Below are 111,917 nucleotides of genomic sequence, written 5' to 3' on the forward strand. Positions count from 1 at the left end.
GAGGGCAGCGAGGAGTACCTCGACTCGGAGAAGTACCAGCTCAGGCACCGCGACTGGGAAGCCGCCGAACGCGAGGGCCGCACCATCACCCCGCTCCTCACCCGGCTCAACACCATCCGCCGGGAACACCCCGCGCTGCACCGGCTCAGGAACCTACGTTTCCACCACACCGACAACGACGCGCTCCTCGCGTACAGCAAGCGCACCGGGTCCGACATCGTCCTGGTGGTCGCCAACCTCGACCCGCACCACGCCCAGGAGGGCACGGTCTCGTTGGACATGCCGCAACTCGGCCTGGACTGGCACGAGTCGGTACCGGTGCGCGACGAGCTCACCGGCGAGACCTACCACTGGAGCAGGGACAACTACGTGCGCCTGGAGCCGGGGCGGGCTCCCGCGCACGTCTTCCACGTCCTGTCGCCGCCCGCCGCGCAAGGGAACGGAGGGGCAGAAACGTCATGACCGTGAACGAGCCCGTGCTGGACACCTTCGAGGACACTCCCGTCAGGGACCGGGACCCGGAGTGGTTCAAGCGCGCCGTCTTCTACGAGGTACTCGTCCGCTCGTTCCAGGACAGCGACGGGGACGGCGTCGGGGACCTGAAGGGCCTGACCTCGAAGCTCGACTACCTCCAGTGGCTCGGTGTCGACTGCCTGTGGCTGCCGCCGTTCTTCAAGTCCCCGCTCCGGGACGGCGGCTACGACGTCTCGGACTACACCGCCGTCCTGCCGGAGTTCGGCGATCTGGCCGACTTCGTGGAGTTCGTCGACGCCGCCCACCAGCGCGGCATGCGCGTGATCATCGACTTCGTCATGAACCACACCAGCGACCAGCACCCGTGGTTCCAGGAGTCCAGGAAGGACCCCGACGGGCCCTACGGCGACTACTACGTGTGGGCCGACGACGACAAGGGCTATCCGGACGCCCGGATCATCTTCGTCGACACCGAGACGTCGAACTGGACGTTCGACCCGGTGCGCGGCCAGTACTTCTTCCACCGCTTCTTCTCGCACCAGCCGGACCTCAACTACGAGAACCCGCGCGTCCAGGAGGAGATCCTGGCCGCGCTGAAGTTCTGGCTGGACCTGGGCATCGACGGTTTCCGGCTGGACGCGGTGCCGTATCTGTACGCGGCCGAGGACACCAACTGCGAGAACCTGCCCGCCACCCACGCGTTCCTCAAGCGCGTCCGCCGCGAGATCGACGCGCTGTACCCGGACACGGTGCTGCTCGCCGAGGCCAACCAGTGGCCCGAGGACGTCGTCGACTACTTCGGCGACTACGCGAGCGGTGGCGACGAATGCCACATGGCGTTCCACTTCCCGGTCATGCCGCGCATCTTCATGGCGGTGCGGCGCGAGTCCCGCTACCCGGTCTCGGAAATCCTGGCCAAGACCCCGGCCATCCCCTCGGGCTGCCAGTGGGGCATGTTCCTGCGCAACCACGACGAACTCACGCTCGAGATGGTCACCGACGAAGAGCGCGACTACATGTGGGCCGAATACGCCAAGGACCCCCGCATGCGCGCCAACATCGGCATCCGCAGGCGCCTGGCTCCCCTGCTGGACAACGACCGGCACACCATCGAGCTGTTCACCGCGCTGCTGCTGGCCCTCCCCGGCTCGCCGATCCTCTACTACGGCGACGAGATCGGCATGGGCGACAACATCTGGCTCGGCGACCGGGACGCCGTCCGGACCCCCATGCAGTGGACCCCGGACCGCAACGCCGGGTTCTCCACCTGCGACCCCGGCCGCCTCTACCTGCCGGCGATCATGGACCCGGTCTACGGCCACCAGGTCACCAACGTCGAGGCGTCCATGGCCTCGCCGTCGTCGCTGCTGCACTGGACCCGCCGCATGATCGAGATCCGCAAGCAGAACCCGGCCTTCGGCCTCGGCTCCTACACCGAACTGTCCTCCTCCAACCCCGCGGTGCTGGCCTTCCTGCGGGAGTACGAGGACGACCTGGTGCTGTGCGTGAACAACTTCGCGCGGTTCGCCCAGCCCACCGAACTCGATCTGCGTAAATTCGCAGGGCGCCATCCGGTGGAGCTGTTCGGGGGGGTCCGCTTCCCCGCGATCGGCGAACTGCCGTACCTGCTGACCCTCGGGGGCCACGGCTTCTACTGGTTCCGGCTCACTCGAGTCGCATCCCGCATCAGCAGGCGACTGTGAGCATGCGCCGACGAAAGGAGGCGTGACCATGCCGAAGACCGCATCCCTCCGCCCGAGTCTCACGCGCCTGGCCGAGCCCATGGAGTCGCTCGGCGGGCTGCTGCGCGACTGGCTGCCCCGCCAGCGCTGGTTCGCGGGCAAGGACCGGCCCGTCACGGAGCTCGGCCTGCTGTCGATGACCGAGCTCTTCCCGGGCTGTCTGCACCTGCTGGTCCACGCCGGCCACGCCGGCCACACGGGCGTGCCGTCCCCGGGCGGTGCTCCCCCGGCCGGCGACTGCTACCAGCTCCTGCTCGGCGTACGGGAGCATCCCGCGCCACGTCTCGGGCGGGCGCTCATCGGGCGGGTGCAGGACGGTCCGCTGGCCGGTCTGACGGTCTACGACGCACTGCACGACCCCCGTTCGGCCCAGCTGCTCCTGGACCGGCTGCGGCACCCCGGCACCGCCGGCCCCCTGCGGTTCGACTGCGACCCTGACCAGCCGGTGCCCGGCGGACTGGTGCCGCGGCTGCTGGACGCGGAGCAGTCCAACTCCTCGCTGGTGTACGGCGACGAGTACATCCTGAAGGTCTTCCGGCGCATCCAGCCGGGCGTCAACCCGGACCTGGAGGTACCGGGGGCGCTGGCCCGGCAGGGCTGCCACCGCGTGCCCGCGCCCGTGGCCTGGTTCCAGACGAAGCATCCGTTCAGGGCCACCCTCGGCGTGCTCCAGCCGTATCTGCGGGACGCCTCCGACGGCTGGACGCTGGCGCTGCACGCCCTGGCCGCCGGCGACGACTACACGACCCAGGCCCGGGCGCTGGGCGCGGCCACGGCGGAGGTGCACCTGGCCCTCGCCTCGGCCTTCCCGGTCGGCGAGCCCGGGGAGAACGGGCAGACGGCGGCCGCGATGACCGAGCGGCTGGCCGCCGCCGCGCACTGCGTGCCCGCGCTCCAGCCGTACGTGCCGGGCCTGCGGGCCGCGTTCGCCGCCCTCGCCACCTGCGACGCCGGGCCGCCCGCCCAGCGCATCCACGGCGACCTGCACCTGGGTCAGGTGCTGCGGGCCGGGCGCGAGTGGTTCGTCATCGACTTCGAGGGCGAGCCGTCCCGGCCGCTCTCCGAACGGCGCAGCGCCCACTCCCCCGTGCGGGACATCGCCGGGATGCTGCGCTCCTTCGACTACGCCGCCCGGCAGCGCCGCCCCTGGCGCCCGGAGTGGGCGCGACGCTGCCGCGAGGCCTACTGCGCGGGCTATGCCGTCCGCGCCGGCTGGGACCCGCGGAAGAAGCACGGACTGCTCCGGGCCTATGAGACGGACCGGGCCGTGTACGAGGTGCTGTACGAGGCACGGCACCGCCCCGACTGGCTGCCTGTACCGATGGCGGCGATCGAGCGCCTCGCTGTGAGAGGAGACTGAGCCGTGGCCCTGCGCGACACCTCAATCCCGGAGCCCTCCGGCCCGGTCCCGGGCGCGACCGCGCCCGCCCTGAGCCCGGAGGACCGCGGGCGCCTGCTGGCGGGCGCCCACCACGATCCGCACGCGCTGCTGGGCGCCCACCCGGTCCCCGGCGGGATCGTGTTCCGGGCTCTGCGCCCCTTCGCCCGCTCGGTGAGCGTGGTGACCGGCGGCAAGCGCACCCCGCTCGTCTCGGAGGGCGACGGCCTGTTCTCCGCCGTGCTGCCGCTGACGGAGATCCCCGCGTACACGCTGCACGTGGTGTACGAGGGCGGTGAGCAGGAGGTGCACGACCCGTACCGGTTCCTGCCCGCACTCGGCGAGCTCGACCTGCATCTGATCCGCGAGGGCCGGCACGAGCAGCTGTGGCAGGCTCTCGGGGCGCAGCCCATGACCCACGAGGGCGTGACCGGCACCCGGTTCACGGTGTGGGCGCCCAACGCGCGGGGCGTACGGGTCGCCACGGACTTCACCTACTGGGACGGGACGCAGTTCCCGATGCGCTCGCTCGGCGCGTCGGGTGTGTGGGAGCTGTTCCTGCCGGGCGTCGGCGAGGGCACGGCGTACAAGTTCGAGATCACCTCCCGGTACGGCCACCGCTTCCTCAAGGCGGACCCGATGGCCCGCCGCACCGAGGAGCCGCCCAACACGGCGTCGATCGTGACGGCCTCGCACTACGAGTGGGGCGACGCGCAGTGGATGGCGCACCGCGCCGACACGCCGGTGCACGAGGCGCCGTTCTCGGTGTACGAGGTGCACCTGCCGTCCTGGCGGCCGGGGCTGGACTACCGGCAGCTCGCCGAGGAACTCCCGGCGTACGTGAAGGACCTCGGGTTCACGCACGTGGAGCTGATGCCGGTCGCCGAGCACCCCTTCCACGGCTCCTGGGGCTACCAGGTCACCGGCTTCTACGCGCCGACCGCGCGGCTCGGGAGCCCGGACGACTTCCGGTACTTCGTCGACGCCTGCCACCGGGCGGGCATCGGCGTGATCATGGACTGGGTGCCGGCGCACTTCCCGAAGGACGACTGGGCGCTGGCCAGGTTCGACGGGGATCCGCTGTACGAGCCCGGGGACGCGCGGCGCGCCGAGCACCCGGACTGGGGCACGTACGAGTTCGACTTCGCCCGCACCGAGGTGCGCAACTTCCTCGTGGCGAACGCGGTGTACTGGTGCGAGGAGTTTCACATCGACGGGCTGCGCGTCGACGCGGTGGCGTCGATGCTCTACCTGGACTACTCGCGCGAGGACGGCCAGTGGGAGCCCAACGCCTACGGCGGCCGGGAGGACCTGGCGGCCATGGCGTTCCTCCAGGAGATGAACGCGACCGTGTACCGGCGGGCCCCCGGCGTGGTGACGATCGCGGAGGAGTCCACCGCCTGGGGCGGGGTGACGCAGCCCACCGACGCCGGCGGGCTCGGTTTCGGGCTGAAGTGGAACATGGGCTGGATGCACGACTCGCTGGAGTACCTGTCCCACGAGCCGGTGCACCGCAAGTACCACCACCACGAGATGACCTTCTCGATGGTGTACGCCTACAGCGAGAACTACGTCCTGCCGATCTCCCACGACGAGGTCGTGCACGGCAAGCAGGCGCTGGTGTCGAAGGCGCCGGGCGACTGGTGGCAGCGACGCGCGAACGTCCGAGCCTATCTCGGCTTCATGTGGAGCCACCCCGGCAAGCAGCTGTTGTTCATGGGGCAGGAGTTCGCCCAGGGCGCCGAGTGGTCGGTGGAGCAGGGGCCGGAGTGGTGGCTGCTTGACGACGGCTACCACTCCGCGGGTGACCACCGGGGCGTGCGTGATCTGGTCCGTGACCTGAACAGGGCGTATCTGGCGACGCCGGCGCTGTGGCAGTGCGACACCCGCCCGGAGGGCTTCCGCTGGGTGGCGGTGGACTCGGCCGACGACAACGTCTTCGCGTTCCTGCGGTACGACGCGCAGGGCGGGGCGCTGCTGGCGGTGTCGAACTTCTCCCCGGTCGTCCGGCACGACTACGGCCTCTGGGTCCCGGGTGACGCGGTCGCCTGGCAGGAGATCCTCAACACCGACGACCTGCGCTACGGCGGCAGCGGCGTCACCCACCCGGATCCGGTCAAACCGGAGGACGGCTGTGTCCGGATCACGCTGCCGCCGCTGGCCACCGTGTGGCTGACGCCGTTCGCTGCGTGAAGTCCCGCGACCGCACCAGGTGTCCGACCCGCCTGTGAGGGGCACTGGGTGTCGTACCACCGGGAACGCCCGGTGGTCGACGCGGCAGGGTCAGGGGAAGGGCGGGCATCAGGGTGCGCACCGTCGGAGTGGAGGAGGAGCTCCTCCTGGTCGATCCGGAGACCGGCGAACCGCGGGCGATGTCCGCGGCCGTGCTCGCCCGGGCCGCGCAGGACGACGCGGATCAGGACGTCTTCGAGAAGGAACTCCACGAGCAGATGCTGGAGTTCGCCACCCATCCGCAGTCGTCCATGGAGAGCCTGCGCGCGGAGATCGTCCGCTCCCGCAAGGAGGCGGCCCGGCACGCCGGGGAGATCGGCTGCACGGTCGCGGCGCTCGCCACGTCCCCGCTGCCGGTCAGCCCCGCGATCGGCGTCAACCGCCGGTACCAGTGGATGGCCGACCAGTACGGCATCGCCACCCGGGAGCAGCTCGTCCTGGGCTGCCATGTGCATGTGTCCGTCGAGTCCGACGAGGAGGGCGTCGCGGTCATCGACCGGGTGCGGCCCTGGCTCCAGGTCCTGACGGCACTCAGTGCGAACTCGCCGTTCTGGCAGGGCAAGGACACGGGGTACAGCAGCTACCGCAGCCGGGTGTGGCTGCGCTGGCCGTCGGCCGGCCCGACCGAGATCTTCGGCTCGGCCGAGCGGTACCACCGGCTGATCGCGGACATGGTGGCCACCGGCGCGCTCCTCGACGACGGGATGATCTACTTCGACGCGCGGCTCTCCCAGCGGTATCCGACGGTGGAGATCCGGGTGTCGGACGTCTGTCTGCACTCCGGCACGGCCGCGCTGGTCGCCACGCTCGTCCGCGGACTGGTCGAGACCGCCGCACGCGAGTGGCGGGCCGGCCGGGAACCGTTCGGCCACAGTGTCAGCCTGCTGCGGCTGGCCGACTGGATGGCCGCCCGGTCCGGTCTCTCGGGCGAGCTGCTGCACCCCGCCACCATGCGGCGCCTGCCCGCCGAGGCGGTCGTGCGTGCCCTGCTGGACCACGTCGAGGAGGCCCTCGCGGACACCGGTGACCTGGAGCGGGCCCGGGCCGCCTGCGAGGAGCTGCTGCGGGACGGCAACGGCGCCCAGGTGCAGCGCACCCTGATGGAGCGCACGGGGAGCCTGCGGGACGTCGTCACCGAGTGCGTCCGGCACACCCAGGCGTGAGGCGTCCCGCCTGCTGCGGGAGACCGGTCCGGAAGGCGCCGACCGGACCTCAGAGGATCAGGGCGAGGGCGTAGGCCAGGAAGAACGCCGCGATCAGCACCACGAGGACGATGATCACGGCCATCGGTGCCTTGGCCCAGCCCTTGGGCGGGTTGTGCGTCTCCCGGGGCCCCGCCTCGGGCAGGCTGCTCTCCGCGGGCGGGGTCTCGCCCGGCGGTACGCCGCCGCCCGGTTCCAGGCCGGAGCTGCGTTCGGGTTCGGGATCGGGACTGATGTGACTCATGCCGTCCGGGTCCCCCGATCACGCCGAGATCATCAGCGGGACGACTTCCGTATTTCCCGACCCCTGAAGGCCCCGGCTCGACTACATTCGAGCCCCGCCGATGACGCTACCCGTCGGCAACGTCACACCCCGTACCCGTCAGGAGCCGCATGCGCGACCTCGCCCTCGCTCCACCGGCCGTCTCGCCCCTGACCGGCGGGCTCGCCGACAGCGTCTTCGAGACCGCGGACCGCGAACCCACCCGGCCGGTGCTCGCCCGCCGCGCCGACCCGGCCGCCGCCTCCTGGGAGGAGGTGACGGCGATCGAGCTGCGCGACCAGGTGGTGGACGTCGCCAAGGGTCTGATCGCCTCCGGGATAGCGCCGGGGCACCGCGTGGCGATCATGGCGCGCACCCGGTACGAGTGGACGGTCCTGTGCTACGCGCTGTGGGCCGTGGGTGCCGAGGTCGTCCCGGTCTATCCGACGTCGTCGCGCGACCAGGTCGAGTGGATCCTGCGGGACGCCGGCTGTGTGGCCGTGGTCGTGGAGGACGAGCAGGGCGTCATGACCGTCGGCTCGGTGTGCGCGTCCCTGCCGCTGCTGCGCCACGTCTGGCAGCTGGACGCGGGCGCGCTGGAGGACCTGGCGGCGCGCGGGGAGTTCGTGCCGCTGGCCACCGTCGACTCGATGCGCCGTATCGTGCTGCCGGACTCCACGGCCGTCATCGCCTACACCTCCGGCACGTCCGGCCACGCCATGGGCTGCGCCCTCAGCCACCGCAACCTGGCCGCCCCCTGCGACACGCTGCTGGCGGGCTGGGGGCACACGGCGGCGCCGCGCGGCGAGCAGGGCTCCGTGCTGGCTTTCCTGCCCTTCTCCCACGTGTACGGGCTGATGATCCAGGGCCTGTGCGTGCGCGGCGGACTGCTCATGGGCCACCAGGCCGAGCTGGGCGGGGAGGCACTGTCGTCGGCGCTGCGCTCCTTCAGGCCCACCTACTTCTACGCGGTCCCGTCGGTCTTCGAGAAGATCTACAAGAACTTCCTGCGCACGGCCCAGCAGGGCGGTCACGGCGGTCTGTTCGAGCGGGCCGCCGAGACGGCGCGTCACTTCGCCGCGGCCCTGGAACGCCAGCGGCTGGGCCGGGGCCGCGGCCCCGCTTTCGATCTGCGGCTCCAGCACGCCCTGTACGAGCGCACGGTGTACCGCAGGCTGCGGGCCGCGCTGGGCGGCCGGGTGCGGCGGGCGACCTCGGGCGGCTCTCCCCTCAGCCGCGACCTGTCGCTCTTCTACGAGGGCATCGGCATCTACGTGCACGACGGGTACGGCCTGACGGAGACCGGCGGCGGGGTGACGATGCAGCCGCTGGGCCGTGAGAAGTCCGGGACCGTCGGGCAGGCCCTGCCGGGCACGGAGATCCGGGTGGCCGAGGACGGGGAGATCCTGGTGCGCGGCCCGTCGGTGTTCCAGGGATACGTGGGCGACGAGGCCGCTTCCCGGGCCGCGCTGCGCGGCGGCTGGCTGGCAACCGGGGACCTCGGGCAGCTGGACTCGGAGGGCTATCTGACGATCACCGGCCGCAAGAAGGACATCATCGTCACCAGCAGCGGCAAGAGCGTCGCCCCGGCCGCCCTGGAGCAGCGGCTGCGGATGCACCCGCTCATCCACCAGGCGGTGGTCGTGGGCGACAACCAGCCCTGTGTCGGCGCCCTGATCACGCTGGACCCGGAGTTCCTGGCGCACTGGCGGGCGGCGCTGGCGCTGCAGGGCGAGATGCGGGAGGCGCGGGAGGAGAACGCGCTGCGGGAGGAGGTGGCACGTGCCGTGGCCGCGGCCAACAGTTCCGTGTCGCGGTCGGAGTCGATCCGGGTGTTCCGGGTCCTGCCGGAGCCGTTCGACGTGACCAACGGGCTGCTGACGCCCTCGATGAAGCTGCGCCGGGACGAGATCGTGCGGCACTACGCGTCCGAGATCGACGCGATGTACCAGTCGCGCAGGCGTCCCGGGCGTGCGCTCACCGGGGACGAGGCATCGCACTGGGACGACTCGGACAGCGTGTTCCGTTGAGCACGGAGCCGGACGCGTAGGCCTCGCCCCCTCGGGAACACGCAACAGTGGCGACGCATGAGAAAGGACGACAGCCCTGACGACAGCCCTTGCTGACGCCGGGCCGGAAAGGCGATATGTCAACCGAGCCGCGTGGGGATGACGCACTGACCTCCGAGGAGATTCCGAGCCGCACGAACAGCTTCGTGGGCGAGCCGCACGACGTCACGGGAGCGCGGCTGGCCGCGGAGGAGTTCCTGCGCGATCTGTCACGCTCCTCGCCGCCCTCTGCCCCCGAGTACTGGGACGACATCCTGTTGGTGGTGACGGAACTGGCCGCCAACGCGGTGCAGTACGCCCCGGGTCCGTTCGCGCTGCGGATGCGCCGGACCTTCGACGGGGTGCATGTGGTCCTGCACGACACCAGTTCCACGGAGCCGGCCCCGCGCCCCTTCGATCCGCGCAGCGGGGGCGGCGGCATCGGCTGGCATCTGATCCACACCTTGTGCGACCAGGTCAGCGTGGTGAGCGACGAGCGCGGCAAGGACGTGCACGTCTTCCTGCCCTGGTGAGCCGGGCGTGTCACGGGCGCGGCGCGCCCGTGACCGGCTCGGGGTTCAGGCCGAGGCCGTCGTGCGCGGCGGCAGCCTGTCGTAGTAGTCGCCGACGGCCGTGAGGTACTCCGGGTCACGGGTCTCACTGTCGGTCTGGAAGCGGGGCGCCGCCTTGGCGTCTCCCCTGGTGCAGGCCAGTGTGATCTTCCGGCCCTGCGGGTCGATGCCGGTGACGACTCCGGCCGGCACCAGGACGCTGCGGCCGAACACCCACACGCCGGTGTCGACGACCAGGTGCCGCATGCCGTGCGGGGCGTCCTCACGGTCCACGTGCCCGATCGTGCCGTCGGTCGCGGCGACGGTGAAGCCGGTCAGGTCCTGCCCCTCGACGTGACCGCTGTCCGGCGCGTACGACCAGATTCTGTCGATGGCCACGCTGCTCCATCCTCCCTGACGGTGTGCGGATCGCGGAGTCCGGCGGACGGTTCCCGCCCGACCGCTCCACAGCAGCAACTACCCTCCTGCCGCAAGCGCATTCGGCGCACACACGTGCCACCGTACGCCGTCGGCACCCGGGCTTGGACAAGGTTCGCCGTCGGGGGCATGGGAGGCGGTTTCCGGGGTAATCGCGGGGCGCGGTGAAAACGGAGCGCGGTGGCGAAGGGAGGCAGATGAAAAACGGCAGCAGAGCCCGCACCAGAACCGGCATCGCCCCGCACCGCGGTCATCCGCAGAGGTGACCCGCCCAGGCCGTAGCACTTGTTGGAGGTACCCGTGCCCCTCGCCCAGAACCCGCTGTCCGTGGAAGTCGAACTGCCCCGGGAGGACGTGGCCCTGATCACGGTCGACGGCTACCTGGACGTCGACACCGCGACCGAGTTCCAGGCCCATCTGGCCAACCAACTCCATCACGGCCGACGGCACTTCCTGCTCGACCTGTCGTCCGTCCCCTTCATGGACTCGTCCGGGATGAACATCATCCTGCGGGTGTACCAGGAGACCCGCAGGACCGCCGGCAGCGTGCATGTCATCAACCCGACCCCGGCCGTGCGGCGCGTTCTCGACCTGACCGGCGTCAGCATCACGGTGCCGATATCCGAGAGCGTCGACGAGGCTCTGGCCCGCGCCGACGAGGTGCCGGACACCCCCGAGGAGCCGGGGGCGCAGAGCGCCTGACGGGCCGGGTGGCCCCTCAGGCACGCCGCCGGCGGGACCGGCGGCCCGGTACCCTCGGTTCGCTCTGCCCGGACGGCCGTTCGTCCTGTGCGCGCCGGTGACGGCGCCGGTCAAGTGCCGTTCCCCCGGACCGGATCGGTTGCGCGGGATCCGGTGTCGTACGAGGTCGGCGCATGGTTAGAGTTGTCGCCCGGCAAGTGTCACAGCACCGTCCCGTTGCCTTGAAGCGGGCTCGGTCGACGCAACGCGGATGAGGAGAGAACCAGGTGCCGGAGCACGAAGCGGACGGACAGCTCGCCACGCCGACACACGAGGTCAGGGACTTCCTGCACCGCAGGCGTGAGCAGATCGCCCAGCGGTGGGCGGACGAGCCCTTGTTCCGCACCGTGTTCACCGTCTCGCGTGACGAGGCGGTGGAGGCGAGCAAGGTCGTCGTGGACGCGCTGGCCCAGGTGGCCGACTCGGATCAGGTGGAGGACCCGGACGCCGCGGGATTCAGCGGTGTACGTGAGCAGCTGGCCCGGATGGGGGCGGCCCGCTCGCGGGCCGGGCTGTCGAACACCCAGGTCGCCAGTGAGCTGGCCGCCCTGCGGCCCCCCGTGGAGAACCTGCTGGCCACTGATCTGGAGCAGGCGCCGCACGAGCATCTGCGGGCGTGTTCGACGGCGCTGACGGTGCTGATGGGCACCCTGCGGCTGGTCGCCATGCAGACGGCGCTGAGCGAGTGGCAGGCGCTCAGCGACCGGCAGCGGCTCCAGCTGATGGAGGTGGCGACGCCCGTCATCCGGCTGTGGGACGGGGTCGTGGCGGTGCCGCTGATCGGGACGCTGGACAGTGCCCGCAGCCAGGTGGTGATGGAGACGCTGCTGAACGCCGTCGTCGACCAGCACGCCCGGTTCGCGATCCTCGACATCACCGGGGTGCCGACGGTGGACTCGCTGGTGGCGCAGCACCTGATGAAGACGGTCGCCGCGGCGCGGCTGATGGGCGCCCAGTGCATCGTCTCGGGCATCCGCCCCGCCATCGCGCAGACCATCGTCCATCTCGGCCTGGACCTGGACGTGATCACTCGCGCGAGTCTCTCCGACGCGCTGCGGTACGCGCTGCACGAGCTCGGCGCAGACATCGTGAACCCGGGTGCGGGTCAGCGGTGAGCGACGCGTACTCCCGTCCCGTCCCGGGCCACGTGCCGGTTCTCCGGCTCGGTGACGTTCTGCTGGTCACCCTCCAGGGGGACCTGCACGACAGCACGGCACAGCAGCTCCAGCAGGACCTCGCGGAGACCATCTCCCGTACCGGGGTGCGTGGTGTCCTCATCGACATCTCCGGAGTGGAGATCGTCGACTCCTTCCTCGGCCGGGTGCTGGCCGAGATCGCCGCGCAGGCCAAGCTGCTGGCCGCGCGGACCGTGGTGGCCGGCATGCGCCCGGCGGTCGCCATCACCCTGGCGGAACTGGGCCTGACGCTGCCCGGGCTGAGCACGGCGCTCAGCACCGAGGCGGGCATGGAGCTCCTCACGCAGCAGACCCCGGCGTACCGTCCGGGCGGCCCGCGTCAGGAGAGTCCGTGATGCACACTGCCGCGGGCGTGGAGGCCTGCTTGCCCATCCGGTCGGACATGGACCTGGTGTGGGTGCGACAGCACGTGCGGCAGGCCGCGGCCCGGCTCGGCTTCGGCCTGGTGGAGCAGACCAAGCTGGTCACGGCGGCCAGCGAGCTGGCCCGCAACACCCTCGTGCACGGCGGTGGCGGACAGATGGAGGCGACGCACCTGTGCGGCGGTGGTGCACAGGGGCTCCGGCTGGTCTTCACCGATGAGGGGCCGGGCATCCTCGACCTGGAACAGGCGCTCAGCGACGGCTACACCTCCGGCGACGGGCTGGGGATGGGGCTGAGTGGCGCCCGGCGCCTGGTGCACGACTTCGAGATCGACAGCACGCCGGGCGACGGCACCACCGTGCGGGTGACCTGCTGGGCGGCCCAGCCGCCGCGTCCGCGCGAGGAGGCCTGATGCCGCGCGTGTGGGACGTCCCGGTGCGTGACTCGACGCGGGTGCGCGACGCTCGGGTCGCCGCGGAGAGCGCGGCCGCGCTGGCCGGTCTGGACGAGCGGCGCACCGCTGCCGCCGCGCTGGTCGCGACCGAGCTGGCCACGAATCTGCTCAAGCACGCCGAGGGCGGTCAGGTGCTCATCGACGTCGTGGCCCCGCCCGCGCCACGGGAGGACGGCGCGGAGTCCCGGGTCGTGCAGATCACCACGATCGATCACGGACCGGGCATTCCGGACCTGCCCGCGGCCCTGCGCGACGGTTTCTCCACGACCAGCTCGCTCGGCGCGGGCCTCGGCACGTGTCAGCGGCTCGCCGACGACTTCGCCCTGCACAGCACGCCCGGCCGCGGCACGGTCGCGGTGGCCCGCGTGGGCGGCACGCCGCGCGGTGGCGGTGCTCCGGCCGTGCGGGCCGGGGCCGGCTTCATGGCGGGCGGCCGGTTTCCGGCGGCGGGTACGCCTGTTCCCGGCGCCCCGGCGCGGTCCGAAGGCGGGTCCTTGGCCGGCGGCTGGTGGCCGGGCGGTGCCGCACGGGCGGGCGACGCACCGCCGGGAGCCGTGGCATGCGGCACCCTGACGGGGCACGCGGCCATGCCCGGCTGCGCGGCGGTCTTCCCCGGGCGGGCGGGTGGCGCGGCCGGGGACGACAGCGTGCCCGGGGACAGTCGGGGGCTCGGGGATGGCCCCGGTCCCCGGCAGGTCTGCGCCGTTCCGGACGGTGAGGTGCGGGGGCCCGGCACACCGGGGCGGGCAGGACGGCCCGGCCCGTCGGGTGACCGGTCCGTGCCCGTCGTCGGTGTGCGTGCCGGCGGCGTGAACATTCCCTACGGCGGAGCCGAGTACTCGGGTGACGCCTGGGCGTGGGTGCGTTCCGGGGACCGGCTGACGCTGATGCTGGCGGACGGTCTGGGGCACGGCCCGGAGGCGGCCCGGGCCTCGTCCGCCGCGGTCACGGCGCTGCACCGCTGGGCCCACCTCTCCCCCGCCGAGTCGCTGCGGCGGCTCCACGACGCCCTGAAGGGCACCCGCGGGGCGGCCGTCGCCCTGGCCCAGCTCGACGTGCGGGCCGGGCGGCTGCGGTTCGCCGGCATCGGCAACGTGGGTGCGCGGCTGCGCGCGGACGGCACCTGGCGTCCGCTGCTGTCGCGGCCCGGCATCGTCGGCGTGCACCGGCCCGGCACCCTCCGCGAGGAAGAGGCCGACTGGGCCGCCGACCGGCTGCTGGTCCTGCACACCGACGGCCTGCCCAGCCGCTGGACGCCGCCGTCCGACGCCGATCTGCCCGCGGCCGACCCGGCCGTGACGGCCGCCCTGGCGATACGCGACGCGAGCAGTCCCGCCCGACCGGTGCGGGACGACACCGCCGTGGCCGTGCTGACTCCGACCCCGCCGGAACTCCCATGATGCGCACTTGGCAGATCACCACCGTCACCGATGCGGCACGCGCCCGCATCGCCCTGGCGCGCCTGGCCGCCGCGTACGGTGTGCCCACCGTCGAACGGACCAGGCTGGCCGCCGCCCTCAGCGCCCACCTGCGGCAGTGCCTCACCAAGGGCGGCACCTGGCTGCTCACCCTGGACATGGCCGGGGCCCCCGCCGAGGAGGGGCTGCTGCACGCCGTGGTGACGCCGTCGCCGGACGCGTCGGCCGCCGCCGGGGAGCCGCCGTGGGAGGTCACGGTCCCCTGCCCGGAGGCGGCCCGGGCCACGGAGGCCGGCGCCGTCGAAGACGATCCCGCCGCCCTCGCGGAGGCGCTGCTCGGCGCCGACGAGGACACGGCCGTGGTGCTGGACAAGCTCACGGAGCAGGAGGACCTGGTCGCCTTCCATCGCGAGGAGCTGCACCAGACGAACCAGGGCGTCCTGGCGCTGCACGCCGAGCTGGACGCGGCCGGCCGGGCCCAGCGCGAGGCCTTCGCCGCCGAGCGCAGGGCACGCAACGAGGCGGAGAGCGCCCGCCGCAGGCTGACGTTCCTCGCGGACGCGAGCGCCGTGCTGACGGCCTCTCTCAACCACGAGGAGATCGTGCGGCGGCTGCCGGACCTGCTGGTGCCGGAGTACGCCCGCAGCGTGGACGTCTGGCTGTTCGACAACGAGGACGACAAGCACCGGTCGGCGCCGCATCCGGCCGCCGCCGTGGTCGCGGCCCGGACCGGGCGGCCGCAGTACGCGGCCGAGCATCCCGGCGGACTGCCCGGCGTCGACGACCAGCCGCCGTCCGCGCTGGATCCCACCCGGCCGCTGCTGTGCGTTCCGCTGCCGACGCGCCGGGCCCCGCTGGGTGTGCTGACCCTGTCGCCGCCCGGTGCGCGCTGGGACCCGGACGACGCGGTGATGCTGATCGAGCTCACCCGGCGGGCCAGCATCGCGATCGACAACGCCCGGCGCTTCGAGCACAACCGCGACATCGCCGAGACGCTGCAACGCGCCCTGCTCACGGATCTGCCGGCCACTCCGGGCCTCAGACTCGCCGCGCGCTATCTGCCGGCCACCCACGGGCTGAACATCGGCGGTGACTGGTACGACGCGTTCCCCCAGCGGGACGGCGGTCTCATCACCGTCGTCGGCGACGTGACCGGGCACGGGCTGCACGCGGCCGTCATGATGAGCCAGCTGCGCACGGCGCTGCGGGCGTACGCGGTCGATGGTGACAGCCCGGGCCGGCTGCTGACCCGGCTGCACCGGTTCCTGCACCATCTCCAGCCGGATCTGTACGCCACCGCCGTCATCGCCCGGTTCCACCCGGACGAGCCCACGCTGACCTGGGCCGCCGCGGGCCATCCGCCGCCGGTGCTGCGGCTGCCCGACGGCACCGTGCGCACCCTCGACGCCAAACCCGGCGCCATGCTGGGCATCCCCCTCACCCAGGAGATCGGCGACCACACGGTGCGCCTGTCGCCGGGCTCGACGCTCGCGCTGTACACGGACGGACTGGTCGAACGGCGTGCGCAGGGCATAGACCCGGGCATCGAGCGGCTGGCCTCGGCGCTCGGCGGTTTCCGTTCGGCGGAGCTGGACGCCGATCTGGAGGGCTCGGCGGACCGGATCCTGCAGCCGCTGCTGAGCGATTCCGAGCGCGACGACGACGTGTGTCTGCTGCTGTGCCATCTCCAAGGGGACGCCGCGTCCTGACGGCGGGTCCCGCCGGCCGTGTGTGCACGCGTTCTTCACTCCCGCCTGGTGCTTTTCGGCCACGGGGCGGGCATGGTGGTGATCGACGCCTTCGTCTGCCTGCCGCGTCCGACTGGTGTGCCGGTCGAAGACGCGGTGGGATCAATGGGGTGCGAACCGGCGATCCAGGGGCAGTCGATAGGCGTTCGAGGCAGACCGCCTGGAGCCGCAGAAAGGGATGAACACCGTGACACGACCCAGGATCCTGGTGGTTGGCGCAGGCTTCGCCGGCGTGGAGTGCGTCCGCCGTCTGGAACGGAAACTCTCCCCGGACGAGGCCGACGTCACGCTGGTGACGCCGTTCGCCTACCAGCTCTACCTGCCGCTGCTCCCCCAGGTCGCCTCCGGTGTGCTGACGCCGCAGTCGATCGCCGTCTCGCTGCGCCGCAGCAAGAAGTACCGCACGCGGATCATTCCGGGCGGGGCCATCGGCGTCGATCTGAAGTCCAAGGTCTGCGTGATCCGCACGATCACCGACCAGATCGTCAACGAGCCGTACGACTACATCGTGCTGGCTCCCGGCAGCGTCACCCGCACCTTCGACATCCCGGGGCTGACGGACCACGCGTTCGGGATGAAGACGCTCGCCGAGGCCGCGTACATCCGTGACCACGTCATCTCGCAGCTGGACCTGGCCGACGCGAGCCAGGACCCGCAGGAGCGTGCGTCGCGGCTGCAGTTCGTGGTGGTCGGCGGCGGCTACGCGGGCACCGAGACCGCGGCGTGCCTGCAGCGGCTGACCCACGCGGCCGTCAAGCGGTACCCGCGGCTGGACCCGGGCCTGATCAAGTGGCATCTGATCGACATCGCGCCGAAGCTGATGCCGGAGCTCGGCGACAAGCTCGGCAGCAGCGCACAGGAGATCCTGCGCCGGCGGGGCATCGAGATCTCCCTCGGCGTCTCCATCGCCAAGGCGGGCCCGGAGGAGGTCACCTTCACCGACGGGCGGGTGATCCCGACCCGCACGCTCATCTGGACGGCCGGGGTCGTCGCCAGTCCCCTCATCGCGACGCTGGGCGCGGAGACCGTCAAGGGGCGGCTCGCGGTCACCCCCGAGATGAACCTGCCGGGCGACGACGGGGTGTTCGCGCTGGGCGACTCCGCCGCCGTACCCGACCTGGCCAAGGGGGACGGGGCCATGTGCCCGCCCACGGCGCAGCACGCCCTGCGGCAGGGCCGGCACGTCGCCGACAACGTCATCGCGTCGCTGCGGGGCGGGCCGATGCGGCCGTACGTCCACAAGGACCTGGGGCTCGTCGTCGACCTCGGCGGCACCGACGCGGTCTCCAAGCCGCTGGGTGTCGAACTGCGGGGCCTGCCCGCCCAGGCCGTGGCACGCGGCTACCACTGGTCGGCGCTGCGCACCAACGTCGCCAAGACGCGGGTGATGACCAACTGGCTCCTCAACGCGGTCGCCGGCGACGACTTCGTCCGGACCGGGTTCCAGGCCCGCAAGGCCGCGAGGCTGAAGGACTTCGAGTACACCGACGCCTATCTGACGCCGGAGCAGGTGCGGGCTCACGTGGAGGGAACCGCCCGGCAGGAGTAGGCCGGGCCGGACGGGGCCTTCCGCTCGTGGCATGTCATGCTGAGGTGCGGATCTTGGTGTGGTGAGTCGGGAGAGAGTGCGGCGGCGTGAGGGCAGCGGGACGGTCGGTGCGGGCACGGCTGCGGGACCGGATCGCGGCGTCCGACCCGGGCCTGCTGCGCCTGACGGCCGGGCTGCGGACGGTCGGCGCCATCGCCGTCACGCTGGCCGTGCTCACCCTGTTCGGGGCCGATGTGCATCTCCTGGTGGCGGGGGCCATGGCGGCGATGGTCGCCACCTTCGCCATCCGGGAGAAGCAGCTCGGCGCCCAGGCCGTGACGCTGGCGCTGGGTCTTCCGGTGGCGCTGGTCTCGGTGACGCTGGGCGCGGTGCTCAACGCGCGTCCGTACGTCGGTGACGTCTTCTTCGTCGTCCTGATCTTCTGCGCGGTGTACGGCCGCCGGTTCGGGGACCGCGGCACGGCGCTCGGGCTGATCGGCTTCCAGGTCTACTTCCTGTCCCTGTTCGTCGGCGCCGAGGTGTCCGCGCTGCCCACGCTGTGCGGCGCCATCGCCGTGGCGTTCTGTGCCAGTGCCGTGCTGCGCTTCGCGGTCGTGCCCGCGACCCCCACGGGCGTCCTGCTCCGGCTGCGTCTGGCCTTCCGCGCCCGGCTGGCCCAGCTGGTGTCCGCCCAGCTCGACCTTCTCGACGCCGCCCCGGACGAGATGGACAAGGCCCTGGAGGCCGTGCGCGAGGGCACGGCGCGGCTGCACGAGACGGCGATGATGATCCAGGCGCAGCTGGAGGAGGGCACCCCGGACGAGTCGGCGGCCCGTCTCGTGCAACGGCGTATCGCCGACGCCGAGATCGCCGCCGAGCGGCTCGGTCTGCTGCTGCTGACCTCCCGCAGCGCCGAACGGGCCGACACCCTCACCCTGCACCTGCCGGGCGCTCCCGCGCCGTCGGTGGGGCAGCCGGCCGTGCCGGACGAGGCCACGGCCACGCTCCGCCGTGATCTCCAGGCGCTGCGCGCCCTCGTGCTGCGGGCCGGGAGCGGCGATGCGGGGACCGGGCTGGCGCACGTGCGCAACCGTCTCCTCGGCTACCGGGACGAGGAGAACCTGCCGCCCGCGCCCGCGGCCGTTCAGGACGTGTTCCGTGGCATCGGCGAGGCGGCCCGCTCGGTGCTGGGGCTGCGGATCGCGCTGGACGGCCCGCAGGACGAGTCGGACGACACCCCCGCGACGGCCCGCTCCCGTGAGGAGCTGGACGCGGAGGACGCCGCGATCGACGGCGGTGAGGAGCCGGCGGAGGAGCAGGAGACGGGGCTGCGGCGGCCGACCACGCGTGCGGCCGTGCAGGTCGCGGTCGGGTCGGCACTGGCCATCGTGGGCGGCGAGCTGCTGTCCACGCAGCGCTGGTACTGGGCGGTGCTGACGTGCTGGATCGTTTTCCTGAACACCGCCTCGACGGGCGAGATCCTCGTCAAGGGGTACCGCCGGCTGCTGGGCACGGTGTTCGGCGTGGTGGCGGGAATCGTCCTGGCGGGTCTGGTCGGGCAGCACACCTGGACGGCGTTCGGCCTGGTCCTGGTGCTGATCTTCGCGATGTTCTACGTGGCGCCGCTGTCGTACACGCTGATGTCGTTCTTCGTGACCGCGATGCTGGGGCTGCTGTACACGCTGCTGCACACCTACAGCCTCGACGTGCTCCTGCTGCGGGTGGAGGAGACGGCGCTGGGCGCGGCCTGCGGTGTGGTCGCGGCGGCGCTGGTGCTGCCGGTGCGGACCGACCGCCGGACGAACGAGCTGCTCGGCACGGTCCTGGAGCGGCTGGCCGATGTCACCGAGGCCGCGGTCGGACAGCTGAGCGGCGGGTCGGCGGACGAGCTGCTGGACAAGGCGCGCGACCTGGACCAGGCGCTGGCCGACCTGCGGGCCGCCACGCAGCCGCTGACCCATCCGGTCACGCCGCTGCGGGCCCGGCGCCACACGGCCCGCTACGTGGTGGCGCTGCTGGAGACCTGCGCGTACCACGCGCGGACGCTGGCGGCCACCGCCGAGCTGCTGCCCACACATCCCTCGATCGCGGCGGACCCCCGGCTGCGCGGGGCCGCGGGGCGCACGGTGCGCAACATCGAGACCATCGCGGCCCGGGTCGCGGACGAGCACGCCGCCGCCCGGGTCGAGACCGGGCCGAGCATCGCCTCACTTCTGGGCTCCGACGCCGGCACACCACGCTACGGCCGAATCACCGACCGCGTGCTGCGGCATCTGGAACGGCTGGACGAGGCCGTGGTGGGCCTGGCCCGGCCACTGGGCGTGCCGGTGGGGGAACCGCGGGCCTGAAGGGCCGGAGACCGCGGCCCGGGGGCCCGGGGGGCCCGGGGGCCCGGGGGCCCGGAGACGGGGCCGGGGCCGGCGGCCAGGGGACCGGGGCCCGGAGGCCGGAGAGCTGGGGGACGAGGCCGTGGTGGGCCTGGCCCAGCCGCTGAGCGTGCCGCTGACAGAACCGCGGGCCTCAACGGCCGCGGGCCGGAAACCGCGGACCGGAGGCCGAGGACCCGGAGGCTCGGAGCGACCGCGGACCGGAAGCCGAGAACCCGAAGGCTCGGAGCGACCGCGGACCGGAAGCCGAGAACCCGAAGGCTCGGAGCGACCGCGGACCGGAAGCCGAGAACCGAAGGCTCGGAGCCGGGGGACAAGGCCGTGGTGTGCCTCGCCCAGCCGCTGAGCGTGCCGCTGGCGGAACCGCGCGTGAAGGGCCACGGGCCAGAGACCGGAGGTCGGGGGCCTGGAGGGCTGGGGCCTGGGACTCGGGGACCGAAGGCCCCGAGGCCGACAGGCCCGAGGGCCGGGGCCGGGGGCCGGGGCCGGGGCCGGGGGGCCGGGGCCGGGGGGCCGGGGCCGGGGGGCCGGGCCGAAGGCCGGGCGTCAAGGGCCCGGGCCGGTCAGAAGTCGGTGGGCAGGCCGCTCACCTCGGCGATGCCCCGCAGCTCCTCCGTCTGCCGGTGGCGTTCCTTGATGTAGTCGGCGATCTCGCCGAGACGGACCGGGTCGGACGCGGTGGACGCGTCCGTGACGATCCTGACCGGGCCGGTCTCGTCGACGTCGAGTTCGATCACTTCGTTGTCCAGGCGGCCGGTGACGGCGGTGGCGATCACGAGGGCCACCTCGTCCCGCACCTCCTGGGGCAGTTCGTCGTCGGCCCCGGAGTCGAGCGCGAAGTCGAGGCTGGACAGGCGCTCCTCGTCGATCGCCTGGAGGACCGGTTCCACCACGCGCATCAGGAGGCGGTAGTCCTCCGTGTCCATCCGGATGCGCAGGAGGTCCAGGTACACGTCCACGGGCCGGCCGTCGCCATGCGGAATCTCGGAATCGCTCATTGGCTTCGTGTTCCCCGGATGGCGCGGCTCAGACGCGGCGCCAGCGGGCCATGGCGAAGGAGAACACCCCGAACAGCACCAGCCCGGCCGCGACGCAGACCAGCAGCCAGGGGCCGAGAGGAGTGTCCGCGAAGCTGCGCAGGGTGTCGTCCAGGCCCTTGGCCCGGTCGGGTTCGTAGTCGACCGCGGCGCGGACGGCGAAGACCCCGGCCACGGCGAACACCAGCCCCCGGGCGGCGCCGCCGGCCACGCCCGTGACGTCCACCAGCCGTCGTGTCCGGGGGCTCATCTGCCCGAGCCGGAGCTTGTCGCGGTACTTCCTGAGCACCGCCCGTACGCCGATCCACCCGCCGACCGCGACGATCGCGAGGCCGGCCGCGCCGACCAGCCACTGGCCCGCGGGCATCTCCAGGGCCCTGGCGGTGGCGTCCTGGGACTGCCGGTCGCTGGATCCGCCGCCGCTTCCGCCCCGGTCCGCCGCGAACGACAGCACGGAGTAGGCGACGAAGACGTAGAACAGGAAGCGGGCCGTCGCCAGCAGCCGCTTGCGGGCGCTGCGGCCGTCCTGTCCGACGGAGCCGAAGAGCGCCTCGGACAGCCGCCACAGGGCCATACCGGCGAGTCCGATGCCCAGTGCCCACAGCATCACCGCGCCGAACGGCTTCTGCGACAGTTCGGCCAGGGCTCCCCCGCGGTCGGCCTGCTCACCGGTGTCGCCGAAGGCGATCTGCACCGCCAGGGCCCCGACGAGCAGATAGATCACACCGCGGGCGGCCAGGCCCGCCCGTGCCGCCCCCTCGACAGCCGAACCCCGTGCCGCTCGCCGGGCCCGGATCCGGCCGTCCTGTGCCAACGCACTCGTGTTCATGTCGACCTCCCGGCACTCCGGATGCCCCGGCTCGCCCGGCACACACCCGGCCCGGCCACCGGACCAGGGGATTCCGGTCAGAGCGGGGCCTGTAGACGCGGGCCCGGGCCCGGAGGTCGCGCACTTCGGCGCGCAGGCGCTCCAGTTCGGTGTCGTCGTCTGCGGCCTTCCGCCCCGCTGTGGACTTGAAACTCCCCGGTCTAGGTGGCATGGCACGACAGGGCCCGGCCTCGGCTGCCGCCGTCGGCCGGGCCCCTTCGGTGCCACGCCATCCCCGTCACGTCATGCGCACACTCCGATCACGCGGGCTCCGGGGTCGGCGTGCGCTGCCCGGTGCCGGTGGCCGGGGCGAACTCGCGGGCCGGTGCGGGTGCGGTCGCGAGCCACTGGTGAGCGACTTCCAGGGCGCGTTCGACGTGCCGGGTGCCGGTGGACACGCACAACGTGTACTCAAGGTCGCGTGCCCGCGCGCTCAGGTCGGCCGGTTCGCCCGGTCGCGCGGCGGCCGACAGTGCTTCGTACTCGTCGACGAGGCGGCGCAGCACGGCGGGATGGGGCCTCAGCATGGGTTTCTCGCTCCTCGGTGGGTCGGGTGGTCAGGCCGTCGTGGAGGTGCCGTGGGTGCCCGTCCGCTGCCCCAGGACCTCGTCGCGCACGCGGGCGCAGCTGCGGCTGATGAGGCGGGAGACGTGCATCTGGGAGATGCCCAGGTGGTCGGCGATGCGGCTCTGTGTCATGTCCTCGAAGAACCGCATGTAGAGAATGGCCCGCTCGCGTTCCGGCAGGCGGCGCAGGCCTTCCTTGGCGGACTCGCGGTCGACGACGACGTCATAGGACGAGTCCGCCGCGCCGAGGGTGTCCGCGAGGCTGTAGCCGTCGTCGTCGGCGGAGAGTTCGGCGTCCAGCGACAGGGTGCTGAAGCTCTCCAGCGCCTCGAGCCCGGCGCTGACCTCTTCCTCGGTCAGGCCGGTGTGGGCGGCGATGTCGGCCACGGAGGGCTCGGGGCTGCCCGGGTTCTGGGTGAGTTCACGGCGTGCCAGCCGCACCTTGTTGCGCAGTTCCTGCACGCGGCGGGGGACCCGCAGGGCCCACATGCGGTCCCGGAAGTGCCGCTTGACCTCGCCGGTGATGGTGGGGACGGCGTAGCTCTCGAAGGCTCCCCGGCTCGGGTCGAACCGGTCGATGGCCTTGACGAGCCCGAGGGCGGCCACCTGCCGGAGGTCCTCGATCGACTCTCCGCGGTCGCGGAAGCGGCCGGCGATGCGGTGGGCCATGGGCAGCCACAGCGTGACGAGTTCGTCGCGGACGGCTTCCCGTTCCGGCCCTTCCTCCAGTTCCGCCAGCCGGGCGAAGAGAGCCGCGGTGTCCGGAGCGTCGTCGTGCCGCCGCCGGGTGGCGGTGGTCGTCGTTTCGGGCGTGCCGGGACGGTTGGTGGGCGTATCGATGAGCATGCGGATTCGCTCCTGAACAACGATGGTCTCAGGGACTTACCGCGGGACGGTCGCTGCCCGGATCGCCTGGAGGGCCTCCGGGGCAGTCATACACACCGCTCCCGCTGGCGCGCCTCCGGTCCGAAGCACGAGATTGCGTCTGCCCTGACCCCGGTGGACCAAACTCCACTTTGCTGAGCAATCTGGAGTGAACCGGTCCGCGGGCGTTCAGGTCAGGGGGACGACGGCGGTGATGCGCTTGCCGCCGGCGGGCAGATCGGACACGCGGACGTCACGGGAGAGCCGGCAGACGATGGGCCAGCCGTGGCCGCCGTGCCGCAGCCGTCCGTGCGGATCGGCGGGCGGCGCGGCCACCGGCAGTTCGTCGCTGCGGTCGCTCACCGAGAGCCGCACACCGGGCCCGTCGACGTCGACCTGGAAGTCGGTGACTCCGCCGCCGTGCAGGATGGCGTTGGTCGTCAGCTCCGAGGCGACGAGCAGCGCGTCGGACAGGGCGTCGGCGTTACAGGCGGTATGGGTCGTGCGGCAGCGCTCGGCCACGGCGCGCTCCACGGCCCGGCGTGCCTCGGCGGGTTTGCACGGCCGGGCCCGGTGCGCACCGGGCGACTCGAATACTGATTCGATCATGTGCTCCTCGCACATCCTTCAGCTCCCTGCTCGGTCAGACATGACCCGGGTCCGGATCCCGCACCGTGGCCGCCCGCCCGGGCACACCTCGGGCTCACGGACCCGCAATTCGGTGTTTTTCGTTCCACCGCCCGCGGTTTCGGGGTGTGTCGCGCGAGCACCGCGGGTCTCCTTAGTTCGGCTGACCTCTCCCCGCACCTGCAAACCTCGGTCCGGACCACTGTCGGAAAAACGACCCGAAAAGACCCCCTGGGAGACGCGCGGAACTCCGGGAAATCCGGGACGGACCGTGAATCGTTGCCATCACCACGCGTCGCCGGGGTACGCGGGGTGCATGACCGATGTGGTGGATTCCGACGAACTGCTGCGGCGCATCCAGCGCGCGAGGGCCTGCGCGGTGCGCGAGGAGCGGACGTGGCGGACCAGGAGCGAGGAACTCGGCCCGACCGACCCGCAGGGGGCCCGGGACGCGACCGTGCGGCAGATGTCCTACGAGGCGGTGCTGACGGTGCTGGACGAGATCCTGACTCCGGGCAAACACACCGCGGAGGGCTGACCAGGAGGTCCGCTGCCCGCTACCCGCTGCCGGGCACCGGCGGATTGTGCGGGCACCTCCCGGGAACCCGGTGCGCATGACAGTCGACCACACCAGAGCACCGGTCCTGGAAGCCCTGGACGAGTACCGCCGCAAGGGGCACCTGTCGTTCACGCCGCCCGGGCACAAGCAGGCCCGCGGCGCCGACCCGGCGGTCCGGGAGATCCTCGGTGACGCGGTCTTCCATGGTGACGTGCTGGCCTCGGGCGGTCTGGACGACCGGCTCACCCGGGGGCGGGTGCTGCAACGCGCCCAGGAGCTGATGGCCGACGCGGTGCACGCCGAGCACACGTTCTTCAGTACCTGCGGCAGTTCCCTGTCGGTGAAGGCCGCGATGCTGTCGGTCGCCGGGCCGCACGAGAAGCTGCTGATCGGGCGGGACGCCCACAAGTCGGTGGTGGCGGGGCTGATCATCTCCGGTATCGAGCCCGTCTGGGTCGAGCCGCGGTGGGACGCCGAGCGGCACCTGGCCCATCCCCCGTCCGCCGAGGACTTCGACCGGGCCTTCGACGCGCATCCGGACGCGCGGGGTGCGCTGGTCACGAGCCCCACGCCGTACGGAGGCTGCGCGGATCTGCGGGCGGTCGCCGAGGTGTGCCACCGGCGCTCGCTTCCGCTGATCGTGGACGAGGCCTGGGGCGCGCATCTGCCGTTCCACCCCGGCCTGCCGTCCTGGGCGATGGACGCGGGCGCGGACATCTGCGTGACCAGCATCCACAAGATGGGCAGCGGCCTGGAGCAGGGCTCGGTCTTCCATCTCCAGGGCGACCTGGTCCCGCCGGCGCTGCTGGGGATGCGCGCGGACCTGCTGGGCACCACCAGCCCGTCGGTGCTGATCTTCGCGGGCCTGGACGGCTGGCGGCGGCAGATGGCGCTGCACGGCGAGGAACTGATGGGCGGCGCGCTGGAGCTCGCGGCCGAGGTCCGGTCCGCCATCGAGGAGATCGACGGGCTGCACGTCAACGACCGCGACGACTTCTGCGGTCCGGGCCTGTCCGACGACCTCGACCCGCTGCCCGGCGTCATCGACCTCGCCGGACTGGGGATCACGGGCTTCCAGGCGGCGGACTGGCTGCGCGAGCACCGGCAGATCGACGCGCATCTGGTGGACCACCGCCGCATCGGCGCGCAGATCACCCACGGCGACGACCGCGAGACGACCGGGCAGCTGCTGGAGGCGCTGCGGGACCTCGCGCGGGCCGCACGGGAGCTGCCCCGGGCGCCGCGGGTGGAGGTGCCGTCACCGGCGGAGCTGCGGATGGAACAGGCGGTGCTGCCCCGGGACGCCTTCTTCGGCCCGGCCGAGGACGTGCCGGTGGCACGGGCGGCCGGACGGGTCGCGGCGGAGATGATCACGCCGTATCCTCCCGGCATCCCGGCCGTCCTGCCCGGCGAGCGCCTGACCGAGCCGGTGCTGGCGTACCTGCGGACCGGTCTGGCGGCGGGGATGCATCTGCCCGACCCGACGGACCCCGCGCTGGAGACGGTCCGGGTCCTGGCCGGGAATGCGCGGTGAAGTGAAACGGGTCACGCGACCCGGTCCCGGGTACACGCTCGCCCCATGGATGGTTTACGGTTCATACATACGTGGTGACGGAATCGACCCACTGTCCTCCGCACCACTGCTTACGGCCCTGGCTGGTTTCCCCCGTCCAGCCAGGGCTTTTTCATGCCCCGGAAAAGTTGTGCACGCCGAGGTGCCCGGGGGCCCGGCAGCGGCTGAAATGGGCTAAGGGAAAGCACCGGAAGTCGACCGCCCGGCGAGGAGCTCCGCGTCATGACCAAAGCGATCAAACTCCTGACGGCCCTGCCCCCGCCGCAGCGGCAGCGCCTGATGACGCTCGCCCGGGAGGTGTCCTTCCCCGAGGACGCCCGGATCTTCGAGGCGGGCGGCACGGCCGACCGCTTCTGGGTCATCCGCTCCGGCGCGGTCTCCCTGGACCAGCAGGTCAACTCCCTCCAGCGGGCGACCGTGGCCAGCCTCGGCGCGGGCGACCTGCTCGGGTGGTCCTGGCTGTTCCCGCCGTACACCTGGGACTTCGGCGCGCAGGCGTTCAGTCCCGTCCGGGCCTACGAGTTCGACGCGGCGGCCGTGCTGCGGCTGTGCGAGGAGGATCCGCAGCTCGGGCTGGTGCTGGTGCGCAACGTCGCCGAGGTGCTCGCGCACCGGCTGGAGATGACCCGGGGCAAGCTGATGGAGCAGTACACGCTGCACCGGCGAGGCGCCCTGTGAGACATCAGACGCGGTAGCGCCGCAGCGCCGGCACCGCCGCTGCCAGGACCAGCATCACGGCGACGACCAGCAGCCCGCCGCCCGCGACGGCGGTCCGGGGGCCGAAGGCGGAGCCCGCGGTGCCGTGCAGCACGTCGGCCAGGCGAGGGCCGCCCGCCACGACGACGGTGAAGACACCCTGCATGCGCCCGCGCATCTCGTCGGTCGCGGCGGACAGCAGGATCGCCCCGCGAAAGACCATCGACACCATGTCGGCCACCCCGGCCACGGCCAGGAACGCCACCCCCACCCACAGACTGCGGCTGAGCCCGAAGCCCGTGATGGCCACGCCCCAGACGACGACCGCCCCGATGACCATCCAGCCGTGCCGGCGGGCCCGGGAGAAGGTGCCCGAGAACAGTCCGCCGAGCACCGCACCGATGGGGATCGCCGCGAACAGCAGACCCAGCGCGAGTCCCTCGCCGTAGGGCGCGTAGGTCTGGGCGGCGAGCTGCGGGAACAGGGCCCGGGGCATGCCGAGGACCATGGCGACGATGTCGGCGAGGAACGACAGCAGCAGCACGGCGTGCCCGGAGATGTAGCGGAAACCGGCGGCGATCTCCTTCACGCCCGCGCGCCGCACCGCCGTGCCGGCCAGGGGCGGCAGCGAGGGCAGCCGGTACACCGCCCACACGGTGACGCACAGGGCGACGGCGTCGATGAGGTACAGCTCGGGCAGTCCGATGACGGGGATGAGGGCACCGGCGAGCAGCGGGCCCGCCACCTGACCGGTCTGCATCACGGTCGAGCCGAGGGCGTTGGCGGCGGGCAGTTCGTCCTCGGGGACCAGCCGGGCTATGGAGGCGTTGCGGGCCGGTGCGTTCAGGCCCCAGAAGGCCTGCTGCACGGCGAGCAGCAGCATGAGCGTGGTCACCGACTCCAGGCCGGTGAAGGCCTGGAGCCAGAACAGCAGTGAGGTGACGGCGATGCCGCTGTTGGTGATCAGCAGCAGCTTGCGCCGGTCCATGCTGTCGGCGATCGCCCCGCCCCACAGCGCGAAAACGATCAGCGGCACCAGACCGGCCAGGCTCGAGGCGCCGACCCACGCCGAGGAGCCGGTGATGTCGTAGATCTGCTTGGGTACGGCGACGGCGGTGAGCTGACTGCCGACGGCCGTGACGATGGTCGAGCTCCACAGCCGCCGGTAGGCGGGGCGGCGCAAGGGGCGGGTGTCCATGGCCCAGCGCCGCCAGCCGCGCCGCCGGGGGGCCTGCGGCGCCGGGTCCCGCTCGTCCTTCGTGCTCTCGCTCGTGTCCACTCGCCGCTTCCTGGATGCTCGCTACACCGACCGGGCCGGGGATCACTATCGCACCGGCCGCCGGGCGTCGGACCGCCGAGGTCTCAGCTCCCGGCGATGAGCAGGGCGCCGAGCACGATCATGGTGGCGGCGACCAGGCCGTCCAGGACCCGCCAGGCGGCGGGCCTGGCCAGGAAACGGCCGAGCAGCCGGGCGCCGAAACCGAGGGCGGCGAACCAGCACAGGCTGGCCAGCACGGCGCCGAGGCCGAACGTCCAGCGCAGCGGGCCGTGGTCGGCGGCGACCGAGCCGAGCAGGAACACCGTGTCGAGGTAGACGTGCGGGTTGAGCCAGGTCATCGCCAGGCACGTGAGGAGCGCCCGGCGCATCGATCCGGCCGCCTCCCCCTCCGTCTTCAGCGCGCCACCGTCCGGCCGGAACACCCGGCGGGCGGCCAGGGCGCCGTAGCCCAGCAGGAATGCGCCGCCGATCCAGCCGACCGCCTTCAGTGCGCCCGGCCAGGTCACCACCACCGCACCGACCCCGCCGACGCCGAGGGCGATGAGCGCGGCGTCGGACAGGGCGCAGATGGCGACGACGGCGAGGACGGCCTGGCGGCGGATCCCCTGGCGCAGGACGAAGGCGTTCTGGGCACCGATGGCGACGATGAGGGACAGTCCGGTGCCGAAACCCGCGGCGCCGGCGGTGAAGGTGCTGGTCATGCCGTCGACGCTACGGACGGGCCCGATCCGGGTCCAGCTAAAGATTCTTACGTATCATTAGCCGGCGTGATGACCGATCTCCCGCTGGACCAGGTGCGGACCCTGCTCGCGGTCGTCGACGAGGGGACGTTCGACGCGGCGGCGGCCGCGCTGCATGTGACGCCTTCGGCGATCAGTCAGCGCGTGAAGGCGCTGGAGCAGCGCACCGGGCGGGTGCTGCTGCTGCGGACCAAGCCGGTGCGGCCGACGGAGTCGGGCGAGGTGCTGGTGCGGCTGGCCCGGCAGGTGGCGCGGCTGGAGCACGACGCGTACGCGGAGCTCGGGCTGAGCGGTACCGGGGAGCCGACGCGGGTGTCGGTGGCGGTGAACGCGGACTCGCTGGCCACCTGGTTCCTCCGGGTGCTCACGCGGGTGCCGGAGGAGCTGCGGCTCTACTTCGAACTGCGCCGCGAGGACGAGGACCACACGGCGGCGCTGCTGCGGGAAGGCGTGGTGATGGCCGCGGTGACCTCGTCGCCGGACCCCGTGCCCGGCTGTGCCGTGCGGTCGCTGGGGCGGATGCGCTACCTCCCCGTGGCCGCGCCGGACTTCGCGGCGCGCCACCTCGGCGGGCCGCTGGAACGGGTGCTCCCCGGCCTGCCCGTGGTGGCTTTCGACCGGCGGGACGACTTCCAGGACGGCTTCGTGCGCCGGCTCACCCGGGGGCGGAGCAGCGCGAGCGCGCTGCGGCACTACGTGCCGACCTCGGAGGGTTTCGTCGAGGCCGTGGCAGCCGGACTGGGCTGGGGTCTGGTGCCCGAGGCCCAGGCGGACCCGCTGCTGCAGGCCGGGCGGCTGGTCGGGCTCTCCCCGGGCGGGACGGTGGACGTGCCGCTGTACTGGCAGCAGTGGAAGCTCGACTCGCCGGCGCTGGCCCAGGTGGCCGAGACGGTGACGGCCGCCGCCGCGGAGGCACTGCGGGTGTGACGCGCTAGCGAGCGTCCAGCTGGGCCGCCGCGCTGTCCAGCAGCATGTCCAGGGCCGTCGGATAGGCGCTGGTGAGCATGCGGGTGGCGAGCAGGGGTGCCGCCTCCGCGATGCGGGGGTGGGTGGTGGCGGGCAGCCGGGCGTAGGTCGAGCGCCACATCTCCTCGTCGGCCCGCAGCGAGGCGCTGGGCAGGGCGAGCGAGGCGGCGTCGAGGGCGGCGAAGGCCAGTGTGGTGTCGATGAAGGCGTGGTAGACGCGTACCGCGTCCGGCACCGGGAAACCCGCCGTGCGCAGGATGTCCAGGACGGCCTCGTCGGCCGCGAGTTCGTGGGCCCGGCCGGAGACGCGGCTCGCGGTGAGCACCGCGGCCTGCGGGTGCTCCACGTACGCGGCGTGGATGCGCAGCCCGACGGCCCGCAGGTCCGTCCGCCACTCCCCCGTCGGTGCCCAGCCGCCGAGCGCCTGCCCGATCAGCGCGTCGCCGATGGCGAGCGTCAGATCGTCCATGCCCCGGAAGTACCGGTAGAGCGTGCTCGGGTCGGCGTCCAGCGCCAGACCGAGCCTGCGGGCGGTCAGCCCCGCGCTGCCGTGTTCGCGCAGCATGCGCAGCGCCGTCTCGACGATCAGCCGCTCGGACAGCACGGTGCCGCTCTTGGTGGGCCTGCGCCGGCGGCGTCTCTCCTCGGGCACCACGGGCTTCGGCACGACGCTCTCCCTCCACTGGCGGCCTCAGCGCCGCCTTATGCCAACGCCATTGACCTTAAGACACGGGGCCGCGTTGTATCTCCCCCCGAGGGCGCGCCACGTTCTTCGCAAAAAGGGAGTTTCTGTCATGCGTGTACTGCTCGTGGGTGCCGGAGGCGTGGGCGGCGCGATCACCCGGATCGCGGCCCGGCGGCCGTTCTTCGAGGCGATGGTGGTGGCCGACCACGACCCCGGCCGGTCCTCGGCGGCGGTCGCGGCGCTCGGCGGTGACGCGCGGTTCACCACTGAACAGGTGGACGCGGGCGACGAGCCGGCCGTGGCCCGCCTGCTGGCGCGGCACCGCTGCGACGTCCTGCTCAACGCCACCGATCCCCGCTTCGTGATGCCGCTGTTCCGCGCGGCCCGCGCCGCGGGCGCCACATATGTCGACATGGCGATGTCGCTGTCCCGGCCGCACGCCGAGCGGCCGTACGAGGAGTGCGGGGTCAAGCTCGGCGACGAGCAGTTCGCGCAGGCGGCCGACTGGGAGAAGGCGGGCGTGCTGGCCCTCGTCGGCATGGGCGTGGAGCCGGGCCTGTCGGACGTCTTCGCGCGGTACGCCGCCGACGAACTCTTCGACGAGATCGAGGAGATCGGCGTCCGTGACGGCGCGAATCTGACCGTCGACGGCTACGGCTTCGCGCCCTCGTTCAGCATCTGGACCACCATCGAGGAGTGCCTCAACCCGCCGGTCGTCTACGAGGCCGGCCGGGGCTGGTTCACCACCGAGCCCTTCAGTGAGCCCGAGGTCTTCGACTTCCCCGAGGGCATCGGGGAAGTCGAGTGCGTGAACGTGGAGCACGAGGAGGTGCTGCTCGTCCCGCGCTGGGTCGACGCGCGCCGCGTCACCTTCAAGTACGGCCTGGGCCGCGAGTTCGTCGAGACGCTGAAGACGCTGCACCTGCTGGGCCTGGACCGCACCGCCCCGGTGAGCGTGCCGGGGCCGGACGGTCCGGTGGCGGTCTCACCCCGGGACGTGGTCGCCGCGTGCCTGCCCGACCCGGCGACACTCGGCGAGCGGATGCGGGGCAAGACGTGTGCGGGCACCTGGGTGCGGGGCGTGCGGGACGGCAAGCCGCGCGAGGTGTACCTCTACCACGTGGTCGACAACCAGTGGTCCATGGCGGAGTACGGCTCGCAGGCCGTGGTGTGGCAGACCGCCGTCCACCCCGTCGTGGCGCTCGAACTCCTCGCCTCGGGCGCCTGGTCGGGCGCGGGCGTGCTCGGCCCGGAGGCCTTCCCGGCCCGCCCGTTCCTGGACCTGCTGACGGCCTACGGCTCGCCCTGGGGCATGCGCGAACAGTGAGCGGTTCGGGGGCGGCACTGTTTCACCGGGCGTCGACAGGTGACCCGAAAAGGAGCAATCATCCGAACGGGCACGTTTCTACTGCGATCGCAGGTGACTTTCGATGGACAACTGGCGAGACCACGCTGCCTGCCGGCACGAGGACCCCGAGCTCTTCTTCCCCATCGGCACCTCCGGCCCGGCCCTGCTGCAGACGGAGCAGGCCAAGGCGGTGTGCCGGCGCTGCCCCGTCCAGGAGCAGTGCCTGCAGTGGGCGCTGGACACGGGGCAGTCCATCGGTGTGTGGGGCGGGACCAGCGAGACGGAACGGCGTGCGCTGAAGCGGCGGGCGGCGGCCCGGCGCCGCTCCGGCTGACGCCCTGGCACCACCTCCCCTGGGGGTTCAGCTGCGGCGCAGCGGCCCCCAGGGGTTCTCCTGCCGGGAGACCTCCGCCTTCGCCTCCTCGATCACCTGCTGGTCGATCCAGCACATCGGCCGGGCGTCGGTGACGAGCGGTTCGTTGTCGGGTCCGCGCGAGGACTCCCTGCCCGCGAGCACCCAGGCCCGCACACCGGGCCCCTTCTCGTGCGGCAGATGGGCGTAGTCGTGCAGGCGGCGGGCCACCCACACCCGGACGGGCCGGTCCTCCCACCAGTCCTCGACGTCGAGCGGGTTGGCGGACAGGCCCGGCATGGACACGCCCGTCAGATCGTCGGTGCTGGACACGTCGCGGAGATCGGTCGCGGGGCCGCGCGACCAGCGGACGTACAGGCCTTGGTGCCGTTCGACCAGTCCGGTGAGCTCGGCGAGTGTGCGCACGACCGGCAGGTCGTCCGATCCACTCATGTCGTGACCTCCTACCTCGACGCCGTCAGGCGGACGGAGTACCCGTTCGGCGCGAGCGGAATCGGCCCTTCGGCGCGGCCGGGCGCCGGTGCCCGGCCGGGGTTACGCTCGCCGCACACCCGTCGGAGCAGCGAAGTCGCCGCAGCAGAAGGGGCCGAGCATGAGCGTGCGCGTCCGCCGCATCTACGATCCGCCCGAGCCGCAGGACGGAGTGCGAGTGCTGGTCGACCGGCTGTGGCCGCGGGGTCTGGCGAAGGACGCGGCCCGGGTGGACGAGTGGCCCAAGGCGATCACCCCGTCGACGGAGCTGCGCCGCTGGTACCACGCGGGCGAGGGCTCGTACGAGGAGTTCGCCGGGCGGTACGAGGCGGAGCTCGCAGCCGGCGAGGCGGCCGAGGTCCTCGACCACGTCCGTGACCTGGCCCGCAAGGACGACGTGACACTGCTGACCGCGTCGAAGACGCCGGAGCAGAGCCACGCCGCGGTGCTGGCCCGCCTCGTGGGGAGCTGAGGAGGCGGGCCGTCCTGGCACGGTCAGGCGGTCTGCTTCGCCGCCGCCCGGCCCGCGGCGCGGCCCGAGAAGAGGCAGCCGCCGAGGAAGGTGCCCTCCAGCGCGTTGTAGCCGTGGACGCCGCCGCCGCCGAATCCGGCGACTTCGCCGGCCGCGTACAGCCCCTCGACCGGCTTGCCGTCCGTGCCGAGGGCGCGCGAGTCGAGGTCGGTCTGGATGCCGCCGAGCGTCTTGCGGGTGAGGATGTGCAGCTTGACGCCGATGAGGGGGCCGGCCGCGGGGTCGAGGATGCGGTGCGGGGTGGCGACCCGGCCGAGGCGGTCGCCGATGTAGCGGCGGGCGTTGCGGATGCCCTGCACCTGGGCGTCCTTGGCGTAGGGGTTGGCGATCTGCAGGTCGCGGGCCTCGATCTGGCGCTTGATCCCGGCCGCGTCGAGGAGCGGCTTGTCGGTGAGTTCGTTCATTTTTTCGACGAGCTGTTCGACACTGGGCGCGGTCACGAAGTCGGCGCCCTTGCGCAGGAATGCGTCGACCGGTCCGGGTGCGCCCTTGCCGAGGATGCGTTCTTTCAGGAAGCCGGCGCGGTCCTTGGCCGTGATGTCGGGGTTCTGCTCGGAGCCCGACAGGGCGAACTCCTTCTCGATGATCTTCTGCGTGAGGATGAACCAGGAGTGGTCGTACCCGGCGATGTCCTCGGTGGTGCGCAGGTGCTTCAGGGTGCCGAGGGTGTCGTAGCCGGGCAGGTACGGCCCGGGCAGGCGGCGGCCGAGGGCGTCGAACCACATCGAGGACGGTCCCGGCAGGATGCGGATGCCGTGGCCGGGCCAGATCGGGTCCCAGTTCTGCAGGCCCTCGGTGTAGTGCCACATGCGGTCCCGGTTGACCAGGCGTGCGCCCGCCTCGGCGCTGATGTCGAGCATCCGTCCGTCGACGTGGGCCGGTACGCCGGTGACCATCTCCTTCGGCGGGGTGCCGAGGCGCTCGGGCCAGTAGCGGCGGATGATGTCGTGGTTGGCGCCGATGCCGCCGCTGGTGACGACGACGGCCTGCGCGGTGAGTTCGAATTCGCCGATGGCGTCGCGGTTGGAGGCGACGCCCCGGGGCGAGGTGTCCTCGGCCAGGACCGTGCCGCGCACGCCGCGGGCGCTGCCGCCCTCCATGACCAGTTCGTCGACGCGGTGGCGGTGGTGGAAGGTGAGCAGTCCGTCGCGCGCGGCCCGCTTGGCGTAGCGGACGAAGGGTTCCACCACACCCGTGCCGGTGCCCCAGGCGATGTGGAAGCGGGGCACGGTGTTGCCGTGCCCGTGCGCCGTGAGGTCGCCGCGCTCGGCCCAGCCGACCGTGGGCAGGAACGTGATGCCGTGGCCGTTCAGCCAGGTCCGCTTCTCCCCCGCGGCGAACTCGACGTAGGCGCGCGCCCAGCGCACGGCCCAGGAGTCCTCGTCGTCCAGCCGGTCGAAGCCGGCGCTGCCCCGCCAGTCGCTCCAGGCGAGGTCGAAGGAGTCCTTGATGCCCAGCCGCCGCTGCTCCGGCGAGTCGACGAGGAACAGCCCGCCGAAGGACCAGAAGGCCTGTCCGCCGAGGTTGGCGGCGTTCTCCTGGTCGACGAGGGCGACCCTCCTGCCTCTGCTGGTCAGTTCGTGTGCCGCGACCAGGCCGGCGAGGCCCGCTCCGACGACGATGACGTCGGCGTCCATGGCGACGTTCCCTTCTTCAGTTCCGCCTGTGGTCGGGGGTGCCGCTGCCGTCGGTCAGCAGGGCCGTGAGCAGTTGCTTCAGCCAGGCGCGGGCGTGTTCGGTGTCCCGGTCCAGCAGCAGCTGTGTGGTGACGCCGTCGTAGGCCGCGACCACGGCGTGGGCGGCGCCGTCGGTGTCGCCCAGCACGGCGGGCAGCGCGGTGTGCCCGCGGGCGCGGGCGAGCCGGTCGGCGATCGCCTGCCGCAGCCGCGCGCGGTGCTCCAGCAGGCTCCGGGCGACGTCCGGGTCCCGGGCGGCGTGCACCAGGAAGTCCGTCTTCACCAGGAGCCAGTCCCGGTCGAGGAGCAGCACGTCGGTGACGCGGTCCACGGCGGCCGGCACGTCGAGCCCGGGCCCGTCGAGGGCGAGGGCCCCGGACACCTGCTCCGCGATGAGGTCGGCCCGCTCCTGGTAGAGGGCGAAGAACAGCTCGTCGAGGCTGGAGAAGTTGGAGTAGAAGGCGCCCCTGCTGTAGCCGGCGGCCTCACAGACCTCCTCGATGGAGACATGCCCGAAGCCCTTGGCGGCGAACACGGAGAACGCCGCGTCCAGGAGGTTGGCGCGGGTGCGGACACGGCGCCTGGTCACCCGCCCGGTCGCTCCCTCCACGGCCATGCCCCGCCCCCTTTCGATACAGGACTGTATTCGATACGCCAATGTATCGAAAGCCCGTCACCCTCGCAGCACCCAAACCATCGATGGAACAAGTTTTCGATTTAGGAGTACTCTGAGTCCATGCACCTGCAGGGCTCCCTCTTCGACCAGACCGACGAGCTGCGGCTCGGGCCTCTCGACGGGATCAGCCGCACCCACCTCGGGTTCGGCGCCTGGCTCGACGTCCTGCCCGGGTGGCTCAGCGGTTCCGACACGCTGTTCGAACAGCTGGCCGCCGAGGTGCCGTGGCGGGCGGAGCGGCGCACGATGTACGACCACGTCGTCGACGTCCCCCGGCTGCTCGCCTTCTACGGCGCCGAGGACCCGCTGCCACACCCGGTCCTGACCGAGGCGCGCGACGCGCTGAGCGCCCACTACGGCGAGGAACTGGGCGAGCCGTTCGCCACGGCCGGGCTGTGCTACTACCGCGACGGCCGGGACAGCGTGGCCTGGCACGGCGACCGGATCGGTCGTGGGGCGCGGGAGGACACGATGGTCGCGATCCTGTCGGTGGGAGCGCCCCGGGACCTGCTGCTGCGGCCGATGCGGGGCGGTCGCGACACCGTGCGCCGGCCGCTGGGCCACGGCGACCTGATCGTGATGGGCGGCTCCTGCCAGCGCACCTGGGAGCACTCCATTCCCAAGAGCACGCGCGCGACGGAGCCCCGCATCAGCATCCAGTTCCGCCCGCACGGCGTGCAGTGAGCCCCCTGAACGACCCGGCCGCACGGTCCCGTTGAGGCGGGCCCGGCGATTCCGGCTGCCCTGGGGTCTGCTTTCCTTCTCTCGTCGGACCGGGACCTCACCAACGCGGGGCGATCATGCTGGCAGACGTACACCACGTGGCGGACGGCACCTACCTGGTGCACGGCTCCCACACCAACTGGGTGATCCTCGCGGAGGGGGACGCCGTCACACTGATCGACACCGGCTACCCCGGCGACCGGGAGCGGCTCCTCGCCTCGCTCGCCGAGGTGGGCAGCTCCCCGGAGGCGGTGGCGGCCGTGCTGGTCACGCACGCCCACAACGACCACCTGGGCTCCGCCGAGTACCTGCGCGCCACGTACGGCACGCCGGTGTACCTGCACGAGGCCGAAGCACCGCACGCGCGCCGGGAGTTCCTGCACCAGGTGTCCCTCGGGACGGTGCTGAGGAACGGCTGGCGCCCCGGGGTCCTGCCGTGGGCCGTGCACGCGCTGCGCTCCGGCGGCACGATGCACAACCCCGTCACGGCCCCCCAGCCGTTTCCGGCGGCGGGCCCCCTGGACCTGCCCGGGCGGCCCGTGCCGGTGCACACGCCGGGCCACACCGACGGGCACTGCGCCTACCACGTGCCGGGCACCGGTGTGCTGATCTCCGGCGACGCCCTGGTCAGCGGGCACGCCACCTCGCGGGTCGAGGGGCCGCAGCTGCTGCCGGACATGTTCCACCACGAGCGCCCTCGTGCCGTGGCCTCCCTGGACGTCCTCGCGGAACTGGAGGGCGAGCTGCTGCTGCCCGGGCACGGCCCGGTCCACCGCGGCTCCTTGAAGGACGCCGCCCACCGGGCCCGGGAGCGCGCCCTCTAATCTGAGGGAACGAACAGCGGCGAGACAAGGACACCCGGCGCATGGCACTTCAGATCAGCGCGACCAACCCGGAGCATCCCGCGCTTCTGCTGGAACTGCCGTGGGACCTGCCCCTGGAGGAATGGCCGGAGGACTACCTCGTGCCGCTGCCCCGTGGCATCTCCCGGCACGTTGTGCGCTACTCCCGGGCAGGCGACGAAGTGATCGCCGTCAAGGAGCTGGCCGAGCGGCCCGCGCAGCGCGAGTACGGGCTGCTGCGCGACCTGGACCGGATCGGCATCCCGGCGGTGGACCCGCTGGCCGTGGTCACCGGCCGCACCGACGCGGACGGCGCCCCGCTGGAGAGCGTGCTGATCACCCGGCACCTGGGCGGCTCGATGCCGTACCGCTCGATGTTCGAGACGACCATGCGCCCGGCCACCATGCACCGGCTGATGGACGCGCTCGCCGTGCTCCTGGTGCGGCTGCACCTGGCCGGGTTCGCCTGGGGCGACTGCTCGCTGTCCAACACCCTCTTCCGGCGCGACGCGGGCGCCTACGCCGCGTATCTGGTGGACGCCGAGACCGGTGACCTGCATCCGCAGCTCAGCTCCGGGCAGCGCGAGTACGACCTGGACCTCGCCCGCGTGAACATCAGCGGGGAACTGCTGGACCTGGAGGCGTCCGGGGCGCTGCACCCCTCCGTGGACCCGGTCGAGTTCGGCATGGAGATCTGCGCCCGCTACCGCGGCCTGTGGGACGAACTGACCCGCACCTCCGTCTACCCGGCCGGCAAGCACCACTACATAGAACGCCGGATCCGCCGTCTGAACGACCTCGGCTTCGACGTCGCCGAGATGCAGATCGAGCACGCCTCGAACGGCGACACGGTCACCTTCGTGCCCAAGGTCGTCGACGCGGGTCACCACCAGCGGCAGCTGCTGCGGCTGACCGGCCTCGACGCCGAGGAGAACCAGGCCCGGCGGCTGCTGAACGACCTGGAGAGCTGGATGGCGACCCAGGACGACTACGCCCCGGGCGATCCCCTGGGTGCCCGCCCGGAGGTGCTGGCCCACCGCTGGGTGCGGGAGGTGTTCCGGCCCACCGTGCGGGCGGTGCCGCCCGAACTGCGCGGGTCCATGGACCCTGCGGAGATCTACCACCAGCTCCTCGAACACCGCTGGTACCTGTCCGAGCGGGCCCAGCACGACATCGGCATCGACACGGCGGTCGAGGACTACATCAGGAACATCCTCCCCAAGGCCCGCAAGACGCTCCAGCCGACGGCGGAATGAGCCGCACCCGCGCTCACGCGTGCGGGACCACGGCGACCGGGCAGTCCGCGTGGTGCAGCACCCCGTGCGCCACCGAGCCGATGCGGGCGCCGACGGCCGTACGGTGGGCCCGCCGCCCGACGACCATCAGCTGGGCCGTCCCGGCCACCGACAGCAGCACCTGACCGGCGCTTCCCATCTCCACGTGCTCCTCCACCGGCACGCCGGGGAAGCGCTCCCGCCACGGCCGGACCGCGGCGGCCAGGGCCCTCTTCTCATACGGCTCCAGTCCCCCGGCCTCGTCGAGGAGCTTCAGCGAGCCGGGGCTGTAGGCGAACACGGGCGGCAGGGTCCAGGCCCGTACGACCCGGACGGTCGCCCCGCGCACGGCCGCCGTCTCGAACGCGAACCGCAGCAGGTCGGCGCTGTCCTCCTCGTCGCCCTGCTGGCCCACGACGATCTCCCGCCCGGCGGCCTCGGCCGAGGGCTGGTCACCGGCCCGGACGAGCACGACGGGCCGGGTGGTCTCGGCGATCACCTGCTGGCCGACCGAGCCGAGCAAGAAGCCGACGATCGGCCCGTGCCCGCGCGAGCCGAGCACCAGCAGCTCGGCGCCGGCAGCGGCGGCGACCAGGGTGTCGACGACCGGGCCCTCCACGACATCGGTGGTCACCTCCAGGTCCGGGTGCCGTTCGGAGACGGTCCCGACGGCTTCGGTCACCGCGCCGTGGACCCACTCCGCCTGGCTGTCCGCGTCCCCGGTGATCCCCGCTCCGAGCGCCTCGTGCGGCTGGAACCGCCAGGCGTGCACCACGCGCAGCGGCCGGTCGCGCCGCACCGCCTCGCGAGCCGCCCAGGCGAGGGCCGCGAGGCTCTCCTGCGATCCGTCGACCCCTGCGGTGATCGGGCGTGTCATCCGGCTGCCTCCTTGTGTCAATGCCACTGCATGTAAAAGTCACTGCGACGATGATCAGCTTTCACTATTCTTCCCGCATGGCTTTGGAGTGGGAGCAGGTAATGGTGGACTCGGCCGATCCCGAGGCCCTGGGCCGCTGGTGGGCCGAGGCGCTGGGCTGGACGGTGGTGAACGACGCACCCGACGAGTTCGAGATCCGGCCCGCCCCGGACCGGCTGCCGGGATTGCTCTTCACGACCGTGCCGGAGAGCAAGACGGTCAAGAACCGCCTCCACCTCGATTTCCGGCCCGACGACCAGGAGGCCGAGGTGACCCGGCTGCTCGCGCTCGGCGCGCGGCACGCCGATGTCGGGCAGGGCGAGCAGAGCTGGGTGACGCTCGCCGACCCGGAGGGCAACGAGTTCTGCGTGCTGGCGGCCCGCCGGAGCTGATCTCCGTATCGGAGCGCGTCGCGGCGATCGAACATACGATGGGCAGAGGTCGGCGCGGTGCCCCGGGGCGCCGCGCCGTGAATCGACCGCCCGGTGTGGGGGACGTATGGCACAGGCCGCCGATGCGGCGCGGACCGTCATCATGACCGTGGACGACGACCCGGGGGTCTCCCGGGCCGTGGCCCGGGACCTGAGGCGGCGGTACGGCGCGTCGTACCGGATCGTGCGCGCGGAGTCCGGCCAGTCCGCGCTCGACGCCCTGCGGGAGCTGAAGCTGCGCGGCGATCTCGTGGCCGTGATCCTGGCCGACTACCGGATGCCGCAGATGAACGGCATCGAGTTCCTCGAACAGGCGCTGGACGTCTACCCGGGCGCGCGCCGCGTGCTGCTGACGGCGTACGCGGACACGAACGCGGCGATCGACGCGATCAACGTCGTCGACCTCGACCACTACCTGCTCAAGCCGTGGGACCCGCCCGAGGAGAAGCTCTACCCGGTCCTGGACGATCTGCTCCGGGCGTGGCGGTCCAGCGACCACCGGCCCGTGCCGAGCACGAAGGTCGTCGGGCACCGCTGGTCGGCGCGCTCCTCGGACGTGCGCGAGTTCCTGGCCCGCAACCAGGTGCCGTACCGCTGGTACTCCTCCGACGAGCCCGAGGGGCGGCGGCTGCTGGCCGCGGCCGGTGCGGACGGGATGCGGCTGCCGGTGGTGATCACGCCGGACGGGACACCGCTGGTCGAGCCGGAGGCCGTCGACCTCGCCGCCCAGGTCGGGCTGGCGACGACACCGACGGCCGACTTCTACGACCTGGTCGTGATCGGCGGCGGCCCGGCCGGGCTCGGCGCGGCGGTGTACGGCGCCTCCGAAGGGCTGCGGACCGTGCTGGTGGAGCGGTCGGCGACCGGCGGGCAGGCCGGGCAGAGCTCCCGGATCGAGAACTACCTCGGCTTCCCCGACGGCGTGTCGGGAGCCCAGCTCACCGACCGGGCCCGGCGGCAGGCGACGAAGTTCGGCGCCGAGATCCTCACCGCGCGCGAGGTGACGGCGCTGGAGGTCAACGGTGCCGCCCGGATCGTACGGTTCTCGGACGGCTCGGCGGTCGCCGCGCACAGCGTGATCCTGGCGACCGGCGTCTCCTACCGGCAGTTGTCGGCGCCCGGCTGCGACGACCTGACCGGATGCGGGGTCTACTACGGGTCCGCCCTGACGGAGGCCCCCGCCTGCCAGGGACAGGACGTGTACATCGTCGGCGGCGCCAACTCCGCGGGGCAGGCGGCGATGTACCTGTCGCGGGGTGCCAAGTCGGTGACGCTGCTGGTGCGCGGCGAGTCGCTGACGGCGTCGATGTCGCACTACCTGATCCAGCAGATCGAGGAGTCCCCCAACATCCAGGTGCGCGCCCGCACGGTCGTCGAGGAAGCGCACGGCGACGGCCGCCTGGAGCGGCTGACGCTGCGGGACGTGGACACCGGCGAGACCGAGCAGGTCGACGCGCAGTGGGTGTTCGTGTTCATCGGCGCGGCCCCGCTGACCGACTGGCTCGACGGCACGGTGCTGCGCGACGAGCGCGGGTTCATCCTCGCCGGGCCCGACCTGACCCCCGACGGCCGCCCGCCGGAGAACTGGGAGCTGGACCGGCCGCCGTACCACCTGGAGACCAGTGTGCCCGGCGTGTTCGTGGCGGGCGACGCCCGCTCCGAGTCCGCCAAGCGGGTCGCGTCCGCCGTCGGAGAGGGAGCCATGGCCGTGATGCTCGTCCACCGTTATCTGGAGCAGTCGTGAGCGGGCGGCCCGCGCCGTGCAGCCCGCAGGAGATCGGCTCGCTGTTCCTGTTCGAGAAGCTCACGCCCGAGCAGCTGGGGCGGTTGTGCGGCGAGGGACGGGTGGAGACGTTCGAGCCCGGCCCCGTCTACACCGAGGGAGACCCCGCCACCTGCTTCTACGTGCTGCTGGAGGGCACGGTCGTGCTGTACCGCCGGGTCGGCGGCGACGATGTGGAGGTGACGCGGACCTCCCAGCGCGGGGTGTACGCAGGGTCCATGCAGGCGTATCTGGGTGACCGCGTGCCGCAGGTCTACAACAACTCCATGCGCGTCACCGAGCCGACGCGGTTCTTCGTGCTGCCCGCCGACACGTTCGCGGGCATCATGCAGGACTGGTTCCCGATGGCGGTGCATCTGCTGGAGGGGCTCTTCTTCGGTTCCAAGAACACCCAGCGGGCCATCGGGCAGCGCGAACGGCTGCTGGCGCTCGGCTCGTTGTCCGCCGGCCTCACCCACGAGCTCAACAACCCCGCGGCGGCGGCCGTACGGGCGACCGCGACACTGCGGGAGCGGGTGGGCAAGATGCGGCACAAGCTGGCGATCATCGCGCAGGGCTCCTACTCGCCCGAGGTCATGGCGAACCTCATCGACATCCAGGAACGCACCGCCGAACGCGTCGCCAAGGCCCCGACGCTGAGTCCGCTGGAGGCCTCCGACCGGGAGGACGCGCTCACCGACTGGCTCGACGACCACGGCATCCCGGACGGCTGGCGGATCGCGCCCGCCTTCGTCCAGGCCGGTCTCGACGAGGACTGGCTGGACCAGGTCGCGGCGGCGGTGGACGAGGAGCTCCTGCCGAGCGCGATCGGGTGGCTCAACTACACGGTCGAGACCGAGCTGCTGATGGACGAGATCAACGACTCGACCACGCGCATCTCGCATCTCGTCGACGCGGCCAAGCAGTACTCCCAGCTCGACCGGGCGCCCTTCCAGAACGCCGACGTGCACGAACTCCTCGACAGCACGCTGCTGATGCTGTCGGGCAAGATCGGCCGGCAGATCAAGGTCGTCAAGGAGTACGACCGGACGCTGCCGAGGATCCCGGCGTACCCGGCGGAGCTCAACCAGGTGTGGACGAACCTGGTCGACAACGCGGTCTCGGCGATGAACAGCGCGGGCGGGGAAGGGACGCTGACCGTGCGGACGGCCCGGGACCACGACCGGCTGCTGGTGGAGTTCCGGGACACGGGCGTCGGCATCCCGGCGGAGGACCGGGGGCGGATCTTCGATCCGTTCTTCACGACGAAGCCTGTGGGTGAGGGAACCGGGCTCGGGCTCGACATCTCCTGGCGGATCGTGGTCAACAAGCATCACGGGACGATCCAGGTGGAGTCGGAGCCGGGGGACACGCGGTTCCAGGTGCTGCTTCCGCTGACAGCGGTCGAGGAGGAGTCGGCATGAGTGGTGAGAACGGGATCGACCCGGGTGCTGCGCCGAGCGGCAGCGGGTGCGCGGAGTGCGAGGCGGCCGGCGGGTGGTGGTTCCACCTCCGGCGGTGTGCGCAGTGCGGGCACGTGGGGTGCTGTGACAGTTCCCCCGCGCAGCACGCGACGGCTCATTTCAGGGAGTCGGGGCATCCGTTGGTGCAGAGCTTCGAGCCGGGTGAGGTCTGGTACTGGGACTACTCGACGAACGAGCTGTACGAGTCGGGGCCGGAGCTGGCCGGGCCGGTGAGTCATCCTGCGGATCAGCCGGTGCCGGGGCCTGCGGGGCGGGTGCCGGATGACTGGGCGAGGATATTGCGGGCGTAAGAGCTCGGGGGTTGCTGTTGGGTGGCGGCCGCGGGTGGTGTGTGGTTGATCGCGCAGTTCCCCGCGCCCCTGAAAGAAGAAGGTTGGTCCTGTGCCGCACGCTTCATCTGTCACGCCCGTTGTCGGCAGGGATGCCGAACTCACGCGGCTTACCGGGGTGCTGGAGCGTGCGCGTGCGGGTGAGGCGCGGGCCGTGCTGGTCGCCGGGGATGCCGGGGTCGGTAAGACCCGGCTGCTGGATGAGGTCGGGGGACGGGCCGCCGCATCAGGCATGACCGTGGCCGTCGGACACTGCGTGGATCTCGGTGACGTCGGGCTGCCCTATCTGCCGTTCACCGAGATCCTGGGCGTGCTCGCCGCCGACGAGCGGTTCGCTTCCGCCCTGGCCGCTCATCCCGTGGTCGAGCGGCTGCTGGGAGCCGGGCCCGACTCCGCGCGGGACGTCGACGGGCGGTTGCGGCTGTTCGAGGGGATGGCGGGGCTGCTGGCCGATGTGGCGGACGCCGCGCCGTTGCTGCTCGTGCTGGAGGACCTGCACTGGGCCGACCAGTCGTCGAGGGATCTGCTGCGGTTCCTGCTCGCCCGGGGCGTTCTGCGGCACCGGCTCGCGGTGTTCGCCTCGTACCGGGCGGACGACCTGCACCGGCGCCACCCGCTGCGGCCGCTGCTGGCGGAGCTGATACGGCTGCCCTCCGTGGAGCGGCTGGAGCTGCAGCCGCTGGATGATTCCGATGTGGCCCGGCTGGTGCGTCACCTCGAACGGCGCCCGCTGGCGGACGCCACGGTGCGTCGGATCGTGGAGCGGGCCGAGGGGAACGCCTTCTACGCGGAGGAGTTGCTCGCGGCGACGGACACGGAGTCCGGCGGCGTGCCCAGCGGGCTGGCCGAGGTGCTGCTGATCCGCTTCGAGCAGCTGTCCGACACCGCGCAGCAGGTGCTGCGGACCGCGGCCGTCGCCGGGCGCCGCGTGGAGCACGAGCTGCTGCGGCAGGCGGTCGGGTTGCCCGAGGAGGAGCTGGAGTCGGCGCTGCGGGAGGCGGTGGGGCGGCAGTTGCTCGTCGCCGGGGGCGACGACACGTACTCCTTCCGGCACGCCCTCGCCCGTGAGGCCGTCTACGCCGATCTCCTCCCCGGGGAGCGGGCGCGGCTGCACGGCGCGTTCGCCCGGCTGCTCGCCGCGCAGGGCCGGGCCGCGGAGAGCGCTGCCGAGCGGGCCCACCACTACCGGGAGAGCCACGATCTCGCCGAGGCGCTGGCCGCCTCCCTGGAGGCCGCCGATCACGCCCAGCGGGTCGGGGCACCGGCGGAGGAGCACCGGCACCTGGAAGCGGCCCTCGACCTGTGGCCGGCCGTGGGTGCCGAGGCGCGGCCCAAGGGCGGGGGCGTCGACCGGGTGACGCTGACGTTGCGGGCCTCGGCGGCGGCCGCGCACGCCGGTGAGGTGCACCGGGCGGTCTCCCTCTCGCGGTCCGCGCTGGCGGAGCTCGGCCAGGACGCCGACTCCGAGCTCGCCGCCAGGGTCCGCTACACCCACGCCGGGAACCTGCTGAGCGTGGACAGCCTGACGGCGGCGTTCGCCTACAGCAGCGAGGCCCTGGCGATGATCCCCGAGGAGCCTCCGTCGCTCACGTGGGTGTGGGCGGCGTCCACCCACGCCATGGCCGCACGCCACATCAGGGACGACGAGACCGCGCTGCGGGTCGCCCGGCGGGCCCTGCGCGTGGCCGAGCAGCTGCGGGTGACCGATGCCCAGGCGGACCTGCTGATCTCCCTGGCCGTTTTCGACGGAGACGGGCGGCGCGGCCCCGAGGGCCGGGAGCGGCTGCTGAAGGCCCGGGAGCTGGCGCGGAGTTCGGGCAACGCGGCCGTGGAGCTGCGTGCCCTGTTCAACCTGGCCATGGGCTATTACGAGTCGGGTGCGCTGGCGGAGTGCGTGCCCTGGCTGACGGAGGGCCTTGACCGGGCGCGGCGCGCCGGGCTGCTGTCGTCCCCGTATCCCCTGGAGATGCGGTACCTGCGGCTGGTGGTGCTGCAGGTGCTGGGCCGCTGGGACGAGTGTGTGCGGGCGGCGGCGGCCGATGCCGAGGTGCTGCCGGCCGCCGGCGGGTACACGGTCGGTCCCGCGCTGTACGTCGCCCTGGCGCGGGGCGACATGACGGCCGCCGACCGGGCGCGTGCCCTGCTGGCAGGGCCCTTCGACTGGATGGCCACCCTGGTCGCGGGCATCGTGCTCACCGACGCCGCGGCGCTGCGCCGTGATCCCGAGGACGCGGTGCGGTGGACCCGGTCCACGGTGGCGGCCCTCACCGACGAGGCGGGCGACCGCCCGGACGTCACGGTCCGGCTCGCCGCCCTGGCGCTGTCCGCGGTGGCCGACGCGGCCGCCGAACTGCGGTCGGCCGGTGACGAGGCCGGGGCCCGGCGCTGGACGGACACCGCGGCCGAACTGGTGGAACTGGCGCGGCCCACCGCGGCCCGCGGCGAGAACGGCACCCCGCAGGGGCCCGAGGGGCAGGCGTGGCTGGCCCGTGCGGAGGCGGAGTGGCTCCGGGCCGTCTCCGGGCCGGACGCCTCCGCCTGGTCGGCGGCGGTGACGGCGTTCGGCTACGGCGACGTCTACGAGCAGGCGCGCTGCAGGTTGCGGTACGCCGAGGCCCTGCTGGCGGCCGGGCGTCGCGAGGAGGCGGCGGCCGAGGCCCGCGAGGTCCGCAAGACCGCCGATCGCCTCGGCGCCACGCCGCTGCGGGAGCGCGTGGACGCCCTGGCCCGTCGCGGCCGCCTGGCGGACACGCCGGACGCCGAGGAGCGCGCCGGTGTGCTCACCGCACGCGAGCAGGAGGTGCTGCGGCTGCTCGCGCTCGGCCGCAGCAACCGGCAGATCGGCGAGGAGCTGTTCATCAGCGGCAAGACGGCGAGCGTCCACGTCTCCAACATCCTCGCCAAGCTGGGCGCGTCGAGCCGTGGCGAGGCGGTGGCGGTCGCCTACCGGGAGGGCCTGATCACTCCGGAGCCTTCGGCGTCCGGCTGACCGGCCGGGCTTCGGTACCGGCCGTCGCGTATCCCTGACCCGGCTACCGGCTCCCGCAGTCGAGGCTCTCCAGGTCGACGGCGTCGGCCATCGCCCGCATCCCCTTGTCGTTGGGGTGCAGATGGTCGCCGCCGTCGAAGGCGGGGCGGATCCGCTCGGGGTCGTGGGGGCTGCGCAGAACGCGGTCGAAGTCGGTGACCGCGTCGAACGCGCCGCTGGTACGGAGGAAGGTGTTGACCTTCCGGCGCACCGCTTCCCCGGCGGGGTCCCACTCCGGCCAGCCCTTGTAGGGAGCGATGGTGGCCGCGACGACACACTTCCCGGCCGCGTGCACCCGGTCGGCCAGCCTGCGGTATCCGGCGATGAGCTGGTCGGCCGTGGCGCCGGGCTCGGCCTTGATGTCGTTGACGCCCTGGAAGAGGAACACCGTGCGCAGGCCCGGCAGTGGGAGCACGTCCCGCGACAGGCGGTTCAGGGCGCTCTGTCCGGGGCCTGCGGTCAGGACCTTGTTTCCGGCGATGCCCGCGTTGGCCACTCCCTCGACGCTCGACGTGGGGGAAGCGCGCAGCCGGCGGGCGAGGTAGTCCGGCCAGCGGCGGTTGAGGCCGGTTGTGGAGTGCCAGCCGTCGGTGATCGAGTCGCCGAGGGCGGCCACGGCGCCCGCCGCGGGCCGGGGTCGCACGGTGACGGCGTCGAGGTAGAACCAGGAGCCGGTCCGCTGCGCCCAATGCGCGCCGCTCTCCTCCGCGGTGTGGTCGCCGTCGGTGGTGTACGACGTCTGCATCGCCAGCCAGTGCCCGGTGAGCACCCCGCCCGCCCGGGGCACGTAGAGGCTGACGACGAGCGGGCTCGCGGCGGGGACACGGACGGGCAGCGGGTCGCTGTAGACGATGCCGCCGGCGGGGACCGTGACGGAGCGGGCGCCGCCGAAGGTCAGGCGCCGGTTGCTGCCGGGGACGAGTGCGGCTCCGTCGCGCTGGAGCCCCGCGTGGACGCTGCCGAATGTCACCGGCTGGTCCCCGAAGGCGTTGGACAGCCGCACCCTCAGGCCGGTGCCGCCGACGCTGGTGCGCACGACCAGCCGGTAGCCGCGGCCGTCGACCGCCGCGCCGACGCGGCCGGCGGAGGAGGCCCAGGTGACCACGTCGTTCCGGGCGGCCGCCGGGGCGCCGGCGGGCGGGGACGGCTCGTTCCCCTGGGGTGTCCCGCCGCAAGCGCAGCCCAGCGCCAGGCACAAGGAGAGGGCGGCCGCGGCGGTGCGGCCGCGGGGGCGTGCGGGGCGGGGCATCGTGGGCTCCTTCGGCCGGTGTGCACGGTCGGGCGGTGTCAGGGGGCGAGTTCCCGCAGCGTCGCGGAGCCACCGGGAGCGAGCCCGGCACTCCGTGCCGTCCCGGCGTACGACACGGTAGTGGTGCGGGCCTCCGGCACGGTGCAGGGGTCCCGAGGCCCGCGACGGTCCGGGAGGTGCCGGCCTCCGCTCTTCGAGATGGCCGCGGGTGGACACCGGCTTCACGGCCGTCGAGGACCCCGGCTTCAAGGCCGGGCATGGACCCGGCTTCACGGCCGTGCGAGGACCCCGGCTTCAAGGCCGGGCATGGACCCGGCTTCACGGCGGGGCGAGGACCCCGGCTTCAAGGCCGTGCCTGGACCCCGGCTTACGGCCGTGCCTGGACGCCGAATTCATGGCTGTGGGACGGGGCTGACGCGGAACCCTCGCGTCGCCACGGCCGTTGTCGGGGCACGGCGTCCTCGCGGGGAGACCGGTAGGACGAGGAGCAGGGTGGCGTGATGAACGAGTTGATCCCCGGTGGCAATCTGCCGCTTCCGGGCGGGGCGGTGACCGTCCGGGTGCCCGGCCCGTTCGACGTGTCCGCGCTCGTCACGGACGACGGCGGAAAAGTGCGGGGCGACGGCGACTTCGTCTTCTACAACCAGCCGGCCGCGCCGGGAGCGGCGCTGCGGGGCGACGCGCTCACCGTGGACCCGGCGAGGCTGCGTGCCGGCGCCACCCGGGTCACCGTCGCCGTCAGCCCCGCCGAGCCCGGGACCGCCCTCGGCCGCCTGCCCTCCCCCACGCTGCACGTCAGCGACGCGGCGGGCCGCCCGCTCGCCCGGTTCACCCCGCCGCACCCCAGCCAGGAGACGGTCCTGCTGCTCGCGGAGCTCTACCGGCGCGGCGACCGCTGGAAGCTGCGCGCCCTGGGCCAGGGGTACGCCGACGGACTGGCCGGACTCGCCCGGGACTTCGGCGTCGACGTCGTGGACGACCCGCCCGCACCCGTGCCGGGCTCGGTCGGGGCCGGCGGGCCGGGCGCCCGGGCGGGCCGGCTCGACGGCGGGGCTCAGCGAGCAGCCCAGGCACCCGCCTCCGGGTCGACGGCGGTCCGGGACGCGAGGCGCCCGGCCGGGAGCGGGGCCTCCGGTCCTCCCGCCGCCGCACAGCAGGCCTCCGACCCGGACGGCTTCGCCGCCCAGGTCAACTCCGCCCGCGTTGCCGCCGGTTCACCACCGGTCTCGCTCGACCCGCGGCTCGTGTCCGCGGCGCGGGCCCACGCCGCGGCCATGGCCGCGTCCGGACGACTCGGCGTCGAGAGCCGGGACGGCGTGTCGGTCTACCAGCGGGCCGTCGGCGCCGGGTACGCGTACCTCACCGTCGGGGAGCACCTGGTGTCCGGCCCGCGCACCACCGCCGAGTTCGTCGCGTACTGCCTGCACGCGGAAGGGCCCCGCCGCACGCTGCACGACCCGGCGTTCCTCCACACCGGCGTGGCCTTCGTCCACGACGGCCCCACCGGCGACACCTTCTGGACCGCGCTGTGGGCCAGGCCCCTCACGCCGGACGGGCTGGCCGGCGTGGCGGCGGCCGTCACCGACCTCACCAACCGGGAGCGCGCCCGCGCCGGACTCCCGCCCCTGACCGCCGATCCCCTGCTCACCACCGCCGCCCAGGCGCACAGCGCGGACATGGTGGCCCGCGACTTCTACGCGCACACCGCGCCCGGTGGCAGCCGGCCCTGGGACCGGGCCGCCGCCGCGGGCTCCACCCGGCGTTCCATCGGCGAGAACATCGCCTGCGGCCAGCGTTCTCCCGCCGAGGTGGTGGAGGGCTGGATGAACAGCCCCGGCCACCGGGCCAACATCCTCAAGCCCGGCTTCACGCACCTCGGGGTCGGCTTCGCGGGCGGCGGCCGCGCGGGCACGTACTGGACGCAGCTCTTCGGCGGGTGACACCGCGCCCTCGCACGCCCTGCCGTCACTCGCCCTCGATCTTGGCGGAGGGGAACGCTCCGGGTGAGGATGCGCGTATGAAGGGTGACCTCTTTTCCAGCAGGCACATGGCACAGCCGGCCGTCGCACCGGGCATGACGGTCGAGAACGCCAAGTGCCTCCGCTACACGGTGAACGGCGAGATGCTCGCCCGGCAGGGCGCGATGATCGCCTACCGCGGCCGTCTCCAGTTCGAGCGCAAGGGCCAGGGCGTGGGCGGCATGCTCAAGCGCGCGGTCACCGGGGAGGGACTGCCGCTGATGGCGGTGCGGGGAGAGGGTGAGGCCTGGTTCGCCCATGAAGCGCAGAACTGCTTCATCGTCGAGGTCGAACCCGGCGACGAGTTCACGGTCAACGGCCGCAACGTCCTGTGCTTCGACGCCACGTTGTCCTACCGCATCGCGACCGTGAAAGGCGCCGGCATCACCGGCGGCGGCCTGTTCAACAGCGTCTTCACCGGGCACGGCAGGCTGGGCCTGATCTGCGAGGGCAACCCGCTGGTCATCCCGGTCTCGCCGCAGTATCCGGTGTACGTCGACACGGACGCGATCGTCGGCTGGACAGCGGGTCTCCAGACCACGCTGCACCGCTCCCAGTCCATCGGCTCGATGCTGCGCGGCGGCTCCGGCGAGGCCGTCCAACTGGTGCTCCAGGGCGAGGGACACGTCGTCGTGCGGCCGAGCGAGGCGACTCCCCAGAAGGCCGGTCAGCACTGAGGTCCCCCACAGTGATCTGCGCCTCACAGGCAACCCCGTCCGTGCCGTCGACGTCTTGATCCACAACAGGTGATGCCCTGGCCCTGGTGGCCAGGGCAGGTTTCCACCCTTCTATACACGCCATGTATACGCTCTGTGTATACATGGCGTGTATACGGACCGAAAGGCATCGATGTACGGCAAGGCATTCGCCCCGGAGTACCAGGGCGCGCTCACCACCCTGTCCGTCAACTCCTCACTGACCGACGTCCTGGCCGCCGGCACCGAGCAGTTGAGGGCGGCCGAGCGCGCCGGGAAGCCCGGGGAGGCGGCACGTTCCGGACTCGCGGTGGCCGAGGCGCACCGCCGGCTGGGCCGCGTCGAGGACGCGGACCGGGCATGGAAGGCGAGTTACCGGGCCGCGCGTCAGGCCGAAGACGTGGCGGCGATGGCCTGGGCGCTGTGGAGCGGCGGCACACTGGCCCGGCAGCGCGGGGCGTTCCGGCTGGCCCGTCGGCTGCTCCAGCTAGCGGCGGACCTCGGCGAACGGGGCGGGGACATCGTCGTGCGCGGCTACTCACTGGCGGGCCTGGCCGAGACCGGCCGCATCCAGGGCGACTACGAGGCCGTCGGCCGGCTGCACGAGCAGTTGCTCGCCGAGGCCCGGCGGCGCGGGGAGGCGCGGCACACGGTGTGGGCGCTGGAGGGCATCGCGCAGATGCACCGCAACACCGGGGACTACGACACCGCGTACGCCCTGTTCGAGGAGTCCGCCGAGATCGCCGCGCGCGCCGACGACCGTCGCGGTCACGCCTGGGCGCTGCGCGGTCTGGCCGACGTCGTGTCGGTGCGCGACGGGGACACCGAGCGGGCGCTGGAGCTGCTGAGCGAGGCGGAGGCGACGTGCCGCTCGATGCGGCTGTCCAGCGCGCTGGCCTACAACCACAAGATGCGCGGCAACGTCCTGTACCGGGCCGGGCGTTACGCCGAGGCGCGCGTCCTGTACGAGCGGGCCCTGGCGGAGTTCCGCGAGATGAGCGAGCCGCGCGGGGAGGCGCTGTCCCGGCTCGGCCTCGCCAAGTCCCTGGCCCGGCTGGGCCGCGACCGCGCCGAGACGGCGGCCGAACTGGCCGAGCTCGCCGGCACGCTGGAGCGGATCGGCCTCCAGCACGCCCGCAAGATGGTGGCGTGCGCGTATGACGAACTCGGCATACCGGACATCGGGGCCGTCGAGGCGAGGATGGCGGAGGTGACACGGTGACGGTGTCCTCCACGGCGGTAGAGGCGGCAGGGCAGGACACGGCCCCACACGACGAACGGCAGCACGACACGCTCGGCCCCCACCTCTCGGCCGACCCCCACCGGATCCTCCACCGCTGCCGCACCCTGGTACGCCCCGCGCTCGCCGAGGCGGTCGGCCGACTGCACCCCTGGGTCGGCGAGATGGCCGCGTACTCCTTCGGCTGGTGCGAGGTCGGCGGTGCCCCGGCCGCCGCCTCGGGCGGCAAGGGCGTACGGCAGGCGTTCGCCGTGCTCGGCGCCGAGGCGGCCGGTGCGTCCGGGCGGGACGGGGTGGCCGCGGCCGTGGCGGTGGAGCTGGTGCACGCCTTCTCCCTGCTGCACGACGACATCATGGACGGCGACACGGACCGGCGCCGCCGCCCGGCCGTGTGGAAGGCCTATGGCACGGGCCCCGCGGTCCTCGCGGGCGACGCGCTGTTCGCGCTCGCCGTCGAGACCCTCGCCGGGCAGCCGGGCGGAGCCGCGGCCGTGCGGACGCTGTCCGTCGCGCTGGGCGACCTGGTGCGCGGACAGGCGGACGACCTGCTGTTCGCCGACCGCCCCTGGAGGGGGCCGGAGCGGGTCCGGCCGGACGAGTACCGGGCGATGGCGGAGCACAAGACGGGCTCGCTGCTGGGCTGCGCCGCGGCGCTGGGCGCCGTGCTGGGCGGCGCCGCCCCCCAGACGGCCGCCGCGCTCGACCGGGCCGGCCGGCACCTCGGGATCGCCTTCCAGATCGTCGACGACGTGCTGGGCATCTGGGGCGATCCCCGGGTCACCGGCAAACCCGTCCACGGCGATCTACGGGAACGGAAGAAGACCCTCCCGGTGCTGCTGGCGCTCGGCTCCCCGCACGGTGGCCGGCTCGCCGGGCTCCTGGAGACGGGCGACGATCCCCGTGCTGCGGCTGAGCTGATCGAGCGGGCGGGCGGCCGTACGGCGGCCATGGCGGAGGCCCGGCGCCATGTCGCCGCCGTCGAGTCGGCGCTCGCCGGGGTGCCGCTGGAGACCAGGGCCCTCGGTGAACTGCGGTCCCTGCTCGGCTTCCTGGTGCGGCGCGACGTCTGAGCCGACCACCCTCGGATAATCCGTCGCCGAATTCATCGGAGGGGTGTCGAGTTCGGCCGTTGGACACCTTCGCATTTACCGTCGGTTACCAACAGGCCAGGCGGGTTTCGGGAATCCGCGGGCCGCGGAGGCCAATTCTCCGCACCCGCGGCGCCACCCTCGACGGCACCGGGGCGGCCGAGGTGAGCCGCTCCTGAGCCCTCGAAAGACCGTTTTCTCTCGCACACTTGATCCCCTCTCTTGAATAAAAGACAAGAAAGAACGCGGAGTTGCGATCCAGTTGAACGCGGCACGGCTCATCCCCCGTACTTCTGGAAAAGGTGAGAGCCAGGTTTCCAGCGAGGGATGGCCATGGGCAGGGCGCACGTCTCCACACACCAGTTGGTCGGTGGCCGGTACCGGCTGCTCGAGATCATCCAGCGCGAGACCAACCGCATCTGCTGGTACGCCGAGGACCTCGGTGCCGGTGAGGTATCCCGTCCGTGTCTCGTCACGCAGATCGGGCTTCCGGACGACGCCTACGAGACCGAACGCCGGGCCGCCGGCCGCCTGCTGCGCACGTCCGAACGCATGGCGCTGCTGTGCCCCGGCCGGATCGCCACGGTGGTCGAAGCCGTCGAGGAGGCCGGCACCCTGTGGACCGTCACCGAGTGGATCGACGGCAGCCCGCTCGGCGAACTCCTGTCGGAGCAGGGCACGTTCAACTACGTGCGGGCCGCCCGTATCGGCCTGGAGCTGCTCGACGTGCTGGACGCCGCGCACGCCGAGGGCGTCACACACGGCGAGCTCAGTCCCGGCCAGGTGTTCGTACGCGAGGACCAGTCGGTCGTCGTCACCGGCTACGGCCTGGTCGGCGCGACCCTCGCGCCCCGGCTCACGGCACCCGCGTTCGCTTCCCCGGAACAGGCCCGCGACCAGCACATCGGGCCCGCGGCCGATCTGTGGGCGCTCGGCGCGATCCTCTACACGATGGTCGAGGGCCGCCCGCCCTTCCGGGACCGGGGCCGGCCGGAGAACACCCTGAAGGGCGTGGACCGGCTGCCGCTGCGCACGCCGGTGCGGGCCGGGCCGCTCACGCAGGTCGTGCAGGGGCTGCTCCGCAAGGACGCGCGGGAGCGGCTGACCCGCCCGGTGGTCCGGGAGGCGCTGACCCGTGCGCTCAGCGAGGACCCGGAGGCGGCCATGGGGTCGGTACCCGTGCCGCGGCTGCGCGGCGCGTACGCCGCGATGCGGCCGGGAGGCCCGGCCTGGAGCAGACGGACCCTGGTGGCCGGGACCACCCTGGCCGTGATCACCGTCGCGGTCGCCGTGCTCGCCGCGACCCAGGGCCTGCCCGGCAGCGACACGGGCAGTGACGCGGCGGAGTCCCCGGCCCGGCCACCGGCCTCCGCCGCCCCGCCGGGCGAGGGCACCGGCGGCAGCGTCCGCGAACCGTCCGGGCCCCCCGGCCGGACCGGCTCCCCCTCCCCCACGCCCTCTGCGTCGTCCCCCGACCCCACGCCCACACCCACTCCTACGCCGACGCCGTCCGCCCCCGCCACGGCCCTGCCGCCCGGTTTCCACACCTACCGCGCGCCGGAGGGCTTCTCCGTCGCGCTCCCCGCGGGCTGGGAGCCGCTGGACACCGATCGTCAGGGCGATCTGCGGTACCGAGTGATCTTCGGTGCCGACGGTGACGACCGCACGCTGGCCGTCACCTACAGCGAACGCGTGGGCCCGGACCCCGTGGCCGTGTGGCGGGACGAAGTCGAACCCAACCTGGAGCGGTCCGGCGACTACCGGCGCATCGGCGAGATCCGCGCCACGACGTACCAGGGACGCGCGGCCGCCGACATGGAGTGGACGGCGGATGTCGGCGGCACGCGGGTGCACACCTTCGGCCGGGGCTTCCTGCTGGGCGAGGGCCGCAGCTTCTCGCTGCGCTGGACGACCCCGGACGCCGAGTGGGAGGACGAGGCGAACCAGCAGGCGCTGCGGACCTTCCTGAAGACGTTCCGGCCGGGCTCAGACTGAGCCGCGCGGGGCGCGCAGGGAGGTGAGCGGGCCGGGGCGGAGCGGCTCGGTGCGCCAGCGCGCGGTGAGCGTGCGGTCCGCGAGGGTGCAGGTCAACGCCAGGCGGTGCGGGGTCTCCAGGAACGCGGCCTCCACGGTCAGTGTGCCCGCGTCCGTCCAGCCGCCGCTCACCGCGGTCGGGAGCGGCTCCTCCGCCACCGTCCAGCTCTCCCCTCCGATCCGCAGGTCCAGCCGGTTCTCGCCCTCGGTGAGCCGGAGCGTCCAGCCGTCCGCGTCCGGTACGAGCCCGGCCGACAGGGCGGGACCGTCCTTCTCGGAAGAGGACGAGAACCCCGCGGCCGCCCAGGTCTCCGCCCGTTCCGGCGGTGCCGGCCTGCCCGGGGCGGGCGGCAGCGCGAGCCCGGCCAGGCGCTCCCGCAGGGCCTCGTCGGCGCTCACGCGGCCGGGCAGCGGCTCGGGGCCGAAGGCGGGCAGCAGGTGCCGCCAGACCAGGTTCAGGACGTCCTGCATCCGTTCGGTCGCCGCGGTCATGGCGATCACCGCGTCCTGCTCGGGCAGCACGAGGCAGAACTGGCCGTACGCGCCGTCACCACGGTAGCCGTGCCGGGAGATCCAGAACTGGTATCCGTAACCCAGGTCCCAGTCCTGCCGCTCCTCGTCCCCCATGGCTCCGGCGGTGGCTATGTGCGGGCGCGTGGCCCGGGCCACCCATCCTTCGGGCAGCAGCCGCTTGCCCTGCCAGACCCCGTCGCGCAGGTACAGCTCGCCGAGCCGGGCGATGGCGTCGGTGGTGGCGTGCAGACCGCTGAAGCCGATCTCGCGGCCGGTCCGGCCCCGCTGCCAGAACACCTCGCCGATGCCGAGCGGATCGAGCAGCCGGGGGCGCAGATAGGCGGTGAGCGACTGCCCGGTCACCCGCTGGACGATCGCGGCGAGGGTGTAGGTGGTGGGCTGGTTGTAGGCGAAGACGGTGCCGGGGTCGCGGTCCGGCGGCAGCAGCAGGAACCCGCGCACGGGCTCCTCCCTGTCCAGTCTGAAGACCTCGTCGACGGTCTCCCGCTCGTGGCCGCTCGACATGGACGCAACATGCCGGACGAGCATGGCCCGGCTGCGCGGGTCGGTGATATCGGCGTCCAGCTCCGGGAAGTAGGAGATCACCGGCGCGTCGAAGTCCAGCAGCCCCTCGGCCTCGGCCAGGGCGGCGGCGGTCCCGGTGAAACTCTTGCTGAGGGAGTACAGCAGGTGGGGGCGGTCGGGGGTGTACGGCGCCCACCAGCCGGAGGCGACCAGCCGGCCGTGCCGCATGATCATCAGGCTGTGCGGCTCGAGCTCCGGGTCCGCTTCGAGGGCGTCGAGGAAGGCGTGGACACCGGACGCGTCGACGCCCTGGGCGGCGGGGCTGTCCGCAGGCAGAGAGGAGGCGCTCATGGGGGCATCCTGCCCCGCCGGCGGACCTTGATCGAGCAGTTTTCACGCCGGTTGTCAGGGGACCCGGCGGTTATGGTGCAAATCGGATACACGATGATGACCGAGCAGGCCGGTCCCCGAGAGCTCGTCGACCACGTGGTGCGTGCCGAGGAGGCGGGCTTCGACTTCTCGGTGACCTCCGACCACTACTTCCCGTGGCTGCGCTCGCAGGGTCACTCGCCCTACGCGTGGGCGGTGCTCGGCGCGGCCGCCCAGGCCACGTCACGTATCCCGCTGATGACGTACGTGACGTGCCCGACGTTCCGCTACCACCCGGCGGTGGTGGCGCAGAAGGCGGCGACGGTCCAGTTGCTGTCCGAGGGCCGATTCCGGCTGGGGCTCGGCTCCGGCGAGAACCTCAACGAGCACGTGGTGGGCGGCGGCTGGCCGTCCGTCGACGTACGGCACGAGATGTTCGAGGAGGCCGTGGAGATCATCCGCGCCCTCTTCAAGGGCGGTCACGTCAACCATCGCGGCACGCACTTCGACGTGGAGTCGGCCCGGCTGTGGGACCTGCCGGACGAGGCGCCGCCCATCGGCATCGCCGTCTCCGGGGAGCAGTCGTGCGAACTCGCGGGCCGGCTGGCTGATCTGGTGATCGCCACGGAGCCCAAGGCGGGGCTGCTGGAGGCGTTCGACCGGCACGGCGGCGAGGGCAAGCCCCGCGTGGGCCAGCTGCCGGTCTGCTACGACCCCGACCGGGACACGGCGATCAAGCGGGCACACTCCCAGTTCCGCTGGTTCGGAAGTGGCTGGAAGGTCAACTCGGAGCTGCCGCACCCGGATTCCTTCGAGGCGGCGACCCAGTTCGTCACGCCCGACGACGTCGCCGACTCGATCCCGTGCGGTGACGACCCGGACGCGTTCGTCGAGGCCGTGCGCCCGTACGCCGAGGCCGGTTTCACCGAGATCGCCCTGGTCCAGATCGGCGGCGAGTCGCAGCCGGCGTATCTGGACTGGTCGGAGAAGACCCTGCTCCCGGCCCTGCGCGACGCGTTCGGCTGAGGCCCCCTTCCGGGCCGACCCGCCCGGGCCGCGGGCACATATAGGCTGCCGACCTGCACGTACTCAACCGGCCAGCCTATTCAGGAGAGTCGTCCGTGACCCTTGCGATCACCCCGCCCGAAACCTCCCCGGCGCCCGTCTGCGAGCCGATCGCGCAGGACGCGCGGGAGTTCGGGGCGTACGCCCGGACCGGAGGGTGGGCCTTCGGGCTGAAGGTGGCGCGCAGCGTGCGGCCCGGCGGGCAGGGCCCGGACGAGACGCCGAAGGTGTCGGCGAAGGAGTTCGCGAAGCTCGCCGGGTGCTCCCCGGAGCGGGTCATGCGCTACTACAAGGCGTGGGACCGGGCGGCCGACGACGGGCTGGTCCCGCACTTCGAGGCGCTGACGCCGGGTCAGGAGGTGGAACTGCCGGACGCCGACGTGTGGCTGAGCTACTACGTCTCCCGTTCCGGCGCCACCTCCGAGCGCGGCACCGCCATCGCCGAGGCCGCCGAAGCCGAGGGCATCCGGCCCACGAAGGCGCTGGAGGTCGCGGAGAACCCCACCGCTCTGCGCGCCGCGATCCTCGCCGACCCCGCCACCGCCCGCGCGGCCCGCCAGGCCCTGCTGGACCGGGTCCGGGAGGACCCCGAACTGCAGTCGGAGCTGGCCCGTGACGTCGTGCGCACCGACGAGCTGAAGAAGGCCGTCGCCGGCGAGAGCAGGGCGGCCGACCGGATCGGATACGTGCGTCAGATCGCCGAGTCGGGGCAGATCAAGACACCCGCTGGGCAGACCGTGGACGCGCCGGCCGATCTCCGTCAGGAGGCCGAGCGGCACCTGTCGCTCATCGACGAGCTGGACGAGGGCGAGGACGCCGGCGAGTGGGCCGCCGAGGCGTACGACACCATGAAGTCCCTCGTCGTCGAGACCGTCGAGACGGACCCGGGACTGCGGGTGCGGGAGCGGCGCACGAAGTTCTACAGCAGCCTGCAGAAGGCGACCAAGGTGTTCGAGGAGCTGACCTTCGACGACGCCGGGGAGTTCTACGAGGACGACATGGTCGAGCGCCTGGAGGAGCTCCAGCGGGCCGTGGCCGTGTGCATCGAGTCGCTGCGCGGTGCCCGCGGGAATCACCCGGAGGGCTGAGCATCTTGTGCGTGTGGGGGGTACTAGAGGGCTCTACGTCGGTTGGTTCTTCCCGGAGGCCCTCTCGTGAACTCCTTCGTGCACAAGACGCTGGTGGTGCAGCTCCAGGCGGGTGCCGCGGACCGTTTCTCCGTGCTCGCCCACCTGAGCTACGACGCCGCGGACCCGTTCGCCGTCACCGTCGTCTTCAGCCACGACGGTCGTGTCCTCGCCCGCTGGCAGCTCGACCGCGAGATGCTCGCCGAGGGGCTGCGGCGCCCGGTCGGGGTGGGGGACGTGCGGATGCGCCCCGAGTCGCACGGCATGTGGCAGGAGCTGCGCCTGGAGTTCCTCGGAGACGCCCGCCCCGACGGCGGCCGGCACCACGCGGTGGTGTTCGCGTGGGCCCCGGCGTTCGCGGCGTTCCTGCGGGAGACCCACGAGATGGTCCCGCCGGGCCGCGAGGAGGTCCGCGTCGACGACTTCCTGGCCGACGTCATCGCGGGGGGCTGATCCGGGGCGTTTCCCGCAGACGAACCTGCGGCGGCGCCCGCCGTCGGGCGGACGCCGCCGGAGGTTCGTCACTTCGACGTGTGGCGGCGCCTGGTCCACAGAGGCAGGGCGAACCAGCACAGCAGGTACCAGCCGACCACGCCTGCGACGAGGTAGGGCACGAAGCCGTCGTGCGTCGCCACGCGCAGGATCAGCAGCAGTGAGGCGGTCGTCGTCGCGAGCAGCAGCACGAGACCCAGCAGGGTCAGCCGGGAGGCCAGCCGCACCGCCTGGGGCTTGACGCGCCGCCCGGAGACGAGACGGTGGAGGGAGACCGGCCCGATGAGCGCCCCGGTCGCGCAGGCGCCGAGGACGACCGTCACGAGGTAGATCAGCTGGTCCGTGTCGGTCAGGTCGTCGTACTTGTCGGTGAACACGACGGTGAGCAGAAAGCCGAACAGGATCTGCACGCCCATCTGGGCCACGCGGACCTCCTGGATGAGCTCCTGCCACATCCGGTCCGCTCTCTCCTCCTCCGTCTCGTTGCGCCCCCGGCGCCTGGGCGCGCCGTCTGACGTGTCCGCCACTGTGACTCCCCGGTGTGAGACGTGGGTGCTTGTCTCAAGCGGGTTCCCCGTAAGCGGCCGTCGTCCCGGCCCGCACGGCGGTTTGAGCGATCAGCGGACGGTTACACGGACGGCGACTGACGCACAGCCCGAGGAGGTCGTGGACGCATGTCCGGTACGCAGCTCACCGTCACGCTCAGCGGCGGGGGCGCCGACGACGCACGAGCGGTCGTCCGGGCCCTGCAAGGCACGTTCGGGGCGCCGGACGAGCTGCCCGCCGACGAGAAGGCGACCGTGCACATGGCGACCTTCGACGGCGGCAGGGACGCGAGTCCCGCCGGTGATGCCGGGGCGGGGGCCGCGCGCCTGTCCGCCCCCGTGACCGTCACCGTGCAGGGCGCCCCGGAGGCGGTGCGGCGGGCGAGCGACACTCTCACCCGGGCCTTCACGGCCCGGGACGACGGCGCCGCCTCCGGCGACCAGGAGCAGGAGAGGCAACTGCTCCTGGTGCCCTGAGGGGGGCGCCTCACCAGCGGGATTCCACCTGGTCCTTGATCCGCCGGTCGTAGAGGTCGCGGATCGCCGTCAGCGTCTCGCCGGGCAGTTCCGGCAGGCGGGCGGCGGCCGCGTTGGCGCGGGCCTGCTCGGGTGAGCGGGCGCCGGGGATCACGGTGGTGACGCCGGGCTGGTCGATGATCCAGCGCAGGGCCAGCTGGGCCGGGGTGTACCCCTCGGGGGCGAGCGCGGCGAACTCGGCGGCGGACTCGACGCCGGTGGCGTAGTCGACGCCGGAGAAGGTCTCGCCCACGTCGAAGGACTCGCCGTGCCGGTTGTAGGTGCGGTGGTCGTTCTCCGGGAAGACCGTGTCCCGGGTGTACTTGCCCGACAGCAGGCCGGAGGCCAGCGGGACGCGGGCGATGATGCCGACGCCCGCCTCGCGGGCGGCCGGGAGCACCTCGCGCAGGGGCTTCATGCGGAACGGGTTGAGGATGATCTGCACGCTCGCCACGTTCGGCCGGGCGATCGCGGTCAGTGCCTCCGCACAGGTCTCGACGCTGACGCCGTAGGCGGCGATGCGCTCCTCCTCGACCAGGGTGTCGAGGGCGTCGTACACCTCGTCCGTGGAGTGGACGGGCGTCGGCGGGCAGTGCAGCTGCACCAGGTCGACACGGTCGACGCCGAGATTGCGGCGGGACCGGTCGTTCCAGACGCGGAAGTTGTCGAGCACGTAGTTCTCGGGGATCTGGTCGACCCGGCGGCCCATCTTGGTGGCGACCATCACGTGCAGGTCCGGCCTGCCGCTCAGGAACGCGGCGATGGTCTGCTCGCTGCGGCCGTCGCCGTACACGTCGGCGGTGTCGAAGAAGGTCACCCCGGCCTCGGCCGCCGCCTCCAGCACCGCGAGGGCTTCCTTGTCGTCGACGTCTCCCCAGTCGGCCCCCAGCTGCCACGTCCCGAGACCGACGACGGAGGCGTGCTGACCCGACCTGTCGAATGTGCGCTCGTCCATGGCGTCAGTCTGTCATCCGTCACGGCCGCGCGCGGAACATCCGGCTCCGGACCCCGACCCCGCCCAATTCACTCACACGAGTGAATAGAGTCGACAGGGATATGTCACGTGTCAACGGGCCCCTAGCGTGACTCGACGTGACAACTGGTGCAGTGAACAACTTTCCGCCGGACGAGGCGCGTTGGTCGCGCCGGAGCTTCCTCCTCACCGCGGCGGCGCTGGCCGCCGTGCCGGGCCTGCCGGCGGATCCGGCCGTCGCCGCGGCGGAGGTGCCGGACTTTCCGGCGGACGTCGCGCTGTACCGCTCGGCGTACCGGAACTGGGTCGGCGAGATCACCGCCGACGGCCTGTGGGCCTGCGCGCCGGGGAGCCCCGGCCAGGTGGTCGACGTCGTCAACTGGGCCTGGCGGCACGGGTGGCGGGTGCGCGCCCGGGGTGCCTCGCACGGCTGGTCGCCTCTGACGGTGACGGAGGGGACCCCGTCCGGTGCGCCCGTCCTCCTGGTCGACACCGCGCCCCACCTGACCGGCCTCGCCCTGGACTCGCCGACCGCCGTACGCGCGGGCACCGGCGTGACCATGGAGGCCCTGCTCACCTTCCTGGAGGAGCACGGCCTCGGGGTCACGGCGACGCCCGCTCCCGGGGTTCTCACCCTGGGCGGTGCCCTGGCGATCGACGCGCACGGCACCGCCGTTCCCGCCCGGGGCGAGCAGCGTCCGCCCGGGCACACGTACGGCTCGCTGAGCAATCTGATCGTGTCCCTGACGGCCGTGGTGTGGGACTCCCGGACCGGCGCCTACGCGCTGCGCACCTTCCACCGTGACGAGGCGGACTGCGCCGCGCTGCTGACCCATCTCGGGCGGTCCCTGGTGACCGAGGTGGTGCTGCGGGTGGGCGCCAACACCGACCTGCGCTGCGTGAGCCGTACGGACATCCCGGCCGGCGAGTTGTTCGCCGCGCCCGGCTCCGGGGACGGGCGCCGCACGTTCGCGGGCTTCCTGGAGGATGCGGGCCGGGTGGAGGCGATCTGGTTCGCCTTCACCGAGCACCCCTGGCTGAAGGTGTGGAGCGTCTCCCCCACCCGGCCGCTGACCTCACGGCACGTGACGCGGCCGTACAACTACCCGTTCTCCGACAACGTCCCGGCCCCGGTGGCGGAGCTGGTCGGCCGGATGACCTCGGAGGCGGCCTGGTACCTGGCGCCGCTGCTCGGCACCGCGCAGTACGACGCGGCCGCGCTCGGACTGGTGGCGACCCTCTCCGGCGACATCTGGGGACCGTCCAAGAACACCCTGCTGTACCTGAAGCCGACCACGCTGCGGGTCCAGGCGAACGGCTACGCCGTACTCACGTCCAGGGACCAGGTGCAGCGGGTCGTGTCCGAGTTCGCCACCTTCTACCGGGAGCGGCTGACGGCGTACGCGGCCCGGGGCAGCTTCCCGGTCAACGGGTCGGTGGAGATCCGGGTGACCGGACTGGACGACCCCGGCGACTGCGGGGTGGCCGGGGCCCGGCAGCCGCTGCTGTCCGCGCTCCGGCCGCGCGAGGACCGGCCCGAGTGGGACACGGCCGTGTGGCTGGACATCCTCACGCTGCCGGGCACGCCGGACGCGGAGGCGTTCCTGCGCGAGATCGAGCGGTTCCTGATACGCGCGTACGACGGCGGGTCCGCGCTGACCCGGATGGAGTGGTCCAAGGGGTGGGCGTACACGGACGACGGCGTGTGGAGCGACGAGGAGGTGCTGGGCACGGTGGTGCCGGCCGCGGTCGGCACGGCCGAGTGGGTGGAGGCGGACGCGGTGCTGGACCGGCTGGACCCGCACCGCGTGTACGGCAACGCCTTCCTGGACCGGCTGTTCGGGCAGGGCTCCACGGGGTGAGGTGCGCGGGGCGCTACGGCGTGAGGCGTGCGGGGGCGCCAGGGCTGAGGTACGCCGCGACCAGGTCGGCGTCGCCGTCACTCCGGCGGACGGAGTCGCGGTCGGGGGCACGTGCCGACTCGGGGCCCTGCCGCTTCACTATTACCGAGAGTCACAGGCAGGGGACGTAGAGCAGCAAGGCAAGCATCATCGTCCCGACCGCCGAATCGCGTCAGTTTCCCCGCGTGACGCGCACCACGGGCAACCGGCCACACCGGGAGAAACATCCGTCACAACGCGCCTCTTGGGCGGAACTTCCCCTTCCGCGCCCGCCCGGGTGCCTCCCGCAGCAAGATCATCTTGATTCAACCTTGCACGACATAAGGGGAATTGCCCGAATCGCAGCCAACCGGCTCGCCTGGATTTCTCCCGGTACCGGACGGGCCGATAGGTATGCGGGGTCATCACCCGAACGAACCCCAGGAGGTCCGTATGCCGGAACTCAGCCGTCGCCGCGCGCTCACCGCCGCGGCCGTCGTCGCCACGACCACGGTGACGTGGACGGGGCCGGCGAGCACCCCGGCCGCGGCCGCGGGGCACCACGACTCCCACGAGACCTTCGACGAGGTCTACAAGGGCCGCCGGATACAGGGCCGGCCGGCCGCCGGAACCGGTCACCACCAGCACGGCGCGGGATACGCGGTGTTCATCGACGGCGTGGAACTGCACGTGATGCGCAACGCCGACGGCTCCTGGATCAGCGTCGTCAGCCACTACGACCCGGTGCCCACCCCGCGCGCCGCCGCCCGGGCCGCGGTGGACGAGCTCCAGGGTGCGCCGCTGCTGCCCTTCCCCGCCAACTGACCCGCCCGCAAGGCATCTGGAGCACCCGCACATGACCGTCCGCAAGAACCAGTCCGCCCTGACCGCCGACGAGAAGCGGCGTTTTGTCGCCGCGCTCCTGGAGTTGAAGCGCAGCGGCCGCTACGACGAGTTCGTCACGACGCACAACGCGTTCATCGTCTCCGACACCGACGACGGCGAGCGGACGGGGCACCGCTCACCGTCCTTCCTGCCCTGGCACCGGCGATTCCTCCTGGAGTTCGAGCAGGCGCTGCAGTCGGTGGACGCGTCGGTGGCCCTGCCGTACTGGGACTGGAGCGTCGACCGCTCGCCGCGCGCCTCGCTCTGGGCACCCGACTTCCTCGGCGGCACCGGGCGCGAGCGGGACGGCCGGGTGACGGACGGGCCGTTCTCCGCGTCGTCGGGGAACTGGCCGATCAACGTGCGGGTCGACGGCCGGACGTTCCTGCGGCGCTCCCTCGGCGCCGGGGGACGCCAGTTGCCGACGCCGGCCGAGGTCGAGTCGGTACTGTCCATACCCACGTACGACATGGCGCCCTGGAACAGCGCCTCGGACGGTTTCCGCAATCACCTCGAAGGGTGGCGGGGCGTCAATCTGCACAACCGGGTCCACGTCTGGGTCGGCGGGCAGATGGCCACCGGGGTCTCCCCCAACGATCCGGTGTTCTGGCTGCACCACGCGTACATCGACAAGCTGTGGGCCGAGTGGCAGCGGCGGCACCCCGGCTCCGGCTATCTGCCGGCCGCGGGCACGCCGAACGTGATCGACCTGCGCGAGACGATGCGGCCGTGGCACGACACGAGCCCGGCGGATCTGCTGGACCACACGGCGCACTACACGTTCGACGCGTGATCAGACGGTCGCTCCCGCGCGGCACTCCGGGTGGCCCCAGCCGCTGTCGTTCTTGGCGATGGACTCGCCGGCCGCGTAGGAACGGCCGCACTGGCAGCGGCCGGGGAACTTCGCCTTGATCGTGCGCGAGGAGCCCTTCGCGGCGGACGCCTTGCCCGTGCGCGCCGCGCCGCCTCGCGAGCGGGACCGCGGAGCCTTGGCCGGGGTGTCCGGGGCGGGCGGCGGCTCGGGGGAGCCGAGGCCGCTGCCCGCGGGCTCCTGGACGGTGGCGGCCTGGCTGGCGGCGCGGTCGGCGAAGTCGTTGAGCCGGTCGCCGTCGACCTGGTGGGCCGGCACGTAGCGGAACTCGACCGAGCGGCCGTCCAGAAGCTCGTCGATGCGCACGACGAGGTCCTGGTTGGCGACCGGCTTTCCGCCGGACGTCTTCCAGCCGTTGCGCTTCCAGCCGGGCAGCCAGGTGGTGACGGCCTTCATCGCGTACTGCGAGTCCATCCGGATCTCGAGCGGCACGTCCGGGTCGGTCGCCGCCAGCAGGCGCTCCAGCGCGGTGAGTTCCGCGACGTTGTTGGTGGCCCTGCCGAGCGGCCCGGCCTCCCAGCGCACCGGGCTCTCGGAAGCGTCGGCGACGACCCAGGCCCAGCCCGCGGGCCCGGGATTTCCCTTCGAAGCCCCGTCACACGCGGCCACAACACGTTCAGGCATGGGCTCGATCATGCCATGGCCGCACGGACTGTCCGGCCGGAGGTCTCAGCTCACGTCGGTCATCTTCGGCAGGTCGCCCTCGGTCCTGCTGATGTCGATGACCGAGAATTTGGCGCCCTGCGGATCGCTGAGGGCGGCGAACCGGCCGAACGGGGTGTCCATGGGCCCGAACCGCAGGACGCCGCCCAGCTTGGTGGCCTTCGCCACGGCGTCGTCGCAGTCCTCGACGGCGAAGTAGACGTTGATGTAGGGCTGCACCTCGGGCGGGAAGTCGTCCGTCATCTTCATCCGGCCCAGCACGCTGCGGTCGCCCAGGTCGTAGACCCGGAAGTCCATCCCCCCGTCCTCCATGTCCTTCTGCTTGTAGGAGAAGACGGCGGGGAAGAACGCGTCGGACTTCTCGGGCTCGCGGGTGAAGACCTCCGCCCAGGTGTAGGCACCCGGCTCGGCCATCGTGGCGAAGCCCTCGTGCGTGCCCGCCTGCCAGACGCCGAAGACGACACCGCCGGGGTCGCGGGCCAGGCACATCGTGCCGAAGTCGCCGACCTGCATCGGCTCCATCAGCACCTCGCCGCCGTGGTCACGGATCCGGGCGGCGGTGGCGGCGGCGTCCCGGGCCGCGAAGTACAGGCACCACTGCGACAGGCCCTCCTGGCCGGGCATGGGCGCAACGACGGCGGCGACCGCCTTGCCGTTCGCGTAGGCCTCGGTGTAGTTGCCGAACTCCGCCGACGCCTCGGCGAAGGTCCAGCCGAGGACGTCTCCGTAGAAGCTCTTGGCCCCTTCGAGGTCGCTGAACATCGCGTCGGCCCAGCACGGGGTTCCTTCAGGTTGCACGGCCATGGCTGCGACCCTTCCCAATGGGTGGATAGTCCGTTTCCTCACGCTAGTCACCCGTGCACCGACCCGCGCGCCGAACGGGCGGTTCCGTCACAGACTGGGCGTGGACCTTCGGCAGGACGGGGAGCGGCGGCATGACGGACGGGACGATGCTCGCGTGGTCGGTGGTACGGCCGGGCCCGGTCGAGGACGGGGCACTGCGGCTGGTCGAGAAGCCGGTTCCGGTGCCCGCGGACGACGAGCTGCTGGTACGGGTGCGCGCCTGCGGGGTGTGCCGCACCGACCTGCACGTCGTGGAGGGCGACCTGCCCGTGCGCCGGGTGGGCGTCACGCCCGGTCACGAGGTCGTCGGGGTGGTGGCCGGGGCGGGCGCGGCGGTGCGCGGCTTCGCGCCGGGCGATCGGGTCGGTGTGGCCTGGCTGCGCCGCACCGACGGCGACTGCGCGTACTGCGCGCGCGGCGCGGAGAACCTGTGCCCCCGCTCCGCGTACACGGGCTGGCACGCCGACGGCGGCTACGCGCAGTACACGACGGTGCCGGCGGCGTTCGCCTACCGGCTGCCGGACGGCGTGCCGGACGTGGCCCTGGCTCCCCTGCTGTGCGCGGGCATCATCGGCCACCGGGCGCTGCGGCGGGCCGGGCTGCCGCCCGGGGGACGGCTCGGCCTGTACGGCTTCGGGGGCAGCGCCCACCTGTGCGCGCAGGTGGCGCTCGCCGAGGGCGCCACCGTGCACGTCATGACGCGCGGTGCGGGCGCCCGGCGGCTGGCGCTGGAGCTGGGCGCGGCCTCCGCGCAGGACGCGTACGCGCGGCCCCCGGAGCCGCTGGACAGCGCGATCCTCTTCGCCCCTGCCGGCGAGTTGGTCCCGGTCGCCCTTCGCGCCCTGGACCGCGGCGGCGTCCTGGCCGTCGCCGGCATCCACCTCAGCGACACGCCTCCGCTGCACTACGAGACCGAGCTCTTCTACGAGAAGCAGGTGCGCAGCGTCACCTCCAACACGCGTGAGGACGGCCGCGAGTTCCTGACCCTCGCGGCGAGGTACGGCGTGCGCGCGACCACCCATCCGTACCCGCTGTCGCGGGCCGTGGCGGCGCTCTCGGATCTCAAGGCCGGGCGGTTCGACGGGGCGGCGGTTGTGGTGAACGACTTGTCATGAAGCCCCCGCGGACCGCGTTCCATGGCCGACGCGTGTCTTCCCCCCGGGGCCCGGCTGTGCTTGCCTGGTGAGCCGTTTCACCGGCCCGGGGCGGGAGTTGCCGTATGCGCAGACCGTGGATCGTGGGTGTGCTGGTGGCGGCGTTGCTGCTCGGTGCGTGCGGTGATCCGTCGTCCGGGCCCGGGACTCCCCCGCCGTCCGCTCCGGCGGTGTCCGCGACCAGGCACCAGCGTGCCCCGGCCTCACCCGGCGTCCGGGCCCCGGTGAAGGCGCCCACCGTGCTGTACCTCGGCGACTCGCTCGCCACGGAGAACCACAAGGTCCTCGGCCAGGAGCTGCGCCGGGACCTGCGCGCGAAGTACACGAGCGCCCCCTACTCGGGCACCACGCTGTGCGACTATCTGGAGGGCACGGCCGAGCGGTCCCTCGTCCCGGCCCGGGCCAAGGCGGCCGCCCTGGTGCGGTCACTGCGTCCGGACTTCGTGGTGCTGCAGTTCTGGGGCAACGCCTGGGACTTCACCTGGTGCATGGACGGGATCACGTACGACGGTTCGCGGGAGCGGTACTTCCGGCGGTACGAGGCCGACGCGCGCGAACTCGTCGAGCAGATCTCGACGGCCGGCGGCTCCCACCGGCCGAGGATCGTGTGGGTGCTCCAGGGCCCGGACCCGATCACGCCCGACCGGGTGCGCCGGGTGAACGGGCTGTACGAGCGGCTGGCCGCCACGACGGGCGGCATCGTCGCCGACGCCGGGAAAGCGGTGAGTCCGGGCTCGGACCGCTACGCCTGGACGCAGTACCTGCCGTGCACCGCCTACGAGCGGGCCCATCCCGACTACTGCACTCAGCCGTCCCGCGACCGGACGGCCCTGCACCGGGGCGACGACTACCTGCACTTCTGCCTGGCGCCCACGACGTCCACGCCGAAACCCTGCCCGGTCCGCTCCCCCGGCATCCTGCGCATCGCCCGGGAGATCACGAAAACCATTCGACAGTCGGCGAGTTGACCGCTCGAATGGCGCCATGTGCGCGGTGCGAATGCATGAGGACGAAGTGGACATCGACGTCTCGCTCGTCAGCCGGCTGGTCGCGGGACGGTTCCCGCGGTGGGCCGGGCTGCCCCTGCGGCGCCTGGAGTCCTCCGGGACGGAGAACGCCATGTTCCGCCTCGGCGCGGACAAGGTCGTACGGCTCCCCCGGCATCCCCGCGCCGTCGAGGGCATCACGCACGAGCTGCGCTGGCTGCCCCGGCTGGCTTCCGGGCTGCCCGCTGCCGCGCCCGAGCCTCTCGGTCGGGGCGAGCCCGGCGACGGCTTCCCGTGGCCCTGGGCGGTGTACAGCTGGCTGGACGGCCGCAATCCGGTGCCCGGCACGCTGGAGAAACCAGGACTGCTCGCCGAGGATCTGGGGGCGTACGTCACCGCCCTGCGCCGGATCGACGCGGCGCAGGGCCCGGTCGGCTACCGGGGTGTGCCGCTGGCGACCCGGGACCGGTTCATGCGGGAGGCGCTCGCGCAACTGACGGGGCGGATCGACACCGGGGCGGTGACGGACCTGTGGGAGCGGGCCCTGCGCGCCCCGGAGCACGCCGGACCGCCCGTCTGGGCGCACGGCGATCTGATGGCCGGGAACCTGCTGGTCAGGGACGGACGGCTGGCGGCCGTGATCGACTACGGCACGGTAGGGGTCGGTGACCCCGCCGTCGACCTCATCAGCGCCTGGTGTCTGCTGCCCGCCGAGGTCCGCGGCGTCTTCCGCGAGGCCGTGGGCGCGGACGAGGCCGAGTGGGCGCGCGGCCGGGGCTGGGCCCTGTCGATCGCGGTCATCGCACTGCCGTACTACTGGGACACCAACCCGCCGGTCGCGGAGAACTCGCGGCATGTGATCGGGGAGATCCTGGCCGAGTCCCGGTAGGGGCGGAAGGAGTTTCCGCCCCTGCCCGGGGCGCGTCACTCGCCGGCGTACGCCCTGTCCAGGGTCGCGATGTCGAACTTGCTCATCGCCATGAACGCCTGGGTCACCCGGGCCGCCTTCGCCGGGTCCGGGTCGGTGATCATGGCATCGAGCCGGTCGGGGACGACCTGCCAGGACACCCCGAACCGGTCCTTGAGCCAGCCGCACGGGCCGGGCTCGCCGCCGTTCTCGGTGAGCTTGGTCCAGTAATAGTCGATCTCCTCCTGGTCCTCGCAGAAGATCATGAAGGAGACCGCCTCGGTGAACGTGAACTGGGGGCCGCCGTTGAGTGCGAGGAACCTGTGGCCGTTGGCCGTGAACTCGACGGTCATCACGCTGCCGGCGGGCTGGGGCGCTCCCTCGGGGTAGCGGGCGGTCTTTCCGATGCTGGAGTTCTTGAAGACCGAGACGTAGAAGTGTGCGGCCTCCTCGGCCTGGCCGTCGAACCAGAGACACGTGGTGAAACCGTCGGATGCCATGAGTACCTCCCGGAGCGTGGATCGCCGTCATCTGTGTCGACCGGTCCACGCCGGGAAACTCATCGGCCGGGCGGGCGGCATTTCGGCGGAGCGGCGTCCCGGCCCCCGTTCGAACACCGGCTGTACGAAGGCATGCTCTGCCGGGAGCGGATCTGCCGACGGCAGAGAATCGGTCTGCGGGCATCGCCCGAGGTCAAGAGTGGAGTCGACGGCACGTCCGCAGCACGTCCGCGGGCCTTCTGCCACGACTCGCCACGACGAGGAGAACCGATGACTCCACTCACGACACTCGCCCCGCGGGCGGAGGAGGGCGACACCCCTCCGACCCGGTTCGACGACCATCTGGCCGCCCAGTTGCTCGCGCAGCGCATCGTGCTGCTGGGCACCCAGGTGGACGAGGTCTCCGCGAACCGGGTCTGCGCCCAGTTGCTGATCCTGTCCGCCGAGGACCCGCGCACCGACATCAGCCTGTACATCAACAGCCCCGGTGGGGCGGTGCACGCCGGACTCGCCATCTACGACACGATGCGGCTCATCCCGAACGACGTCTCCACGCTGGCGATGGGCTTCGCCGCCAGCATGGGCCAGTTCCTGCTCAGCGTCGGCGCGCCGGGCAAGCGCTACGCCCTGCCGAACGCGCGGATCATGATGCACCAGCCGTCGGCGGGCATCGGCGGCACCACCGCCGACATCGAGATCCAGGCGGAGAACCTGGAGTTCACCAAGCGGACCATCGAGCGGATCACCGCCGAGCACACCGGCCAGAGCCCGGAGACGATCTCCCGGGACGGCGACCGGGACCGCTGGTTCACGGCCGAGGAGGCCAGGGAGTACGGCATGGTCGACCGGGTCGTGGAATCCCTCGACGACGTCCGCCCGGCCACGACGCGACGCAGGATGGGGCTGCAGTGATGGGGAGCTACACGATTCCGAACGTCATCGAGCGCACCCCGCAGGGCGAGCGGTCCTTCGACGTCTTCAGCCGGCTGCTGAACGAGCGGATCATCTTCCTCGGCACCGAGATCGACGACGGCGTCGCCAACGTCGTCATCGCGCAGCTCCTCCATCTGGAGTCGTCGGCGCCGGAGAGCGAGATCTCGGTCTACATCAACTCCCCCGGCGGCTCGTTCACGTCCCTGATGGCCATCTACGACACGATGTCGTACGTGCGGACGCCGATCTCGACGTGCTGCGTCGGGCAGGCTGCCTCCACCGCGGCCGTCCTGCTGGCCGGCGGGGACCCCGGGCGGCGGTTCGTGCTGGAGCACGCGCGCGTGCTGCTCGGCCAGCCGGCGACCGGCGGGCAGCGCGGCATGGTCTCCGACCTGGCGCTGCAGGCCAAGGAGATGGTGCGGATCCGCTCCCAGGTGGAGGAGGTGCTGTCCCGGCACACCCACCACGACGTGGCGACCCTGCGGGCAGACATGGACCGCGACAAGGTGTTCACCGCGCAGGAGGCGGTGAGTTACGGACTGGCCGACGAGGTGCTCAGCCGGCGTCTCGTGCGGGTCTGAGACGCCGGCGGGCCCACCGGGCTCAGGCGGCCATGCACAGTCCGTCGTGCGACGAGACGGACGCCCCGCGGCGGCCGCCGCCCGTGTACCGCGAGGTGACGCGGGTCAGTTCGCCCTGCGCCCTCGACAACAGGTCACCGAGGCCCAGTCCGAGGGCGTGGGCGGCGGCCGCGAGGACCTCCGAGGAGGCCTCCTTGCGGCCCCGCTCCACCTCCGACAGGTACGGCATGGAGATCCGTGCCGCGTCGGCGACGTCCTTCAACGTGCGCTCCTGCGCGAGACGTTCACGCCGCAGCACGTCACCGACCAGGTCGCGCCACAGGGGCTCCTTCGGGGCGGGAGGCGGCGGCCCATGGCGTGGCGGAGCGGTGACCGGGCGGGCGGCCTGGGGGCGCGCGCCGGACGGGCGCAGGGGGATGACGCGGGCTTCGTTCGGCACGTGGTTGCTCACTTCTCCAGCCTAGGAGGCGTGGTCGCCAAGGGAAGGGGACGGCATTCCGCTCTGGGTGGAATCGCCGAACGGGCCGCTGTCCGGGCGGTGTTGGGAGGCCGTGGCCCCTGCGTACGTCCGTCCGCCACTGCCCCGCGCGCCGGGGTCCGGTCATGCCCGGTCCCCGGATGCGCAACGGCCGCGCATGTGTGGCACGGAACCGGGTACCCGCAACCCGGAGGGACCTAGGCAGATGTCCGCCGTGACGTTCATGGGAGAGGTAATGGAGACCGCCGTGATCCGGTCGCAGGCACAGGTCGTCGAAGAGAACGCGGAGGCCGGCACGGGTGACGGAGCACTGCCGGGAGTCGTGGATCCGCGGTCGGTGGCTCCACGGGACGCCAGGGAGCTGTCCCGACAGTTCTTCCAGCGCCTGACGGAACTCGAAGAGGGCACCCACGAGTACCAGTACGCGCGCAACACGCTGATCGAGATGAACATGTCGCTCGTGCGGTTCGCGGCCGGCCGGTTCCGGGGCCGCGGCGACGACATGGAGGACATCGTCCAGACCGGGATGATCGGTCTGATCAAGGCCATCGACCGGTTCGAACTGTCGCGCGAGGTGGAGTTCACCTCCTTCGCGCTGCCGTACATCGTCGGTGAGATCAAGCGGTTCTTCCGGGACACGACGTGGGCGGTGCACGTGCCGCGGCGCCTTCAGGAACTGCGCGTGGAGCTGGCCAAGGCCCGCGAGGAACTCGCCAGCCGGCTGGACCGCGAACCCACGATCTCCGAACTGGCCACCCTGATGAACATCTCCGAGAAGGAGGTCGTCGAGGGGCAGATCGCCGCCAACGGGTACAACTCGTCGTCACTGGACGCCGCGCTCACCGGCGACGGCCCCGAGGGCGGCGAGGCGGTCCTGGCCGACTTCATCGGCGTGGAGGAGGACGGGCTGCGGCTCGTCGAGGACTTCCACTCGCTCGCCCCGCTGATGGCGGAGCTCAGCGAGCGGGACCGGCAGATCCTCCACATGCGGTTCGTGGAGGAGGCCACACAGGCGGAGATCGGGGAGCGGCTGGGCTGCTCGCAGATGCACGTCTCCCGCCTGATCAAGCGGATCATCACGCGACTGCGCGAGGGCATGCTGGGCGAGCTTGGCTGCGCCTGACGCGGCCGGCACACCAGCGGGTGCCGTCCCCACACGCGGGAGTGGGACGGCACCCGCCTCCGTGCCGGCTCCGGGGGCGTCGGTGGACGGCTCGGTGATCGGTGTGGACGGCTCAGTGATCGGTTTCGCCGGCGAGCGGCAGCACGGCGCGCACCCGCTTGCCCACCGGCACCCGCTCCACGCTGACCTGCTCCGCGAGCGCATGGACGATCTCCAGTCCGTGCCGCCCGACGCGCTCGGGGTTGCGGGGGAAGATACGGGGCAGTGCGGAGCTGCTGTCGTAGACCGACACCGTCACCGCGGTGTCCGTGCCGACGAGCTCGAGGATGTACGGCCCGTTGCTGTGCCGGTCCGCGTTGGTGACCAGCTCGCTCACGACGAGCTGGACCGCCCCGCCGGCCCGGTCGTCGATGCGTGCGCACCACTCGGTCCTGAGCTGGTCGAGGAAGAGCGCGGCGAAGGACCGCGCCTCGGCGATGCAGCCCTGCTCGCCGCTGTAGTGTGCCGCCCGCGTCAGCGGTTCCACGGGCACGTCGAAACCAGTCGGTATCACTGCCCCGTCCAGGTGGTCGATCATTCGTTTCTCTCCGGGAAGCCGGACCGGCCGGACGCTCTGCACAGTGCTCGTACCCCGAGCCGGGCTTCGCAGTCCTGGCAGGTTTTCGGCCCGTCCGGTGCCCTGGGCATTGTCCCCTGTCCACGGGGCACCCGGCAGGAACCGGGGCCGGCGGACGACGGCCGGGGACGGTCATCGCGGTACGGGCCCGTGCGGTGCGGAGGTCGCGCGATGAACGAACTGAGGGCGGCACGGAGCCTGACGACCCTGCCGGTGGTCACCCTGGGCGGCGATGCCGTCGCGCAGGTCAAGGACACCGTCTTCGACACCGCCGCCGCGCGGGTCACCGGCTTCACGCTCAGCGGCCGGGGACTGCTGTCGGGCCCGCTGAAGCAGAGCCTGCCCTGGACGGCCGTGCACTCTCTCGGCCATGACGCGGTCATGATCGTCGACGCCGGCGCGCTGGTGGACACACCCGTCGCGGTGGCGCGCCGCGCGGCCCAGCAGGGCCGGGTGCTGCACGCGAAGATGCTGACCGACGAGGGCGCAGAGGTGGGCATGGTGCTCGACGTGGTCGTCGAGGGCGGCACCAGCGGGCGGGTCGTGGGCTTCCGGATCGCCGCGGGCAAGGCGCTGACGCAGGGCTCCGGGCGGCGCCGGCACCGGGTGTACGTGCCGCGCGGCGAGACGCTCACGGTGTCCGGCCGGACGCTGGTGGTCCCGGCGGACGCCATCCGCTACGCGGCCGACGACCTGCCGGCCTTCGCCGCCCGGGTCGGCGCCTTCCACGAGGGCCATGAGGGGCCCGAGGGACCTGAGGGACCTGAGGGACCTGAGGGACCTGAGGGACCTGAGGGACCTGAGGGACCTGAGAGTCCTTGAGGGCACACCGTCATGATGCTGTTCTCGCAGGCCCGGGGGCTGCCGGTGCGGACGCTGGCCGACGCGGAGGAGATCGGCGTCCTGACAGCGCTCACGGTCGACGCCCCGGCCGGTGTGGTCACCCACGTCCGGGTGCGCCGCAGGCACTCCCGCAAGGAGTCCGTGCTGGCCTGGGGTGCCCTGCACGCCATCGGCCCGGACACCGTTCTCGTCCGCTCGGCCGCCGCCCCGTCCGAGGTGCCGCCGCACCACGAGCTGCCGGGCGTCAGGATCCTCACCGAGACGGGCGACGGGCTCGGCACGGTCCAGGACGTCGTGTTCGAACCCGAGGCCGGCCGCATCGAGGCGGTCCGCACCGCCCACGGCGACCTGCCGGCCGACCGCCTGCTCGGTCTCGGCGACTACGCCCTGGTGGTTCGTGCCGGCTGAGCCGGCCCGGGTGAGCCGGGCTCCGTCAGGAGGCCGGCGGCTGGTCCGTCGTGTCGCCCCCGGTGCCGTCCCCGGGCGGAGGCGGGGGCGGCGGCTGCGACGACGTCCCCGGGTCCGAGGCGGGCGGCTCCGACGACGTTCCCGTGTCCGGGCCGGGCGGTTCGCTCGTGGGGGGCTCCGACGAGGTCGTGTCGGCCGGCGACGTCGGCGTGGTGACGCTCACCGACGGCGAGGGCTTGTCGGGCTTCTCGGTCTTGCGGTCCTTCTTGCCCGTGTCACCCGGGTGCCGCTTGAACCACTCGCCGTCGGGCTCGCACACGATGAAGGCGTCGACCGGCTTGGGGGCGGGCGTGACCGCGACGACGTTCGACTGCTTGAACCCCGGCCACTCGTCCCCGGTCGTCTTCGGCGCGCTCTGCTGGGCGACCGGCGCGGACAGCGGGTTGCCGCACGCGCAGCGCACCCGGGGCACGCCGCGGTCGTCGACGAGGACGGCCGTGCCGGCCTGGAGGACGGCCTGGTAGCTGGTCGCGCGGCCATCGCTGTAGCCGTGGTTGGTGACGCGCGTGTCGATGCGCAGCACGACGGGCGTGAGCGAGCGCAGGTAGGCGGGGACGTCGGGCGGGTCGACGCGGGCGACGGAGGCGAACGCCCGCTGCTTGTCCGGAGCGCCCTGGAAGTACGTGATCTGCTTCTCCACGTCACAGCTGGCGACGTTGCGGGTGCCGCCGTACAGGCCGGGCGCTCCGCCCTGGACGCCCTGGACGGCGTTCTGCGTGGCCAGCTCGGTGGGTGAGGGCGAGACCGGTGAGGCCGAGCTCTCCTTCGCCGTGGACTCGGTGAACGGGTCCGGACCGGTGTCGGCCGCGGGCTGGAGGAAGACCTCCCCCTCCGACGTGCTGGTACCGCCGTCGGACGCGCCGGTGCCGCCGTCGGGCCGGGTGAGCACCACGGCCAGGATCACGGCGGCCACGACGGCGGTGGCGATCAGGGCCACGCGGGGTACCGACCCCCACCAGGGGCGGCGGGGCTCAGGCGGCTGCCCTCCCCCGCTCGGCGGCTCGGAGGGCGGCCCGCCTCCCGGCGGCGGCTGGGAGGGACCGGACAGCGGGCCCGACGGGGGCCCTGTGGGGCGGCCGGACGACGGCGGTTCGACGCTCACGAGCTCTTCTTCCCACGTGGGTTCTCTGCGGCCTGCGCACAGCCGGGCGACAAATCCCGGTGTATGGCGCTTTTCTCACTATGGGTTCATTGTGTGCTCCTGTTCCGTACGGCTCGCAAGCCGACGCGGACGGACCTCCCGAGGGGCGTCCGGCGCGGGTGCTGCTTAGCGTGACAGCGTGAGTTCACGCACCTCCTCAGGCCAGGCACGTACCTCCGGCGAGCGGGCCGTCGCCCGCCACGGCTGGCCGCAGGCCCTCGTCACGGTGCTCGGCGGGCTGCTCGCCATGGCGGTGGTGGCCGCGCTGGGCCTGTGGGCGGCCGGGGCGGCGGACCTCCCGGACGGCGCGTTCGCACCGGTCGTCGCGGCGACCGTGGCCACCGCCGTCGGCGGCGCCGTGAAGCTCTCCGGAAGCGCGGGCGACCTCGCCGACACGCAGGCGGGCCTGACCGTCATCCCCCTGTCCGTCACGCTCACCGGGGCACTGGTGATCGCCTGGGGCTTCCTGCGGCCCCTGCGGCACCGCGCGGTCACCGGTACGGCGGAGCTGGCCGGCTGGGCCGCCAGGATCGCCGCCCTGTGGCTGCTCGCGCTGATCGCTCTGACCCTCACCGCCCGCCACACGTTCGACATCTCCCTCGGGAACGACGACCTGGGCGAACTGGGCGATCTGTTCGGCGCCTCACCGAAGGTCGGTTTCACCACCGACGTACCGCTGTCCGTGTTCGTCGGCGTGGTGTGGCTGGCCGGTGTGCTGGTGCTGGCCCTGCTGGTGTCGCGCGGCGCCCCGTTGCCGGCCCGGCTGCTGCGCTTCCAGGCCTCGGTGCGGCCGGCCGCCTACGCGATGGTCGCGCTGCTGCTCGCCTACGTCGTCATCGGCGTGGTCGTCGCCGTGGTCGTCGCGGCGACACGGGGGCACGCGGCGGAGACGTTCGCCGTGATCCTGCTCGGCATGCCCAACCTGGTGTGGCTGGCGCTGACGATCGGACTCGGCGCCACCTGGAACGGCCGGGTGGAGGGGCCGTTCGGGCTGCCGATGCCGCATGTGCTCGACGAGGTGCTGCGCACCCCGGACATCTCCGAGCTGAACCTGCGGACTCTCGCCGAGTACGACGGCAGGGTGTGGTGGCTGCTGATCATCGACGTGGTGCTGCTGCTCGCCGCCGCGTTCGTGATGGCGGCCCGGTCGCCGGCCCGGGTGCGGGCCTGGGAGCACGCCCTGCACATGGCCTTGGCGCTCGTGCTCACGGTGTTCATGATCTGCCTGGTCGGGCGCGTCTCCGCGCACTTCGGTCTGTCCGTGCTCGGCATCGGCGACCTGGGCGGCGGACTCGCGGGGGAGCTGTTCCTCAGACCCCGGCTGTGGGGAGCCGTGGGCCTGGCCGTCCCGTGGGGGCTGCTGACCGGGTTCGCCGGGGCGCTGCTGGCGCGGCACGTGCGGCGGCGGGGCGAGGTGCGTGCCGAGCAGGCGGAGTGACGCCGACTGCGCTGCGGTCGCCGCGCTACGTCCGCTGCACGAAGACCGGTTCGGCCCAGCGCGGGGGCGGCTTCGGCCCCTCCTCCCCCGGCGGCCGGCCCATCCGGGCGGGGGCGGGCCCGGCGCCGGGTCCGACACCGGTCGTCGCGGCGCGCAGGGCTGCGACGAACGTCAGGCAGGAGGGGTAGCGGTCGTCGGGGCGCTTGGCGAGGGCCTTGGCGAACACCGGGTCCAGCTGGGTCGGGAGGTCGGGCCGGGACTCGGTCAGCGGCGGCGCGTCGTCGTACTGGTGGGCCCACAGCAGGGCCATGTCGTCGTCCCGGAGGAAGGGCGGGTGGCCGGCGAGGGTCTCGAAGACGACACAGGCGAAGCCGTACACGTCGCAGCGGGCGTCGACCGGCTTGCCGGAGATCTGTTCGGGGGCGACGTAGTCGAGGGTGCCGACGAACTGGCCGACCGTGGTGAAGCCGGTCAGCGACAGCGACTTCTTGGTCAGGCCGAAGTCGGTGAGGTAGACGTGCTCGGGGTGGTCGCTGTCGGTGCCCCGTGAGACCAGGATGTTGCCGGGTTTGACGTCCCGGTGCACCAGCCCGTGGTCATGGGCGGCGTCGAGCGCGGAGGCGACCTGGGCGGCGACGCGTACGGCGGTGGCGGGCGGCAACGGGCCCTCCCGGTCCAGGAGATGACGCAGGTCGCTGCCGGCGACGAACCGCATCGCGATGTACAGCACTCCGTCCGTCTCGCCTGCCTCGAAGACCGGCACGATGTGCGGGTGGTCGATCGCGGCGGCGGCCCGGGACTCATGGGTGAAGCGGCGTCGGAAGGTGTCGTTGCGGGCGAGTTCCGGGGCTAGCAGCTTGAGCGCGACGGTGCGCTCCAGACGCAGGTCGCGGGCCCGGTAGACCACGGCCATGCCGCCGCGCCCGATCTCCTGCTCGATCCGGTACCCGGCGATCTGCTGCCCGATGAGCTCGGAGGGCCGCCCCGAGAACAGGCTCGTCTCGCGGCTCAACGGACGTCACCCTCGGGCGACACGATCCGGGTGGGCTCGGCACCCACGATCCGCGTGGGCGCCGCCTCGGCCGCCCCACCCGCCTCCTCGTCCGAAGCCGCGTCACCGTCCCCCTCGGGGGGCTCGACCCGTGTGGGCGGCGCCTCAGGGGGCACGCCTCGCGTCGGTTCCGGCGTCTGAGGAGACACGATCCGGGTGGGCTCAGCGGCCTCGGCAGACGCGCCCCGTGGCCGCTCGGGCGCCTCGCGGGACGCAGCCCGAGGAGGCTCGGAAGCCTCCGGTGACACCACTCGCGTGGGGGCAGGAGCCTCGCCAGGCACGGACGGCGCCGGCTGGGACGCCTCCGAAGTCACCACCCGCGTCGGCTCGGCGGACCCAGGCGGCACGGCCCCAGGGGACTCGGCATCCCCCGCCGGCACCGGCCGCGTGGGCTCCGGAGCCTCGCGAGACACGGCCCGCGAGCCCTCAGGATCAGGAGCCTCCGATGACACCACCCGCGTGGGATCGGGAGCCTCGCCAGGCACGGCCGGCGCAGGCTGGGACGCCTCCGAAGTCACCACCCGCGTCGGCTCGGCGGACCCAGACGGCACGGCCCCAGGGGACTCGGCATCTCCCGGCGGCACCGGCCGCGTGGGCTCCGGAGCCTCGCGAGACACGGCCCGCGAGCCCTCAGGATCAGGAGCCTCCGATGACACCACCCGCGTGGGATCGGGAGCCTCGGGTGGCACGAACCGCGTCGGCTCGGCGGACTCGGGCCGCACGGCCCGAGGGGGCTCGGCGCCCTCCGGTGACACCACCCGTGTCGGCTCCGGGGCCCCGCGGGACGCTGCCCGTGGTGGTGCGGCCCGGGTGGGCGGTGCCTCGGCCGGAGGGGTCGGTTGCTCGGAGCGGGGCGGCTCCTCGATGGCCTCCGCGGGGACGACCCTGGTCGGGGTGCGTGCCGGGGCCGGGGGCTCGACCGGGCGGGGTTGCGGGTCGGAGCGGGGGGTCTCGTCCGTCGCGTACGTCGTCGCCCGGGTGCCGTCGGCGTACACCCAGTGCCCGTGCGCGGCGTCGTAGAGCCACACGGACTCGCCGTCGACGACGACGCCGACCCGCAGGCCGTGGGTGCGGGCGTGGAAGGACTCCCGGTCCGAACCGGCCGCGAGGTCCTCGACCGCGGAGCGGTAGCGCGCCAGGGCCTCCTGCGCCCGGCTCAGCAGCGGACGCGGATCGGCGCTGCGGGTGAGCGGCCCGTCCGCGGCGGGCGGATCCTGCGGTACGGCGACCAGGCGGCGGCCGTCGACCCAGGCCGACCAGCCGTTGAAGCACAGCACGTGCCCCCAGTCGCCCTGCCGCTCCAGCAGCTGCACCGGCAGCAGCGGGTCCAGGTTCACGGTGGGCCGGGACGGGTCGGGGGCCTCCCAGGCGGGCATCCCGTTCTGCGGGACCACGTGCGTGGGCCGGAATCCAGGAGTCGTCACAGGCGCTGCCTACTTCCGCATCACTGCCGGTTCATGGCGGCGCAGCAGCCGGGACACCAGGAAGCCGAAGAGCGCCGACAGCACGAGCAGCATCCCCACGTCGAGCAGCCATGTGCCCGCCGAGTGCTCGAAGAGAGGGTCCTTCGTAAGATCGTCGGGCACGATCCTGGCCAGCCCGACCGTGCCGGCCATCGCGGCCAGCGCCCAGCGCGCGGGCACCAGCCAGCCCAGTTGCTCGAGCCCGGGCACACCGTCCAGCTTCAGCAGGGCACCGCAGAAGACGACCTGGACGATGGCGATGAGCACGAGCAGCGGCATCGTCACCTCCTCCTTGCGCACCAGCGCGGAGATGAACAGGCCGAGCATCATCGCCGTGAACGCCAGCAGGGCGACGGCGACCGTGATCTCCACCAGGGGCGACATCAGCACGCCTTCGCCGCCCGGTGCGTTGAGGTCCACGCCGAGCAGCGCGACCAGAGTGAGCACCACCGCCTGGAGCACGGTGATGACGCCCAGGACGACGACCTTGGACATCAGGTACGCCGATCTGGACAGGCCCACCGCCCGCTCACGCTGGTAGATCACCCGCTCCTTGACGAGTTCCCGCACGGCGTTGGCGGCCCCGGTCAGCACCGCGCCGACACACAGGATGAGCAGGGCGTTCATCGCGGTGTCCTGCGTCAGTTTGCCGCCCGCCAGGGCCCGCGCCATGATGCCCATCACGAACGGCAGGGCGATCATGATGATCAGGAAGGTGCGGTCGGCGCTGAGCGCGGCCGCGTATCGCCGCACCAGCGTGCCGAGCTGCGCGGCCCGGCTGCGCGGCCGGGGCGGCGGAGCGATGACCACGGGCCCGGACCGGGGCTGCTGGGGCTGGGCGGTGGCGTCGGCGACGTACCGGCCGTGGAAGGGCGAGGCGCTGTAGTCCCCGGCCCAGTCCCGGTCCGCGTCCCGGTCGAAGGCCTCGAAGGCCTCCGGCCACTGTTCGAAACCGAAGTACGCCAGGGCGTCCTCGGGCGGCCCGTAGTAGGCGATCTTCCCGCCGGGCGCGAGCACGAGGAGCCGGTCGCACACGTCGAGGCTCAGCACGCTGTGGGTGACCACGATGACGGTCCGGCCGTCGTCGGCGAGGCCGCGCAGCATGTGCATCACCGAGCGGTCCATGCCGGGGTCGAGTCCGGAGGTCGGCTCGTCGAGGAAGAGCAGCGACGGCTTCGTCAGCAGCTCCAGGGCCACGCTGACGCGCTTGCGCTGACCGCCGGACAGGCTGTGCACGTGCTGGTCGGCGCGCTGTTCCAGACCCAGTTCGCGGATCACCTCGTCGACCCGGGCGCGCCGCTCGGCCTTGGCGGTGTCCTGCGGGAAGCGCAGTTCGGCCGCGTAGGAGAGGGCTTTGCGGACGGTCAGCTGCGCGTGCAGGATGTCGTCCTGCGGGACGAGGCCGATGCGCTGGCGCAGCTCGGCGTAGTCGCGGTAGAGGTCGCGGCCGTCGTAGAGGACGGTGCCGTGGTCGGCGGGCCGCTGGCCGGTGAGGGCGTTGAGGAGCGTGGACTTCCCGGCGCCGCTCGGGCCGACGACGGCGAGCAGGCACTTCTCCCCCACCGGGAACGACACGTGGTCGAGCAGCGTCTTGCGGCCCCGGTCGACGGTGACCGCGAGGTCCTGCACGTCGAGGGAGACCTCACCGGTGTCGACGTACTCCTGGAGCTGGTCGCCGACGAGGCAGAACGCCGAGTGGCCGATGCCGACGATGTCGCCCTGGCCGACCGGGGCGCTGGTGACACGGCTGCCGTTGAGGTACGTGCCGTTGTGGCTGCCGAGGTCGGTGATCTCGTAGGTCCCGTCGGGCAGGGCGCGCAGTTCGGCGTGCCGGCGGGAGACCACCAGGTCGTCGATGACCAGGTCGTTGTCGGTGGCGCGGCCGATGCGGACCGTGCGGGCGGGCAGCGGCCGTACGGTCGTGGGCTGCCGGTAGGTGCCCGTCATGGCCGGCATGGAGACGGCGGAGGGGCGTTCCGGGGCCGGTGCGGGGCGGCCCGTCAGGACCACGCGCGGCCCGTCGGCCGGGTTGCCGAACCGGATGACGCTGCCGGGGCCCACGTCCCACTCGTGGATGCGGCGGCCCTCGGCGTAGGTGCCGTTGGTGCTGTTCTCGTCCTGGATGGTCCAGTGCCCGTCGTCGGGTCTCAGGACCGCGTGGTGCCAGGAGACCCGGTCGTCGTCGATGACGATGTCGCTCATCGGGTCGCGTCCGACGTGGTAATCGCGGCCCGGGATCATCACGGTGGAGCCCGTCTCGGTCTCCAGGACGAGTTCTGGTGTTACCGACGACTGCGCCATGACCAAGATTCTACCGATTTGCCTGATATATGACTCGGCGAGCCGCTCAGGCCACGGGGACGCCCAGGGTGGCAGCCGTCCGCTGCATCCGCAGGGCGTCCACGGACTCGGCGAGCAGTTCGTACTCGGTGGTGTCGTCGCTGGTGGCGATGCGCACCAGCCGTCCGGCCGCCAGTTCCTCGGCGACCCGCTCCTGTTGGCCGGGATCGGCGCACCAGGCGCGCAGCAGGGTGGGCACGTCCGGCACGGTCTCGGCGACCGGCACGAGCGCGCCCGGCGGTAAGTGCTCGGCGTCGGGCCTGGGGTCGAGGCGCTGGGCGATCCAGGAGGCGCGGTCACGCAGCCACCACAGGGCGAGGGCGAGGGTCGGCGCCCGGTAGGTGCCCAGCGGGACCCCGATGCGGCGGCCGTCGCAGACTCCGTACGCCGTGACATGGCACAGAAACTCGTCGTGCACGTGACCCTCCCCCGTTGCCCTGCCCGCCTGCCCGGGCTTGCCCGTCCTACGGCTCGCGTGCTGTGCGTGAGGGCGCCGTCGCTCGATGTGAAGCGCTCTCGCTGGTCAGTATGTTCACTACTGAAACACTGTCACCATGTCTTTCCGGCCAGTCTCCTGGCATATTCACACCCCGAGTTGGCCGAAACGCTGCGGGCGGTCGCCAGGGGTGATGACTCCGGAGGTAATCGACGGTCCCGCCGGACGCGGGCAGGGTGGTCCGTGCCGGCCCGCCGCGAGCGGTGATCCGGGGACTGACCAGCACACACGACCTTCGGAGGCTGATCGCCCATGTCCGCACCCGCACCCCGCTACGAGGACGCCGTCGCCCGCTACTTCGAGGCCTGGAACGCCGAGGACCCGGCGGCCCGGGCGAAGGCGGTCGCCGCCGCCTGGACCGAGGACGGCGGGTACACCGACCCCCTGGCCGATGTCGCCGGCCACGAGCAGATCGCGGCACTGATCGCGGCGGCGCGCGAGCAGTTCCCGGGGCTGGTGTTCCGGCTCGCCGGCGCCGTTGACGGGCACCACCACATCGCGCGCTTCTCGTGGGAGCTGGTGAGCGAGGCCGACGGCTCGGCGCCGGTGGCCGGGTCGGATGTGATCACGCTCGACGAGCAGGGCCGGATCAGGGCCGTGCTCGGGTTCCTCGACCGGGTGCCCGCCGGAGCGTGAGACCGGCTGCGCCGATGAGTTCTCCGGTGTCCGGCGGTCTGTGTGAGGGAGAGGCCGCCCGAGCACCGGAGGACACCATGGCCACGACCGGAAAACTGGACGCGGAATTCACCGCGGTCCTGCGCAAGAGCCCCGCCCAGGGCGGCTGGACCTACCTGGTCTGGCCCCCGTCGGCCGAGTACTTCGGCACCCGCGGCCTGGTCAAGGTCCGCGGGACGATCGACGGGCACCCGTTCCGCAGCTCGTTCATGGCCTTGGGCGACGGCACGCACAAGCTGCCGGTGAAGGCCGACGTCCGCAAGGCCATCGGCAAGGAGGCGGGCGACACGGTGACGGTGCGCCTGGAGGAGCGGATCGGCTCCGAGAACTCGTAACACCCTGTCTCGTGGAACCTGTCCCCGGGGGCGGCCGTCCGGGGACAGGCGGGGGCGGCTACTGCCTGGCGACCGCGTCGATGCGGGCCAGCTCGTCCGCGTCGAAGTCCAGGTTGGCGATGGCTCCGACGCTGTCCTCCAGCTGCTGCGGGCTGCTCGCGCCGACCAGCGCGGAGGTCACCCGGCCGCCGCGCAGCACCCAGGCCAGCGCCATCTGGGCGAGGGTCTGGCCGCGCGACTTGGCGATGTCGTTCAGGTCGCGCAGCCGGCCCACCAGCTCCTCGGTGACCACGTCGGAGTTCAGGAACGGGCTGTCGCTCGCGGCCCGGGAGCCCTCCGGGATGCCGTCGAGGTAGCGGGCGGACAGCAGGCCCTGCTCCAGCGGGGAGAAGACGATGGAGCCGACCTGCAGCTCGTCGAGGGCGTCCAGCAGTCCCTCGTCCTCGGGGCGGCGGTCCAGCATCGAGTAGCGCGGCTGGTGGATGAGGAGCGGGGTGCCCAGCTCGCCCAGGATGCGGGCGGCCTCGCGGGTCTGCTCCGCCGAGTAGTTGGAGATACCGACGTACAGCGCCTTGCCCTGCTGCACCGCCGAGTGCAGCGCGCCCATCGTCTCCTCCAGCGGAGTCTGCGGGTCGGGGCGGTGCGAGTAGAAGATGTCGACGTAGTCGAGGCCCATCCGCTTCAGGCTCTGGTCCAGCGAGGACAGCACGTACTTGCGCGAACCCCACTCGCCGTACGGGCCCGGCCACATCAGATATCCGGCCTTCGTGGAGATGACCAGCTCGTCGCGGTAGGCCGCGAAGTCCGACTTCAGGAAGCCGCCCAGCGCGGACTCGGCGGCGCCGGGCGGCGGGCCGTAGTTGTTGGCGAGGTCGAAGTGGGTGACGCCGAGGTCGAAGGCGCGGCGCAGGATGGCTCGCTGGGTCTCGACCGGCCGGTCCGGGCCGAAGTTGTGCCACAGGCCGATCGAGAGCGCGGGGAGCTGCAGGCCGCTGCGTCCGGTGCGCCGGTAGGGCATGTCCGCGTAGCGGTCGGGGTGTGCGGTGTACAACGCGACTCCAGAGGGGTTGGCTCGGTCGGGAGGAAACCGGTGTCCACTCTGTCGTGACCTGCGCCCATGCGTCCAACAGAAGAATGCGATGGAATTCAGCGGCTACGCTTCTCAGTCATGGAACTGCGTCACTTGCAGCACTTCGTCGCGGTCGCCGAGGACCAGCACTTCACCCGGGCGGCGGAGCGGCTCCTGGTGTCCCAGTCCGGCCTGTCGGCCTCGATCCGGGCGCTGGAGCGGGAGCTCCAGACGCCGCTGTTCGTGCGCACGACCCGCCGGGTGACGCTCACCCCGGCCGGGCGGGCGCTGCTCGGCGAGGCCGAGCGGATCCTGGCGCAGGTGCGCGCCGCCCACGAGGCGGTGGCGGCGGTGCAGGGCGTCCTGCGCGGGATGCTCGCACTCGGCAGTGAGCAGTGCATCGCCGGGGTGCATGTCGCGGGGCTGCTCGCCGCCTTCCGGCATCGGCATCCGGATGTGGAGATCTGTCTGCGGCAGGCCGGGTCGGGTGCCCTCGCGGAGGACGTCGCGGCCGGGCGGCTCGACCTGGCGTTCGCCGTGCGCACGCGGGCGGACAGCGACCAGCTGCGGTCGGTGCCGCTGACCAGCGAGCCGATGACACTGTTGTGCCACTCCAGCCACCGGCTCGCCGCGGCCGGTGCGGCCGTCACGCCGGAGGAGCTGGGCGGGGAGGTGTTCGTCGACTTCCACCCGGACTGGGGGCCGCGCCGCACCACCGACACGGTGTTCGCCGCCGCGGGCGTACGGCGGACCGTGGCCCTGGAGGTGAACGACGTGCACACCCTGCTCGACCTGGTCGACGAGAACCTCGGCGTCGCCGTCGTGCCGCGGCACTTCGCGCACAAACGCGCCTCCTTGACCGCGCTGCCCGTGAAGGGCACCGGCGAGGCGGTCTACGAGACGGTGGCCCTGCTGCCGCCCCGGCAGGCCACCAGCCCGGCGGCCCGGGCGCTGATGGCGCTGCTGGAAGCCACGGGCGCGTCGACGGGGACCACGGGGACGTCGCTGGGGGCCGCGGGGGGCCCGCCGGAGGCCACAAGCACGGCACTGGGGAGCGCGAGCGCCTCGCCGGGGGCCACGGGCATGACACCAGAGGGCATGGGCACGTAAGGCGCAGACCACAGGCCGCCACATCGGAGACCGCGAGCGCGCACCACACACCACAGGCGCGACACCGGAGACGGCGGGCACGCCCGGGGGGGGACACGGCGAGCGCACCGCAGGACAGGCCGAGCACGCCCCGGGACACGGAGAGCGCGCCACTGGGACCCGCCGAGCACGCCACGCGACCGCCGAGCGCACCACGGAAGACGTCGAGCGCACCACGAGACCCGCCGAGCACGCCACCGAAGACGGTGACAGGCCACCGAAGAACAGGCGCGCACGCGGAGACCACCGGGGTGCGAACCGGGGCGCACAGGGCGCGGTGATGCGCCATGGTGGAGGCATGCATGCGAAGGACATCCTCATCGACGGCTACAACCGCATCCGGGAAGAAGTCCACGCCACCGTCGAGGGCCTCGGACCCGACGAACTGAGCGCCCGCCCCTCCCCCGACACCAACTCCATCGCCTGGCTGGTCTGGCATCTCACCCGTGTCCAGGACGACCACGTCGCCGACGCCTTCGGCCTCGACCAGGTGTGGCTGTCCCAGGACTGGGAGAAACGCTTCGGCCTCGGTCTGCCCCGGCATGACACGGGCTACGGCCACAGCCCCGCCAAGGTCGCCAAGGTCCGGGTCGACTCCGGCGAGATGCTGACCGGCTACTACGACGCCGTGCACGACCAGACCCTGGCGGCCCTGCGCGGCCTGGCGGCCAAGGATCTGGAGCGCGTCGTCGACGAGCGCTGGGACCCGCCGGTCACCCTGGGCGTCCGGCTGGTCAGCGTCCTGTCCGACGATCTCCAGCACATCGGACAGGCCGCCTACCTGCGAGGAATCCTTCGGAGCGCGGCCTCGTAGCCGGGCAGGACCACGTCCCGGATCAGCGCGTTCCGCTCGTCGAAGGGGAGGAACGCGCTCTTCAGGGCGTTCACCGTGACCGTGCGCAGGTCCTCGACGGTCCAGCCCGCCTGCTCGACCAGCAGGGACATCTCGCGGGTCATCGTGGTACCCGACACGAGCCGGTTGTCGGTGTTCAGGGTGACGCGGAAGCCGAGGTCCTTCAGCGCGGTGATCGGGTGCTCGGCGATGGAGGTCGCCGCGCCGGTCTGGAGGTTGGAGGTGGGGCACATCTCCAGGGCGACACGCCGGTCGCGCACCCAGCCCGCGAGACGGCCGAGCTTGCCGGAGGTGAGGTCGGGGATGTCGTCGGTGATGCGCACGCCGTGCCCGATGCGCTGGGCGCCGCAGACCTGAAGGGCCTGGTGGATGCTGGGCAGGCCGTGGGCCTCCCCGGCGTGGATGGTGAACGGCACGTTCTCGCGGCGCAGGTGCTCGAAGGCGGCGAGGTGGTCGGCGGGCGGGAAGCCGTCCTCGGCTCCGGCGATGTCGAAGCCGAGGACACCGGCGTCCCGGAACGCCACGACCAGGTCGGCGATCTCCCGGCTGCGGTCGAACATCCGCATTCCGCACAGCAGCGTCCCGACCCGCACGGGCGTCCCCGCGGCCGCCGCCTTGGCCATCCCCGCCGCGAGCCCCTCCTGCACGGTCTCGACGACCTCGGGCAGCGCCAGCCCGCCCTTCACCATCAGTTCCGGGGCGTAGCGCACCTCGCCGTAGACGACACCGTCCGCGGCGAGGTCGAGCACGTACTCCTCGGCGGTGCGCAGCAGGCCCTCGCGGGTCTGCATGACGGCGAGAGTGTGCTCGAAGGTGGCTATGTAGCGCACCAGGTCACCGGAGTTGGCGGCCTCGTAGTACCAGGCGGCGAGTTCGGCGGGGTCGGTGGTGGGCAGGGTGTGGCCGACCGCGTCCGCGAGCTCCACCACGGTGGCGGGGCGCAGGCCGCCGTCGAGGTGGTCGTGCAGCACGGCCTTGGGCAGCCGGCGGAGGGTGTCGGTGTCGATGCGGGGCGCGGTCATGTGCGTGTTCCTCGGCAGTGCGTACGGGTGGGAGTCGGAGTTCTAGTCGGTGGCGGGCTGGAGCAGGTCCCAGCGGTTGCCGTACAGGTCCTGGAAGACGGCGACGGTTCCGTACGGTTCGTGCCGCGGCTCCTCCAGGAACGTGACGCCGGCGGCGGTCATCCGGGCGTGATCCCGGGCGAAGTCGTCGGTGTGCAGGAAGAAGCCGACCCGCCCGCCGGTCTGGTCCCCGACCCGGCCGGCCTGCGCCTCCCCCTCGGCACGGGCGAGCAGCAGGCCGGTGCCCGTGCCCGGATTCCCGGGTTCGACGACGACCCAGCGCGACCCGCCGGGCCGGGGAGCGTCCTCGGCGAGCCGGAACCCGATGGCCTCGGTGTAGAAGCGGATCGCCTCGTCGTAGTCGTCGACGACGAGGGTGACCAGGGCGATACGTCGCATCAGGACCTCTCGGAGCGGGTGGTTGACCGGAGAGGTTATACGTAACACCCTTGGGAGGCAAAACGACCTCGTGATGCCGAGGAACGTGTTCGTCGTCCTGACGGAGAACGGACCGGCCGACTGGTCGCACGGACAGGGGCGGGCGCAGTACCTCGGCCCTGCGGAGCCCTAGGTCTGCGGCCTACGCCCACAGCCCGAGGCGGTCCGCCCGGCCACCCGCTAGCGTCCCGGTTATGAAGATCACCGAGCCACCCCGCACCCCGGAGCAGCGCAAGGCCGACCTCCTGAGCCGTATGGACCGGGAGATCGACATCTGGGTCGCCACGGCGGACACCGAGGGTGTGCCGTGCCTGGTGCCGCTCTGGTTCGTGTGGCACGACGAGGCCGTGTGGCTGTGCACACGGCTTTCCAATCCCACCGGCCGAAATCTGCGGGACGGCCGGCGGGCCCGGCTGGCCTTCGGTGACACCCGGGACGTCGTGCTCGTCGACGGTGAGGTGGAGACGTTCACGCTCCCCGAGGTGCCGTCGGCGGCGGCCGAGGCGTTTCGCGCGAAGACCGGCTGGGACCCGCGCGAGGACCACGCGTCGTACGCGTTCTTCCGGGTGCGGCCGAGCGCGGTGCAAGCCTGGTGCGAGGTGCACGAGTTGCCGCGCCGGCATCTCATGCGGGACGGGGCCTGGGTGGTCTGACCGGTCAACCGGCCGCTGGGCGCGGCGCGTTCAGCCGTGCCAGCTCCCCGTCCGTGAGGCGGATCGCGCCCGCCGCCACGTTCTCCGTGAGGTGGTCGGGGTTGCCGGTACCGGGGATGGCGAGCACATGCGGGCCCTGGTGCAGGGTCCAGGCGATGCGGATCTGCGCCGGGCTCGCCCCGTGGGCGCGGGCGACGGCGCGTATCTCCTCGTCGTGGGCGGTGACGGCTCCGCGCTCGCCGCCCTCCCCGGCGACGGCGTAGAACGGCACGAACGCGATGCCCTGTTCGGCGCAGATCCGCAGCAGTTCGTCGGTGCGGGGGTCGGAGCGGTCGAGGGCGTACCGGTTCTGTACGCAGACCACCGGCGCGATGGCCTGCGCCTCCACGAGATGGCGGGGCTCGACGTTGGAGATGCCGAGTTGGCGTATCAGCCCGGCCTCGCGCAGTTCCGCGAGGGCGCCGAAGTGCTCGGCTATCGAGTCGCACTTCGGCATCCGGCGCAGGTTGACCACGTCGAGGTGATCGCGGCCGAGCTGGCGCAGGTTCTCCTCGACGTGCCCGCGCAGGTCTTCGGGGCGGGCCGAGGTGCCCCACTGCCCGTCGCAGGTCCGGTGGGGGCCCACCTTGGTGACGATGACCAGGTCGTCGGGGTACGGCGCGAGCGCGCTGTTGATGAGTTCGTTGGCGGAGCGCAGCGACGAGAAGTAGAAGGCGGCCGTGTCGATGTGGTTCACGCCGAGGTCGATCGCCTTGCGCAGGACGGCGATCGACCGGTCGCGGTCGCTGGGAGTGCCGAGATGGAAGGCGGCGCTGCCCGTCAGCCGCATCGCGCCGAAGCCGACGCGGTGGACGGGCAGGTCGCCGAGTTTCCAGGTGCCCGCGGCGTCCGCGGTGATCGTCTGTGAGCTCATCGACGGAGTCTCACACACGGCTCGCCCTCAGCAGTAGAGGTTGCCTCCGGGGGACGTCCCGAGGATCTGCGTGAACCGCTGGTAGTTGGTCACGCGGCTCTGCACCTGCGCGGGGTTCTTGCCGTCGCACTCCAGGGAGCCGTTGATGCTGCGGATCGTCTGACCGAATCCGGCGCCGTTCACCATGGCGTTGTGCGGGGTCATGCTGCCGGGGCCGGTCTGGGTGTTCCAGTACCACAGGGCCGTCTTCCAGGCGACGGCCGCGTCGTTCTGGACCAGCCAGGGGTTATTCAGCAGGTCGATGCCGAGCGCGTCGCCGGCGGCCTTGTAGTTGAAGTTCCAGCTCAGCTGGATCGGTCCGCGCCCGTAGTAGGCGGCCTGGCCGGCCGGACAGCCGTAGGGCCGGCTCCAGTCGCAGTAGTGCGGGTAGTTGGCGGTGTTCTGCTCCACCACGTGCACCAGACCGCCGGTCTCGTGGCTGACGTTGGCGAGGAAGGCGGCGGCCTCCTGCTTCTTCACCGTGTCGCTGCCGGTGTTGGCGAAGCCGGGGTAGGCGCTCAGGGCCGCCGTCAGCCCGCTGTAGGTGTAGAAGGGATTCCGGTTCGGGAACATCTGGTTGAACTGCGCCTCGCTCACGACGAAGCGCGCGTCGGGGGTGCCCGGACCGCTGTCACAGGCGTACGGCTCCCAGTACCAGGTGCTGATGGTCGGGTCGTAGCCCGGGTTGGCGTGCTCGGCTCTGTAGGCCTTGCCGTCGGTGTAGCGGACGATGTCGCCGGCGGCGTAGGACCTGCCCGCCACCCAGTTGGGATAGCTGGAGCACGCGGCGGCGGAGGCGCTGGTGGCCGGCAGGAGCACCGGCGCGGTGCCGGCGAGGGCGAGGGCGGCCAGGACGGCGGAGACACGGTGTCTCGACACGGGATCAACTCCTTTGCGGAACACGGCCGCACCCGGCAAGGCAGGGTGAAGCACAGCCGTGGCGCGGCCGTGGTGGGGGGTTGTCGGAGGCACACTCAACCGCGTTGGTCTGTACCAGTCAAGGGTGTAGACCAGTCATGTGCACCGGTTCCGCTCAGGAGTTCACACGTGTGCCGACTCCGTCAGCGTCGCGGCCAGCCGGCCCAGCAGGGACCGCAGCAGTTCGTCCTCACCCTCGCCGAGCGGGGGCCAGCCGGCGCGCACCGCGCGGTCGAGCCGCTGCCGGTACTCCTGGCCGCGAGGAGTGAGGTGGGCGAGGACGCGACGGCGGTCGAACGGGTCGACCCGGCGGTGGACGAGGTTCTGCTCGACGAGCTGGTCGACCAGCTTGGTCAGCGTCGGAGGCGGCAGAAAGGCGGCCTCCGCGATCGCCGTCATGTGGTGCCCCTCGCCGTCGGACAACAGCGCCAGCACCCGCCAGGCGTCGAGCGAGCAGCCCTCCTCCTCCAGCACGGCCTGCAACCGCCGCGCCGCCAGCCGCTCGGCCCGCGTCAGCAGGTGCACCAGGTCGTCGGGCCGGCGCGGGGGCGGGGTGGGCATCCTGCTCCTAGGGGCTGTTGCGACAGGAAGTGCGTCCATCCTAGGAGACGCACTGGAGTTCGTACGGCGGAGCCGGAATCATGACGCCATGGTCCGGCACGACCTCCCCACGGCCGAGTGGTTCACGGCCGACGACTCCGTCCTCGGCGTGGCGCTCGTGTTCCCCTTGCAGGGGCCGGCCGGGATCTTCGGGCCCACCTGTGAGCTGTGCGCGCGGCTGGCCGCCGAGGCGGTCAACCGGGACGGCGGCGTGCTCGGCAGGGAACTGCGGCTGGTGCCGGTCGACGGCTCGGGCGTGCCCCGTGAGGTCGCCGGCCATGTCGAGGCGCTGGTGGACCTGGGTGTCGTGCAGGGCGTCACGGGCTGGCACATCTCCTCGGTACGCCAGGCGCTGGCACCGCGGATCGCGCACCGCGTCCCGTACGTGTACACCGCGCTGTACGAGGGCGGTGAGGACACGGCGGGCGTGTTCCTGACGAGCGAGACGCCGCGGGACCAACTGCGGCCCGCGATGGACCTGCTGGCGCACGAGCGCGGGGTGCGGCGGTGGTTCGTCGTCGGCAACGACTACGTGTGGCCGAGACGAACGGCACGGGCGGCCCGCCGGTACGCGCGCGCGTCCGGCGGATCCGTCGCCGGCGAGGTCTATCTCCCGCTCGGCACCCACGACTTCGAGCCGGTGCTGCGCGGCATCGAGCGCTCGGACGCCGACGGGGTGCTGATGCTGCTCGTCGGCAGCGACGCGGTGCGCTTCAACCGGGCGTTCGCGGCGCACGGCCTGCACGCGCGCTGTCTGCGGCTGAGCACGCTGATGGACGAGAACATGCTGCTGGCGAGCGGCCCGGGGGCCACCGAGGACCTCTACAGCACGGCCGGGTTCTTCGCCTCCCTGGCCAACCGGGACACGCTCGATTTCCAGGGGCGGTACGCGGCCCGCTACGGCGTCGAGGCACCCACCCTGGGCAGCCTCGGAGAGTCCTGCTACGAGGGCGTGCTGTTGCTGGCGGCGCTGCTGCAGCGGGCCGGGACGCTGGACGTGTCGGCGATCGGTGCGGCGGCCGGCGCGGTGTCGTACGAGGGCCCGCGCGGGCTGCTGCACCTGCGGGACAGCCATGTCCGCCAGCGCATCTACCTGGCCCGCGCCGACGGGCTCGACTTCGACGTACTGACGGAACTGGATCTGCGCGGCGCGCATCCCTGACGGGCCCGGGCGAACGACATGCCCCAGGGGGCGGAACCCCGCGCCGCGCGACCCGCGAGAATCTGTCCCATGAGCTCCACGCCCCTCACCTCGCCGCTCCACCCGCTCGTCACCCGCGCACAGCGACTCGCGCGCGATCTCCTCGTCCCGCACGCCGAGCGCGTCGACCAGGAGGGGGTGCCTACGAGCCACATCGAGGCGGTGAGGCGGTCGGGCCTGCTCGGACTGGGCGCGCCGACGGAGTACGGCGGGGCGGACGCGCCCGTCGCCGTGGCCCGGGAGGTCGCGGAGATCCTGGCCGGGGCGTGCTGCTCCACATGGTTCGTGCAGACACAGCACCACACACCGGTGAAGCTGCTCGCCACCTACGACTCGCCGGTCCGGGAGAGACTGCTGCGCCCGCTGGCGACGGGCGAGTCGATGGCCGGCATCGCCTTCGCGCACGTCCGTGCCTTCCCCCGGATGCCCGTGCGGGCGGTGCCCGAGCGGGGTGGCTGGCGCTTCGAGGGCACGGTGCCCTGGTACACGGGCTGGGGTCTGAACGACGTGATGCTGCTGGCCGGTGTGACGGACACGGCCGAGGTGGTGTTCGTCGTCACCGAGGCACGCGAACAGCCGGGGATGCGTCCGTCGGCGCCGATGCGGCTCGCGGCCCTCACCGCCGCCCGTACGGTCTCCCTGGAGCTGGACGGCCTGTGGGTGCCGCGGGACGCCGTCGTGCTGCGCACCCCGCAGGAGCAGTTCGCCCTGATCGACCTGCCCAGGGCCGCCAACACCAGTCCGGCCGTGTTCGGGGTGGCGAGCGCGGCGCTGGACCTGGTGGCGGACACCCCGGACGGCCGGGAGCCGGCCCGGGCGCTGCGGGCCCGGCTCGACGAGGTGCGGCGGGAGGCCTACGCCCTGGCCGACCACCCCGTCCCGCACGAGTGCGTCCCGGAACGGCTTGCGCTGAGGACACGGGCGTACGACGTGCTGCGGGCGGCCACGACCGCGGCGATCGTGGCCGGGGGCGGCCGGTCCATGGCCCTGGACAGCCGGGCGCAGCGGCTGGCACGCGAGGGCATGTTCCTGCTGGTGCAGGCCCAGACGGCCGAGGCGCGCCGGACACATCTCGGCGCGCTGGCCTCCGGTTAGCCGAGCCGGGGCAGCGCCGACGGTTCGCCCGTGCGGGACGGGACGCTGCCGCAGAACTCCGCCTCGATCACGTTCGTGTAGAGCGACGGGTCCGGCAGCCAGTCACCGTTGATGTTGAACGTCAGCTGGTGCTTCCCGTCCTGGGTGCCGACCATCGCGGACAGGGAGCCGTTCGTACGGCCGCTCTTGCCCACGACCTTCACACCGCAGGAGAGCTGCGCGAACTCGACTCCGAGGCCGTATCCGAGCCCGCCCCCCGCGGGCACCTCGTCGAGCATCTCCTCCATCTGCTTCCGGGGCAGCAACTCGCCCTTGAGCAGGGCGATGTGGAAGCGGTTGAGGTCGCCGCTGGTGGAGATGACGTCGCCCGCCGCGCCCAGCCAGGTCATGTTCTGTTCGGTGGCGTCATGGATCGGGGCGTCCGGGGCGTCCTGGTGCAGCCGGGAGTAGCCGACGGGGTGGGGTTTCGGCATGTGGGGTGACGCGCCGGGGAACGATGTGCCGCGCAGCTTCAGGGGCCGGACGATACGGCGGGTGATCTCCTGCGCGTACGAGCGGCCCGTCGCCTTCTCGACGACCATCCCGGCGATGACGAAGTTGGTGTTCGAGTACACCGGCGCCGTCTCCGGGTCGGGCAGTGGCGGATACTGCAGCGCGATCGCCACGAGTTCCTCGGGCGTGTGAGTGTCGTACCGGTGCTCCGGGAAGCCGGGGCCGGCGGCGTCGTGGACGAAGGCGGGGTCGTCCGTGTAGTTGGCGATGCCGCTGGTGTGATTGAGGAGCTGACGCAGAGTGATCTCGTCGCCGTCGTAGCCGTTGCCCCGCACCAGGCCCGGCAGCCATCGCTCGACGGTGTCGTCGAGGCTCAGTCTGCCTTCCGCCTCCAGCTGGAGCAGGACGGTCGCGACGAACGTCTTGGTGATGCTGGCCCCGCGGAAGTGGTCGCCGGGGGAACGCTCACGGCCCGTGGCGGTGTCGGCGTGGCCGGCCTCCGCGAACCAACTCGCCTTCCCCTGCTGGACCTTGGCGGCCACGCCGGGCAGTCCGCCCTTCTCGACGAGATCACGCAGCGCGGTCCGGGTCGCCTCGTGGCCGCGCGGCGACTGTGCCGCGTGCGCGGACGGGGCGAGCGCCGCCGCCCCGGCGCATAACGCCACGGCAAGGCCCAATGAGACGGTGCGTGGTGCCCGCTGCTTCATGGTGTGTGCCTCCCGTTCACCGAGGGGCAGGGCTGCCCCTCGGTACGGAATGACGCCCGCCGCGGGCCCGGGGGTTGATCGTCGGGGCGGGATGCCGGCGAGCCCTAGCTCGCGAAGGGCGCGAGCACGGCGGGTTCGGCGGGTTCGGTGGGTGCGGTGTCCTCGGCCGCGGGATGCCGCCACAGTCCCTGCGCGGCGAGGCGCGGCAGCACGCCCTCGCCGAACCAGTACGCCTCCTCCAGGTGGGGGTAGCCGGAGAGGATGAACTCGTCGATGCCGAGGGCGTGGTACTCCTTGATCCGCTCCGAGACCTCGTCGTGGCTGCCGACCAGGGCGGTGCCCGCGCCGCCGCGCACCAGGCCGATGCCGGCCCACACATTGGGGTGGATCTCCAGACGGTCGCGCCGGCCGCCGTGCAGGGCGAGCATGCGCCGCTGGCCCTCCGACTCGCTGCGCGCGAGCCCGGCCTGCACCGACGCCACGGTCTCCGGGTCGAAGCCGTCCAGCAGCCGGTCCGCCTCGGCCCAGGCCTGCTCCGCGGTGTCGCGGGTGATGACGTGCAGCCGGATCCCGAAACGGAGGGTGCGCCGCTCGGCGGCGGCCAGCGAGCGGATCCGGTCGAGCTTCTCGGCGACCTGGGCGGGCGGCTCGCCCCAGGTGAGATAGACATCGGCGTGCCGCGCGGCGATCTCTCCGGCGACGGGCGAGGAGCCGCCGAAGTACACCTGGGGAACGGGGTCGGGCACGCGGGCGAGCTTCGCGTCCTGCACCCGGAGGTGCTCACCGTGCAGGCCGGCGGTTTCGCCCTGCCACAACTCCCGGACGATGTGCAGGAATTCCCCGGTACGGCGGTACCGGCTGTCCTTGTCGAGGAAGTCACCGAAGGCGCGCTGTTCCCGGTTCTCGCCGCCGGTGACGACGTTGAGCAGCAGCCGTCCGCCGGTCTGCCGCTGGAACGTGGAAGCCATCTGCGCGGCGAGGGTGGGCGAGATCAGGCCGGGCCGGAAGGCGACGAGGAACTTCAGGCGTTCGGTGTGCTGGCTGACCATGGCGGTGGTGAGCCACGCGTCCTCGCACCAGGCGCCGGTGGGCGTGAGGGCACCGGCGAAGCCCACCTCCTCGGCGGCGCGGGCGATCTGGCTGAGGTAGGCGACCGTCGGGGGCCGGTCCCGGCCGGAGGCGGTGGCCGGGGAGCCGTGGCCGCCGCCGACGACATGACGGCTGTCGCCGTTGGTGGGCAGGAACCAGTGGAAGGTGAGGGACACGGGGAGTCTCCGATCGAGGGGGAACGTGCGGCGGCGTGGCGGTGAGCGGGTGTCAGCCCGCCACGGCGAGCAGCGGGATGTGGCCGAGCGCCGTGGAGAACTGGTCGACGACCCGCGTGAGCGCCTCGTCGGCGGCCGATGTGACGGTCAGGGATCCGTCGTCGTGCACGGTGATGTCCTTGTCGAGGGTGAACCAGCCCTGCACGGTGTGCGCCGCACCCATGGAGGTCAGCACCGGGCGCAGGGCGTAGTCGATGGCCAGGACATGGGCGACGCTGCCGCCGGTGGCGAGCGGCAGCACGGTCTTGCCGGTGAGCGCGTACTGCGGGAGCAGGTCCAGCAGGGCCTTGAGGACACCGGAGTAGGACGCCTTGTAGACAGGGGTGCCGACGACGACGCCGTCGGCTCGTGCGAACAGGTCGGTGGCCTCGACGATCGCGGGGTGCCGGAAGTCCGCGCCGAGCAGGGCCTCGGCGGGGATGGTGCGAACGTCGAGCGGGATCACGTCATGGCCCTGTGCGGTCAGCCGCTCGTCCAGGTGGCGAAGCAGTCGGCTGGTGCGGGAGGCGGCGGAGGGGCTGCCGGAGACGGACAGGACGGTGGCCATGGGGTCTCTTTCCGGGAGGGGGCGCGAGCGCGCGTGGCGCCACCGAATTCGGGACACCATGCTCGACGGGCGTGACAACGAGCGGGAGTACGCGCGCGGCTAGCGGGCGATTACGGGCGTGGCTGAGCGCCGGATTCAGGCGTGAGGGACGCCGGATTCAGGCGTGAGGGAAACGCACCGCGCAGGATGTGCCGTCGGCGCGACGGTGTGCCGCCGACGGCCAACACGGCGGTGGGAGAAGCGGCGAGCCGGGAGACTCAGGCTGCGGCGCGACAGGAGGCGCTGGAGACGCGTGCGAGGTCGACGTGGCGTCGCCGCGTGAGGTCCAGTCGCATGGTCATGCCATGGATCGTGGCAGCGGGCGACGACGGCCGTCAAGGAAATCCTGGCTCATCTCGCATCCCGGACCATGGATTTCGGGTCCGGTTCCGTTCAGTCCTCGTCCGACGGAACCACCACGAGGAAGGCGTCCGACTCCAGGTCCATCACGACGGTGGCCGGTTCGCCCTCGGCCCGGCGGCGTGCCGCGTACTCCTCCGCCGGCCATGATCCGCGCGGAGCTCCCGCCGGGAACCGCTCCAACACCTTCGCGCCGATGGCCGCAGACACGTCCGCTGCCCTCCCCTGTCCCGCGCCGCCTGCCGGCGACGTCGATAGGTCACTGTCGTACACATCCGCTTTCCCCCGATCCCCCCGGACATGTACCGCCCGGTAGAGGTTCACCTCTCTTCCAACCTCTACACATAAAGGAAAAATAAGAGCAGAATGTGTTTACGCGGCGCTTACCGCACACCCCACCAGACGCGGTCGCCCTGCAAGACGAAGGAGACGAGTCATGGCCAACGTCTCGCCCACCAGGGGTGACATCACCAGCCACCCCGATGCCTCCGAGATGCGGGATCGGTACGCCCGCGTGCTCGGTGGTCGTGATGTGGCGCTCGTGGACGGACCGGTGTTCCTGCTCGGTCTGTACTGCGCGGCCTCCCCGTGGATAGTCCACTACACGGCCAGCCAGCCGCCGCTCGTGACCCACAATCTGATCATGGGCATCGCGATCGGCCTGCTGGCGCTCGGGTTCACTCGCGCCCCGGAGCGCATGTACGGCCTGAGCTGGGCCATGTGCGCACTCGGGGTATGGATGATCATCTCGCCGTGGGTCGTCGGCGACAGTCCGGACGCCGGCGTCGTGTGGAACAACATCATCATCGGTGCGCTGGCTGTGATTCTGGGTCTGGCGTGCACCGCCACGGCGGCGAAGGCCTCCGCGAGGCCGTAGACCCACCGGAAGGGAACCGAAGGCCGGTCCGCGCCCCGGGCCGGCCTCTCCGTGTCCGCGCCGGAGTGTCCCGGCCCTCCGGGGGCACAAGCACTACAGCGGGGACCTGAAGGAGGGGCGGAGATGGAGATCGACGGCATCATCAGTGCCATCGTGATCGGCATCGTCATCGGCGTCCTGGGCCGGCTCGTGGTCCCGGGTCGTCAGCGGATCGGCGTCCTGTGGACGATCCTCGTCGGCATCCTCGCCGCGCTGGTCGGTTCCGCGATCGCCGGCGCGTTCGACGTCGCCGACACCGAGGGGGTCGACTGGGTCGAGTGGCTCATCCAGATCGGGCTCGCCGCGCTCGGCGTCGCCGCCCTGGACCGCTCGAAGGCACGCCGCTGACGGGCCGCGCCCCCGGGCATCAGCGGCCCGCCGACCGCATCGCGGCGAGCCCCTCACGGCTGGACGGGTACCGCGGCGTCCACCCCAGCTCGCGTTCCGCCTTGGCGCAGGAGACCACCAGCCGCGTCGACAGCACCGTGTGCATGTACGACATGGGCTTCACCAGCCACAGCGGTACGGTCATCGGCCTCGGCAGTCCGAACACCCCGGCCACGCACTCGGCATGGGCGCGCAGGCCGAGCGGGGTGCGGTCGGCGATGTTGTACGCCTGCCCGGGCCGACCGCGTTCCACGGCGGCGAGCACCGCGCGGGCCGCGTCGGTGAGCTCCACCCACGGCAGCACCCGGCCCCGGTCGGCGGGCAACGGCATCTGCCGCCTGCGCAGCAGCGGCAGGAGGGCATCGGTGCCGCCGGGGCCGTAGAACAGGCCGAAGCGGAGGGCGATGCCCTCCAGCCCCTCGGTCTCGAAAGCGAGCCGTTCCTTGGTCCGCATCCCCTCGATGTGCCGCTCCAGACGCGGGGTCCTGCCACGCGGGCCGAAGGGGTCGTCCTCCGTGATCGGGCGGTCGCCGTGGTCCCCGTAGCCGTAGCCGAAGACCATCGACTCCACGGCGAAGCGTCGGGCCCCGGTGAGGCGGGCGGCTTCGACGAGGTGGGCCGTGCCCTTGGTGCGCAGCGCGTCGGTGGCGAACATGTCGTGGTCGCGCATGGGGGGCTTGCGCAGGGCGGTCGCGGCGTGGATCACGGTGTCGAAGTGGTGTCCGTCGACGGCGCGCAGCAGCGCGTCACGGTCCATGAGGTCGGCGCGGATGCCGTTGCCGGGGCTCCTGCCGAGTCCGGTGACCTTGTGACCCGCCTCCGTCAGGGCGCGGGTGACATGCCGGCCGAGGACGCCGCTCGCGCCGGCGAGGAGGATGCTCTGGTTCTTCTGGATCGTCATCATGACCATGCGACGGATCGGGCGGGCACGGATGTGACATCCGGGCCGGGACGGGCGGCCGGCTACGGCGTGTACACGTACGGCGTCGTCGTGGTCAGCGGTGTGAAGCCCAGTCGTTCCAGGATGGGGCGGCTCTGCCGGGAGGCGTCGACCTGGAGGTAGCGGTAGCCGCGCGCAGCGGCGGCGTGGGCGCGGTGGGCCACGAGGGCGCGGTAGATGCCGCGACCACGCCAGCCCTCGACGGTGCCACCGCCCCACAGGCCGGCGAACCGCGTGCCGGGCACGAGTTCCATGCGGGCCGCGCTCACCGGCTCGTCGCCAGCCATCGCCACGACGGCGACGACGGTGTCCGGGTCGGCCGAGAGCCGGTCGAGGAGCTGGTCGCGGAGCCAGGCGCTGTCCGCGCCGAACGCCTTCTCGTGGACGTCGGCCACGAGATCCACGCTTCGCGGACCGGTGACCGGCACGACGCGCACGCCCTCGGGAGGTGCGGCGTCGAGGGAGAGGGTCGCGATCTCGCCGATCATCAGCGTCTCCTCGGCTTCGGGCCTGAACCCGGCCGCGCGCAGCCGCTGCCCGAGATCCGCCGGCCCATCGTGCCCGTACAGCTTCCACTCGAATTCGACGCCGAGCCCGGTGTAGTGGGCGATCTGCCCGGCGATGGCCGTGTCCGCCGCCGCCTCGTCGAGGGCGGACCACAACACGCCGTTCCAGCCCTGTGCGCCGGTGACCTGGCGCACCACGTCGCCGGTCCGCTCGACGCGGGCCCCGGGACCGTCCGGCCGCGCTTCCTCGCGCAGCTCACGGTCGAACAGGGCGAGCAGCGCGGTGTGATCCGTCCGAGTCATGGGCACACACCAGCACGCGCCGGGCGGCCCGGCAACGCATTTACCGGTGCGGCCGCGGGCCCCGGCGGCCGTACAGTCCTGTTGATCACACCGTCACCAGAAGGGCCCGGCACCATGGTCGTGAAGGACACGGAACTGCCGTACCTGCGCCGCTGCGTGGAGCTCGCGGCCGAGGCGCTCGAAGCCGGGGACGAACCGTTCGGTTCGGTCCTGGTCGGCGGGGACGGCACGGTCCTCGGCGAGGATCACAACCGGGTGGCCTCGGGCGATCGCACACGGCATCCCGAGTTCGAACTGGCCCGCTGGTCGGCGGCTCGGCTCACTCCCGAGGAGCGGGCGGCGGCCACGGTCTACACCTCCGGCGAACACTGCCCGATGTGTGCGGCCGCGCACGCCTGGGTCGGCCTGGGCCGCATCGTCTACGTCGCCTCGTCCGCACAGCTCGCCTCCTGGCTGGGTGACTTGGGGGTCCCCGCGCCGCCGGTGCGGACGCTCCCCGTCCAGGAGGTCGCACCGGGTGTGGTCGTGGACGGCCCGGTGCCCGAGCTGACGGACCGGGTGAGGGAGTTGCACGTGCGGTTCCACCGGGGACGCGGCTGAGGACCCGGGCGGCCCCGGCCCGCCGGCAGTTCCCCTCCGCCGGGGCTTTACGGAGCCGGCCGCCCGAGATGCAGGGCCGCGCGGGCGAACTTACGATCGAATTCAACAGACCGGGTCTACGCCTCGGTCTCCCCGACGGGGGGAGGCGCATGTCCTTGCTGTCAGCACGTCGGCTGATGGCCGCCCAGATCGCCCTCGTCACGGTTGCCACAATCCTTTACATGACCCTCCCGGCGGCGGGTCCCGCCCTGTGGGCCGTCATCGGGCTCGCCGGCGTCGCCGCCGTGGTGACCGGCATCCGTGTCCACCGGCCCACCCATCAGTGGCCCTGGTGGTTCCTGGCCGGCGGACTGCTCACCTTCATCGCGGGCGACATCTACTCCAAAGTGATGGAGGAGTACTTCGACGCCTCCAGCCCGTTCCCCTCCCCCGCCGACGCCTGCCACCTCGCCACCTACCCGCTCTTCGCCATCGGACTGTCGGGGCTCATCCGGTACCGGCGGGCCGACCGCGACCTGCCGAGCCTGCTCGACGCGCTGATCGTCACCGCCGGCCTCGCGTTGCCGGTGTGGGTGTACCTGGTGCAGCCGCTGACGGTGCTGCAAGGGCTGACCTGGGAGCAGCGGACCATCAGCATCGCCTATCCGCTCGGCGACGTCCTCGTGCTGGCCCTGCTGGCCCGGCTGCTGACCCCGAGCCCGCTCGACGGGCGCAATCGTGCCGTGGGGCTGCTGGTCGTCGGCACGGTGACCCTGCTCGGCTTCGACATCGCGTACGGGATCCTGCAGCTGAACGACCTGTGGCAGACCGGCACCCTGCTGGACCTCGGCTGGATCGGCTTCTACACCGCCTGGGGCCTGGCCGCCCTCCACCCCTCGATGGTCACGCTGACCGCGTCCGTGCCGCAGCGCGAGTCCCTGCTGCCGCCGCCGCGCCGACTGGTGATACTCACCGTGGCCACGCTCATCGCGCCGGGGATCCTGCTGGACGAGGGGCTGAGCAAGCAGACGCGGGACGCCGCCGCGATCGCGGTCTTCTCGGGCGTGCTGTTCCTGCTGGTGATCCTGCGACTGGCGGGGATGGTCGTGGCTCATCGCCATGCGGTGACGCGGGAGCTCGCGCTGCGCAGGGCCGCCGCCTCGCTGGTCTCGGCCTTCCGGCAGGAGGAGGTCGACCAGTCCTGCCGTACGGCGGTCGACCGGCTGATGGGGCCGGACGTACCGCACAGGACCCTGCTGCTGCCGACGGAGCGCGCGGCCGGCCTCGGCGCGCACGGCAGCCACCTGGTGAGCCGGGCCCTCCTCGAACCCGGCGTCGCCGCCGAGCTGGACGGCCTGCCCTGCGTCCTGGTCTGCCCCATGACCCAGCCCGACCGCCCGGCCGGGGCCGTCCCGGGTGTCCTGCTGGTCGCCGCACCCGAGCGGCAGCTCACCGAGACCTGGGGCTCGCTGGAGATCCTGGCGTCGCACGCGGGCCTGGCCATGGAACGGGTCACACTGCGCAACGAGGTCTTCCGGCGGGAGAGCGAGGCGTACTTCCGCACCCTCGTCCGCAACGCCTCCGACGTCATCCTGATCCTGGAGGAGGACGACACGATCCGGTACGCCAGCCCGTCCGCGCGGTCCGTGTTCGGCACCGACGACCTCGTCGGCGTCCCGCTGCCGGACCTGGTGGATCCCGGGGACCGGGAGCGGGCCGCCCGGGAGCTGGCCGCCGTACGGGAGAGGGGCGCGCGGGCCGGACACGACCACTGGTGGGTGCGGCGCCGGGAGGGGCGTGTCGAGGTGGAGGTGCGGTGCAGTGACTTCCGGGACGAGCGGACCGTGTCCGGCCTGGTGGTGACGCTGCGGGACGTGACCGAGCAGCGGCGACTGGAGCAGGAGCTGACGCAGCGCGCCTTCCACGACTCGCTGACCGGCCTGCCCAACCGGACGCTGCTGCTGGAGCGGATCGAGCGCGCCCTGCTGCGCGGCCGCCGCGAGTCGTCCCTGACCTGTCTGCTCTACATCGACCTGGACGACTTCAAACTGGTCAACGACACGATGGGGCACCGGGCCGGCGACCATCTGCTGATCGCCGTCGGCGACCGGCTGTCCCGGGCGCTGCGGCGCACCGACACCGCGGCCCGGCTCGGCGGCGACGAGTTCGCCGTGCTGATGGAGGACGCCAAGCAGCCGCTCGACGCCGAGCTGCTGGCGGCCCAGGTGATCCAGACGCTGGGCCGGCCGTTCGATCTCGCCGACGAGTCGGTGACGGTGTCCGCCAGCGTGGGCGTGGCCACCGCGCGCGACAGCACGGACCCGGAGGAGCTGCTGGGTCACGCCGACCTCGCGTTGTACGCCGCGAAGGCGGCGGGAAAGCGGCAGTGGCGCCGCTTCAGGCCGCTGCTGCGCAGCCGCATGGTGGAGCGGCACGACCTCCAGTCCCAGCTGACCCAGGCGGTCGCCGACAAGTCGTTCGCGCTGCGTTACCAGCCCGTCGTGGACATCACCGGCGGCGAGGTCGTCGGGTTCGAGGCCCTGGTCCGCTGGCCGGACGAGCACCGGCCGTCCGTCACGCCGGACGAGTTCATCAGTCTGGCCGAGGAGACCGGGCAGATCGGCCCGCTGGGCTCGTGGGTGCTGGAGAACGCGGTCAATGACATCGCGGGCCTGCAACGGCAGCCGGGTCCCGCCCGTCCGCCGTACGTCAGCGTGAACGTCTCCGCGCGCCAGTTCCGCGACGCCGGCTTCGTCGAGCAGGTCGGCCAGGCGCTGAGCACGCCCGGGCTGCAGCCGGGGTCCTTGCAGCTGGAACTGACGGAGACGGTGCTGCTGCACCGCGACGACCGCCTCCAGACGGTGCTGCACGCGCTGAAGGAACTCGGGGTGCACATCGCGGTCGACGACTTCGGCACCGGCTTCTCCTCGCTGCACTATCTGCGGGAATTCCCCATCGACGTGCTGAAGATCGACAAGTCGTTCATCGACGACATCGCGCACGACGCCCAGCAGGTCGCCCTGGTCGAGGGCATCATGAGGATCGCCGACACCCTGGGCCTCCAGGTCATCGCGGAGGGCATCGAGGACACCGCGCAGCGGGACCTGCTGGCCGGGATGGGCTGCCGGTTCGGGCAGGGAGACCTCTTCGCCCGGCCCATGACGGTGGAGCAGAGCGCGCAGACGCTGCGGGAGCCGAGCGCCCGCCCCTTCGCGCCGCCCCGCGCACGGCGGCCGCGTCTCGACGCCGCCCGGGGACGCCGGGAGGCGCGCTGGGCGGACCTGGAGCATCTGCGCCGCACCAGCCCGATGAGCGACGCGGTCCTCGACGAGGTCCGCGGCCGGCACATCCGCAGCGGCGACCACTGGCTGATCGACTTCGCGTCCTGCAACTACCTGGGTTTCGACTGGGACCCGGAGATCATGGAGGCCGTCGATCCCGCGGTACGCGCGTGGGGCACGCACCCCAGCTGGTCGTGGCTACTGGGCAGTCCGCGGCTGTACCCGGACATCGAGGAGCGGCTCGCCGCACTGCTGGGCGCGCCGGACACGCTGCTGCTGCCGACGCTGACGCTGGTGCACGCCTCGGTGATCCCGGCGCTGGCCGAGGACGGGCACGTCTTCGTGGAGGCGACCGCGCACCGCACCGTCCACGACGGCTGCGTGGTGGCCCGCGCGCAGGGCGCGACCCTGCACCGCTTCCACGCCGAGCGGCTCGACGAACTGCGCGCCCTACTGGCCCGGGTGCCGCCGGGCACGCCCCGGCTGGTGTGCCTGGACGGCGTCAACGGCATGAGCGGCAACATCCCCGACCTGCCCGCGCTGGCCGCCGTGTGCCGGGCCGAAGGAGCGACGCTGTACGTCGACGACGCGTACGGCTTCGGCGTGATCGGGGAACGCGGGCCGGGCGAGCCCTGCCCGTACGGCATGCGCGGCAACTGCGTGGTGCGGCACACCGGGGAGTCGTACGACGGGATCGTGCTCGTGGCCGGTTTCTCCAAGGCGTACTCGTCACTGCTCGCGTTCCTGGCGCTGCCGCCGGAGCTCAAGAACCGCCTCACGACGGCCGCGGCCCCCTCTTTCTACTCGGGGCCGTCCCCGACGGCGTCGCTGGCCACCGCCCTGGCCGGGCTGGACGTCAACGAGCGGCGGGGCGACGTCATCCGGGGCGACCTGTACCGCAAGACGGTCCGGGTGCTCGATCACCTGGAGGGCCTCGGGGTGAACACCCTCAACACGGACCGGCTGCCCATCGTGGAGGTTCCGCTGGCCAATCCCGCGGACCTGGACGCGGTCGCCGCGTACCTGTGGGAGGAGGGCATCTACGTGACGCTCGCCGCCTATCCGCTCGTGCCCCGCGACCGGGTGGGCTTCCGCATCCAGATCACGGCGCTCAATTCGGACGACGACATCGACCGCCTGAACGGGACCCTGACCCGGCTGTCCGAGCGCTTCCCCCTGCGGCTGAAGGGCTAGAGGGCCATGACGACGCACAACGACGACGTGGACTGGGACCGCTGGCCGGTCGCCGACTACCTCCGCGAGAACTACCGCGAGGTGCATCCCGCGGACGCGGCGGTCATCGCGCACCACAGCGCCTTCTACCGCCGCTTCCGGCCCGGCGCCGTCGCCCGCTCGGTGGAGTTCGGGGCGGGGCCAAACCTCTACCCGCTGATCCTCGCATCCGCCGTGAGTCGCAGGATCGACGCTGTGGAGGCGGGCGCGAGCAACGTCGCCTATCTCCAGGACCAGATCTGCCACCGCCTCGACGCGAGCTGGCTGCCCTTCCACGCGTTGTGCCGGCGACTCAACCCGGACGTGCCGGCGACCCTGGCCGGGGCGCTGGCGCATGTGAACGTCGTCCATGCCGACGTCCGGACCCTGCCCCCCGGCTCGTACGAACTCGCCTCCATGCACTTCGTCGCCGAGGGCGCGACGGAGGACTTCGCCGAGTTCGCCGACTTCTGCCGGACCTTCGTCCGCGCCGTCGAGCCGGGGGGCCATCTGGTCGCCGCGTTCATGGAGAACATGCCGACGTACCGCATCGGCCCGGCGTCCCGCTGGCCCGGCTGCCCGGTCGGTCCGGCCGCCGTGACCGAGGTCTTCACCCCGCTGACCCGGGACCTGGACGTCACCCACATCGACCCGGACCCGACCCTGCCGGACTACGGCGATTCCGGAATGGTGCTGTTGACGGGGGTGGCGGAGGCGGTGTGACGGCACCGCCTCCGTGACGGCTCCGGGAGGGCGCGCGGGGCGAGCCGTCCCTTCAGCCGTCGGTCCGCGGGCGGAGCCGCCGGCGCAGGACGACTCCCCCCAGGACCAGTGCCGCGCTCGCGGCGACGGCCTGGAGCGCGTGGTCCGTGCCCGTGTGGGCCAGGGCGCCGCTGGTGGTAGGAGGGGCGGTGGCACGGAGGGCGGTGCGCGGGGCCGGTTCGGGGGCGGGGTGCGGCCGGGCCGGGGCGGGCGGCTGGGCTTCCGGCTCGGCGGGGTGGTGGGGGCGGACCGGTCGGTCGCCGGGGGTGTTCGAGGACTCGTTGCCGGTCGACGGGCTGCCGACGCCGACCACGTCCACGGTGTTGCCCGTGACGTTGACCGGCACCTCGACGGGCAGCTGCACGCCATTGCCGGAGACCACGCCCGGTGAATCCTTTCCGCTGCCTTCGGCGAGCGCGCCGCCGGGCCTGCCGGCCCGCCCGTCGCCCTTGTTCGCGCAGCTGTTGCCCACGGCGGGATTGAGGAGCCCCACCACGTTCACCGTGTTCCCGCACACGTTCACCGGGACGTGCACCGGCAGCTGGACGGTGCTGCCGGAGACCACACCGGGCGAACCGGCCGCCGGGCCCTCCGTCCCGGAACCGGCGTACGCGGGGACGGTCAGAGCCATCGCTCCCGAGGCGGCCGCGACGGCGATCACACCGTTTCGGGTAACCCGTTTCATAGGTTCCCTGCCTTCCAGACATCGTCGCGGGCACTCACCCGCACGAGACAAAACGCGGACGGCCCATCCGAGTTATGGCTTATCGGCCTTTCACTCCATCGAGCGGCCCGGTTGTCGAACTAGCGGTAAAGCCCTTCGTATGCGCGACGCGACCGCGCAGGATAAGGCACTCCTCCCCCGCCCGCTCGTCCGGAGGCGAGGCTTCCGGTGCGCGCTTATGGTGAGCGAGGGCGCCGGTCCCCGGCCCGCTGTGGGGCGCCCCTGGAGGCATCGATGCTGGCCAAGCTGTCCACGCGCTCCTCGGTGAGGCGTTGCGCGGTTCCGTGTGCGGCCGGGCTGGCCCTGCTGGGGGCGGGGCTGCCGGCCGCGGACGGTCCCGGGCCCGGCCTGGGCCGCTTCTACGACCAGAAGGTCACGTGGTCGGCGTGCGAGGGCGAGGACATGCCCAAGGACCTCCAGTGCGGCAAGGTCACCGTCCCCCTCGACTACGCCCGGCCCGGGAAAGGCACCCTCGATCTCGCCCTGGCCCGCTACCGGGCCACGGGAAAGTCCCGGGGCTCGCTGCTGCTGAACTTCGGCGGCCCCGGCGGTCAGGGCGTGGGCCAACTCGCCATGGCCGGCAAGGACTTCATGGGCCTGACGAACGGCTACGACGTGGTCGGCTTCGACCCCCGGGGCGTCGGCCGCTCCTCGCCGGTCAGCTGCGGCAACGCCCCGGACGACCCGCTGGACGCGACGGACGGCGACGCGGCCGTGGCCGACCCGCAGGCCGTACTCGACAAGCTGCGCGACGCGGCGGCCGAGTGCACCGAACACTCCGGCCCCGTCCTGCGCCATATCGGCACGGTGAACGCCGCCCGCGACCTGGACGTCATACGCGACGCGCTCGGCGACGGCAAGCTCAACTACCTGGGCTTCTCCTACGGCAGCCGGCTCGGCGCGGTGTACGCGGCCCAGTTCCCCGGCAGGGTCGGCAGGATGGTGCTGGACGGCGTCGACACCCTCACGGAGCCGCTGGCCGAGCAGGGTGTGGTGAGCGCGCAGGGGCAGCAGACCGCACTGGAGAACTTCCTCGCCTGGTGCACCGGGGACATCGCCTGCCCGTTCGGGCAGAACCCGCGGGAGGCCAGGGAGCACGTCCTCGAGGTGGTCGAGTCGCTCGACCGGGACCCGGTGCCGACCGACTTCGGTGAGGCGTTCTCCGGCCAGGACTTCGCGGGCGCCCTCGCGCAGGGGCTCTTCAGCAGGGAGCTGTGGCCCTCGCTCCAGCGGGCCGTCGCGCAGTTGCTCGAGGACGGAGACACCAGCCGCCTGGAGGCTTTCGCGTCCGGGGGCGTCGCCCACCCGCCGTGGCGGGCGGCGCACCGCGGGCTCACGGACCCGCAGGACGTGCCCCTGGACAACCTGCCGGCGGCGCTCATGGCGGTAAACTGCGCGGACGATCCCGACCGCCCCGCCGCCGAGCAGGTCGGCAGGGACCTCGGCCGGCTGCGCGCCCGGTACGAGCGGGCGTCGCCGGTCTTCGGCCGGTACCGGCTCACCCAGGTGCTGATGTGCTACGGCCGCCCCAAGGGCACCGACTTCATCCGTGACGAGGTCAAGGACCTCGACACCCCGCGGATGCTGCTCGTCGGCACCCGGGGCGACCCGGCCACGCCGTACCGCTGGACCGTGGAGACGGCCGAACGGCTCGGGTCGTCGGCCGTGGTGCTCGACAACCGGGGCGAGGGCCACACCGGCTACGGCTCCTCCAAGTGCGTGCACCGCAAGGTCGACGCGTTCCTGCTGTACGGCACGCTCCCGCCGGACGGCAGCTCCTGCGGTTCCGACCACGACACCGAGTGAGCCGGTGCGGCCACGGATCTCCCGGTCAGCCGAGTGACACCTCGGGTGCGTACAGGTCCAGCCACATCGCCAGGTCGAGGGCCCGCTCCAGGCCCGGCGTGCGGCCTGGCCGCTCACGGGTGTGTCGCGGTGCGCGGCCTGCCGGAGCCGCTCGGGGTCGACGAGGTCGAAGACCGGGTGGTCCGGCCGCGCCAGGAGGTCCTTCGCCTGGTTCCGCAGGGCCACCGCGTACTTCGGGTCCTGCGTGGACGGGTAGGGGCTCTTGACCCGGTCGTACACGGACCGGGGGATCAGGTCCGCGGTCGCCTCCCTGAGCAGGCTCTTCTCCCGGCCGTCGAAGGACTTCAGCGCCCAGGGCGCGTTGTAGACGTACTCGACGAGCCGGTGGTCGCAGAACGGCACCCGGACCTCCAGGCCGACGGCCATGCTGGCGCGGTCCTTGCGGTCGAGCAGGATCCGGACGAACCGGGTCAGGTGCAGGTTGCTGATCCGCCGCATCCGGAACTCGAAGTCGCTCTCGCCGTCGAGGCGCTGGACCCCGGCGACGGCGGAGCGGTAGCTGTCGGTGACGTACGACTCCAGGTCCAGGGCCTTGACCAGCTCCGGCCGCAGGACGTCGGCGTCGTCGCCGAAGTGCCGGCCGAGGCTCACCAGCCAGGGGAAGGTGTCGGCCCGGCGGGCCTCCTCGTCGAAGAACTGCTGGTAGCCGCCGAAGACCTCGTCGGCGGACTCGCCGGACAGGGCCACCGTGGACCGTTCGCGGATGGCCCGGAAGAGCAGGTAGAGGGAGGCGTCCATGTCGCCGAGACCGGCCGGCAGGTCGCGGGCCCTGATCACCTTCTCCCGTACGCCGGGGTCGGCGAGGGCCTCCGCGTCCAGGATGATGTCCTGGTGGTCGGTGCCGGCGTCCCGGGCCACGTCGTGCACGAAGGGGGTGTCGGGGGTGGCGCGCAGGTCGTCGGCGACGAAGTTGTCGGCCTGGCCCGCGAAGTCGACGGCGAAGCTGCGGACCCGCTCGCCGTGCGGGGCGAGCTGCCGGCCCGCGAGCGCCGTCATGGCGGAGGAGTCGAGGCCGCCGGAGAGCAGAGTGCGGCGGGGCACGTCGGCGACGAGCCGGCGGCGCACGATGTCGTCGAGGAGCGAGCGGACGGTGGTGATCGTGGTGTCGCGGTCGTCCTCGTGGGGCCGGCTCCGCAGCTCCCAGTAGACGCGGCGGCGCACGCCCGTGCGGTCCACGGTGACGACGGTGCCGGGCTCATACCCTCCCAGACGGCGTGTCCCGGGGTCTTGACCATGGTGAACAGCTCGCGCAGGCCGTCCAGGCAGACGCGTCGGCGGGCCAGCGGGTTGGCGAGGATCGCCTTGGGCTCGGAGCCGAAGAGGACGCCGTCCGGCGTGGGGTGGTAGTAGAGGGGCTTGATGCCCATGCGGTCGCGGATCAGCAGGAGCCGGTCGGTGCGGCCGTCCCAGACGGCGAAGGCGTACGTGCCGTTCAGGCGCTCGGCGACGGCATCGCCCCATTCGAAGTAGCCGCGCGACACGACCTCGGTGTCGGAGTCGGTGGTGAAGTGGTGGCCGCGGGCGGTGAGCTCGCCGCGCAGTTCGCCGAAGTTGTAGGCCTCGCCCGAGTAGACCAGGGCGACGGTGCCGTGCGGGGTGGCGGCGGTCATGGGCTGGCGGCCGCCGGGCAGGTCGATGATCGCGAGCCTGCGGTGTCCGAGGCCGGCAGGCCCCTCGGCCCAGACACCGCGGTCATCCGGGCCGCGGCAGGCCATCGTCTCGGTCATCGCGTCCAGGGCCGCCCCCTCGGCGCTCAGGTCGCGGTCGAAGGAGACCCAGCCGGTGATGCCGCACATACGCGTATCCCGCAAATCAGTTGTATATGCCATCTAGATTTCGAGCGTGTGACAGCGATCCGCGCGCGGTCAACTCGCCCGTACACATGCGAGCCGCAGGTGGCTCCCCACTTTCAGCCGGACTTTGCACGCGCAATATCCGGTGATCCGCTCCCCGTCGGGGAGACCTCCGTCGAAAATCGGCCAGCGGCAAAAACTTCCCCAACTTCCGGGCACAGCGCCTCGGCAGGTGGGTGCCGATTGCCCCGAATGCCCCCATGGCCAATCCGCACTATCGTTCTGTCATGGAGCACGTTCTGAGTCCCGCGATCCTTGCCGAACTGCGGCGCCCGCGCCCCTATCCCGCGGTCTCCGTGCTGACGCCGACCCACCGGCGCGATCCCTACAAGACCCAGGACCAGGTCCGGCTGCGCAACGCGGTGGCTGAGGCCAAGCGGCAGTTGGAGGCCGATCCGGCGGTCAGCCGCGAACGGCGGGCCGAGGTCGCCCGCCACCTCGACCAGGCCCTGTCCGAGGTCGACCTGACGCACGCCGAGGACGGTCTGGCGATCTTCGCCGCCTCCGGCGAGCACCAGGTGTGGTCGCTCGCTCGGTCCGTGCCCGAACGCGTGGTGCTCTCGGACACCTTCCTCACCCGCAACCTCGTCTCCGCCCAGACGGCGGAGCGGCCGTTCTGGGTGCTGTCGCTCTCCGCGGACCGCGCGACCCTGTGGAACGGCGGCGCCGACCGCGTCGTCGAGCAACGCGCCGACGGCTTCCCGCTGACCCGCCGCGTGGAGAACTTCGACCCGGAACGGCAGGAGCGGATCGGCGACCTGCCGAGCGCCTTCCGGGAGGAGCGCACCCGTCAGTTCCTACGCGAGATCGACACCGCGATGAGCACCGTCCTGCGCGAGCACCCGCGGCCGCTGTACGTCACCGGCCCGCCGGCCGCCCTCGCCCTGCTGGACGAGGTCGGCAGCGCCACCAAGGGGGCGGTGCGCGTCCCGCACGGCGGTCTCGCGCACGGGACGCCCGAGTCCGTGTGGCAGGCCATCCGGCCGGTGATCGAGGCGGAGGCCCGAAGGGACACGGACGCCGTGACCCGTGCCCTCGAAACGGCCCGCGGACGACGGGAGTTCGCCGCCGGTGTGGACGAGCTCTGGCAGAGCGCCCGGGACGGGCGCGTCCGGCTGCTGGCCGTCGAGGAGAACTACCGCGTGACGGTCAGCGAGGCCGGGGACCATCTGATCCTCGCCGAGAGCGCCGGGCCCGAGTCCCGCGAGTCCCGCGAGGACATCGTGGACGAGATCGTCGAGCAGTGTCTGGAGACCGGAGCCGACGTCCGCTTCGTCCCGGACGGCGCACTCGGCGAGGCGGAGGGCATCGCCGGAGTCCTGCGGTACTGAAGCCCTCGAACACAGAGCCGTCGAACACGCGCAGCAACCGGGCTGCGTCATGTCGACGGGCCGTCAAACTCCGTGTGTAATCTACGACTTGACCCTCCGGAGGGCCCGCTCCGCACCTACCTCGGAGTAACTCCGTGAGACCGTGGCATATGCCAGAAGCACCACCGTATCGTGTGTTGCCAAATCCCTTAC

General features: G+C 72.4%; 106 protein-coding genes and 3 pseudogenes. 66 read left to right on the forward strand and 43 right to left on the reverse strand.

Translation table 11 applies throughout. From position 1 onward, the window contains the following. The 5 genes from AC07F0_RS30240 to AC07F0_RS30260 form a co-directional block, all read left to right on the forward strand. Window positions 1–462 (forward strand): alpha-glucosidase C-terminal domain-containing protein (locus tag AC07F0_RS30240; RefSeq protein WP_478983197.1); only part of this gene is annotated, 462 nt, incomplete at its 5' end. After that, window positions 459–2,177 (forward strand): maltose alpha-D-glucosyltransferase, encoded by a 1,719-nt coding sequence (gene treS, locus AC07F0_RS30245; RefSeq protein ID WP_478983199.1) that lies wholly within the window; start codon window positions 459–461, stop codon window positions 2,175–2,177. The genes AC07F0_RS30240 and treS, both read left to right, overlap by 4 nt. A 28-nt stretch (window positions 2,178–2,205) precedes the next feature. Continuing rightward, window positions 2,206–3,576 (forward strand): maltokinase N-terminal cap-like domain-containing protein, encoded by a 1,371-nt coding sequence (locus tag AC07F0_RS30250; protein ID WP_478983200.1) that lies wholly within the window; start codon window positions 2,206–2,208, stop codon window positions 3,574–3,576. Between the two features lie 3 nt (window positions 3,577–3,579). Further along, complete coding sequence (gene glgB / locus AC07F0_RS30255; RefSeq protein ID WP_478983201.1) at window positions 3,580–5,787, forward strand: 1,4-alpha-glucan branching enzyme; 2,208 nt, start codon at window positions 3,580–3,582, stop codon at window positions 5,785–5,787. 113 nt (window positions 5,788–5,900) lie between these two features. Then, a complete protein-coding gene (locus tag AC07F0_RS30260; protein WP_478983202.1) occupies window positions 5,901–6,989 on the forward strand; it encodes a glutamate--cysteine ligase 2 in 1,089 nt (362 codons plus the stop codon). A 49-nt stretch (window positions 6,990–7,038) separates the two neighbouring features. Here the strand turns inward: AC07F0_RS30260 and AC07F0_RS30265 are convergent, their stop codons facing one another. Then, the gene (locus AC07F0_RS30265; protein WP_086558894.1) at window positions 7,039–7,272 is read right to left on the reverse strand and encodes a DUF6480 family protein; all 234 of its coding nucleotides are present in this window, start codon (window positions 7,270–7,272) and stop codon (window positions 7,039–7,041) included. A 149-nt stretch (window positions 7,273–7,421) separates the two neighbouring features. Between AC07F0_RS30265 and AC07F0_RS30270 the strand changes: the two genes are divergently transcribed. Next, window positions 7,422–9,320, forward strand: a complete 1,899-nt coding sequence (locus AC07F0_RS30270; RefSeq protein WP_478983203.1) for an AMP-dependent synthetase/ligase — start codon at window positions 7,422–7,424, stop codon at window positions 9,318–9,320. Between the two features lie 116 nt (window positions 9,321–9,436). Further along, window positions 9,437–9,871, forward strand: a complete 435-nt coding sequence (locus AC07F0_RS30275; RefSeq protein WP_010033269.1) for an ATP-binding protein — start codon at window positions 9,437–9,439, stop codon at window positions 9,869–9,871. 45 nt (window positions 9,872–9,916) lie between these two features. On the opposite strand, the gene AC07F0_RS30280 is transcribed toward AC07F0_RS30275, so the two are convergent. After that, a complete protein-coding gene (locus AC07F0_RS30280; protein WP_478983204.1) occupies window positions 9,917–10,288 on the reverse strand; it encodes a PRC-barrel domain containing protein in 372 nt (123 codons plus the stop codon). Between the two features lie 339 nt (window positions 10,289–10,627). On the opposite strand from AC07F0_RS30280, the gene AC07F0_RS30285 reads away from it, so the two are divergent. The 9 genes and pseudogenes from AC07F0_RS30285 to AC07F0_RS30325 all read left to right on the forward strand — a co-directional run bounded on the left by AC07F0_RS30285 (window position 10,628) and on the right by AC07F0_RS30325 (window position 20,123). Continuing rightward, a complete protein-coding gene (locus AC07F0_RS30285; RefSeq protein ID WP_356036397.1) occupies window positions 10,628–11,029 on the forward strand; it encodes an STAS domain-containing protein in 402 nt (133 codons plus the stop codon). A gap of 266 nt (window positions 11,030–11,295) precedes the next feature. Beyond that, window positions 11,296–12,183, forward strand: a complete 888-nt coding sequence (locus AC07F0_RS30290; protein ID WP_478983205.1) for an STAS domain-containing protein — start codon at window positions 11,296–11,298, stop codon at window positions 12,181–12,183. Beyond that, window positions 12,180–12,599, forward strand: a complete 420-nt coding sequence (locus AC07F0_RS30295) for an STAS domain-containing protein (protein WP_086558899.1) — start codon at window positions 12,180–12,182, stop codon at window positions 12,597–12,599. Before AC07F0_RS30290 ends, AC07F0_RS30295 begins: the two co-directional genes overlap by 4 nt. Further along, complete coding sequence (locus AC07F0_RS30300) at window positions 12,599–13,039, forward strand: anti-sigma regulatory factor (RefSeq protein WP_478983313.1); 441 nt, start codon at window positions 12,599–12,601, stop codon at window positions 13,037–13,039. The genes AC07F0_RS30295 and AC07F0_RS30300 overlap by 1 nt, the downstream gene beginning before the upstream one ends. After that, a pseudogene (locus AC07F0_RS30305) lies at window positions 13,039–13,497 on the forward strand (anti-sigma regulatory factor); the annotation flags it as partial. The gene AC07F0_RS30300 and the pseudogene AC07F0_RS30305, both read left to right, overlap by 1 nt. A gap of 375 nt (window positions 13,498–13,872) precedes the next feature. After that, window positions 13,873–14,481 (forward strand): annotated as a pseudogene (locus AC07F0_RS30310) (SpoIIE family protein phosphatase); the annotation flags it as partial. Beyond that, window positions 14,478–16,208 carry a PP2C family protein-serine/threonine phosphatase gene (locus tag AC07F0_RS30315; RefSeq protein WP_478983206.1) on the forward strand — a complete coding sequence of 577 codons (1,731 nt, stop codon included), beginning with the start codon at window positions 14,478–14,480 and terminating at the stop codon, window positions 16,206–16,208. The pseudogene AC07F0_RS30310 and the gene AC07F0_RS30315, both read left to right, overlap by 4 nt. 217 nt (window positions 16,209–16,425) lie before the next feature. Then, window positions 16,426–17,796, forward strand: a complete 1,371-nt coding sequence (locus tag AC07F0_RS30320; protein ID WP_478983207.1) for an NAD(P)/FAD-dependent oxidoreductase — start codon at window positions 16,426–16,428, stop codon at window positions 17,794–17,796. 86 nt (window positions 17,797–17,882) lie between these two features. Then, window positions 17,883–20,123 carry an FUSC family protein gene (locus AC07F0_RS30325; protein ID WP_478983208.1) on the forward strand — a complete coding sequence of 747 codons (2,241 nt, stop codon included), beginning with the start codon at window positions 17,883–17,885 and terminating at the stop codon, window positions 20,121–20,123. Window positions 20,124–20,725: 602 nt separating this feature from the next. Here the strand turns inward: AC07F0_RS30325 and AC07F0_RS30330 are convergent. From AC07F0_RS30330 to AC07F0_RS30350, 5 genes are all read right to left on the reverse strand, one after another. Further along, complete coding sequence (locus AC07F0_RS30330; protein WP_356927306.1) at window positions 20,726–21,160, reverse strand: hypothetical protein; 435 nt, start codon at window positions 21,158–21,160, stop codon at window positions 20,726–20,728. A 28-nt stretch (window positions 21,161–21,188) separates the two neighbouring features. Further along, window positions 21,189–22,028, reverse strand: coding sequence for a DUF1206 domain-containing protein (locus AC07F0_RS30335; protein ID WP_478983209.1), 840 nt, complete (start codon window positions 22,026–22,028; stop codon window positions 21,189–21,191). A 299-nt stretch (window positions 22,029–22,327) separates the two neighbouring features. Further along, window positions 22,328–22,594 (reverse strand): DUF5133 domain-containing protein, encoded by a 267-nt coding sequence (locus AC07F0_RS30340; RefSeq protein WP_478983210.1) that lies wholly within the window; start codon window positions 22,592–22,594, stop codon window positions 22,328–22,330. Between the two features lie 30 nt (window positions 22,595–22,624). After that, complete coding sequence (locus AC07F0_RS30345; RefSeq protein ID WP_478983211.1) at window positions 22,625–23,479, reverse strand: RNA polymerase sigma factor SigF; 855 nt, start codon at window positions 23,477–23,479, stop codon at window positions 22,625–22,627. Window positions 23,480–23,686: 207 nt separating this feature from the next. Beyond that, window positions 23,687–24,121, reverse strand: coding sequence for an ATP-binding protein (locus AC07F0_RS30350; protein ID WP_478983212.1), 435 nt, complete (start codon window positions 24,119–24,121; stop codon window positions 23,687–23,689). A gap of 319 nt (window positions 24,122–24,440) precedes the next feature. Here AC07F0_RS30350 and AC07F0_RS30355 point away from each other — a divergent pair, with 319 nt between their 5' ends. From AC07F0_RS30355 to AC07F0_RS30365, 3 genes are all read left to right on the forward strand, one after another. After that, window positions 24,441–24,662 carry a hypothetical protein gene (locus tag AC07F0_RS30355; protein WP_086565326.1) on the forward strand — a complete coding sequence of 74 codons (222 nt, stop codon included), beginning with the start codon at window positions 24,441–24,443 and terminating at the stop codon, window positions 24,660–24,662. A gap of 76 nt (window positions 24,663–24,738) precedes the next feature. Beyond that, window positions 24,739–26,217, forward strand: coding sequence for an aminotransferase class I/II-fold pyridoxal phosphate-dependent enzyme (locus tag AC07F0_RS30360; RefSeq protein ID WP_478983213.1), 1,479 nt, complete (start codon window positions 24,739–24,741; stop codon window positions 26,215–26,217). A gap of 261 nt (window positions 26,218–26,478) precedes the next feature. Then, the gene (locus AC07F0_RS30365) at window positions 26,479–26,934 is read left to right on the forward strand and encodes a cyclic nucleotide-binding domain-containing protein (protein WP_010033238.1); all 456 of its coding nucleotides are present in this window, start codon (window positions 26,479–26,481) and stop codon (window positions 26,932–26,934) included. Window positions 26,935–26,938: 4 nt separating this feature from the next. On the opposite strand, the gene AC07F0_RS30370 is transcribed toward AC07F0_RS30365, so the two are convergent. Both AC07F0_RS30370 and AC07F0_RS30375 read right to left on the reverse strand, forming a co-directional pair. Beyond that, on the reverse strand, window positions 26,939–28,231 hold the full coding sequence (locus AC07F0_RS30370; RefSeq protein ID WP_478983214.1) for an MFS transporter: 1,293 nt from the start codon (window positions 28,229–28,231) through the stop codon (window positions 26,939–26,941). Between the two features lie 83 nt (window positions 28,232–28,314). Continuing rightward, window positions 28,315–28,932: a LysE/ArgO family amino acid transporter gene (locus AC07F0_RS30375; RefSeq protein WP_478983215.1), complete on the reverse strand. Its 618-nt coding sequence runs from the start codon at window positions 28,930–28,932 to the stop codon at window positions 28,315–28,317. A gap of 69 nt (window positions 28,933–29,001) precedes the next feature. On the opposite strand from AC07F0_RS30375, the gene AC07F0_RS30380 reads away from it, so the two are divergent. Continuing rightward, window positions 29,002–29,898 (forward strand): LysR family transcriptional regulator ArgP, encoded by an 897-nt coding sequence (locus AC07F0_RS30380; RefSeq protein WP_478983314.1) that lies wholly within the window; start codon window positions 29,002–29,004, stop codon window positions 29,896–29,898. Between the two features lie 4 nt (window positions 29,899–29,902). Here the strand turns inward: AC07F0_RS30380 and AC07F0_RS30385 are convergent, their stop codons facing one another. Then, window positions 29,903–30,604: a TetR/AcrR family transcriptional regulator gene (locus AC07F0_RS30385; RefSeq protein WP_478983216.1), complete on the reverse strand. Its 702-nt coding sequence runs from the start codon at window positions 30,602–30,604 to the stop codon at window positions 29,903–29,905. Window positions 30,605–30,731: 127 nt separating this feature from the next. On the opposite strand from AC07F0_RS30385, the gene AC07F0_RS30390 reads away from it, so the two are divergent. Together AC07F0_RS30390 and AC07F0_RS30395 are read left to right on the forward strand one after the other, a co-directional pair. Next, on the forward strand, window positions 30,732–31,949 hold the full coding sequence (locus AC07F0_RS30390) for a saccharopine dehydrogenase family protein (protein ID WP_478983217.1): 1,218 nt from the start codon (window positions 30,732–30,734) through the stop codon (window positions 31,947–31,949). Between the two features lie 103 nt (window positions 31,950–32,052). Next, window positions 32,053–32,304 carry a WhiB family transcriptional regulator gene (locus AC07F0_RS30395; RefSeq protein WP_010033226.1) on the forward strand — a complete coding sequence of 84 codons (252 nt, stop codon included), beginning with the start codon at window positions 32,053–32,055 and terminating at the stop codon, window positions 32,302–32,304. Window positions 32,305–32,331: 27 nt separating this feature from the next. On the opposite strand, the gene AC07F0_RS30400 is transcribed toward AC07F0_RS30395, so the two are convergent. Continuing rightward, window positions 32,332–32,775 carry a DUF6098 family protein gene (locus AC07F0_RS30400; protein ID WP_478983218.1) on the reverse strand — a complete coding sequence of 148 codons (444 nt, stop codon included), beginning with the start codon at window positions 32,773–32,775 and terminating at the stop codon, window positions 32,332–32,334. 160 nt (window positions 32,776–32,935) lie between these two features. On the opposite strand from AC07F0_RS30400, the gene AC07F0_RS30405 reads away from it, so the two are divergent. Beyond that, complete coding sequence (locus AC07F0_RS30405; protein WP_478983219.1) at window positions 32,936–33,286, forward strand: DUF488 domain-containing protein; 351 nt, start codon at window positions 32,936–32,938, stop codon at window positions 33,284–33,286. Between the two features lie 23 nt (window positions 33,287–33,309). Here the strand turns inward: AC07F0_RS30405 and AC07F0_RS30410 are convergent, their stop codons facing one another. Then, window positions 33,310–34,983 (reverse strand): FAD-binding dehydrogenase, encoded by a 1,674-nt coding sequence (locus AC07F0_RS30410; protein ID WP_478983220.1) that lies wholly within the window; start codon window positions 34,981–34,983, stop codon window positions 33,310–33,312. Window positions 34,984–34,999: 16 nt separating this feature from the next. Next, window positions 35,000–35,638, reverse strand: a complete 639-nt coding sequence (locus AC07F0_RS30415; protein ID WP_478983221.1) for a TetR/AcrR family transcriptional regulator — start codon at window positions 35,636–35,638, stop codon at window positions 35,000–35,002. Window positions 35,639–35,758: 120 nt separating this feature from the next. On the opposite strand from AC07F0_RS30415, the gene AC07F0_RS30420 reads away from it, so the two are divergent. The 3 genes from AC07F0_RS30420 to AC07F0_RS30430 all read left to right on the forward strand — a co-directional run bounded on the left by AC07F0_RS30420 (window position 35,759) and on the right by AC07F0_RS30430 (window position 38,519). Further along, window positions 35,759–36,382: an alpha-ketoglutarate-dependent dioxygenase AlkB gene (locus tag AC07F0_RS30420; RefSeq protein WP_478983222.1), complete on the forward strand. Its 624-nt coding sequence runs from the start codon at window positions 35,759–35,761 to the stop codon at window positions 36,380–36,382. 116 nt (window positions 36,383–36,498) lie between these two features. Beyond that, window positions 36,499–37,245 carry an MBL fold metallo-hydrolase gene (locus AC07F0_RS30425; protein ID WP_478983223.1) on the forward strand — a complete coding sequence of 249 codons (747 nt, stop codon included), beginning with the start codon at window positions 36,499–36,501 and terminating at the stop codon, window positions 37,243–37,245. A gap of 41 nt (window positions 37,246–37,286) precedes the next feature. Beyond that, window positions 37,287–38,519, forward strand: coding sequence for a DUF4032 domain-containing protein (locus tag AC07F0_RS30430; RefSeq protein WP_478983224.1), 1,233 nt, complete (start codon window positions 37,287–37,289; stop codon window positions 38,517–38,519). Window positions 38,520–38,532: 13 nt separating this feature from the next. Here the strand turns inward: AC07F0_RS30430 and AC07F0_RS30435 are convergent, their stop codons facing one another. Further along, entirely contained in the window at window positions 38,533–39,414 is an 882-nt protein-coding gene (locus AC07F0_RS30435) for a universal stress protein (RefSeq protein ID WP_478983225.1), read from the reverse strand. Window positions 39,415–39,491: 77 nt separating this feature from the next. On the opposite strand from AC07F0_RS30435, the gene AC07F0_RS30440 reads away from it, so the two are divergent. The 5 genes from AC07F0_RS30440 to AC07F0_RS30460 all read left to right on the forward strand — a co-directional run bounded on the left by AC07F0_RS30440 (window position 39,492) and on the right by AC07F0_RS30460 (window position 46,448). Beyond that, window positions 39,492–39,845, forward strand: a complete 354-nt coding sequence (locus AC07F0_RS30440) for a VOC family protein (protein ID WP_478983226.1) — start codon at window positions 39,492–39,494, stop codon at window positions 39,843–39,845. 106 nt (window positions 39,846–39,951) lie between these two features. Continuing rightward, the gene (locus tag AC07F0_RS30445; RefSeq protein ID WP_478983227.1) at window positions 39,952–41,628 is read left to right on the forward strand and encodes an NAD(P)/FAD-dependent oxidoreductase; all 1,677 of its coding nucleotides are present in this window, start codon (window positions 39,952–39,954) and stop codon (window positions 41,626–41,628) included. Beyond that, window positions 41,625–43,070, forward strand: a complete 1,446-nt coding sequence (locus AC07F0_RS30450; protein WP_478983228.1) for an ATP-binding protein — start codon at window positions 41,625–41,627, stop codon at window positions 43,068–43,070. The genes AC07F0_RS30445 and AC07F0_RS30450 overlap by 4 nt, the downstream gene beginning before the upstream one ends. After that, window positions 43,067–43,420, forward strand: a complete 354-nt coding sequence (locus AC07F0_RS30455; RefSeq protein ID WP_478983229.1) for a UBP-type zinc finger domain-containing protein — start codon at window positions 43,067–43,069, stop codon at window positions 43,418–43,420. Before AC07F0_RS30450 ends, AC07F0_RS30455 begins: the two co-directional genes overlap by 4 nt. Window positions 43,421–43,511: 91 nt before the next feature. Further along, window positions 43,512–46,448: a helix-turn-helix transcriptional regulator gene (locus tag AC07F0_RS30460; RefSeq protein ID WP_478983230.1), complete on the forward strand. Its 2,937-nt coding sequence runs from the start codon at window positions 43,512–43,514 to the stop codon at window positions 46,446–46,448. A gap of 43 nt (window positions 46,449–46,491) precedes the next feature. Here the strand turns inward: AC07F0_RS30460 and AC07F0_RS30465 are convergent, their stop codons facing one another. Continuing rightward, window positions 46,492–47,736, reverse strand: a complete 1,245-nt coding sequence (locus AC07F0_RS30465; RefSeq protein ID WP_478983231.1) for an SGNH/GDSL hydrolase family protein — start codon at window positions 47,734–47,736, stop codon at window positions 46,492–46,494. A 500-nt stretch (window positions 47,737–48,236) separates the two neighbouring features. Here AC07F0_RS30465 and AC07F0_RS30470 point away from each other — a divergent pair, with 500 nt between their 5' ends. From AC07F0_RS30470 to AC07F0_RS30490, 5 genes are all read left to right on the forward strand, one after another. After that, window positions 48,237–49,676, forward strand: coding sequence for a CAP domain-containing protein (locus tag AC07F0_RS30470; protein WP_478983232.1), 1,440 nt, complete (start codon window positions 48,237–48,239; stop codon window positions 49,674–49,676). Window positions 49,677–49,753: 77 nt separating this feature from the next. Then, the gene (locus AC07F0_RS30475) at window positions 49,754–50,431 is read left to right on the forward strand and encodes an AIM24 family protein (RefSeq protein ID WP_478983233.1); all 678 of its coding nucleotides are present in this window, start codon (window positions 49,754–49,756) and stop codon (window positions 50,429–50,431) included. A gap of 172 nt (window positions 50,432–50,603) precedes the next feature. Further along, window positions 50,604–51,671, forward strand: coding sequence for a tetratricopeptide repeat protein (locus tag AC07F0_RS30480; protein WP_478983234.1), 1,068 nt, complete (start codon window positions 50,604–50,606; stop codon window positions 51,669–51,671). After that, window positions 51,668–52,759, forward strand: coding sequence for a polyprenyl synthetase family protein (locus AC07F0_RS30485; protein ID WP_478983235.1), 1,092 nt, complete (start codon window positions 51,668–51,670; stop codon window positions 52,757–52,759). The genes AC07F0_RS30480 and AC07F0_RS30485 overlap by 4 nt, the downstream gene beginning before the upstream one ends. 351 nt (window positions 52,760–53,110) lie before the next feature. Beyond that, complete coding sequence (locus tag AC07F0_RS30490) at window positions 53,111–54,772, forward strand: serine/threonine protein kinase (protein ID WP_478983236.1); 1,662 nt, start codon at window positions 53,111–53,113, stop codon at window positions 54,770–54,772. Here AC07F0_RS30490 and AC07F0_RS30495 read toward each other — a convergent pair. Further along, window positions 54,764–56,200 carry a serine hydrolase domain-containing protein gene (locus AC07F0_RS30495; protein ID WP_478983237.1) on the reverse strand — a complete coding sequence of 479 codons (1,437 nt, stop codon included), beginning with the start codon at window positions 56,198–56,200 and terminating at the stop codon, window positions 54,764–54,766. The two genes, AC07F0_RS30490 and AC07F0_RS30495, sit on opposite strands and share 9 nt — an antisense overlap. A 72-nt stretch (window positions 56,201–56,272) precedes the next feature. On the opposite strand from AC07F0_RS30495, the gene AC07F0_RS30500 reads away from it, so the two are divergent. The 3 genes from AC07F0_RS30500 (at window position 56,273) to AC07F0_RS30510 (ending at window position 58,863) form a co-directional block, all read left to right on the forward strand. Continuing rightward, window positions 56,273–57,244: an LLM class F420-dependent oxidoreductase gene (locus tag AC07F0_RS30500; RefSeq protein WP_478983238.1), complete on the forward strand. Its 972-nt coding sequence runs from the start codon at window positions 56,273–56,275 to the stop codon at window positions 57,242–57,244. A 95-nt stretch (window positions 57,245–57,339) separates the two neighbouring features. Next, window positions 57,340–58,371: a hypothetical protein gene (locus AC07F0_RS30505; protein ID WP_478983239.1), complete on the forward strand. Its 1,032-nt coding sequence runs from the start codon at window positions 57,340–57,342 to the stop codon at window positions 58,369–58,371. A gap of 66 nt (window positions 58,372–58,437) precedes the next feature. Further along, window positions 58,438–58,863, forward strand: a complete 426-nt coding sequence (locus AC07F0_RS30510) for an SsgA family sporulation/cell division regulator (RefSeq protein ID WP_478983240.1) — start codon at window positions 58,438–58,440, stop codon at window positions 58,861–58,863. A gap of 68 nt (window positions 58,864–58,931) precedes the next feature. Here the strand turns inward: AC07F0_RS30510 and AC07F0_RS30515 are convergent, their stop codons facing one another. Then, a complete protein-coding gene (locus AC07F0_RS30515) occupies window positions 58,932–59,357 on the reverse strand; it encodes a DUF6328 family protein (RefSeq protein WP_307180091.1) in 426 nt (141 codons plus the stop codon). A gap of 219 nt (window positions 59,358–59,576) precedes the next feature. On the opposite strand from AC07F0_RS30515, the gene AC07F0_RS30520 reads away from it, so the two are divergent. Next, entirely contained in the window at window positions 59,577–59,924 is a 348-nt protein-coding gene (locus AC07F0_RS30520; protein WP_478983241.1) for a hypothetical protein, read from the forward strand. A 10-nt stretch (window positions 59,925–59,934) separates the two neighbouring features. Here AC07F0_RS30520 and AC07F0_RS30525 read toward each other — a convergent pair whose 3' ends face one another. Then, the gene (locus AC07F0_RS30525; protein WP_478983242.1) at window positions 59,935–60,918 is read right to left on the reverse strand and encodes an aldo/keto reductase; all 984 of its coding nucleotides are present in this window, start codon (window positions 60,916–60,918) and stop codon (window positions 59,935–59,937) included. 137 nt (window positions 60,919–61,055) lie between these two features. On the opposite strand from AC07F0_RS30525, the gene AC07F0_RS30530 reads away from it, so the two are divergent. The 3 genes from AC07F0_RS30530 to melC2 all read left to right on the forward strand — a co-directional run bounded on the left by AC07F0_RS30530 (window position 61,056) and on the right by melC2 (window position 64,494). Beyond that, on the forward strand, window positions 61,056–62,798 hold the full coding sequence (locus tag AC07F0_RS30530; protein WP_478983243.1) for a cholesterol oxidase substrate-binding domain-containing protein: 1,743 nt from the start codon (window positions 61,056–61,058) through the stop codon (window positions 62,796–62,798). 471 nt (window positions 62,799–63,269) lie between these two features. Further along, on the forward strand, window positions 63,270–63,641 hold the full coding sequence (melC1, locus tag AC07F0_RS30535) for an apotyrosinase chaperone MelC1 (protein WP_478983244.1): 372 nt from the start codon (window positions 63,270–63,272) through the stop codon (window positions 63,639–63,641). Window positions 63,642–63,672: 31 nt separating this feature from the next. After that, window positions 63,673–64,494, forward strand: a complete 822-nt coding sequence (gene melC2, locus AC07F0_RS30540) for a tyrosinase MelC2 (protein ID WP_478983245.1) — start codon at window positions 63,673–63,675, stop codon at window positions 64,492–64,494. On the opposite strand, the gene AC07F0_RS30545 is transcribed toward melC2, so the two are convergent. Next, the gene (locus AC07F0_RS30545) at window positions 64,495–65,208 is read right to left on the reverse strand and encodes a ribonuclease H family protein (protein WP_478983246.1); all 714 of its coding nucleotides are present in this window, start codon (window positions 65,206–65,208) and stop codon (window positions 64,495–64,497) included. A 33-nt stretch (window positions 65,209–65,241) separates the two neighbouring features. Then, entirely contained in the window at window positions 65,242–66,039 is a 798-nt protein-coding gene (locus tag AC07F0_RS30550; protein ID WP_478983247.1) for a VOC family protein, read from the reverse strand. A gap of 146 nt (window positions 66,040–66,185) precedes the next feature. On the opposite strand from AC07F0_RS30550, the gene AC07F0_RS30555 reads away from it, so the two are divergent. The 3 genes from AC07F0_RS30555 (at window position 66,186) to AC07F0_RS30565 (ending at window position 69,107) form a co-directional block, all read left to right on the forward strand. Beyond that, on the forward strand, window positions 66,186–67,193 hold the full coding sequence (locus tag AC07F0_RS30555; RefSeq protein WP_478983315.1) for a zinc-binding alcohol dehydrogenase family protein: 1,008 nt from the start codon (window positions 66,186–66,188) through the stop codon (window positions 67,191–67,193). Window positions 67,194–67,297: 104 nt separating this feature from the next. After that, window positions 67,298–68,200, forward strand: coding sequence for an SGNH/GDSL hydrolase family protein (locus AC07F0_RS30560; RefSeq protein ID WP_478983248.1), 903 nt, complete (start codon window positions 67,298–67,300; stop codon window positions 68,198–68,200). A gap of 31 nt (window positions 68,201–68,231) precedes the next feature. After that, window positions 68,232–69,107 carry an aminoglycoside phosphotransferase family protein gene (locus AC07F0_RS30565; RefSeq protein WP_478983249.1) on the forward strand — a complete coding sequence of 292 codons (876 nt, stop codon included), beginning with the start codon at window positions 68,232–68,234 and terminating at the stop codon, window positions 69,105–69,107. Window positions 69,108–69,142: 35 nt separating this feature from the next. Here AC07F0_RS30565 and AC07F0_RS30570 read toward each other — a convergent pair whose 3' ends face one another. Further along, entirely contained in the window at window positions 69,143–69,625 is a 483-nt protein-coding gene (locus AC07F0_RS30570) for a VOC family protein (protein WP_478983250.1), read from the reverse strand. 270 nt (window positions 69,626–69,895) lie between these two features. On the opposite strand from AC07F0_RS30570, the gene AC07F0_RS30575 reads away from it, so the two are divergent. Both AC07F0_RS30575 and AC07F0_RS30580 read left to right on the forward strand, forming a co-directional pair. After that, on the forward strand, window positions 69,896–70,537 hold the full coding sequence (locus AC07F0_RS30575) for an ATP-dependent Clp protease proteolytic subunit (RefSeq protein WP_307179465.1): 642 nt from the start codon (window positions 69,896–69,898) through the stop codon (window positions 70,535–70,537). Continuing rightward, on the forward strand, window positions 70,537–71,139 hold the full coding sequence (locus AC07F0_RS30580) for a ClpP family protease (RefSeq protein ID WP_307179464.1): 603 nt from the start codon (window positions 70,537–70,539) through the stop codon (window positions 71,137–71,139). Before AC07F0_RS30575 ends, AC07F0_RS30580 begins: the two co-directional genes overlap by 1 nt. Before the next feature lie 22 nt (window positions 71,140–71,161). Here AC07F0_RS30580 and AC07F0_RS30585 read toward each other — a convergent pair whose 3' ends face one another. Continuing rightward, the gene (locus tag AC07F0_RS30585) at window positions 71,162–71,590 is read right to left on the reverse strand and encodes a helix-turn-helix domain-containing protein (RefSeq protein ID WP_478983251.1); all 429 of its coding nucleotides are present in this window, start codon (window positions 71,588–71,590) and stop codon (window positions 71,162–71,164) included. A 262-nt stretch (window positions 71,591–71,852) separates the two neighbouring features. Between AC07F0_RS30585 and AC07F0_RS30590 the strand changes: the two genes are divergently transcribed. Further along, window positions 71,853–72,740 (forward strand): RNA polymerase sigma factor SigF, encoded by an 888-nt coding sequence (locus tag AC07F0_RS30590; protein WP_478983316.1) that lies wholly within the window; start codon window positions 71,853–71,855, stop codon window positions 72,738–72,740. A gap of 112 nt (window positions 72,741–72,852) precedes the next feature. Here AC07F0_RS30590 and AC07F0_RS30595 read toward each other — a convergent pair whose 3' ends face one another. Continuing rightward, window positions 72,853–73,317: an ATP-binding protein gene (locus AC07F0_RS30595; protein ID WP_478983252.1), complete on the reverse strand. Its 465-nt coding sequence runs from the start codon at window positions 73,315–73,317 to the stop codon at window positions 72,853–72,855. Between the two features lie 210 nt (window positions 73,318–73,527). Here AC07F0_RS30595 and AC07F0_RS30600 point away from each other — a divergent pair, with 210 nt between their 5' ends. Beyond that, window positions 73,528–74,178 carry a PRC-barrel domain-containing protein gene (locus AC07F0_RS30600; protein ID WP_478983253.1) on the forward strand — a complete coding sequence of 217 codons (651 nt, stop codon included), beginning with the start codon at window positions 73,528–73,530 and terminating at the stop codon, window positions 74,176–74,178. A gap of 12 nt (window positions 74,179–74,190) precedes the next feature. After that, entirely contained in the window at window positions 74,191–74,607 is a 417-nt protein-coding gene (locus AC07F0_RS30605) for a PRC-barrel domain-containing protein (protein ID WP_478983254.1), read from the forward strand. Between the two features lie 25 nt (window positions 74,608–74,632). Here the strand turns inward: AC07F0_RS30605 and AC07F0_RS30610 are convergent, their stop codons facing one another. After that, window positions 74,633–75,769 (reverse strand): DUF6777 domain-containing protein, encoded by a 1,137-nt coding sequence (locus AC07F0_RS30610; protein ID WP_478983255.1) that lies wholly within the window; start codon window positions 75,767–75,769, stop codon window positions 74,633–74,635. Between the two features lie 178 nt (window positions 75,770–75,947). Here AC07F0_RS30610 and AC07F0_RS30615 point away from each other — a divergent pair, with 178 nt between their 5' ends. After that, the gene (locus AC07F0_RS30615) at window positions 75,948–77,246 is read left to right on the forward strand and encodes a streptophobe family protein (RefSeq protein WP_478983256.1); all 1,299 of its coding nucleotides are present in this window, start codon (window positions 75,948–75,950) and stop codon (window positions 77,244–77,246) included. A 25-nt stretch (window positions 77,247–77,271) separates the two neighbouring features. On the opposite strand, the gene AC07F0_RS30620 is transcribed toward AC07F0_RS30615, so the two are convergent. From AC07F0_RS30620 to AC07F0_RS30635, 4 genes are read right to left on the reverse strand one after another with little or no spacing between them, the layout of a single operon-like run. Beyond that, entirely contained in the window at window positions 77,272–78,258 is a 987-nt protein-coding gene (locus AC07F0_RS30620; protein WP_478983257.1) for a serine/threonine-protein kinase, read from the reverse strand. After that, complete coding sequence (locus AC07F0_RS30625) at window positions 78,255–79,721, reverse strand: hypothetical protein (RefSeq protein WP_478983258.1); 1,467 nt, start codon at window positions 79,719–79,721, stop codon at window positions 78,255–78,257. The genes AC07F0_RS30620 and AC07F0_RS30625 overlap by 4 nt, the downstream gene beginning before the upstream one ends. Before the next feature lie 9 nt (window positions 79,722–79,730). Continuing rightward, window positions 79,731–82,061: an FHA domain-containing protein gene (locus tag AC07F0_RS30630; RefSeq protein ID WP_478983259.1), complete on the reverse strand. Its 2,331-nt coding sequence runs from the start codon at window positions 82,059–82,061 to the stop codon at window positions 79,731–79,733. A gap of 46 nt (window positions 82,062–82,107) precedes the next feature. Continuing rightward, complete coding sequence (locus AC07F0_RS30635; protein ID WP_478983260.1) at window positions 82,108–82,518, reverse strand: hypothetical protein; 411 nt, start codon at window positions 82,516–82,518, stop codon at window positions 82,108–82,110. A gap of 330 nt (window positions 82,519–82,848) precedes the next feature. Between AC07F0_RS30635 and AC07F0_RS30640 the strand changes: the two genes are divergently transcribed. Together AC07F0_RS30640 and AC07F0_RS30645 are read left to right on the forward strand one after the other, a co-directional pair. Continuing rightward, a complete protein-coding gene (locus AC07F0_RS30640) occupies window positions 82,849–83,232 on the forward strand; it encodes a nuclear transport factor 2 family protein (protein WP_478983261.1) in 384 nt (127 codons plus the stop codon). 77 nt (window positions 83,233–83,309) lie between these two features. After that, on the forward strand, window positions 83,310–83,606 hold the full coding sequence (locus tag AC07F0_RS30645; protein ID WP_478983262.1) for a DUF1905 domain-containing protein: 297 nt from the start codon (window positions 83,310–83,312) through the stop codon (window positions 83,604–83,606). Window positions 83,607–83,664: 58 nt separating this feature from the next. Here the strand turns inward: AC07F0_RS30645 and mgrA are convergent, their stop codons facing one another. After that, complete coding sequence (gene mgrA, locus AC07F0_RS30650; protein ID WP_478983263.1) at window positions 83,665–84,657, reverse strand: L-glyceraldehyde 3-phosphate reductase; 993 nt, start codon at window positions 84,655–84,657, stop codon at window positions 83,665–83,667. Between the two features lie 117 nt (window positions 84,658–84,774). On the opposite strand from mgrA, the gene AC07F0_RS30655 reads away from it, so the two are divergent. Beyond that, window positions 84,775–85,785 carry a LysR family transcriptional regulator gene (locus tag AC07F0_RS30655; protein ID WP_478983264.1) on the forward strand — a complete coding sequence of 337 codons (1,011 nt, stop codon included), beginning with the start codon at window positions 84,775–84,777 and terminating at the stop codon, window positions 85,783–85,785. Window positions 85,786–86,122: 337 nt separating this feature from the next. Next, a complete protein-coding gene (locus AC07F0_RS30660) occupies window positions 86,123–86,638 on the forward strand; it encodes a mycothiol transferase (protein ID WP_478983265.1) in 516 nt (171 codons plus the stop codon). Here AC07F0_RS30660 and AC07F0_RS30665 read toward each other — a convergent pair. Next, entirely contained in the window at window positions 86,602–87,699 is a 1,098-nt protein-coding gene (locus tag AC07F0_RS30665) for an adenosine deaminase (protein ID WP_478983266.1), read from the reverse strand. The genes AC07F0_RS30660 and AC07F0_RS30665 overlap by 37 nt on opposite strands. Window positions 87,700–87,741: 42 nt before the next feature. Further along, window positions 87,742–88,137 carry a VOC family protein gene (locus AC07F0_RS30670; protein WP_478983267.1) on the reverse strand — a complete coding sequence of 132 codons (396 nt, stop codon included), beginning with the start codon at window positions 88,135–88,137 and terminating at the stop codon, window positions 87,742–87,744. Window positions 88,138–88,370: 233 nt separating this feature from the next. Here AC07F0_RS30670 and AC07F0_RS30675 point away from each other — a divergent pair, with 233 nt between their 5' ends. Continuing rightward, window positions 88,371–88,829: a pyridoxamine 5'-phosphate oxidase family protein gene (locus tag AC07F0_RS30675; RefSeq protein WP_478983268.1), complete on the forward strand. Its 459-nt coding sequence runs from the start codon at window positions 88,371–88,373 to the stop codon at window positions 88,827–88,829. Window positions 88,830–88,833: 4 nt separating this feature from the next. Here AC07F0_RS30675 and AC07F0_RS30680 read toward each other — a convergent pair whose 3' ends face one another. The 3 genes from AC07F0_RS30680 to AC07F0_RS30690 form a co-directional block, all read right to left on the reverse strand. Beyond that, window positions 88,834–89,742 carry an oxidoreductase gene (locus tag AC07F0_RS30680; RefSeq protein ID WP_478983269.1) on the reverse strand — a complete coding sequence of 303 codons (909 nt, stop codon included), beginning with the start codon at window positions 89,740–89,742 and terminating at the stop codon, window positions 88,834–88,836. A 27-nt stretch (window positions 89,743–89,769) separates the two neighbouring features. Then, window positions 89,770–90,660 (reverse strand): glycoside hydrolase family 19 protein, encoded by an 891-nt coding sequence (locus AC07F0_RS30685; RefSeq protein WP_478983270.1) that lies wholly within the window; start codon window positions 90,658–90,660, stop codon window positions 89,770–89,772. 162 nt (window positions 90,661–90,822) lie between these two features. Beyond that, entirely contained in the window at window positions 90,823–91,260 is a 438-nt protein-coding gene (locus AC07F0_RS30690) for a MarR family winged helix-turn-helix transcriptional regulator (RefSeq protein ID WP_478983271.1), read from the reverse strand. A gap of 88 nt (window positions 91,261–91,348) precedes the next feature. On the opposite strand from AC07F0_RS30690, the gene AC07F0_RS30695 reads away from it, so the two are divergent. Continuing rightward, a complete protein-coding gene (locus tag AC07F0_RS30695; protein ID WP_478983272.1) occupies window positions 91,349–92,461 on the forward strand; it encodes a substrate-binding domain-containing protein in 1,113 nt (370 codons plus the stop codon). Between the two features lie 69 nt (window positions 92,462–92,530). Then, window positions 92,531–93,595, forward strand: a complete 1,065-nt coding sequence (locus AC07F0_RS30700; protein ID WP_478983273.1) for an acyl-CoA dehydrogenase family protein — start codon at window positions 92,531–92,533, stop codon at window positions 93,593–93,595. Here AC07F0_RS30700 and AC07F0_RS30705 read toward each other — a convergent pair. The 5 genes from AC07F0_RS30705 to AC07F0_RS30725 all read right to left on the reverse strand — a co-directional run bounded on the left by AC07F0_RS30705 (window position 93,592) and on the right by AC07F0_RS30725 (window position 97,275). Beyond that, the gene (locus AC07F0_RS30705; protein ID WP_478983274.1) at window positions 93,592–94,794 is read right to left on the reverse strand and encodes a serine hydrolase domain-containing protein; all 1,203 of its coding nucleotides are present in this window, start codon (window positions 94,792–94,794) and stop codon (window positions 93,592–93,594) included. The two genes, AC07F0_RS30700 and AC07F0_RS30705, sit on opposite strands and share 4 nt — an antisense overlap. Before the next feature lie 104 nt (window positions 94,795–94,898). Further along, a complete protein-coding gene (locus tag AC07F0_RS30710) occupies window positions 94,899–96,059 on the reverse strand; it encodes an LLM class flavin-dependent oxidoreductase (RefSeq protein WP_478983275.1) in 1,161 nt (386 codons plus the stop codon). Window positions 96,060–96,111: 52 nt separating this feature from the next. Next, a complete protein-coding gene (gene ssuE, locus AC07F0_RS30715) occupies window positions 96,112–96,666 on the reverse strand; it encodes an NADPH-dependent FMN reductase (protein ID WP_478983276.1) in 555 nt (184 codons plus the stop codon). A 257-nt stretch (window positions 96,667–96,923) separates the two neighbouring features. Continuing rightward, entirely contained in the window at window positions 96,924–97,007 is an 84-nt protein-coding gene (locus AC07F0_RS30720; protein ID WP_350710819.1) for a putative leader peptide, read from the reverse strand. A gap of 91 nt (window positions 97,008–97,098) precedes the next feature. After that, window positions 97,099–97,275: a hypothetical protein gene (locus tag AC07F0_RS30725; RefSeq protein WP_010033064.1), complete on the reverse strand. Its 177-nt coding sequence runs from the start codon at window positions 97,273–97,275 to the stop codon at window positions 97,099–97,101. A gap of 226 nt (window positions 97,276–97,501) precedes the next feature. On the opposite strand from AC07F0_RS30725, the gene AC07F0_RS30730 reads away from it, so the two are divergent. After that, window positions 97,502–97,942: an SPW repeat protein gene (locus AC07F0_RS30730; protein ID WP_478983277.1), complete on the forward strand. Its 441-nt coding sequence runs from the start codon at window positions 97,502–97,504 to the stop codon at window positions 97,940–97,942. Between the two features lie 123 nt (window positions 97,943–98,065). Then, entirely contained in the window at window positions 98,066–98,329 is a 264-nt protein-coding gene (locus AC07F0_RS30735) for a GlsB/YeaQ/YmgE family stress response membrane protein (RefSeq protein ID WP_356927376.1), read from the forward strand. Between the two features lie 19 nt (window positions 98,330–98,348). On the opposite strand, the gene AC07F0_RS30740 is transcribed toward AC07F0_RS30735, so the two are convergent. Both AC07F0_RS30740 and AC07F0_RS30745 read right to left on the reverse strand, forming a co-directional pair. Next, on the reverse strand, window positions 98,349–99,272 hold the full coding sequence (locus AC07F0_RS30740; protein ID WP_478983317.1) for an NAD-dependent epimerase/dehydratase family protein: 924 nt from the start codon (window positions 99,270–99,272) through the stop codon (window positions 98,349–98,351). 59 nt (window positions 99,273–99,331) lie between these two features. Then, on the reverse strand, window positions 99,332–100,117 hold the full coding sequence (locus AC07F0_RS30745; protein WP_478983278.1) for a GNAT family N-acetyltransferase: 786 nt from the start codon (window positions 100,115–100,117) through the stop codon (window positions 99,332–99,334). A 114-nt stretch (window positions 100,118–100,231) separates the two neighbouring features. On the opposite strand from AC07F0_RS30745, the gene AC07F0_RS30750 reads away from it, so the two are divergent. From AC07F0_RS30750 to AC07F0_RS30760, 3 genes are all read left to right on the forward strand, one after another. After that, window positions 100,232–100,717, forward strand: coding sequence for a nucleoside deaminase (locus AC07F0_RS30750; protein ID WP_478983279.1), 486 nt, complete (start codon window positions 100,232–100,234; stop codon window positions 100,715–100,717). A gap of 176 nt (window positions 100,718–100,893) precedes the next feature. Then, the gene (locus AC07F0_RS30755; protein ID WP_478983318.1) at window positions 100,894–105,171 is read left to right on the forward strand and encodes an aminotransferase class I/II-fold pyridoxal phosphate-dependent enzyme; all 4,278 of its coding nucleotides are present in this window, start codon (window positions 100,894–100,896) and stop codon (window positions 105,169–105,171) included. 6 nt (window positions 105,172–105,177) lie between these two features. Beyond that, window positions 105,178–105,912, forward strand: a complete 735-nt coding sequence (locus AC07F0_RS30760) for a class I SAM-dependent methyltransferase (protein WP_478983280.1) — start codon at window positions 105,178–105,180, stop codon at window positions 105,910–105,912. A gap of 52 nt (window positions 105,913–105,964) precedes the next feature. On the opposite strand, the gene AC07F0_RS30765 is transcribed toward AC07F0_RS30760, so the two are convergent. After that, the gene (locus tag AC07F0_RS30765) at window positions 105,965–106,636 is read right to left on the reverse strand and encodes a chaplin (protein ID WP_478983281.1); all 672 of its coding nucleotides are present in this window, start codon (window positions 106,634–106,636) and stop codon (window positions 105,965–105,967) included. A 273-nt stretch (window positions 106,637–106,909) separates the two neighbouring features. Between AC07F0_RS30765 and AC07F0_RS30770 the strand changes: the two genes are divergently transcribed. Beyond that, complete coding sequence (locus tag AC07F0_RS30770; protein WP_478983282.1) at window positions 106,910–108,481, forward strand: alpha/beta hydrolase; 1,572 nt, start codon at window positions 106,910–106,912, stop codon at window positions 108,479–108,481. 25 nt (window positions 108,482–108,506) lie between these two features. On the opposite strand, the pseudogene asnB reads toward AC07F0_RS30770, so the two are convergent. After that, window positions 108,507–110,337, reverse strand: a pseudogene (gene asnB, locus AC07F0_RS30775) (asparagine synthase (glutamine-hydrolyzing)). Between the two features lie 284 nt (window positions 110,338–110,621). Here asnB and AC07F0_RS30780 point away from each other — a divergent pair. Beyond that, window positions 110,622–111,725, forward strand: a complete 1,104-nt coding sequence (locus AC07F0_RS30780) for a baeRF3 domain-containing protein (RefSeq protein ID WP_478983283.1) — start codon at window positions 110,622–110,624, stop codon at window positions 111,723–111,725. Window positions 111,726–111,917 lie beyond the last annotated feature (192 nt).

The sequence above is a fragment of the Streptomyces sp. NPDC045955 genome (genome assembly GCF_056430805.1).

Coding starts and splice junctions, on each gene's coding strand:
- treS (WP_478983199.1), top strand. CDS start 459: ATGACCGTGAACGAGCCCGTGCTGGACACCTTCGAGGACACTCCCGTC.
- AC07F0_RS30250 (WP_478983200.1), top strand. CDS start 2,206: ATGCCGAAGACCGCATCCCTCCGCCCGAGTCTCACGCGCCTGGCCGAG.
- AC07F0_RS30265 (WP_086558894.1), bottom strand. CDS start 7,272: ATGAGTCACATCAGTCCCGATCCCGAACCCGAACGCAGCTCCGGCCTG.
- AC07F0_RS30270 (WP_478983203.1), top strand. CDS start 7,422: ATGCGCGACCTCGCCCTCGCTCCACCGGCCGTCTCGCCCCTGACCGGC.
- AC07F0_RS30275 (WP_010033269.1), top strand. CDS start 9,437: ATGTCAACCGAGCCGCGTGGGGATGACGCACTGACCTCCGAGGAGATT.
- AC07F0_RS30300 (WP_478983313.1), top strand. CDS start 12,599: ATGCACACTGCCGCGGGCGTGGAGGCCTGCTTGCCCATCCGGTCGGAC.
- AC07F0_RS30315 (WP_478983206.1), top strand. CDS start 14,478: ATGATGCGCACTTGGCAGATCACCACCGTCACCGATGCGGCACGCGCC.
- AC07F0_RS30320 (WP_478983207.1), top strand. CDS start 16,426: ATGAACACCGTGACACGACCCAGGATCCTGGTGGTTGGCGCAGGCTTC.
- AC07F0_RS30330 (WP_356927306.1), bottom strand. CDS start 21,160: ATGAGCGATTCCGAGATTCCGCATGGCGACGGCCGGCCCGTGGACGTG.
- AC07F0_RS30335 (WP_478983209.1), bottom strand. CDS start 22,028: ATGAACACGAGTGCGTTGGCACAGGACGGCCGGATCCGGGCCCGGCGA.
- AC07F0_RS30340 (WP_478983210.1), bottom strand. CDS start 22,594: ATGCTGAGGCCCCATCCCGCCGTGCTGCGCCGCCTCGTCGACGAGTAC.
- AC07F0_RS30345 (WP_478983211.1), bottom strand. CDS start 23,479: ATGCTCATCGATACGCCCACCAACCGTCCCGGCACGCCCGAAACGACG.
- AC07F0_RS30350 (WP_478983212.1), bottom strand. CDS start 24,121: ATGTGCGAGGAGCACATGATCGAATCAGTATTCGAGTCGCCCGGTGCG.
- AC07F0_RS30355 (WP_086565326.1), top strand. CDS start 24,441: ATGACCGATGTGGTGGATTCCGACGAACTGCTGCGGCGCATCCAGCGC.
- AC07F0_RS30360 (WP_478983213.1), top strand. CDS start 24,739: ATGACAGTCGACCACACCAGAGCACCGGTCCTGGAAGCCCTGGACGAG.
- AC07F0_RS30365 (WP_010033238.1), top strand. CDS start 26,479: ATGACCAAAGCGATCAAACTCCTGACGGCCCTGCCCCCGCCGCAGCGG.
- AC07F0_RS30375 (WP_478983215.1), bottom strand. CDS start 28,932: ATGACCAGCACCTTCACCGCCGGCGCCGCGGGTTTCGGCACCGGACTG.
- AC07F0_RS30380 (WP_478983314.1), top strand. CDS start 29,002: ATGACCGATCTCCCGCTGGACCAGGTGCGGACCCTGCTCGCGGTCGTC.
- AC07F0_RS30390 (WP_478983217.1), top strand. CDS start 30,732: ATGCGTGTACTGCTCGTGGGTGCCGGAGGCGTGGGCGGCGCGATCACC.
- AC07F0_RS30395 (WP_010033226.1), top strand. CDS start 32,053: ATGGACAACTGGCGAGACCACGCTGCCTGCCGGCACGAGGACCCCGAG.
- AC07F0_RS30400 (WP_478983218.1), bottom strand. CDS start 32,775: ATGAGTGGATCGGACGACCTGCCGGTCGTGCGCACACTCGCCGAGCTC.
- AC07F0_RS30405 (WP_478983219.1), top strand. CDS start 32,936: ATGAGCGTGCGCGTCCGCCGCATCTACGATCCGCCCGAGCCGCAGGAC.
- AC07F0_RS30410 (WP_478983220.1), bottom strand. CDS start 34,983: ATGGACGCCGACGTCATCGTCGTCGGAGCGGGCCTCGCCGGCCTGGTC.
- AC07F0_RS30415 (WP_478983221.1), bottom strand. CDS start 35,638: ATGGCCGTGGAGGGAGCGACCGGGCGGGTGACCAGGCGCCGTGTCCGC.
- AC07F0_RS30420 (WP_478983222.1), top strand. CDS start 35,759: ATGCACCTGCAGGGCTCCCTCTTCGACCAGACCGACGAGCTGCGGCTC.
- AC07F0_RS30425 (WP_478983223.1), top strand. CDS start 36,499: ATGCTGGCAGACGTACACCACGTGGCGGACGGCACCTACCTGGTGCAC.
- AC07F0_RS30430 (WP_478983224.1), top strand. CDS start 37,287: ATGGCACTTCAGATCAGCGCGACCAACCCGGAGCATCCCGCGCTTCTG.
- AC07F0_RS30435 (WP_478983225.1), bottom strand. CDS start 39,414: ATGACACGCCCGATCACCGCAGGGGTCGACGGATCGCAGGAGAGCCTC.
- AC07F0_RS30440 (WP_478983226.1), top strand. CDS start 39,492: ATGGCTTTGGAGTGGGAGCAGGTAATGGTGGACTCGGCCGATCCCGAG.
- AC07F0_RS30445 (WP_478983227.1), top strand. CDS start 39,952: ATGGCACAGGCCGCCGATGCGGCGCGGACCGTCATCATGACCGTGGAC.
- AC07F0_RS30455 (WP_478983229.1), top strand. CDS start 43,067: ATGAGTGGTGAGAACGGGATCGACCCGGGTGCTGCGCCGAGCGGCAGC.
- AC07F0_RS30465 (WP_478983231.1), bottom strand. CDS start 47,736: ATGCCCCGCCCCGCACGCCCCCGCGGCCGCACCGCCGCGGCCGCCCTC.
- AC07F0_RS30470 (WP_478983232.1), top strand. CDS start 48,237: ATGAACGAGTTGATCCCCGGTGGCAATCTGCCGCTTCCGGGCGGGGCG.
- AC07F0_RS30475 (WP_478983233.1), top strand. CDS start 49,754: ATGAAGGGTGACCTCTTTTCCAGCAGGCACATGGCACAGCCGGCCGTC.
- AC07F0_RS30480 (WP_478983234.1), top strand. CDS start 50,604: ATGTACGGCAAGGCATTCGCCCCGGAGTACCAGGGCGCGCTCACCACC.
- AC07F0_RS30490 (WP_478983236.1), top strand. CDS start 53,111: ATGGGCAGGGCGCACGTCTCCACACACCAGTTGGTCGGTGGCCGGTAC.
- AC07F0_RS30495 (WP_478983237.1), bottom strand. CDS start 56,200: ATGAGCGCCTCCTCTCTGCCTGCGGACAGCCCCGCCGCCCAGGGCGTC.
- AC07F0_RS30500 (WP_478983238.1), top strand. CDS start 56,273: ATGGTGCAAATCGGATACACGATGATGACCGAGCAGGCCGGTCCCCGA.
- AC07F0_RS30515 (WP_307180091.1), bottom strand. CDS start 59,357: ATGTGGCAGGAGCTCATCCAGGAGGTCCGCGTGGCCCAGATGGGCGTG.
- AC07F0_RS30520 (WP_478983241.1), top strand. CDS start 59,577: ATGTCCGGTACGCAGCTCACCGTCACGCTCAGCGGCGGGGGCGCCGAC.
- AC07F0_RS30525 (WP_478983242.1), bottom strand. CDS start 60,918: ATGGACGAGCGCACATTCGACAGGTCGGGTCAGCACGCCTCCGTCGTC.
- melC1 (WP_478983244.1), top strand. CDS start 63,270: ATGCCGGAACTCAGCCGTCGCCGCGCGCTCACCGCCGCGGCCGTCGTC.
- melC2 (WP_478983245.1), top strand. CDS start 63,673: ATGACCGTCCGCAAGAACCAGTCCGCCCTGACCGCCGACGAGAAGCGG.
- AC07F0_RS30545 (WP_478983246.1), bottom strand. CDS start 65,208: ATGATCGAGCCCATGCCTGAACGTGTTGTGGCCGCGTGTGACGGGGCT.
- AC07F0_RS30550 (WP_478983247.1), bottom strand. CDS start 66,039: ATGGCCGTGCAACCTGAAGGAACCCCGTGCTGGGCCGACGCGATGTTC.
- AC07F0_RS30555 (WP_478983315.1), top strand. CDS start 66,186: ATGCTCGCGTGGTCGGTGGTACGGCCGGGCCCGGTCGAGGACGGGGCA.
- AC07F0_RS30560 (WP_478983248.1), top strand. CDS start 67,298: ATGCGCAGACCGTGGATCGTGGGTGTGCTGGTGGCGGCGTTGCTGCTC.
- AC07F0_RS30565 (WP_478983249.1), top strand. CDS start 68,232: ATGCATGAGGACGAAGTGGACATCGACGTCTCGCTCGTCAGCCGGCTG.
- AC07F0_RS30570 (WP_478983250.1), bottom strand. CDS start 69,625: ATGGCATCCGACGGTTTCACCACGTGTCTCTGGTTCGACGGCCAGGCC.
- AC07F0_RS30575 (WP_307179465.1), top strand. CDS start 69,896: ATGACTCCACTCACGACACTCGCCCCGCGGGCGGAGGAGGGCGACACC.
- AC07F0_RS30580 (WP_307179464.1), top strand. CDS start 70,537: ATGGGGAGCTACACGATTCCGAACGTCATCGAGCGCACCCCGCAGGGC.
- AC07F0_RS30590 (WP_478983316.1), top strand. CDS start 71,853: ATGGAGACCGCCGTGATCCGGTCGCAGGCACAGGTCGTCGAAGAGAAC.
- AC07F0_RS30595 (WP_478983252.1), bottom strand. CDS start 73,317: ATGATCGACCACCTGGACGGGGCAGTGATACCGACTGGTTTCGACGTG.
- AC07F0_RS30600 (WP_478983253.1), top strand. CDS start 73,528: ATGAACGAACTGAGGGCGGCACGGAGCCTGACGACCCTGCCGGTGGTC.
- AC07F0_RS30605 (WP_478983254.1), top strand. CDS start 74,191: ATGATGCTGTTCTCGCAGGCCCGGGGGCTGCCGGTGCGGACGCTGGCC.
- AC07F0_RS30630 (WP_478983259.1), bottom strand. CDS start 82,061: ATGGCGCAGTCGTCGGTAACACCAGAACTCGTCCTGGAGACCGAGACG.
- AC07F0_RS30640 (WP_478983261.1), top strand. CDS start 82,849: ATGTCCGCACCCGCACCCCGCTACGAGGACGCCGTCGCCCGCTACTTC.
- AC07F0_RS30645 (WP_478983262.1), top strand. CDS start 83,310: ATGGCCACGACCGGAAAACTGGACGCGGAATTCACCGCGGTCCTGCGC.
- AC07F0_RS30655 (WP_478983264.1), top strand. CDS start 84,775: ATGGAACTGCGTCACTTGCAGCACTTCGTCGCGGTCGCCGAGGACCAG.
- AC07F0_RS30660 (WP_478983265.1), top strand. CDS start 86,123: ATGCATGCGAAGGACATCCTCATCGACGGCTACAACCGCATCCGGGAA.
- AC07F0_RS30665 (WP_478983266.1), bottom strand. CDS start 87,699: ATGACCGCGCCCCGCATCGACACCGACACCCTCCGCCGGCTGCCCAAG.
- AC07F0_RS30670 (WP_478983267.1), bottom strand. CDS start 88,137: ATGCGACGTATCGCCCTGGTCACCCTCGTCGTCGACGACTACGACGAG.
- AC07F0_RS30675 (WP_478983268.1), top strand. CDS start 88,371: ATGAAGATCACCGAGCCACCCCGCACCCCGGAGCAGCGCAAGGCCGAC.
- AC07F0_RS30680 (WP_478983269.1), bottom strand. CDS start 89,742: ATGAGCTCACAGACGATCACCGCGGACGCCGCGGGCACCTGGAAACTC.
- AC07F0_RS30690 (WP_478983271.1), bottom strand. CDS start 91,260: ATGCCCACCCCGCCCCCGCGCCGGCCCGACGACCTGGTGCACCTGCTG.
- AC07F0_RS30695 (WP_478983272.1), top strand. CDS start 91,349: ATGGTCCGGCACGACCTCCCCACGGCCGAGTGGTTCACGGCCGACGAC.
- AC07F0_RS30700 (WP_478983273.1), top strand. CDS start 92,531: ATGAGCTCCACGCCCCTCACCTCGCCGCTCCACCCGCTCGTCACCCGC.
- AC07F0_RS30705 (WP_478983274.1), bottom strand. CDS start 94,794: ATGAAGCAGCGGGCACCACGCACCGTCTCATTGGGCCTTGCCGTGGCG.
- ssuE (WP_478983276.1), bottom strand. CDS start 96,666: ATGGCCACCGTCCTGTCCGTCTCCGGCAGCCCCTCCGCCGCCTCCCGC.
- AC07F0_RS30720 (WP_350710819.1), bottom strand. CDS start 97,007: ATGACCATGCGACTGGACCTCACGCGGCGACGCCACGTCGACCTCGCA.
- AC07F0_RS30730 (WP_478983277.1), top strand. CDS start 97,502: ATGGCCAACGTCTCGCCCACCAGGGGTGACATCACCAGCCACCCCGAT.
- AC07F0_RS30735 (WP_356927376.1), top strand. CDS start 98,066: ATGGAGATCGACGGCATCATCAGTGCCATCGTGATCGGCATCGTCATC.
- AC07F0_RS30740 (WP_478983317.1), bottom strand. CDS start 99,272: ATGATGACGATCCAGAAGAACCAGAGCATCCTCCTCGCCGGCGCGAGC.
- AC07F0_RS30745 (WP_478983278.1), bottom strand. CDS start 100,117: ATGACTCGGACGGATCACACCGCGCTGCTCGCCCTGTTCGACCGTGAG.
- AC07F0_RS30750 (WP_478983279.1), top strand. CDS start 100,232: ATGGTCGTGAAGGACACGGAACTGCCGTACCTGCGCCGCTGCGTGGAG.
- AC07F0_RS30755 (WP_478983318.1), top strand. CDS start 100,894: ATGGCCGCCCAGATCGCCCTCGTCACGGTTGCCACAATCCTTTACATG.
- AC07F0_RS30760 (WP_478983280.1), top strand. CDS start 105,178: ATGACGACGCACAACGACGACGTGGACTGGGACCGCTGGCCGGTCGCC.
- AC07F0_RS30765 (WP_478983281.1), bottom strand. CDS start 106,636: ATGAAACGGGTTACCCGAAACGGTGTGATCGCCGTCGCGGCCGCCTCG.
- AC07F0_RS30770 (WP_478983282.1), top strand. CDS start 106,910: ATGCTGGCCAAGCTGTCCACGCGCTCCTCGGTGAGGCGTTGCGCGGTT.
- AC07F0_RS30780 (WP_478983283.1), top strand. CDS start 110,622: ATGGAGCACGTTCTGAGTCCCGCGATCCTTGCCGAACTGCGGCGCCCG.